The sequence below is a fragment of the Vibrio crassostreae 9ZC13 genome (assembly GCF_000272045.2).
Taxonomy (GTDB): domain Bacteria; phylum Pseudomonadota; class Gammaproteobacteria; order Enterobacterales; family Vibrionaceae; genus Vibrio; species Vibrio crassostreae_C.
In genome coordinates this window covers 126,171-241,513 of sequence record NZ_AJYZ02000037.1, presented here as the reverse complement: position 1 = coordinate 241,513, position 115,343 = coordinate 126,171, and the positions used below count along the sequence as shown (strand labels likewise).

Annotated in this window: 86 protein-coding genes, 1 tRNA gene, 1 rRNA gene, 1 pseudogene and 2 other annotated features (1 of these 91 only partly in view); of the genes and pseudogenes, 54 read left to right on the top strand and 35 right to left on the bottom strand. The window is 45.0% G+C overall.

The window, feature by feature from the left end; all coding sequences use genetic code 11:
* The 8 genes from ftsZ to A136_RS11770 all read left to right on the top strand — a co-directional run.
* Positions 1-1,209: the 3' portion of a cell division protein FtsZ gene (gene ftsZ, locus A136_RS11805; protein WP_017059291.1), read on the top strand. 21 nt of this gene lie to the left of the window's left edge; the window shows 1,209 of its 1,230 coding nt (coding positions 22-1,230); its start codon lies off the left edge, out of view; the stop codon is at positions 1,207-1,209.
* Between the two features lie 96 nt (positions 1,210-1,305).
* On the top strand, positions 1,306-2,223 hold the full coding sequence (lpxC, locus tag A136_RS11800; RefSeq protein WP_010434751.1) for a UDP-3-O-acyl-N-acetylglucosamine deacetylase: 918 nt from the start codon (positions 1,306-1,308) through the stop codon (positions 2,221-2,223).
* Positions 2,224-2,613: 390 nt separating this feature from the next.
* Positions 2,614-5,340 (top strand): preprotein translocase subunit SecA, encoded by a 2,727-nt coding sequence (gene secA / locus A136_RS11795; RefSeq protein ID WP_017059292.1) that lies wholly within the window; start codon positions 2,614-2,616, stop codon positions 5,338-5,340.
* A 348-nt stretch (positions 5,341-5,688) separates the two neighbouring features.
* A complete protein-coding gene (mutT, locus tag A136_RS11790; protein ID WP_017062897.1) occupies positions 5,689-6,087 on the top strand; it encodes an 8-oxo-dGTP diphosphatase MutT in 399 nt (132 codons plus the stop codon).
* Positions 6,088-6,179: 92 nt separating this feature from the next.
* Positions 6,180-7,004, top strand: a complete 825-nt coding sequence (gene dapB / locus A136_RS11785) for a 4-hydroxy-tetrahydrodipicolinate reductase (protein ID WP_020628676.1) — start codon at positions 6,180-6,182, stop codon at positions 7,002-7,004.
* Between the two features lie 503 nt (positions 7,005-7,507).
* Positions 7,508-8,662: a glutamine-hydrolyzing carbamoyl-phosphate synthase small subunit gene (carA, locus tag A136_RS11780; RefSeq protein WP_010434758.1), complete on the top strand. Its 1,155-nt coding sequence runs from the start codon at positions 7,508-7,510 to the stop codon at positions 8,660-8,662.
* Positions 8,663-8,678: 16 nt separating this feature from the next.
* Positions 8,679-11,909, top strand: a complete 3,231-nt coding sequence (carB, locus tag A136_RS11775; protein WP_017059294.1) for a carbamoyl-phosphate synthase large subunit — start codon at positions 8,679-8,681, stop codon at positions 11,907-11,909.
* Between the two features lie 195 nt (positions 11,910-12,104).
* Entirely contained in the window at positions 12,105-12,884 is a 780-nt protein-coding gene (locus tag A136_RS11770) for a TSUP family transporter (RefSeq protein WP_017062895.1), read from the top strand.
* On the opposite strand, the gene A136_RS11765 is transcribed toward A136_RS11770, so the two are convergent.
* From A136_RS11765 to gltB (A136_RS11720), 10 genes are all read right to left on the bottom strand, one after another.
* Positions 12,835-13,680: a LysR family transcriptional regulator gene (locus A136_RS11765; RefSeq protein ID WP_017062894.1), complete on the bottom strand. Its 846-nt coding sequence runs from the start codon at positions 13,678-13,680 to the stop codon at positions 12,835-12,837. The genes A136_RS11770 and A136_RS11765 overlap by 50 nt on opposite strands.
* A gap of 204 nt (positions 13,681-13,884) precedes the next feature.
* A complete protein-coding gene (locus tag A136_RS11760) occupies positions 13,885-14,502 on the bottom strand; it encodes a TRIC cation channel family protein (RefSeq protein WP_017062893.1) in 618 nt (205 codons plus the stop codon).
* Between the two features lie 74 nt (positions 14,503-14,576).
* Positions 14,577-15,446: a vitamin B12 ABC transporter substrate-binding protein BtuF gene (gene btuF / locus A136_RS11755; protein WP_017062892.1), complete on the bottom strand. Its 870-nt coding sequence runs from the start codon at positions 15,444-15,446 to the stop codon at positions 14,577-14,579.
* Position 15,447: 1 nt separating this feature from the next.
* Entirely contained in the window at positions 15,448-16,407 is a 960-nt protein-coding gene (locus A136_RS11750) for a cobalamin biosynthesis family protein (protein ID WP_017062891.1), read from the bottom strand.
* Positions 16,408-16,417: 10 nt separating this feature from the next.
* Positions 16,418-17,113, bottom strand: a complete 696-nt coding sequence (gene mtnN, locus A136_RS11745) for a 5'-methylthioadenosine/S-adenosylhomocysteine nucleosidase (RefSeq protein ID WP_012603226.1) — start codon at positions 17,111-17,113, stop codon at positions 16,418-16,420.
* Positions 17,114-17,240: 127 nt separating this feature from the next.
* The gene (locus A136_RS11740; RefSeq protein ID WP_010434771.1) at positions 17,241-17,669 is read right to left on the bottom strand and encodes a DUF1499 domain-containing protein; all 429 of its coding nucleotides are present in this window, start codon (positions 17,667-17,669) and stop codon (positions 17,241-17,243) included.
* 171 nt (positions 17,670-17,840) lie between these two features.
* Positions 17,841-19,253: an FAD-dependent oxidoreductase gene (locus A136_RS11735; RefSeq protein WP_016787584.1), complete on the bottom strand. Its 1,413-nt coding sequence runs from the start codon at positions 19,251-19,253 to the stop codon at positions 17,841-17,843.
* A gap of 16 nt (positions 19,254-19,269) precedes the next feature.
* Entirely contained in the window at positions 19,270-23,733 is a 4,464-nt protein-coding gene (gene gltB / locus A136_RS11730) for a glutamate synthase large subunit (RefSeq protein ID WP_017062890.1), read from the bottom strand.
* Positions 23,734-24,161: 428 nt separating this feature from the next.
* The gene (locus A136_RS11725; RefSeq protein ID WP_017062889.1) at positions 24,162-25,631 is read right to left on the bottom strand and encodes a glutamate synthase subunit beta; all 1,470 of its coding nucleotides are present in this window, start codon (positions 25,629-25,631) and stop codon (positions 24,162-24,164) included.
* On the bottom strand, positions 25,631-30,178 hold the full coding sequence (gltB, locus tag A136_RS11720; RefSeq protein WP_017062888.1) for a glutamate synthase large subunit: 4,548 nt from the start codon (positions 30,176-30,178) through the stop codon (positions 25,631-25,633). Before gltB (A136_RS11720) ends, A136_RS11725 begins: the two co-directional genes overlap by 1 nt.
* A gap of 529 nt (positions 30,179-30,707) precedes the next feature.
* Here gltB (A136_RS11720) and A136_RS11715 point away from each other — a divergent pair.
* The 4 genes from A136_RS11715 (at position 30,708) to A136_RS11700 (ending at position 36,499) form a co-directional block, all read left to right on the top strand.
* A complete protein-coding gene (locus tag A136_RS11715) occupies positions 30,708-31,661 on the top strand; it encodes a TIGR01212 family radical SAM protein (RefSeq protein WP_017062887.1) in 954 nt (317 codons plus the stop codon).
* A 91-nt stretch (positions 31,662-31,752) separates the two neighbouring features.
* Positions 31,753-33,504: a sensor domain-containing diguanylate cyclase gene (locus tag A136_RS11710; protein WP_017059307.1), complete on the top strand. Its 1,752-nt coding sequence runs from the start codon at positions 31,753-31,755 to the stop codon at positions 33,502-33,504.
* Positions 33,505-33,678: 174 nt separating this feature from the next.
* Complete coding sequence (gene arcB, locus A136_RS11705) at positions 33,679-36,048, top strand: aerobic respiration two-component sensor histidine kinase ArcB (RefSeq protein WP_017062885.1); 2,370 nt, start codon at positions 33,679-33,681, stop codon at positions 36,046-36,048.
* A gap of 7 nt (positions 36,049-36,055) precedes the next feature.
* Entirely contained in the window at positions 36,056-36,499 is a 444-nt protein-coding gene (locus A136_RS11700) for a hypothetical protein (RefSeq protein WP_017062884.1), read from the top strand.
* Positions 36,500-36,635: 136 nt separating this feature from the next.
* Here A136_RS11700 and arcA read toward each other — a convergent pair whose 3' ends face one another.
* Together arcA and A136_RS23045 are read right to left on the bottom strand one after the other, a co-directional pair.
* On the bottom strand, positions 36,636-37,352 hold the full coding sequence (gene arcA / locus A136_RS11695) for a two-component system response regulator ArcA (protein ID WP_004741534.1): 717 nt from the start codon (positions 37,350-37,352) through the stop codon (positions 36,636-36,638).
* A 429-nt stretch (positions 37,353-37,781) separates the two neighbouring features.
* Positions 37,782-37,883 (bottom strand): annotated as a pseudogene (locus A136_RS23045) (ribonuclease activity regulator protein RraA); the annotation flags it as partial.
* A 47-nt stretch (positions 37,884-37,930) separates the two neighbouring features.
* On the opposite strand from A136_RS23045, the gene A136_RS11690 reads away from it, so the two are divergent.
* Positions 37,931-38,416, top strand: a complete 486-nt coding sequence (locus A136_RS11690; RefSeq protein ID WP_017059310.1) for a putative 4-hydroxy-4-methyl-2-oxoglutarate aldolase — start codon at positions 37,931-37,933, stop codon at positions 38,414-38,416.
* A gap of 112 nt (positions 38,417-38,528) precedes the next feature.
* Here the strand turns inward: A136_RS11690 and A136_RS11685 are convergent, their stop codons facing one another.
* A complete protein-coding gene (locus A136_RS11685; protein ID WP_017062883.1) occupies positions 38,529-38,987 on the bottom strand; it encodes a hypothetical protein in 459 nt (152 codons plus the stop codon).
* Between the two features lie 317 nt (positions 38,988-39,304).
* Positions 39,305-39,422 (top strand) — a sequence feature (Thr leader region).
* Positions 39,423-39,451: 29 nt separating this feature from the next.
* Here A136_RS11685 and thrA point away from each other — a divergent pair.
* From thrA to thrC, 3 genes are read left to right on the top strand one after another with little or no spacing between them, the layout of a single operon-like run.
* The gene (gene thrA / locus A136_RS11680) at positions 39,452-41,911 is read left to right on the top strand and encodes a bifunctional aspartate kinase/homoserine dehydrogenase I (protein ID WP_017059312.1); all 2,460 of its coding nucleotides are present in this window, start codon (positions 39,452-39,454) and stop codon (positions 41,909-41,911) included.
* A gap of 17 nt (positions 41,912-41,928) precedes the next feature.
* Positions 41,929-42,885, top strand: coding sequence for a homoserine kinase (thrB, locus tag A136_RS11675; RefSeq protein WP_032545653.1), 957 nt, complete (start codon positions 41,929-41,931; stop codon positions 42,883-42,885).
* On the top strand, positions 42,882-44,165 hold the full coding sequence (thrC, locus tag A136_RS11670; protein ID WP_017062882.1) for a threonine synthase: 1,284 nt from the start codon (positions 42,882-42,884) through the stop codon (positions 44,163-44,165). The genes thrB and thrC overlap by 4 nt, the downstream gene beginning before the upstream one ends.
* Positions 44,166-44,242: 77 nt before the next feature.
* Here the strand turns inward: thrC and grcA are convergent, their stop codons facing one another.
* Positions 44,243-44,620: an autonomous glycyl radical cofactor GrcA gene (gene grcA, locus A136_RS11665; protein WP_017059315.1), complete on the bottom strand. Its 378-nt coding sequence runs from the start codon at positions 44,618-44,620 to the stop codon at positions 44,243-44,245.
* Between the two features lie 326 nt (positions 44,621-44,946).
* Between grcA and nfo the strand changes: the two genes are divergently transcribed.
* From nfo to A136_RS11650, 3 genes are all read left to right on the top strand, one after another.
* Positions 44,947-45,855 (top strand): deoxyribonuclease IV, encoded by a 909-nt coding sequence (gene nfo, locus A136_RS11660; RefSeq protein ID WP_017062881.1) that lies wholly within the window; start codon positions 44,947-44,949, stop codon positions 45,853-45,855.
* Between the two features lie 397 nt (positions 45,856-46,252).
* Positions 46,253-46,933: a uracil-DNA glycosylase gene (gene ung / locus A136_RS11655; RefSeq protein WP_017062880.1), complete on the top strand. Its 681-nt coding sequence runs from the start codon at positions 46,253-46,255 to the stop codon at positions 46,931-46,933.
* A gap of 86 nt (positions 46,934-47,019) precedes the next feature.
* Positions 47,020-47,571, top strand: a complete 552-nt coding sequence (locus tag A136_RS11650) for a hemerythrin domain-containing protein (RefSeq protein ID WP_017070073.1) — start codon at positions 47,020-47,022, stop codon at positions 47,569-47,571.
* Positions 47,572-47,723: 152 nt separating this feature from the next.
* Here A136_RS11650 and A136_RS11645 read toward each other — a convergent pair whose 3' ends face one another.
* Positions 47,724-47,912: a DUF3545 family protein gene (locus tag A136_RS11645; protein WP_017059319.1), complete on the bottom strand. Its 189-nt coding sequence runs from the start codon at positions 47,910-47,912 to the stop codon at positions 47,724-47,726.
* 709 nt (positions 47,913-48,621) lie between these two features.
* On the opposite strand from A136_RS11645, the gene A136_RS11640 reads away from it, so the two are divergent.
* Together A136_RS11640 and yaaA are read left to right on the top strand one after the other, a co-directional pair.
* Positions 48,622-50,049 carry an alanine/glycine:cation symporter family protein gene (locus tag A136_RS11640; protein WP_032545312.1) on the top strand — a complete coding sequence of 476 codons (1,428 nt, stop codon included), beginning with the start codon at positions 48,622-48,624 and terminating at the stop codon, positions 50,047-50,049.
* A 208-nt stretch (positions 50,050-50,257) separates the two neighbouring features.
* Positions 50,258-51,034, top strand: a complete 777-nt coding sequence (gene yaaA / locus A136_RS11635) for a peroxide stress protein YaaA (RefSeq protein WP_017059322.1) — start codon at positions 50,258-50,260, stop codon at positions 51,032-51,034.
* Positions 51,035-51,149: 115 nt separating this feature from the next.
* Here the strand turns inward: yaaA and srmB are convergent, their stop codons facing one another.
* Positions 51,150-52,415 (bottom strand): ATP-dependent RNA helicase SrmB, encoded by a 1,266-nt coding sequence (srmB, locus tag A136_RS11630; protein WP_017059323.1) that lies wholly within the window; start codon positions 52,413-52,415, stop codon positions 51,150-51,152.
* A 107-nt stretch (positions 52,416-52,522) separates the two neighbouring features.
* The gene (locus A136_RS11625; RefSeq protein ID WP_017062876.1) at positions 52,523-53,251 is read right to left on the bottom strand and encodes a tRNA1(Val) (adenine(37)-N6)-methyltransferase; all 729 of its coding nucleotides are present in this window, start codon (positions 53,249-53,251) and stop codon (positions 52,523-52,525) included.
* Positions 53,252-53,565: 314 nt separating this feature from the next.
* On the opposite strand from A136_RS11625, the gene brnQ reads away from it, so the two are divergent.
* Entirely contained in the window at positions 53,566-54,879 is a 1,314-nt protein-coding gene (brnQ, locus tag A136_RS11620) for a branched-chain amino acid transport system II carrier protein (RefSeq protein ID WP_017059325.1), read from the top strand.
* A 146-nt stretch (positions 54,880-55,025) separates the two neighbouring features.
* Here brnQ and fldB read toward each other — a convergent pair whose 3' ends face one another.
* Positions 55,026-55,547 (bottom strand): flavodoxin FldB, encoded by a 522-nt coding sequence (fldB, locus tag A136_RS11615; protein WP_017062875.1) that lies wholly within the window; start codon positions 55,545-55,547, stop codon positions 55,026-55,028.
* Positions 55,548-55,697: 150 nt separating this feature from the next.
* Here fldB and xerD point away from each other — a divergent pair, with 150 nt between their 5' ends.
* The 8 genes from xerD to A136_RS11575 all read left to right on the top strand — a co-directional run bounded on the left by xerD (position 55,698) and on the right by A136_RS11575 (position 65,141).
* Positions 55,698-56,612 carry a site-specific tyrosine recombinase XerD gene (gene xerD, locus A136_RS11610; RefSeq protein ID WP_017059327.1) on the top strand — a complete coding sequence of 305 codons (915 nt, stop codon included), beginning with the start codon at positions 55,698-55,700 and terminating at the stop codon, positions 56,610-56,612.
* A 26-nt stretch (positions 56,613-56,638) separates the two neighbouring features.
* Positions 56,639-57,418 carry a thioredoxin fold domain-containing protein gene (locus A136_RS11605; protein WP_017062874.1) on the top strand — a complete coding sequence of 260 codons (780 nt, stop codon included), beginning with the start codon at positions 56,639-56,641 and terminating at the stop codon, positions 57,416-57,418.
* Between the two features lie 80 nt (positions 57,419-57,498).
* Positions 57,499-59,235 carry a single-stranded-DNA-specific exonuclease RecJ gene (recJ, locus tag A136_RS11600; protein ID WP_017059329.1) on the top strand — a complete coding sequence of 579 codons (1,737 nt, stop codon included), beginning with the start codon at positions 57,499-57,501 and terminating at the stop codon, positions 59,233-59,235.
* A 235-nt stretch (positions 59,236-59,470) separates the two neighbouring features.
* A protein-coding gene (gene prfB, locus A136_RS11595) for a peptide chain release factor 2 (protein WP_100208942.1) occupies positions 59,471-60,569 on the top strand; the annotation gives its coding sequence in 2 pieces (ribosomal slippage) (positions 59,471-59,545 and positions 59,547-60,569; 1,098 coding nt in all).
* Between the two features lie 98 nt (positions 60,570-60,667).
* Complete coding sequence (gene lysS / locus A136_RS11590) at positions 60,668-62,200, top strand: lysine--tRNA ligase (RefSeq protein WP_017059330.1); 1,533 nt, start codon at positions 60,668-60,670, stop codon at positions 62,198-62,200.
* Between the two features lie 271 nt (positions 62,201-62,471).
* Positions 62,472-63,806: a cyclic-di-GMP-binding transcriptional regulator VpsR gene (gene vpsR, locus A136_RS11585; protein ID WP_017062873.1), complete on the top strand. Its 1,335-nt coding sequence runs from the start codon at positions 62,472-62,474 to the stop codon at positions 63,804-63,806.
* A 567-nt stretch (positions 63,807-64,373) separates the two neighbouring features.
* Entirely contained in the window at positions 64,374-64,625 is a 252-nt protein-coding gene (locus tag A136_RS11580) for a hypothetical protein (RefSeq protein WP_008224444.1), read from the top strand.
* 204 nt (positions 64,626-64,829) lie between these two features.
* Entirely contained in the window at positions 64,830-65,141 is a 312-nt protein-coding gene (locus A136_RS11575; protein WP_004735016.1) for a DUF6482 family protein, read from the top strand.
* An 88-nt stretch (positions 65,142-65,229) separates the two neighbouring features.
* Here A136_RS11575 and mutH read toward each other — a convergent pair whose 3' ends face one another.
* On the bottom strand, positions 65,230-65,895 hold the full coding sequence (gene mutH / locus A136_RS11570; protein ID WP_032546406.1) for a DNA mismatch repair endonuclease MutH: 666 nt from the start codon (positions 65,893-65,895) through the stop codon (positions 65,230-65,232).
* 616 nt (positions 65,896-66,511) lie between these two features.
* Between mutH and rppH the strand changes: the two genes are divergently transcribed.
* The 5 genes from rppH to A136_RS11545 are packed head-to-tail and all read left to right on the top strand — an operon-like array spanning position 66,512 to position 71,822.
* Entirely contained in the window at positions 66,512-67,030 is a 519-nt protein-coding gene (rppH, locus tag A136_RS11565) for an RNA pyrophosphohydrolase (protein WP_017059335.1), read from the top strand.
* A gap of 2 nt (positions 67,031-67,032) precedes the next feature.
* On the top strand, positions 67,033-69,282 hold the full coding sequence (gene ptsP, locus A136_RS11560) for a phosphoenolpyruvate--protein phosphotransferase (RefSeq protein ID WP_017059336.1): 2,250 nt from the start codon (positions 67,033-67,035) through the stop codon (positions 69,280-69,282).
* An 8-nt stretch (positions 69,283-69,290) separates the two neighbouring features.
* Entirely contained in the window at positions 69,291-70,082 is a 792-nt protein-coding gene (locus tag A136_RS11555) for a sulfite exporter TauE/SafE family protein (protein ID WP_017059337.1), read from the top strand.
* Positions 70,083-70,139: 57 nt separating this feature from the next.
* Positions 70,140-70,961 carry a prolipoprotein diacylglyceryl transferase gene (lgt, locus tag A136_RS11550; RefSeq protein ID WP_017059338.1) on the top strand — a complete coding sequence of 274 codons (822 nt, stop codon included), beginning with the start codon at positions 70,140-70,142 and terminating at the stop codon, positions 70,959-70,961.
* Between the two features lie 9 nt (positions 70,962-70,970).
* Positions 70,971-71,822 (top strand): thymidylate synthase, encoded by an 852-nt coding sequence (locus tag A136_RS11545; RefSeq protein WP_017062870.1) that lies wholly within the window; start codon positions 70,971-70,973, stop codon positions 71,820-71,822.
* Between the two features lie 256 nt (positions 71,823-72,078).
* On the opposite strand, the gene A136_RS11540 is transcribed toward A136_RS11545, so the two are convergent.
* Positions 72,079-73,224 carry a Na/Pi symporter gene (locus A136_RS11540; RefSeq protein WP_017059340.1) on the bottom strand — a complete coding sequence of 382 codons (1,146 nt, stop codon included), beginning with the start codon at positions 73,222-73,224 and terminating at the stop codon, positions 72,079-72,081.
* Between the two features lie 389 nt (positions 73,225-73,613).
* Here A136_RS11540 and nhaR point away from each other — a divergent pair, with 389 nt between their 5' ends.
* Together nhaR and A136_RS11530 are read left to right on the top strand one after the other, a co-directional pair.
* Entirely contained in the window at positions 73,614-74,504 is an 891-nt protein-coding gene (gene nhaR / locus A136_RS11535) for a transcriptional activator NhaR (RefSeq protein ID WP_017062869.1), read from the top strand.
* 100 nt (positions 74,505-74,604) lie between these two features.
* Positions 74,605-74,898, top strand: coding sequence for an ArsR/SmtB family transcription factor (locus A136_RS11530; RefSeq protein WP_017062868.1), 294 nt, complete (start codon positions 74,605-74,607; stop codon positions 74,896-74,898).
* 277 nt (positions 74,899-75,175) lie between these two features.
* Here A136_RS11530 and rpsT read toward each other — a convergent pair whose 3' ends face one another.
* Positions 75,176-75,436, bottom strand: coding sequence for a 30S ribosomal protein S20 (gene rpsT, locus A136_RS11525; protein WP_004739529.1), 261 nt, complete (start codon positions 75,434-75,436; stop codon positions 75,176-75,178).
* 251 nt (positions 75,437-75,687) lie between these two features.
* Between rpsT and murJ the strand changes: the two genes are divergently transcribed.
* The 6 genes from murJ (at position 75,688) to ispH (ending at position 83,548) form a co-directional block, all read left to right on the top strand.
* The gene (gene murJ, locus A136_RS11520) at positions 75,688-77,250 is read left to right on the top strand and encodes a murein biosynthesis integral membrane protein MurJ (protein WP_032545655.1); all 1,563 of its coding nucleotides are present in this window, start codon (positions 75,688-75,690) and stop codon (positions 77,248-77,250) included.
* Between the two features lie 70 nt (positions 77,251-77,320).
* On the top strand, positions 77,321-78,256 hold the full coding sequence (ribF, locus tag A136_RS11515; RefSeq protein ID WP_017062867.1) for a bifunctional riboflavin kinase/FAD synthetase: 936 nt from the start codon (positions 77,321-77,323) through the stop codon (positions 78,254-78,256).
* A gap of 63 nt (positions 78,257-78,319) precedes the next feature.
* Positions 78,320-81,196 (top strand): isoleucine--tRNA ligase, encoded by a 2,877-nt coding sequence (gene ileS / locus A136_RS11510; protein ID WP_017059344.1) that lies wholly within the window; start codon positions 78,320-78,322, stop codon positions 81,194-81,196.
* A 157-nt stretch (positions 81,197-81,353) separates the two neighbouring features.
* Entirely contained in the window at positions 81,354-81,854 is a 501-nt protein-coding gene (gene lspA / locus A136_RS11505) for a signal peptidase II (RefSeq protein ID WP_004739521.1), read from the top strand.
* Between the two features lie 149 nt (positions 81,855-82,003).
* On the top strand, positions 82,004-82,435 hold the full coding sequence (fkpB, locus tag A136_RS11500; RefSeq protein ID WP_017062866.1) for an FKBP-type peptidyl-prolyl cis-trans isomerase: 432 nt from the start codon (positions 82,004-82,006) through the stop codon (positions 82,433-82,435).
* A 156-nt stretch (positions 82,436-82,591) separates the two neighbouring features.
* Positions 82,592-83,548: a 4-hydroxy-3-methylbut-2-enyl diphosphate reductase gene (gene ispH, locus A136_RS11495; RefSeq protein ID WP_029235087.1), complete on the top strand. Its 957-nt coding sequence runs from the start codon at positions 82,592-82,594 to the stop codon at positions 83,546-83,548.
* A gap of 157 nt (positions 83,549-83,705) precedes the next feature.
* Here the strand turns inward: ispH and btsR are convergent, their stop codons facing one another.
* The 3 genes from btsR to A136_RS11480 form a co-directional block, all read right to left on the bottom strand.
* A complete protein-coding gene (gene btsR, locus A136_RS11490) occupies positions 83,706-84,437 on the bottom strand; it encodes a two-component system response regulator BtsR (RefSeq protein ID WP_017062865.1) in 732 nt (243 codons plus the stop codon).
* 105 nt (positions 84,438-84,542) lie between these two features.
* On the bottom strand, positions 84,543-86,213 hold the full coding sequence (locus tag A136_RS11485; protein ID WP_017062864.1) for a sensor histidine kinase: 1,671 nt from the start codon (positions 86,211-86,213) through the stop codon (positions 84,543-84,545).
* 264 nt (positions 86,214-86,477) lie between these two features.
* Positions 86,478-87,968, bottom strand: coding sequence for a carbon starvation CstA family protein (locus tag A136_RS11480; RefSeq protein ID WP_017062863.1), 1,491 nt, complete (start codon positions 87,966-87,968; stop codon positions 86,478-86,480).
* Between the two features lie 354 nt (positions 87,969-88,322).
* Here A136_RS11480 and A136_RS11475 point away from each other — a divergent pair, with 354 nt between their 5' ends.
* A complete protein-coding gene (locus A136_RS11475; RefSeq protein WP_017059350.1) occupies positions 88,323-88,673 on the top strand; it encodes a DUF2799 domain-containing protein in 351 nt (116 codons plus the stop codon).
* Between the two features lie 117 nt (positions 88,674-88,790).
* On the opposite strand, the gene murQ is transcribed toward A136_RS11475, so the two are convergent.
* Positions 88,791-89,711, bottom strand: coding sequence for an N-acetylmuramic acid 6-phosphate etherase (murQ, locus tag A136_RS11470; protein WP_032546754.1), 921 nt, complete (start codon positions 89,709-89,711; stop codon positions 88,791-88,793).
* Between the two features lie 45 nt (positions 89,712-89,756).
* Positions 89,757-90,872 carry an anhydro-N-acetylmuramic acid kinase gene (locus tag A136_RS11465; RefSeq protein ID WP_017062861.1) on the bottom strand — a complete coding sequence of 372 codons (1,116 nt, stop codon included), beginning with the start codon at positions 90,870-90,872 and terminating at the stop codon, positions 89,757-89,759.
* 121 nt (positions 90,873-90,993) lie between these two features.
* Between A136_RS11465 and nagZ the strand changes: the two genes are divergently transcribed.
* The 3 genes from nagZ (at position 90,994) to tyrA (ending at position 94,548) form a co-directional block, all read left to right on the top strand.
* The gene (gene nagZ, locus A136_RS11460) at positions 90,994-91,983 is read left to right on the top strand and encodes a beta-N-acetylhexosaminidase (protein WP_017062860.1); all 990 of its coding nucleotides are present in this window, start codon (positions 90,994-90,996) and stop codon (positions 91,981-91,983) included.
* Between the two features lie 246 nt (positions 91,984-92,229).
* A complete protein-coding gene (locus A136_RS11455) occupies positions 92,230-93,303 on the top strand; it encodes a 3-deoxy-7-phosphoheptulonate synthase (RefSeq protein WP_017059354.1) in 1,074 nt (357 codons plus the stop codon).
* Positions 93,304-93,420: 117 nt separating this feature from the next.
* A complete protein-coding gene (tyrA, locus tag A136_RS11450; RefSeq protein ID WP_017062859.1) occupies positions 93,421-94,548 on the top strand; it encodes a bifunctional chorismate mutase/prephenate dehydrogenase in 1,128 nt (375 codons plus the stop codon).
* A 161-nt stretch (positions 94,549-94,709) separates the two neighbouring features.
* On the opposite strand, the gene A136_RS11445 is transcribed toward tyrA, so the two are convergent.
* The 3 genes from A136_RS11445 to ettA form a co-directional block, all read right to left on the bottom strand.
* On the bottom strand, positions 94,710-95,720 hold the full coding sequence (locus A136_RS11445) for a M23 family metallopeptidase (RefSeq protein ID WP_029235086.1): 1,011 nt from the start codon (positions 95,718-95,720) through the stop codon (positions 94,710-94,712).
* Positions 95,721-95,769: 49 nt separating this feature from the next.
* Positions 95,770-96,138 carry a PilZ domain-containing protein gene (locus A136_RS11440; RefSeq protein ID WP_017062857.1) on the bottom strand — a complete coding sequence of 123 codons (369 nt, stop codon included), beginning with the start codon at positions 96,136-96,138 and terminating at the stop codon, positions 95,770-95,772.
* A gap of 90 nt (positions 96,139-96,228) precedes the next feature.
* Complete coding sequence (gene ettA, locus A136_RS11435) at positions 96,229-97,896, bottom strand: energy-dependent translational throttle protein EttA (protein WP_017056147.1); 1,668 nt, start codon at positions 97,894-97,896, stop codon at positions 96,229-96,231.
* 263 nt (positions 97,897-98,159) lie between these two features.
* On the opposite strand from ettA, the gene sltY reads away from it, so the two are divergent.
* Together sltY and trpR are read left to right on the top strand one after the other, a co-directional pair.
* Positions 98,160-100,109, top strand: coding sequence for a murein transglycosylase (sltY, locus tag A136_RS11430; RefSeq protein WP_017062856.1), 1,950 nt, complete (start codon positions 98,160-98,162; stop codon positions 100,107-100,109).
* A gap of 172 nt (positions 100,110-100,281) precedes the next feature.
* Positions 100,282-100,575, top strand: coding sequence for a trp operon repressor (gene trpR, locus A136_RS11425; RefSeq protein ID WP_017059358.1), 294 nt, complete (start codon positions 100,282-100,284; stop codon positions 100,573-100,575).
* 128 nt (positions 100,576-100,703) lie between these two features.
* Here trpR and yjjX read toward each other — a convergent pair whose 3' ends face one another.
* From yjjX to A136_RS11395, 6 genes are all read right to left on the bottom strand, one after another.
* Positions 100,704-101,225, bottom strand: a complete 522-nt coding sequence (gene yjjX, locus A136_RS11420) for an inosine/xanthosine triphosphatase (protein ID WP_017062855.1) — start codon at positions 101,223-101,225, stop codon at positions 100,704-100,706.
* Positions 101,188-103,566, bottom strand: a complete 2,379-nt coding sequence (locus tag A136_RS11415; RefSeq protein WP_017062854.1) for a putative bifunctional diguanylate cyclase/phosphodiesterase — start codon at positions 103,564-103,566, stop codon at positions 101,188-101,190. The genes yjjX and A136_RS11415 overlap by 38 nt, the downstream gene beginning before the upstream one ends.
* Positions 103,567-103,899: 333 nt before the next feature.
* A complete protein-coding gene (gene pheA, locus A136_RS11410) occupies positions 103,900-105,075 on the bottom strand; it encodes a prephenate dehydratase (RefSeq protein ID WP_017059361.1) in 1,176 nt (391 codons plus the stop codon).
* Positions 105,076-105,087: 12 nt separating this feature from the next.
* Positions 105,088-105,209, bottom strand: a sequence feature (Phe leader region).
* Between the two features lie 110 nt (positions 105,210-105,319).
* On the bottom strand, positions 105,320-105,655 hold the full coding sequence (gene hpf / locus A136_RS11405) for a ribosome hibernation-promoting factor, HPF/YfiA family (RefSeq protein WP_004735034.1): 336 nt from the start codon (positions 105,653-105,655) through the stop codon (positions 105,320-105,322).
* Positions 105,656-106,093: 438 nt separating this feature from the next.
* Positions 106,094-107,518 (bottom strand): lytic transglycosylase F, encoded by a 1,425-nt coding sequence (locus A136_RS11400; RefSeq protein ID WP_346393666.1) that lies wholly within the window; start codon positions 107,516-107,518, stop codon positions 106,094-106,096.
* A gap of 140 nt (positions 107,519-107,658) precedes the next feature.
* On the bottom strand, positions 107,659-108,387 hold the full coding sequence (locus A136_RS11395) for an outer membrane protein assembly factor BamD (RefSeq protein WP_017059363.1): 729 nt from the start codon (positions 108,385-108,387) through the stop codon (positions 107,659-107,661).
* Positions 108,388-108,524: 137 nt separating this feature from the next.
* Here A136_RS11395 and rluD point away from each other — a divergent pair, with 137 nt between their 5' ends.
* From rluD to A136_RS11370, 5 genes are all read left to right on the top strand, one after another.
* Positions 108,525-109,499: a 23S rRNA pseudouridine(1911/1915/1917) synthase RluD gene (gene rluD, locus A136_RS11390; RefSeq protein WP_017059364.1), complete on the top strand. Its 975-nt coding sequence runs from the start codon at positions 108,525-108,527 to the stop codon at positions 109,497-109,499.
* Positions 109,500-109,501: 2 nt separating this feature from the next.
* Positions 109,502-110,242: a peptidoglycan editing factor PgeF gene (gene pgeF / locus A136_RS11385; protein WP_017062853.1), complete on the top strand. Its 741-nt coding sequence runs from the start codon at positions 109,502-109,504 to the stop codon at positions 110,240-110,242.
* 142 nt (positions 110,243-110,384) lie between these two features.
* Entirely contained in the window at positions 110,385-112,958 is a 2,574-nt protein-coding gene (clpB, locus tag A136_RS11380) for an ATP-dependent chaperone ClpB (protein ID WP_017062851.1), read from the top strand.
* A 621-nt stretch (positions 112,959-113,579) separates the two neighbouring features.
* Positions 113,580-115,134, top strand: a 16S ribosomal RNA gene (locus A136_RS11375).
* A 76-nt stretch (positions 115,135-115,210) separates the two neighbouring features.
* Positions 115,211-115,286, top strand: a tRNA-Ala gene (locus A136_RS11370).
* Positions 115,287-115,343: the final 57 nt, after the last annotated feature.

Below are 115,343 nucleotides of genomic sequence, written 5' to 3'. Positions count from 1 at the left end.
ATGTCTGACGATGCAGTAATTAAAGTCGTTGGAGTTGGTGGCGGTGGCGGTAACGCTGTTGAGCACATGGTACGTGAATCAATCGAAGGCGTAGAATTCATCAGTGTTAACACTGATGCACAAGCACTTCGTAAAACAAGCGTGAGCAGCGTGATCCAAATTGGTGGTGATATCACTAAAGGTTTGGGCGCTGGTGCAAACCCACAAGTAGGCCGTGATGCAGCTCTCGAAGATCGAGAAAGAATTAAAGAAGTTCTAACTGGCGCCGATATGGTATTTATCGCAGCTGGTATGGGCGGCGGTACTGGTACAGGTGCTGCTCCAGTTATTGCTGAAGTTGCGAAAGAGTTGGGTGTGCTGACGGTTGCTGTTGTAACTAAGCCATTTAGCTTTGAAGGCAAAAAGCGTTTAGCGTTTGCTGAGCAAGGTATTGAAGAGCTTTCTAAACATGTGGACTCATTAATTACGATTCCAAATGAAAAGCTACTTAAAGTACTTGGCCGCGGCGTAACTCTGCTAGAAGCTTTCGCAAGTGCCAATGATGTACTTAAAAACGCTGTACAAGGTATCGCTGAGCTAATTACTCGCCCTGGTATGATTAACGTCGATTTCGCGGATGTTCGCACCGTAATGTCTGAGATGGGTCATGCAATGATGGGTAGCGGTATCGCAAAAGGTGAAGACCGTGCTGAAGAAGCTGCTGAAACGGCAATTTCTAGCCCACTACTAGAAGACATCGACCTAGCTGGCGCACGTGGCGTTCTTGTGAACATCACAGCAGGCCTAGATATGCGTCTAGATGAATTCGAAACAGTAGGTAATACAGTTAAGGCATTCGCATCTGATAACGCAACAGTTGTGATTGGTACTTCTCTAGACCCTGATATGACGGATGAAATCCGTGTAACTGTTGTAGCAACAGGTATCGGCACAGAGAAAAAACCAGACATTACATTAGTTGCTGGTGGTAAAGCTAAGGTTGCACCAACTCCTCAACCACAGGTAGCGGCTCAAACTGCACCAAAAGTGGAAGAGAAAGTGGCACAACCATTGCAAGAAAAAACTGAGGTTAAACCTCAAGTTAAGCCGCAGCCAACAACGTCACCTGTTTCTTCAGGTACAGGCGCTAGCCAAAGTGCAGCACCTAAGGCTGAGAAAGAGAGTGGATACTTAGATATTCCAGCATTCTTACGACGTCAGGCTGATTAACAAATACCCAAAATTTGACTATCGTCGAATTAATGGTAAAATTCGCGGTCGGTAAATACTGACCGTGATTTGTAGCACTGATAACGAGGCAAGCAGATGATCAGACAACGTACTCTGAAAGAAATTGTGAAAACAACTGGTGTGGGTCTCCACTCTGGTCGTAAAGTCACACTTACTCTTCGCCCGGCAGCTGCAAATACAGGTATTGTTTATCGTCGTACAGATGTAAATCCACCTGTAGATTTCCCAGCTGATCCAGCGTCAGTTCGTGACACTATGCTATGTACAGCTCTTGTTAATGACGAAGGCGTACGTATCTCTACAGTGGAACACCTTAACGCAGCTTTAGCGGGTATGGGCATCGACAACATTATTGTTGAAGTAGATGCACCTGAGATCCCAATTATGGATGGTAGCGCAAGCCCATTCGTATACTTGCTACAGCAAGCGGGTGTAGAAACACTGAATGCAGCGAAGCGTTTTATTCGTATCAAAAAGCCTATCCGTTTTGAAGATGGCGATAAGTGGGCAGAATTTGTTCCATTTAACGGCTTCCGTATGGACTTTGAGATCGACTTTAACCACCCAGCTATTGAATCTGATGAGCAACGTTTGTTGTTTGATTTCTCTTCACAAGGTTTTGTGAAAGAAATTTCTCGCGCTCGTACTTTCGGCTTCATGCGCGACATTGAGTATCTACAATCTCAAAACCTAGTACTTGGCGGTAGCTTTGATAATGCTATCGTACTGGACGAATACCGAATTCTTAATGAAGAAGGTCTACGTTTTGACAATGAGTTCGTAACTCATAAAGTACTAGATGCGATTGGTGACTTGTACATGTGTGGACACGCTATTATTGGTGAGTTTCGTGCATACAAATCAGGTCACGGCCTAAACAACCAACTACTACGTGCAGTACTTGCTGACGCAGAAGCTTGGGAATGGGCAACATTCGAAGAAGAAGTAGGCTCTCCTGTTGCATTTGCTGAACCAGGAATGGTTCTAGCGTAATTGTTGTTTACAGCAATATAAGATTTCGAAAACCAGGTCATTGACCTGGTTTTTTTGTATCTATTTTCCAGATACAGTATCGTCAACATCCGAAAGTTGTCTCCCAATGAGCTGCAGTCTGGCTAATCCATCAGCAATTAGAAAGAAAAGTTCCAAGCACATCAAACAAATGGGGTTATAAATGGTTGTTGGTGTGAAAATTACTTACACTAAAGGGCATTAATTTTAACTCAAGCCTTGAAAACTCTACTCTCAAGTACAATATCAAAGATACTAGATTTATCTCAGTATCCTTGGTTAGTAACTGAAGACTAGTTCATAGCTAGTAGAGACACTGACGGCATTTAAAATAGATCGCGGACGATCTGAGAACGAAGAGATTCCAAGCACATGATTACTAAGCTGCTGACAAAGGTAATTGGCAGTCGCAATGACAGAACACTGCGCCGCCTTAGAAAAATTGTAAAAGAAATTAATAACTTCGAACCAACGTTTGAAGCACTTTCAGACGAAGAACTAAAAGCAAAAACGGTTGAATTTCGTGAGCGCTTAGATAAAGGTGAATCGCTAGACCAACTTCTACCTGAAGCATTTGCTACGGTACGTGAAGCGTCTAAGCGTGTTTACGGCATGCGTCACTTTGACGTGCAAATGATTGGTGGCATGGTTCTAAATGCTGGCCAAATTGCAGAAATGCGTACTGGTGAAGGTAAGACTCTTACAGCAACCCTACCAGCTTATCTTAACGCCCTACCTAGCAAAGGTGTTCACGTAGTAACGGTGAACGACTACCTAGCGAAGCGTGATGCGGAAACAAACCGCCCATTATTTGAATTCCTTGGTATGACTGTTGGCGTAAACGTGCCAAACATGGCTCCACCAGAGAAGAAAGAAGCGTACCAAGCGGATATCCTATACGGAACAAACAACGAGTTTGGCTTCGATTACCTACGTGACAACATGGCTTTCCGTGCTGAAGATCGTGTTCAACGTGAGCGCTTCTTTGCTGTTGTCGATGAGGTTGACTCAATCTTAATCGATGAAGCTCGTACTCCACTTATTATCTCTGGCCCAGCTGAAGATAGTTCAGATCTTTACACGCGTATTAACACGTTGATCCCTAACCTTGAGCGCCAAGATAAAGAAGATTCTGAAGAGTACCGTGGTGAAGGTCACTACACCATGGACGAGAAATCGAAACAGGTTCACCTGACTGAAAACGGTCAAGAATTTGTAGAAGAGCTAATGGTCAAAAACGGCCTGATGGAAGAGGGTGACACGCTTTACTCTCCAACTAATATCAGCCTATTGCACCATGTTAATGCAGCGCTGCGTGCACACGTACTGTTTGAGAAAGACGTCGACTACATCGTTACTGAAGAAGGCGAAGTGGTTATCGTTGATGAACATACTGGTCGTACTATGCCAGGTCGTCGTTGGTCTGAAGGTTTACACCAAGCTGTTGAAGCTAAAGAAGGTGTGAAGATTCAGAATGAAAACCAGACGCTAGCATCGATTACATTCCAGAACTTCTTCCGTCTATACGAAAAACTGTCAGGTATGACAGGTACAGCCGATACAGAAGCTTTCGAATTTCAGTCTATCTACGGCCTAGAAACAGTGGTTATCCCAACCAACAAGCCTATGGTTCGTAACGATATGCCAGATGTGGTTTATCGTACCGAAGAAGACAAGTTCAATGCGATCATTGAAGACATCAAAGACCGTGTAGCTGCTGGTCAGCCATCATTGGTTGGTACGGTTTCTATCGAGAAGTCTGAACTACTGTCTAACGCACTGAAAAAAGCAAAAATTAAGCACAGCGTTCTAAATGCTAAATTCCACGAAATGGAAGCAGAGATCGTTGCACAAGCTGGTATGCCGAGTGCGGTAACTATCGCAACTAACATGGCTGGTCGTGGTACCGATATCGTATTAGGTGGTAGCTGGCAGGCACAAGTTGAGAAGCTAGAGAATCCAACCAAAGAGCAGATCGAGAAGATCAAAGCTGACTGGAGAGTAATCCACGATAAAGTGCTTGAGTCAGGTGGTCTGCACATCATTGGTACTGAGCGTCATGAATCTCGCCGTATCGACAACCAGCTACGTGGTCGTTCTGGTCGTCAAGGTGATGCGGGTTCTTCTCGTTTCTACCTATCAATGGAAGATTCTCTGCTACGTATCTTCACATCGGATCGTATGGCTGGTCTTATCCAAAGTGGTATGGACGAAGGCGAAGCGATCGAATCTAAGATGCTTTCTCGCTCAATTGAAAAAGCACAACGTAAAGTTGAAGGTCGTAACTTCGATATTCGTAAGCAGCTTCTTGAGTACGATGATGTAGCCAATGACCAACGTAAAGTGGTTTATGAGCTTCGTGATGAACTGATGAGCTCTGACGATATCAGCGAGATGATCGAACACAACCGTGAAGATGTATTGGCATCAGTGATTGATGAATACATCGCACCTCAGTCTCTTGAAGATATGTGGGATATCGCGGGTCTGCAAGATCGTCTGAAGAATGACTTCGATCTAGACTTTGATATTCAAGGTTGGTTAGACGAAGACGACAAGCTTTATGAAGAAGCATTGCGTGAGCGTATTCTTGCTATGGCGGTTGATTCGTACAAACAGAAAGAAGAAGTGGTTGGTGCTCAAGTACTGCGTAACTTCGAGAAATCTGTGATGCTACAAACGCTAGACGGCCTTTGGAAAGAGCACTTGGCTGCGATGGATCACCTTCGTCAAGGTATCCACTTACGTGGTTATGCTCAGAAGAACCCGAAACAAGAGTACAAGCGCGAGTCGTTTGAACTGTTTGAAGGCCTACTAGATGTACTGAAAACAGACGTTGTTACCATCCTTTCTAAAGTGCGCGTTCAGCAACAAGAAGAAGTTGAAAAGATGGAAGCTCAACGTCAAGCTCAAGCTGAAGAAGCGGCGCGTCGTGCACAAGCGCAACATGCAACAGCTGAAAACCAGCTAGCTGACGATGAAGCTGAAGCGGCATCTCCACAAACGGTAGTGCGTGACGAGCGTAAAGTTGGCCGTAACGAGCCATGCCCATGTGGTAGCGGTAAGAAGTACAAGCAGTGTCACGGTAAAATCGCGTAAGTTTAATGAATCGTTGCTGTAGCGCATGATAGCTGCGTTGGTGGTACTCACTTACAGTCGTAAGCTCCGTGCCACCGCCTTGCTCTCATACACTACAACTTAGCTTCATAAAACTGACAAATAGAATATAAAGAGTCGCTTAGGCGGCTCTTTTTGTATGTAAATTTCATGGCTTACTTTGTTACGCAAGGAAGTTGTCATTCCCTATAGCGAGGAGTGAGCGTAGTAGGGAATCTTGTTTAGTTAGGCTCGCGTAGTTTTAGATCCCCAACTCAGTCGTTCCTCTTTCTTGAGGATGACGTATTTAGGGACTATGTGAGTTCAGCGTTTTATTAAGGAACACCATCAATGAAAAGAATCCATATCGTAGCGGGTATTATCTTCAATCAAGATAAGTCACAGGTCTTTATCACTAAGCGTCCAGATGACAAGCACAAAGGTGGCTTCTGGGAATTTCCAGGTGGCAAGGTTGAAGAGGGCGAAACTATTGAGCAAGCGATGACTCGCGAGCTTGATGAAGAGGTCGGTATCAAGGTGACCGAGCAGTCTCTGTTTGAGCATCTTGAATTTGATTACACGGATAAGTCACTTAAGTTCGATTTCATTCTCGTGACTGATTTTGAAGAGCAGCCTTATGGTAAAGAAGGTCAGCAAGGTGAATGGGTAAGCCTAGAATCATTGAATCAATACGCCTTCCCAGAGGCAAATGTGCCAATTTTAGAGCGAGTAATAAAAGAGTTTTCGTAATTGCTAGCCTGAGTTTGAGATTGTTGTTAGTTTAAAGAGATTAATCGATTGAACGTTGCTGCAAGAGATAAGTGGCAACGGTAACCAAAACAATGGAGATATTCGCAGTGGTAAGAATTGCAATTGCAGGAGCAGCGGGCCGCATGGGCCGCAACTTGGTGAAAGCCGCTCATCATAATTCAGAAGCAAGTGTTGGAGCTGGTTCAGAGCGTCCAGAGTCATCTTTGGTCGGCGTAGATGTCGGCGAGTTATGCGGTGAAGGTCGTTTTGATGTTGCTTTAGTCGATGATTTGTCTAAAGCCATCGAAGAGTTTGATGTGATTGTCGATTTTACTGCCCCTGTTAGCACATTAGCGAATATTGAACTTTGTAAACGTCACGGTAAAAAACTGATCATCGGTACAACGGGCTTCTCTGAAGAAGAGAAGCAGGTGATTGATGCTGCTTCAAAAGAGATGGCTATCGTAATGGCACCTAACTACAGCGTTGGTGTGAACCTGGTCTTTAAGCTGCTAGAGAAGGCCGCTAAAGTGATGGGCGATTACTGTGATGTCGAGATCGTTGAGGCTCATCACCGTCATAAAGTCGATGCACCGTCAGGTACTGCGATTGGTATGGGCGAAGCTATTGCGGGTGCTATGGGCAACGAGCTGAACGATGTAGCTGTATGGTCACGCGAGGGTATTACTGGCGAGCGCACTAAAGATGAGATTGGTTTCGCGACGATTCGTGCCGGTGACATTATTGGTGAACACACCGCTATGTTTGCTGATATCGGTGAACGAGTGGAAATTACCCATAAAGCCACTGATCGAATGACCTTTGCTAATGGCGCAATCAAGGCCGCGGTTTGGTTAAATGATAAACCAGCAGGCTTTTATACCATGACGGATGTGCTTGGTTTGAATGACCTATAAATAGATATTTATGCGCTGGCAATTGCCGGCGCTTTCTTTATTTGGTGCCTTTTCCTTAGTAATCTCACTTCTCCGATCTTCCTTCTACTTTCTTCTTATCGCCTTTTTGACTCCATTTCTATGCTGTTTATGCGGTCTTTAGTATGTTTTTTGTTTTAGATCTTTAAATTGTCATGTTTTCTCTTGGTATTTATCGATTGCGTTTTGTTGCTGATATTTTTATCACTCTATGGTTGGCTAAAATGAGGGGTAAAAATTAGAAAATCGTAATATTCGAGCTAAATGCGTATGAAAGTTGAACTTTTGGAGCTTTGAGGGGGTAAATTGAATTAGTCCTTACAAATGTTTAATTTCTTTTGAGTTAAATGTTGACACGTATCACGCAGATCACTAAAATACCGCCAATTTGTCTAATTTCCATAAACACGCAGTTTTTGGTGTTGCAGGAAGGTAGATTTGCAAATTAAATCAATTTTAATGCATTTTTATTTCTGGAGGTTGTCTTGAAGAAGTCAGCACTACTCGTCCTAGAAGATGGGACAGTATTTCACGGTGAAGCCATTGGCGCTGTAGGTTCTGCAGTTGGTGAAGTCGTTTTTAATACCTCGATGACGGGGTACCAAGAAATCCTCACTGATCCTTCCTATTCTCAACAAATCGTTACCCTTACTTACCCTCACATTGGCAATACCGGAACCAATTCCGAAGACGAAGAATCTTCTTCAATCCACGCTCAAGGCCTTGTGATTCGCGATCTCCCTCTAATCGCTTCTAACTTCCGTAATGAACAATCCCTTTCTGATTACCTTAAGTCGCAAAACGTTGTTGGTATCGCTGATATCGATACTCGTAAGCTGACGCGTATTCTTCGTGAAAAAGGCGCACAGAACGGTTGTATCGTAGCTGGCTCTTCAGTAAACGATGGAAACCTAGACGAAGCTCTAGCTCTTGCTAAAGCAAAAGAATTCCCTGGCCTGAAAGGTATGGACCTTGCGAAAGAAGTTACAACAAAAGAAGCGTATCAATGGAAACAAGGTTCGTGGACGCTTACGGGTGGACTTCCTGAAGCGAAAGCAGACTCAGAATTGCCATACCACGTTGTTGCTTATGACTTCGGTGCAAAACGAAACATCCTACGAATGCTTGTTGACCGCGGCTGCCGCCTAACGGTTGTTCCTGCTGAGACTTCAGCTGAAGAAGTACTTGCTCTGAACCCAGACGGTGTTTTCCTTTCAAACGGCCCTGGTGACCCAGAACCATGTACTTACGCAATTGAAGCGACAAAAGTGTTCCTAGAAAAAGGCTTACCAATCTTCGGTATCTGTCTAGGTCACCAGATTCTTGCTCTTGCGTCAGGCGCTAAGACAGTGAAGATGAAGTTTGGTCACCACGGTGCAAACCACCCGGTTAAAGATTTAGATCGTGATGTTGTGATGATTACTTCGCAAAACCACGGCTTTGCTGCTGACGAAGAAACCCTTCCAGAGACACTGCGTGCAACGCACAAATCACTATTTGATGGTTCTCTACAAGGTATTCACCGTACAGACAAACCAGCATTCAGCTTCCAAGGTCACCCTGAAGCGAGCCCAGGTCCAGAAGACGCAGCGCCGTTATTCGACCACTTTATTGAACTAATCAAACAGCACACAGCGTAATTCGGAGTAGTAGACAATGCCAAAACGTACTGACATTAAAAGTATTCTTATTCTAGGTGCTGGCCCGATCGTTATCGGCCAAGCATGTGAGTTCGATTACTCTGGTGCTCAAGCTTGTAAAGCGCTTCGCGAAGAAGGTTACCGAGTTATTCTTGTGAACTCGAACCCAGCGACAATCATGACTGACCCAGATATGGCAGATGCAACTTACATCGAGCCTATCCAATGGGAAGTTGTGCGTAACATCATCGCTAAAGAGAAGCCTGATGCAGTTCTACCTACTATGGGTGGCCAAACTGCATTGAACTGTGCTCTAGACCTAGAAAAGCACGGCGTTCTTGAAGAGTTCGGTGTTGAAATGATTGGTGCAACGGCTGACGCTATCGATAAAGCAGAAGACCGTTCACGCTTCGATAAAGCAATGAAAGCAATTGGCCTTGAGTGTCCAACTGCTGATACAGCGAAAACGATGGAAGAAGCTTACAAAGTTTTAGACATGGTTGGCTTCCCTTGTATCATTCGTCCATCGTTCACGATGGGTGGTACTGGTGGCGGTATCGCTTACAACAAAGAAGAATTTGAAGAAATCTGTCGTCGTGGTTTGGATCTATCTCCAACTAATGAACTTCTTATCGATGAATCACTTATCGGTTGGAAAGAGTACGAGATGGAAGTGGTTCGTGACAAAAACGACAACTGCATCATCGTATGTGCGATTGAAAACTTCGACCCAATGGGTATTCACACAGGTGACTCAATCACTGTGGCTCCAGCTCAAACGCTGACAGATAAAGAATACCAACTAATGCGTAACGCATCTCTAGCAGTACTGCGTGAGATTGGTGTTGAAACAGGTGGTTCAAACGTACAGTTTGGTATCAACCCGAAAGATGGCCGTATGGTTATCATCGAAATGAACCCACGTGTATCTCGCTCTTCTGCACTAGCATCTAAAGCAACAGGTTTCCCAATCGCTAAGATTGCAGCGAAACTGGCTGTTGGTTTCACGCTAGACGAGCTAATGAATGACATCACTGGCGGCGCAACTCCAGCATCATTCGAACCAACAATCGACTACGTAGTAACTAAGATTCCTCGTTTTAACTTCGAGAAGTTTGCAGGTGCTAACGACCGCCTAACGACGCAAATGAAGTCGGTTGGTGAAGTTATGGCTATCGGCCGTAACCAACAAGAATCTCTACAAAAAGCACTTCGCGGCCTAGAAGTTGGCGCGACTGGTTTTGACGAAATGGTAGACCTAGACGCACCAGATGCTCTAACGACTATCCGTCACGAACTTAAAGAAGCTGGCGCAGAGCGTATTTGGTACATCGCTGACGCATTCCGTGCTGGTATGTCGGTAGATGGTGTATTCAACCTAACGCAAATCGACCGTTGGTTCCTAGTTCAAATCGAAGACATCGTTAAGCTAGAGCAAGAACTTAAAGCGAAAGGCTTTGCTGGTCTAAATAAAGACGAGCTAAACAAGCTTAAGCGTAAAGGTTTTGCTGATGCGCGCCTATCTAAGATTCTAGGTGTGGCGGAAAGCGAAATCCGTCGTCTACGTGACCAATACGATATCCACCCGGTATACAAGCGTGTAGATACGTGTGCAGCTGAGTTCTCTTCAGATACGGCTTACATGTACTCATCTTACGATGACGAGTGTGAAGCAAACCCAACAGACAAAGAAAAAATCATGATTCTAGGCGGCGGTCCAAACCGTATCGGCCAAGGCATTGAATTTGACTACTGTTGTGTACACGCATCACTAGCGCTACGTGAAGATGGCTACGAAACTATCATGGTTAACTGTAACCCTGAGACAGTTTCTACAGACTACGATACGTCTGACCGTCTGTACTTCGAACCAGTAACTCTGGAAGACGTACTAGCAATCGCTCGTGTTGAGAAGCCAAAAGGCGTTATCGTTCAGTACGGTGGTCAAACGCCACTTAAACTGGCACGTGCTCTTGAAGCTGCTGGCGTACCAATCATCGGTACTAGCCCAGACGCAATCGACCGTGCAGAAGACCGTGAGCGTTTCCAAGTTGCTGTAGACCGTCTAGGCCTACTTCAACCAGAAAACGCGACAGTAACAACAATGGAGCAAGCGGTAGAGAAATCTCGTGAAATCGGCTTCCCACTTGTTGTACGTCCTTCTTACGTACTTGGTGGTCGTGCGATGGAAATCGTATACGACGAGCAAGACCTACGTCGCTACTTCAACGAAGCAGTTAGCGTATCAAACGAATCTCCAGTACTACTTGATAGCTTCCTAGATGACGCTGTTGAAGTAGACGTAGATGCGATTTGTGACGGTGAGCGCGTTGTAATCGGCGGTATTATGGAGCACATCGAGCAAGCGGGTGTTCACTCTGGTGACTCAGCATGTTCTCTTCCTGCATACACGCTAAGCCAAGAAATCCAAGACGTAATGCGCGAGCAAGTTGAAAAGCTAGCGTTCGAGTTGGGTGTTCGTGGTCTGATGAACACGCAGTTTGCTGTTAAGAACAATGAAGTGTACCTAATCGAGGTTAACCCTCGTGCAGCACGTACGGTTCCATTCGTATCTAAAGCAACTGGTGCGCCAATCGCTAAGATTGCCGCTCGTGTAATGGCGGGTCAATCTCTAGAGTCTCAAGGCTTTACGAAAGAAATCATCCCACCTTACTACTCAGTGAAAGAAGTTGTACTTCCATTCAACAAGTTCCCTGGTGTTGACCCACTGTTAGGCCCAGAAATGCGCTCTACTGGTGAAGTTATGGGTGTTGGTGCGACGTTCGCAGAAGCATACTCTAAAGCTGAATTGGGTTGTGGTAACATCTACCCAGAAGGCGGTCGTGCACTTCTTTCTGTTCGCGAAGGCGACAAAGAGCGTGTTGTTGACCTAGCATCTAAACTATCTAAGCTTGGTTACCAGCTAGACGCAACTCACGGTACTGCGGTTATCCTTGGCGAAGCGGGCATCAACCCACGTCTAGTAAACAAGGTACACGAAGGTCGTCCTCACATTCTTGACCGTATCAAGAACAACGAGTATACGTACATCGTGAACACTGCAGCTGGCCGTCAAGCGATTGAAGATTCTAAAGTTCTTCGTCGTGGTGCACTTGCTGAGAAAGTTAACTACACGACTACGCTAAACGCTGCATTCGCGACTTGTATGGCGCACACTGCAGACGCGAAAACGTCAGTAACTTCAGTTCAAGAGCTACACGCTCAGGTTAAAGCTTCTCAAGCTTAATCGCCTAAAGTGTATCGCTGATATGCGGATATAAATGCTCAAAGCCCACTCCTCGGAGTGGGCTTTTTTATGTCTGTTATTCCGCGGTAGCTTAATGATGAATATTTGGAATAGGTTAGAATCTTGTGTTTCGTTATTGCTCGTCTGCTGTGAGTGGTAACTTGTCGTTACACAGGACTTTAAGGCGTTGGGTATATGGAAATCACTCTAGAAATATTGGCTATCTTGTTTGTTGTTGCAACGGCAGCAGGCTTTATTGATGCAATGGCTGGCGGCGGTGGGTTACTGACTCTACCTGCATTGCTAGCGGCTGGAGTTCCACCCACGCAGGCACTGGCAACCAACAAACTCCAAAGCTCATTTGGCAGCTTCTCCGCGAGTTGGTATTTCGTGCGCAACGGTATCGTCAGCATCAAAGAGATGCGCCTTGCTATCTTTTGTACCTTTATTGGCTCTGCAATTGGCGCTGAGTTAGTCCAGCACATTGATGCGAGCCTACTGACCAGTGTGATACCGCTGCTGCTTATCGCTATCTCTCTCTATTTCCTGTTGGCACCGAAAACTAGAGCGTCTGAAGGAAAACAGAAGATCTCTGAGGCGATGTTTGCTCTGTGTGTAGGTGGTGGAGTTGGTTTCTATGATGGTTTCTTTGGCCCAGGAACAGGTTCTATCTTCACAGTCTGCTTTGTTGCGATTGGTCACTTCTCGTTAGTCGATGCTACGGCGCGCACCAAGGTACTTAATTTCACCTCTAATATTGCCGCATTGATCTTCTTTATTTTGGCTGGCTTGCCTATTTGGGAGTTAGGATTAGTGATGGCGGTTGGCGGTTTTATGGGCGCTCAGCTTGGCGCTAAAGTGGTGGTGACAAAAGGGCAGAAATGGATTCGACCCCTTGTGATCGTTATGTCGATGCTAATGGCGTCTAAACTGCTTTGGGAACAGCATCAACAATGGATTCTATCAGTGTTTTAACTCGTGGAGACTGGTAACTATTTGGTCTGACACAGATATGAATCGGCCGAATCAAGCCTGCTAATTCGGTGAAGCTATACAGATATTGAGGCTCAATATTGAGTGTTTTTACGATAGAGAGCGGTATTAACGCTGGCCCAGTCCCGCCCAATGCAAGTTGCGCCGCTGCGGTGTAGGCATCCATCTCCATCAAGGGTTTGATACCAAACTTCTCTAATACAGAAAGTTGATAAGAATTGGCAGGGTTGGTCATGTCGTTAGTGATGACCATTGGAGGAAGCTCCTTTAGCGGTGACTTACTCACTATGTAAAACGGCTCATCAAATAGATGGAAGGTCATCAACCCATGATGCGGTGGCAGTAAGCCAGCACACAACCCCAAGGTCGCCTTACCAGATTGCACTCGCTCTATGATTCTCGGCGTGTGGTTGGTGGTAATGGTGATGTACTTATCTTGCTGGATGAACTGGCCCATCATCTCACCTAAATAACCGGCTATCAGAGACTTAGAGCTGTCTAGGGTGATGAGAGTAGTATCTTCCAACTCTTGCTGTTCATAAATAAGCCCGCGAAGTTCATTGAATGTCGGGCCAATACTCTCTATTAATGCTATCGCATCTGGCGTGAGTTTTATCTGTCGGCCACTCGGTTCAATGAGCTTTTTACCTAGCTTCTTTTCTAAATTCGCAATCCGTTTGCTGACCGCTGATTGGCTGATATAAAGCAAACTGCCTGTGCGGCTCATGGTCTTTGCTTTACTCAATACCAGTAGAGTTTCGATTCCTTCGAGTAGCATTGGGTTATATTCATGAAATTTGGGAATGATTGTTTCAACTTACCTCAAACAACATTCATTCTCTAGTCTTGAAACTAAAGCTTTGAACCAAGTTAGGTATTTTTAGCTATGCTCGCACGTGTAGCGCGAGAGCATAATAATTGTGTTGGGGAGCTCAAATTAAGAAAGGCTCCTTTACGGAGCCTTTCACTTTGTAACGTTAGCTTATTTGATGGCGAAGGTCGGCAATGATAAATGCCAACGAATAGCGCCAAGCCTTATCAATAGTGTTGAGAACACGCCGGCCAGAAATGCAGTTTCTGAATCGTGCCCCATGCTGATCGCCATGGTATGGAAAGTACCACCAATGATACAAGCGGTCGCGTAGACTTCACTTCTTAGAATCATAGGCACTTCACGGGCAAGTACGTCGCGGATAATACCGCCACCGCAGCCGGTGATGACACCCATGATGATCGCCACTAGTGCTGAATCTTGATAGATAAGTGCTTTTTCTACACCAATGCCAACAAACACCGCTAGGCCAATCGCATCACATACCGGCAATATCCACCAAGCCAGACGTTTCGGGCGTCTTACAATAATCATGGTCAGCAAACAGGTGATGATGATGACCCAAAGGTAGGTGGTATCGGTGATCCAAAACACGGGAGTTGCACCCAATGCCATGTCACGAATTGTGCCGCCGCCAATCGCGGTTACACTGCCTAGAACGGCGACGCCAAAGGGATCCATCTTAAGACGGCCAGCGACAAATACGCCTGAGACAGCAAAGATGGCAGTGCCAAATAAATCGATAATATAAAGCAGCATGGAGTCCATGATACTGGTGCTCTTATAGTTAAAATTGTAGGGACAGGTCGGTGGCGAATTGTACGAAAAAACGCAGCAAATAGTTAGTGATTTTGCCTAGCTCTATCGAAGAAATCGCATACTTGTTGGATCGCTTTCAAAGTTCTTGTTGTCGGGCGATTAATCCAGTCAGAATTGAGGGACCAAATCTGATTTTGAGCGACAGCTGGGATTTCATCTTCCCATGTTTGCCACATGGTTCCATTCTCAATCGCGTGCTGAGAAGTGAAGATCACTTGCGGTTTTCTTAATACAACTTGTTCAATACCAACTTGCGGATATGGCGAGGCGCTGTCTTCAAAAATATTGTGTCCACCACAAAACTCAAACACCTCACTTGGCCAGTGTCCTTGAGCAACAGTGATGATCGGCTTTTCACTGAGTTGGTAGAAGTAGTTTACTGACTCGGCATCTTTGTATTTTAGTCTCAAGGCGTTGAGCTGCTCTCTGTATTGCTGAGCGTTATTTTCGCCAATACTTGGATCGCTAGCGTATTGGCTCAGTTGTTCAATATTGGTTGCGATACTGTCTAGGCTTTTGGTCTTGGAGTAGTAAATATTAAAACCAAATTGCTCTAGTTTCGCGAGCTCTCTGGGCGGGTTTCCCGCTGGCCACGCAAGAATCAAATCAGGCTGAAGTGCGATGATCTTCTCAACCTTGATACCTTGATAGTTTGCCACTTTTTCAAGCTTATCGGCTTGTGGTGGGTAATCACTTCGTTCACTTACGGCGACAAGGTTGTTACCTAAACCTGCGCTGTACGCGAGTTCAGTGGCATGAGGAGCAAGGCTGACCACGCGTTGAGCCGGCTGTACTTGTTCTTGAGTCAGTGGTACTTCTTCTGCAAATGATAAAGGCAGCCATAAGCTGGAAGACAAAATAGTAAGGCTTGTAACAAGTGCTGAAGATTCCACTCTAAATCCCTTGGTGAATAAATAGTAAGGCTAGGCTTTGTAAAAATATCCAGATAGCGATGCGACCAAAGAGTAGTTTCTGAACCTGAGATAGATGCAGAGCTGACGGTGCGATTCTTCCGCCTAATTTTGCGCGAATGGCTTTAGTGTTGTCGTAAATCGCAGGGCCACCCAATGATAGTTCAAGCTTGTTGCCAACAGCCGTGATCAACCAGGCTGGGCCGGGTAGTGGCCAAGAGCGACTTTGGACTAACATCATCTTAAATGTATGCGTTGCTTTATCACCACATACGATCATCAAAGCAAACAAACGCATCGGTATAAATTCGAGAATCGCGACTATCTTGATCGCCGTTGAGCCGAACGGAGAAAATTGCTTGCGACTTGGCGACCAAGCTCGAGCTAACTCGACCACAAGGCGATACATTAACGCAGCGATTCCACCACCAATGGCGTACCAGAACAACACACAAACTACGTTACGAGCGTAACCCATGATTATGGTTTCTGTGGCGGCTTTGCCGAGGCCAAGTGACGAAAGTGATTCGGTTTGACGATTGACAATCGGAGCTAGTAACTGACGAGCGGCCGCTTTATCTTCTCGGCCAAGTACTTTGATCAGTTGGTTAGCCAGCTTTTCATTATTGCGCCAATCAATCGCGAGTAATAACAGTGCCAATTCAAACAGTTGAGATTGCCAAACCAATGGTTGCAGTGCCAATAGAATAACCAGAGTTGGCAGTACCATTAACCCCCAGGCTAATGTGCCTGAGATTAAACTTTGGGAATAGTTGTGGTTGTTATTGTTATTAACCTTGCTTGCTAAAAGCTCAGCAAACTTATGCCATAAGGTCGTGGGGTGTGCGGCATGGGGGATAGGTAAAATTAAATGAAAAAGCAGTGCTCCCCACATCACAAGGAGCACGCCATTTGCAAATACCTGATCAAACAGTGTTTGCATGTCTAGTCGCTTACTTTAGTAGGGCAACCATCTTGATAACCATTTCAGAAGAGCTTTGCGCTGCTAGTGGCAGGAACTCTTCGAAGCTCATTGGTGATTCTTTGTCTGCAACATCAGAGATTGCACGAACAACCACGAATGGTACTTGGAATTGGTGACAAGCTTGAGCGATAGCCGATGCTTCCATCTCTACAGCAACAACAGATGGGAAGTGCTTGCGGATGAACTCTTGGCGTTCTGCTGTGCAAACAAATGCGTCGCCAGTACAGATAAGACCGCGAACGGCGTGCTTATCTTCCATTTGTGCTAGTGCTTGTTCAGCGACAGCCATCAGCTTGTCGTCAGCTTTAAATGCTGCAGGTTGACCTGCCATTTGGCCGATTTCGTAACCGAAAGCTGTAACGTCTGCATCGTGGTGACGAACTTCAGTTGAGATCACGACATCACCAAGGTTCAGTGTTGAATCAAAACCGCCAGCAGAGCCCGTGTTTAGAACAACATCTGGTTGGTATTCGCTTAATAGGATTGAAGTCCCAACAGCCGCTGCTACTTTACCAATGCCTGATTGAAGTAAAACAACGTCAACACCATTTAGCTGACCAGAGAAAAAGGTACAACCGCCTTTATTAACTTCAGTAATGTCTGAAATTGCTGCTTTTAGGATCGCAACTTCTTGCTCCATTGCGCCAATGATGCCGATTTTCATGTGTAGTCTCTTAATAAATAATATTTAAACAGTAGAGCGAAATTGTAGCATGGATAAGAAGTGTCGAGCGACTGCCCAGAGGCACTTCTCATCCGAATAGCAGTGATTTATCTGCGGATTCTTTTATCTATTTGATTAGGCCTTCGCTTTTTAAGCTAGCACGAAGTTGTTCTGCACGTTTTCTGTTTACGCCAAAATCAGAATGGCCAGTGCGAGATTCTGAACGCACGATCAGTTTGTCATCAGTGATCTTAAGTTCTAAGTCATCGACAAAGCGCATGATGCGAGAAGTACATTCAATACGCAGATAATCTTCTGTTTTACTCGCGGTTTTCGATCCAGGTAAAGTTAGTGCAACCTGCTCAATCGCATCTAAGTTTGCTGAGTCAGATAACTCAAACGTGTCCAATGCATGCTGCTCACGGTCATCTTGAGTTGATACGCAGTTTGGTTTGTCTCCACAAGGTGATGAAGTTCTGTCTTTCATGTTCGTGATTCCTTGGCTGCATGCGGTTAAAGTTAAAAGAGATAGAGAAAGGAGAGCGGCTTTTTTCATGGTGTTTCCTATGGCTTGTTTTTAATTCTAATTGTAGTTATCGGCATTGGTTTATTTGTAATTGTTTTACGTATTTTCGTGATGCTTGTGATAAACGTATCTAATTTAAAAAAGGATCCATAATTGGATCCCTTTTTTATAGTAACGAACTGAGTAATAAAGGAAACCTAGTCACACTTCTAGGTAATCCAATATTCCTTCCGCGGCTTTACGGCCTTCATCGATAGCAGTCACCACTAAATCAGATCCTCGAACTGCATCACCACCTGCAAAGATCTTACTGTTGGTGGTTTGGTATTGAAACTCTTGCTGTCCGGGAGCCTTGATGCGACCCCATTGGTCGAGCTCTACACCAAATGGTTCTAGCCATTCCATTGCATGAGGTTGGAAACCAAATGCCATGATCACAGCATCGGCTTCTAGAACATGTTCACTGCCTTCAACGGGTTCCGGACGACGTCGGCCTGCTTCATCTGGTTCACCTAGCGCCGTTTTCACCACTTTGACGCCAGTAACATGACCTGATGAATCGGTTTCCAATGCTAATGGCTGAAGGTTGAACATGAACTTCACGCCTTCTTCTTTTGCATTCTTCACCTCACGGCGAGAGCCTGGCATATTGGCCTCATCACGACGATAAGCACAGACGACGTTAGCAGCATGCTGACGAATAGACGTTCGAACACAGTCCATCGCAGTATCACCACCACCAAGCACGACCACTTTTTTGCCTTTCATGTCGATGAATGGCGTTGGATTATCCAGCTCCATGACCTTGTAGGTATTGGAAACAAGAAAGGGTAGAGCATCATAAACGCCCGGTGCTTCTTCGTTGTCTAACCCAGCTCGCATGTTTTTATAGGTACCGACCCCTAAGAAAACGGCATCATAATCATCGACAAGTTGTTGTAGTTGAACGTCTTTACCGACTTCGGTATTCATCTTAAATTCGACACCCATACCACTAAAGATACGGCGACGGTTTTCCATGATGCCTTTCTCGAGTTTGAACGATGGGATACCAAACGTTAGTAGGCCACCGATCTCCGGGTAGCGGTCAAATACCACGGCCTTCACACCGTTTCGAACTAAGATATCAGCAGCAGCAAGACCTGCGGGGCCTGCACCGATGATTGCGACCTTTTTATCAGTCCATTCGACATGCGACATGTCTGGTTTCCAGCCCATCTCAAACGCTTTGTCATTGATGTATTTTTCAATGTTGCCGATGGTTACTGCGCCGAAATCGTCGTTGAGGGTACAAGAGCCTTCACATAGACGATCTTGAGGACAAACTCGGCCGCAAACCTCAGGCAGGCTGTTGGTTTGGTGAGACAGTTCAGCGGCTTCGATAATGCGCCCTTCATTGGCAAGCTTAAGCCACTGAGGGATGTAGTTGTGAACAGGACATTTCCATTCACAGTATGGGTTACCACAGTCTAAACAACGGTCTGCTTGCGCTTTCGCTTGCTGTTTAGTGAAAGGTTCGTAGATCTCTACAAACTCAATCTTACGTATCTTGATTGGTTTCTTCGCTGGGTCTACGCGATTCACATCAATAAATTGGTATACATTCTGGCTCATTATTGGCTCCTTCCAATTATTGCGCTTGAACACGAAGTTCAGCTGAGCTGCGGCTTTGGTGGCCGAGCAAGGTGTTCAGATCCGCCGTCTTTGGCTTCACTAGGTAGAACTTTGGAATCCATTCATCAAAGTTCGCCAGAATAGCTTCAGCGTGTACTGAGCCAGTCTCTTCTAAGTGCTCTGCAATTAAGCCACGCAGATGTTCTTGGTGGATAAATAAGTCAGACAGAGAAAGTGCCTCGACCGACTCGTTATTTACTCGACCTTGGAAGTCTTCGTTCTTATCCATGACATAAGCGAAGCCACCTGTCATACCCGCACCGAAGTTGACGCCAGTTGCGCCAAGAATGGCAACAATACCGCCGGTCATGTATTCACAGGCGTTGTCACCAGCGCCTTCAATCACAGCAACCGTACCTGAGTTACGTACGCCAAATCGTTCGCCAGCCGTACCAGCTGCAAACAGCTTGCCTCCAGTTGCGCCATACAGACAGGTGTTGCCTATGATGGTCGCTTCGTTACAAGTAAATGCGGTGCCTTGGTGAGGCTTGATAACCACTTTGCCGCCAGCCATGCCTTTGCCAACATAGTCATTGGCATCGCCTGTTAGGTAAAGCTCAACGCCGCCTGCGTTCCAAACCGCAAAAGATTGGCCTGCTGTACCGTCGAGATATAACTTGATTGGTGAACCTGCCATCCCTTGGTTGCCGTATCGCTTAGCAATTTCACCAGAGATACGAGCACCAATCGAGCGGTCTGTGTTGATCACGTTGTAGTAAAGGCTGGTGGATTGACGTTTCTCAATTGCATCGAGTGCATCATCCAGAATCTGCTGGTTGAGCTGAGCTTTATCAAATGGTGCGTTTGGCTCGGTCCAAAACAGTGGGTGACCTTCTGGAGATACCGGAGCTTCGAGTATTGAAGAGAGATCGAGCTTGTTCTGTTTCGCGGTGAGGCCTTGAACGGCTTCAAGTAAGTCTGTACGACTAATCAGGTCCGTGAGTTTTTCTACGCCGAGTTCTGCAAGGTATTGGCGAACTTCATCGGCTAGGCCTGTAAAGTAGTTCACCACCATGTCTGGCAGGCCTTTGAAGTATTCGCGGCGTAGTGTTTCATCTTGAGTCGCAACACCCGTCGCACAGTTGTTTAGGTGACAAATTCGTAAGAACTTACAACCCATTGCGACCATTGGCGCGGTACCAAAAGCAAAGCTTTCTGCACCGAGAATCGCACCTTTAATCACATCAAGGCCAGTTTTTAAACCACCATCGACTTGCAGGCGGATCTTATGACGAAGCCCGTTAGCAACCAGTGCTTGTTGAGTTTCTGCTAAGCCAAGCTCCCAAGGGCAACCTGCGTATTTTACCGAGGTTAGAGGGCTTGCCGCGGTACCGCCATCGTAGCCAGAAATGGTGATCAGATCGGCATAGGCTTTCGCTACACCAGTTGCAATCGTGCCTACACCCGGTTCCGATACTAACTTTACTGAAACCAAGGCTTTAGGGTTCACTTGTTTAAGGTCGAAAATCAGCTGCGCTAGATCCTCGATAGAATAAATATCGTGATGTGGAGGAGGGGAGATCAGTGTCACCCCTTGAACTGAATATCTCAGCTTAGCGATTTCTGCGGTAACTTTATGGCCGGGCAGTTGACCACCTTCTCCAGGCTTCGCACCTTGCGCGACCTTGATCTGCAAAACATCCGCATTGGTTAAGTAATGTGGCGTCACACCAAAACGACCGGAAGCTATCTGCTTGATACGAGAGTTACGGTCAGTACCAAAGCGTCGAGGGTCTTCACCACCTTCACCAGAGTTTGAGTAACCACCCAAGCGGTTCATCGCCATTGCTAATGCTTCATGCGCTTCTGGGCTCAAAGCACCGATCGACATTGCCGCAGAGTCGAAGCGTTTAAACAGATCGCTGTTAGGCTCGACTTGCTCTAGTGGTAGAGGCTGAGCTGCTTTTTTGAGGCTCATTAAGTCGCGTAACATCGCAGCTGGACGAGCATTTACTTGCTTAGCAAAAGAGAGATAATCCGATGTCTCACCTGTTTTTACTGCAGTTTGCAGAGTGCCAACCACATCAGGGTTATAGGCGTGATATTCGCCGCCGTGTACGTATTTGAGTAAACCACCGTGCTCGATTGGCTTACGCTTAGTCCAGGCTTTACGCGATAAGTTATAGATATCTTGTTGGAAATCGCTAAAGCTTGCGCCTTGGATTCGAGTGGTAACTCCGCGGAAACAGAGCTCAACAACATCGGAATGAAGGCCAACGGCTTCGAAAAGCTGTGAACAGCGATAAGAGGCAATGGTTGAAATTCCCATCTTCGACATGATCTTGTACAGACCTTTGTTGATGCCGTTTTGGTAATTTTGCATTGCGGCACGATAATCTTTATCTAAAGAGCCATCATCCAACATTTTACCTAACGCTTCATAAGCGAGGTATGGGTAAACCGCGGTTGCACCGAAGCCAAGCAGCACAGCAAATTGGTGTGGGTCGCGCGCAGTTGCTGTCTCAACAACGATGTTGGCATCACAACGCAGGTTGGTATCAGCAAGCCTTGTTTGCACCGCACCAACCAACATGGCTGCAGGGATCGGTAGTTTTCCTTTCTCTAAACCTTTGTCCGACAGCACAACTAAAACCGCACCTTCGCTGACTTCTTGTTCGGCGCTATCACATACTGCTTTGATTGCTTGTTCTAGATCTTGGTTATTCGGGTCGTAGTGCATGCTGAGAATGACATGACGATAATGTTTTTGACTCAACTGCAGAAGCTGCTGCATGTCTGAGTAAAGCAGTACTGGTGAATCAAACGTGACACGATAGGCGTGACCGTCTGTTTCACAGAACACGTTCATCTCTTTCCCAATACTGGTCGTCAAAGACATCACGTGTTTTTCACGCAATGGATCAATCGGTGGGTTGGTGACTTGTGCAAACTTTTGACGGAAGTAATCAGTGACCAAGCGTTCTTTTGAAGAGAGCACAGCCATTGGCGTGTCGTCGCCCATTGAGCCTACTGCTTCTTGCCCCATATCACCAAGCACACGCAGCACTTGGTCGGACTCTTCGTTGCTCATCGCAAACTGTTTTTGGTAGGTCTTGAGCGTGTCATCGTCAAAGCTGCGCTTACCGACTTGCTCATCGGGCAGATCGGAAAACGGTGTGAGTTTGTGAACGTTCTTTTCCATCCACTCTTTATAAGGATGGCGACCTTTAAGGTCATTGTCGATCTCGTTAGATTGCCACAATTTACCGCGGCGCGTATCTATGACGAGTAATTCACCTGGGCCGACACGTCCTTTCTCTGCCACTTCATCTGGCGCGTAGTTCCAGATACCGACCTCAGATGCCAAGGTGATCAGGTTGTCTTTGGTGATGACATAACGCGCAGGACGCAGGCCATTTCTATCGAGGTTACATGCAGCGTAACGACCATCTGAAAGTACGATGCCAGCAGGGCCATCCCACGGTTCCATGTGCTTGGAGTTGAAGTCGTAAAAGGCACGCAGATCTGGGTCCATGTCTGGGTGATTTTGCCATGCGGGCGGAACAAGCATACGCATTGCTCGGAACACATCCATACCACCAGCTAGGAATAGGTCGAGCATGTTATCTAAGCTTGAAGAGTCAGATCCTGTCTCATTCACAAAGGGCGCTGCGGTTTGCAAATCGGGCAGCAGTGGTGAAGAGAATTTATAGGCACGAGCCTTAGCCCACTGTCGGTTACCTTCTATGGTATTGATCTCACCATTGTGCGCCAAATAGCGGAATGGTTGAGCCAGTGGCCAGCGTGGTTGAGTATTGGTTGAGAAACGCTGGTGGAACAGACATATTGCAGATTCCATACGTAAGTCTGCAAGATCGAGGTAAAATCGCGGAAGATCGGCTGGCATACACAGACCTTTGTAGACCATTACTTGTGTTGAAAGGCTACAAATATAGAAATCTTTGTCTTCGGTGATCTGTTTTTCAATTCTGCGACGAGCGATATAAAGGCGTCGTTCAATATCGCGTTCACGCCAACCCGCGGGGGCCGAGATAAACACTTGCTGAATATTGGGAACTGAATCTTTGGCAATCGGACCTAATACGTCGGTGTTGGTCGGTACTACGCGCCAACCTGCAACCGTTAAGGTCTCTTGAGCGAGCTCTTTATTGACGATGTCTTGCGCGGATTGCGCTTTGATTGGATCTTGGCTGAAGAAAATCATGCCGACAGCGTATTGCTTGCCGAGCTTGAAGTTATTCTCTTCAGCAATAATTCTGAGATAAGAGTCAGGCTTCTGTAGTAATAAGCCACAGCCATCCCCGGTTTTACCATCCGCAGCGATACCACCACGGTGTGTCATGCGATCGAGGGCTGAAATAGCAGTTCTTACCAACTTATGACTAGGTTGGCCTTCCATTTGCGCTATTAAACCAAATCCACAGTTGTCTTTTTCAAGACTAGGATCATATAGAGCCATTGCAATTCTCCCTTTTGCTTCTCTGTCATCCAGACAGTAAATGACTAACTATTCATATACTTGTTGTTTTTTATAAACTGATAGTTTGCTTTAGCCAGTTAAAACGTTATTGGTTGTGTTAACAAAACCGATTGATTTTATTTTCATCAGCTTTACAACGTATAGCTAATTGTGTTTAAGGTCAAGTTCATGGTTAATTATCATGCATAAACGCGATTAGCCACTTAATAATCTAAAATAGTCGATGGATATCAATGAGATATATAAGGTGAATGTTAACGGGATTTAACATATACAACAGGATGATTTTGAAAACGACAAATGCCAGATAGAAAAAAGGCTAGCATCGAGTGCTAGCCAAATATAAAAGTTAGGAAGGGTATTGCTTTTCCTCTAGGCTAACGTAATTGACGTTAGCCCGAGAAATATTATGCGGAAAGCATGAGTGAATCAGCTTTCGCTTCTAAGTTTGAGTTACCCATTAAGAAGTCATCAATGGCAATTGCACATTCACGACCTTCATTAATACAACGTACAACTAGAGATTGACCAGTACGCATATCACCAGCAGCGAAAACGCCTTTCTGGTTCGTTGCAAAACCTTCAGAAGCGACGTTACCGCGCTCGTCCAGTTTAATGTCTAGTTGAGCAAGCACGCCGGTTGGCTCCGGGTGTAAGAAGCCCATTGCTAGGAATGCCATGTCACAAGGAATAACACGTTCAGAGTTCGCGACTTCATCAAAGCCTGGACGCTCACCTGGTTTCGCATCTTGCCAAACGATGTCAGCAATACGTAGACCCGTCACTTGACCTTGCTCGTTACCGATGAACTCTTTGGTTAAGATGTTCCAGTGACGTTCACAACCTTCTTCGTGAGAAGTGGTGGTTTTCATGATCATTGGGTATTGAGGCCAAGGCATGTTTGCAGGGCGCTTCTCTGGTGGGATCGGCATGATCTCAACCTGAGTAATGCTCGCTGCCTTATGACGGTTTGATGTGCCCACACAGTCAGAACCAGTATCACCACCACCGATAACCACAACGTGCTTATCTTTAGCGTGAATCTCTTCTGTTTTAAGATCTAGGTTGTTAGCACGGCGGTTGTTTTGACCAAGGAATTCCATGGCAAAGTGAACGCCTTTCAACTCACGACCAGGGATTGGCAAGTCACGTGGAACCGTAGAACCACCCGTTAGCAATACCACATCAAACTCTTGGCGTAGCTGCTGAGCGTTAACATCAACACCGATGTGTTGGTTAACTTTAAACTCAACGCCCGCTTCAGCCATTAGGTTGATCTTACGATCAATCACGTCCATACCCAGTTTGAAGTCTGGGATACCGAAGCGAAGTAGACCACCGACTTTCTCGTCACGTTCAAATACCGTTACCGAGTGACCAGCGCTGTTTAGCTGCTCCGCTGCGGCTAAGCCAGCAGGACCTGAACCGATAACTGCGACAGTTTTACCTGTGCGAGAGCGTGGTGTTTTAGGTTTTGCGTACCCTTCACGGTACGCAGTTTCGACAATCGTTTTCTCGATATTACAGATAGTGATTGGGTCTTGGTTGATACCAAGAACACAGGCACTTTCACAAGGAGCAGGACAAACACGACCGGTAAACTCAGGGAAGTTGTTGGTAGAGCTTAGGATGTTCCAAGCCTCTTCCCAGCTGTCACGGTAAACCGCATCATTGAATTCTGGGATGATGTTACCAATCGGACAGCCGTTGTGACAGAAAGGTACGCCACAGTCCATACAACGAGAGGCTTGAGTATTGATCTTTTCACCAAACTCTTCGTTAAGTACGAACTCTTTGTTGTTTTCAATTCGAACTGACGGGTCGAGCTTCTTTGGAAGCTCACGACCGTGTTCTAAAAATCCAGTAGGCTTACCCATTATACTGCCTCCACTTCTTCCGTTTGTGCCTGTTGTGCTTCAGCTTTACGCTTTTCAAGAACCGCTTTGTAGTCGCGTGGCATTACTTTAACTAGCGATGCAACACTTGCTTCAAAGTTGTCTAGGAAAGATTGAGCAACTTCACTTCCTGTGAATTCAACATGCTTAGTTAGCATATCCAGTAGAAGATCTTTATCTTCTTGTTCAATTGGATCTAGGTCTACAAGTTCAGGGTTGAGCTTGGTTTCGAAGTCACCCGCTTTGTCCCAAACATAAGCAACACCGCCACTCATGCCCGCAGCAAAGTTACGACCTGTTGAACCAAGGATAATGGCAACACCACCAGTCATGTATTCACAACCGTGGTCACCAACGCCCTCAACAACAACCTTCGCACCTGAGTTACGAACACAGAAACGTTCGCCTGCCATACCGCGAATGAAAGATTCACCTGAAGTCGCACCGTAGAAACATACGTTACCTACCACGATGTTGTCTTCAGCAACGATAGTCGATTTCGCATCTGGGTACAGTACCAAAGTACCGCCAGACAGACCTTTACCCCAGTAATCGTTCGCGTCGCCTTCTACTTCGAACTTAACGCCTTTCGCAAGGAACGCACCGAAAGATTGGCCAGCACTACCGTGGAACTTAACGTTCATTGGTTGTGGTAAACCTTGGTCTTTGTAAACCTTCGAGATTTCGTTCGACAGCATGGTACCTGCAGAGCGGTCCGTGTTGATGATAGGGAAGCTTGCATTCACGGCTTCGCCTTTCTCAAGAGCTGGAATCGCAGCTTGAATCAACTTGCGGTCTAGAACGTCTTCTAGGTTGTGGTTTTGTTGTGTCTGGTTGTAGATACCATCTTCTTCACGCGCCTGCTCGATGTGCAGTACCGGTGTTAGATCTAGGTTCTTGTACTTCCAGTGACCGATGTCATCACGAACTTTAAGTTTGTGCGATTGACCAACCATCTCATCGATAGAGCGGAAGCCAAGTTCAGCCATTACTTCACGCAGACCTTCAGCCATGTATTGGAAGAAAGTGACTACGTCTTCTACGCGGCCGTCGAAACGCTCACGCAGAGTCTTGTTCTGTGTTGCGATACCAACAGGACATGTATTCTTGTGACACTTACGCATCATGATACAGCCTTCAACCACTAGAGCTGCTGTTGCTACGCCCCATTCTTCAGCGCCAAGTAACGTTGCTACTGCAAGGTCACGTGGTGTTTTCATCTGACCATCAGACTGAACAACGATACGGTTACGTAGGCCGTTTTTCAGTAGTGTTTGGTGCGTTTCCGCTAGACCCAGCTCCCAAGGCAGGCCTGTGTGACGGATAGAAGACATCGGAGATGCACCCGTACCACCATCGAAACCTGCGATAAGTACTACGTCAGCTTTCGCTTTTGCTACACCTGATGCAATCGTACCTACGCCAGCTTCTGATACTAGCTTCACGTTGACACGGCCGTTACGGTTCGCGTTCTTCAGATCGTAGATTAGCTGAGCCAAATCTTCGATTGAGTAGATATCGTGGTGTGGCGGTGGTGAGATTAGACCTACGCCTGGAGTCGAGTGACGCGTCGCGCCGATCCAGTCATCAACCTTATCACCAGGTAGTTGACCACCTTCACCAGGTTTTGCACCTTGAGCCATCTTGATTTGTAGCTCATCAGCGTTAGATAGGTAGTAAGACGTTACACCAAAGCGACCAGAAGCTACTTGTTTGATTGCTGAACGTTCCCAGTCACCGTTTTCTTTGCGTTCGAAACGTGCTGGATCTTCACCACCTTCACCTGAGTTTGATTTCGCGCCAATGCGGTTCATCGCAACAGCCAGTGTTGAGTGAGCCTCATGCGAGATTGAACCAAAGCTCATTGCGCCGGTTGCGAAACGCTTAAGAATGTTCTCGATTGGTTCTACTTCTGCTAGAGGAATAGAGCCTGCAGGGTTCTTGATGAAGTCCAGTTGGCTACGTAGCGTTGCTGCGTTGTCGCCTTGGTCATCAACTGCTTTTGCGTACTTCTTGAACTGACCGTAATCTTTGTTACGCGTCGATTCTTGAAGTAGAGAAATCGTTTCTGGGTTGAATAAGTGTTTCTCACCACGTTGTTTCCACTGGTAAACACCACCAACATCAAGGATCTGAGCGGGAATTTCACGAGCTGGGTAACCAACACGGTGACGAACCAATACTTCTCGCGCGATATCGTCGATCGTTAGACCTTGAATACGAGAAACAGTACCTGTGAAGTATTTTTCAACCACTGATTTGCTAACACCAAGTGCTTCAAAGATTTGTGCACCGTGGTAAGACTGCAGCGTAGAGATCCCCATCTTAGAGAAGATCTTAAGTAGACCGCCGTTAACACCTTTACGGTAGTTATCGAATAACTCACGTGGGTGTACGTTTGGATCTAGCTTCTTAGTACGTTGCAGTTCAACAATCGTTTCAATAACTAGGTATGGGTTAACTGCGTTTGCACCATAACCGATAAGCGTTGCAAAGTGGTGGGTCTCACGAGCGTCGCCCGTTTCAACAACGATGTCACACTTAGCACGTAGACCTTTACGGATTAGGTGGTGGTGAACCGCGCCAACCGCCAGCATTGCTGGAATAGCGGCATGGTTAGAGTTAACCGCACGGTCTGTCAGTAGGATGATAGAGTAGCCATCAATCACTGCGTCTTCTGCGTATTGGCAGATACGCTTAAGTGCGCGCTCTAACTTACCTTGGTCGCCATTTGCTTGGAATACGATATCCAGCGTCTTCGCCTGAAGGTGCTCGTTATCGATTGCACGCAGTTTTTCTAACTCAGAGTTAGACAGTACTGGAGACTCAAGTTCTACTTTTTGACAGTGCTCAGGTGTTTCAGCAAGTAAGTTCTGGTCTTTACCTAGGTAAGTGTTCAGAGACATAACCATGCGCTCACGAATCGGGTCGATCGGCGGGTTAGTTACTTGTGCAAACAACTGTTTGAAGTAGTTTGAAAGGTGCTGCGATTGGTGAGAAAGAATCGCTAGCGGCCAGTCAGCACCCATTGCAGAAAGTGGCTCGTAGCCTGTTTTCGCAAGAGGTAGAATGATTTCGTTTACTTCTTCAGAACTCACGCCAAACGATTGTTGTTTGTGTAGTAGTTTCTCTGGAGAAGGTTGGCTAAATTCGTTGCTCGCATCCGGTAGCTTTTTCAGGCTCAGAAGGTTCTCTTCAACCCACTTTTCGTAAGGTTGTGCTTTAGCAATGCTGTCTTTCACTTCTTCATCAGAAATGATGCGGCCTTGCTCAAGGTCAGCAACGAAGATACGACCTGGTTGTAGACGACCACGGTACTCAACGTTTTCAGGTGCAATCTCAACAACACCAGACTCAGACGCCATTACTAGGAAGTCGTCTTTAGTTACTGTGTAGCGAGAAGGACGCAGACCGTTACGGTCAAGTGTTGCACCTACTTGAACACCATCGGTGAAACATACTGATGCTGGGCCATCCCATGGTTCCATTACGTTCGCGTGGTACTGGTAGAACGCACGACGAGTTGGATCCATGTTTTTGTTTTCTTGCCATGCTTCCGGGATCATCATCATCAACGCGTGTGGCAGAGTACGACCTGAAAGAACAAGTAGCTCAAGTGCCATATCGAAGTTTGATGAATCCGAACTACCTTCCTGACAGATAGGAAGCAGCATGTCGATTTCAGCTTGTGTAAACAGATCCGATTCTAGGATTGCTTCACGTGCTTTCATCCAGTTCAGGTTGCCGCGAACCGTATTGATTTCGCCATTGTGCGCGATGTAACGGAAAGGCTGAGCTAGACGCCAACGTGGGAATGTATTGGTAGAGAAGCGAGAGTGTACTAGTGCTAGAGCTGTCACCATGGTTGGGTTTTGCAGATCTAGGAAGTACTGAGGAACTTGTTCAGTTGTTAGCTGACCTTTGTACACCAATGTCTTGTAAGACATAGAGTTGATGTAGAAGTCATCACCGATATTTGAAACGCTTTCTAGGCATACACGAACCGTGTAGTTACGTAGAACATACAGTTTACGCTCAAGCTCTTCTGGTGTGATACCAGGGCCGCCAGAAATAAATACGTGTTCAAATTGAGGTTCAGTGCTTAGTGGGTCAGCACCAATCATTGAATTGTCCGTTGGAAGTTCACGGTAACCGATAACTTCTAACTCAAGGCGTTGTGCATTGCGTTCTAGAATGTCACGACACTGTGCACGTTTGTGTTCATCTTTAGGGAAAAGTACAACACCAACACCATATTTTTCAAAAGATGGCAGCTTAATTCCAAGCTTTACGGCTTCTTCTAGTAAGAATTCGTGCGGCTTCTGTAGCAGGATACCTGCACCATCACCAGAACACGGATCGCAGCCTTGGCCGCCACGGTGTTCCATACGTGCAAGCATATCGAGTGCTTGAGTTACTACATCATGAGATTTGCGATTCTTTAGATGCGCAACAAAACCGATACCACAAGCGTCATGCTCCAATTCAGGAGTATACAGACCCTGTGAGTTCTGCTCTTGATCTACCATAGATACATCCTTCCAGTTAAATCTAGGCGCAACTTATTTGTATAAAGTCAGCCTTGTCCTTTTATATTTATGGGTCTAAACCTGCCTATGCTGGCGGTTTGAATCCTTTCCGTATCTCGCAGGAAAAGTATTGCGAGAAAAACAATCCTTAGTGATACCTGTTTATTTTTAACCACAAACTAGTGGTTTATATAGGTGGGAGTTAGATATCACCGACTTATTAGCAAGTTTTCGTTGTAAGTAAATACTCAAAAATAGCCAATATGTGTAAGTATCCTACAATTTTGTCTAGGCGAATTGCAATGAAAGTTGACCCATGTAGACCATTTTTTTCGTTTTATTTTGAATTTAATGCCTAACAAATGTGCAACATTAGGCAAATAGAGCCGATTTTTTGCATGTTTATTGATATTTGTTAGGTTGCTCGCAAAAAGCCTTGAGTAAACTAATTGGTCGAATTTTGCAGGGATGTAATTTTTTTTCAAAAAAGACTGATATTCATTCTTATTTACTTGAGTGCTTTGAAAATATGCAATTACACGAGTTGGTCAATACTATCGGCCAAGACCTTCAACGCCGTTATGGCGAGAAGGTTCACAAGCTGACGCTTCATGGTGGTTTCAGCTGCCCAAACCGAGACGGGACAATTGGCCGTGGAGGTTGCACGTTTTGTAACGTGGCTTCCTTTGCCGATGAACAAACTCAGGTTCAGAGTATTGCAGAACAACTAAAAGATCGTGCGGGTGAAATTGCTCGTGCTAAGAAGTATCTGGCTTACTTTCAGGCGTACACCAGCACTTATGCTGAGGTGCAAGTGCTCAAGAATATGTATGAAGAGGCGCTAAAAGCACCCGGTGCAGAGATCGTCGGCCTTTGTGTTGGTACGCGACCAGACTGTGTGCCTGATGCGGTGTTGGATCTGTTAGCGGGCTACGTTAAACAAGGCTATGAGATTTGGCTCGAGCTTGGCCTGCAAACCGCCAATGATAAAACCCTCAAGCGAATTAACCGCGGCCACGATTTTGCAGTGTATGAAACGATCACCCAACGCGCACGCGCTTTAGGTATCAAGGTGTGTACTCATCTGATTGTTGGCCTACCAAAAGAAACCAAAGCGGATAACCTTGAAACCTTAGACAAGGTATTAGCCGTTGGCACCGATGGTATTAAGCTGCACGGCCTTCATATAGTAGAGGGCAGTACCATGGCTAAGGCGTGGAAGGCCGGAAAGCTAGAAGCCCCAAGCCTTGAAGAGTACATCGATATCGCGAGTGAGATCATTCAACGCACGCCTGCGGACGTGGTTTATCACCGTGTTTCTTCAGCGGCGAGACGCCCAACCTTACTTTCTCCTTTATGGTGTGAGAACCGCTGGTTAGCGATGACTGAAATAGGTCGTTCGTTGGATAAAACCGGTGCTCAAGGCATCAAAACGGGCTCTGCATTCGAGTACACGTTGCCTGTTTTAAACGCGGCCAATTAATAGAAATGGGTGACTGTAGGTAACAGCAGATAAAACCAATAAATAGTGGTAACATTTCCCTAACAGATTTTATGGTATAGATTGAGAGTAAATGGAACTGGTAATGACTTGGTTGTGGGACAGGGCGTATGGCTACGGTATTTATATCGTTGTTGTATTGCTGATTGCTCTCATCTGCTGGCATCTCTATTCTCGTTATCAGTCGCATATCGAAACGCTTCTACTTGCTACCCCGTCGCCACTCTACTTTGTTGATGTTCGAAGTGGCGAAATACTCTATGCCAATCGCCAAGCCATGCAGTTGCTTGGTATCCGCCAAATCGGTGTTAATTTTCGCTTTCCTACTGTGGAAAGCGAGAACAGCTTTCGTCACTACTTAACCAACCACATCAACTCTCGAGCCTTCGAGCAGGTCTCCCTGTGGGCGCTTTCTGAATTTGAGTCGTTCAAGATCAACTTGATCGGTCGTAAGATCCATTTTAGAAATAAGCAGGCTTGGATGATTCACGCCTCACCTTATAAAAACACTAACGAAGAACTGTCCCAAGAAGTTCGAGAACTGAATGTTGCTCGTACCGCTTTGGATTCTTTGTCTGAGCTGATCTACGTGAAAGATCAGAAAGGTCAGTTAGTGACGAGTAATCGCTCGTTTAAAAAGTTTTGGCATGGTCGTGCTGAAGAGGGCACCCTGAGTGTTTCTGGTGGAGTATTAAAAGGTCGTGTAAGTGAACGCTCTTGGACTACAGATCAAGATGGAAAAAGCTGCTTGCTTGAAACCTACCAAAGTGTGCTGCTTTCCCAAGATGGAGAAACCATCGGCACGCTCTCTATTAGTCATGATGTGACCGATTGGCATGACATGCAGCAGAAACTGCGTGGCGAGATGGAGAAGCGAAAAGATACCGAAGTGGCACTTGCGCAGCGTGACACCATCTTGCAAAACCTCCTGGAGGCCAGCCCAGACTCGATTGGTATCTTTAATGAAAACATGGTTTATCAAGCGTGTAATAAACCATTTGTGGCTGCGCTGGGTATCTCTGAAGTCAGTGACTTGATCGGTAAACGTTTACAAGATGTGGTGCCACATAGCATCTATACGCGAATATCAGAAACCGATCATCAAGTGCTTCATCAAAGTAAATCACTGCGTTATATCGACAAAGTGGTCTCAAGTGATGGAACATTTACTTGGTATGATGTAGTCAAATCACCGTTTAGAGATCCAGCATCGAGCACTAATGGTGTGTTGATCATGGCGCGTGATATTACAGAGCGTTATCTAGCAGAACAAAAGCTTGAAGAAGCCAACCTTGAACTTGAACGCCTCAGCTTTATGGATAGCCTGACTAAAGTGTCTAACCGACGTCGTTTCGATGAACAGCTCTCTACACTGTGGCATTATCATGTGCGTGAGAAGCTGCCACTGACGATCATGCTATGTGATATCGACTTCTTTAAAGGCTACAACGACTTTTACGGACACCAACAAGGCGATGATGCTTTGATTCAGGTTTCTCAGGCATTTAAGCAGGTGTTGAATCGTTCATCTGATTGTGTGGCTCGTTATGGTGGTGAAGAGTTCGGCTTTATTCTGCCAAATACAACGACCGAAGGTGCTCAGCTGGTGGCGCAGCGTATTCATGATGAAGTCCTAAAATTGGAACTTGCGCATGAGAAGTCGACAGTCTCTGAATTCATCACGGTGAGTATTGGTATTATCTCTTACATTCCTACACCTGATGATGAAATGGAATCGGCTGTTGCCTTGGCTGATAGTGCGTTGTATCAAGCGAAATCAGACGGTCGCAACCGTTCAATGGTGCATCCATACTCAATTCGCTAACGCTATAAAATTGGCAATTTGATTATCCCCGGCTATTTTTGCTTAGTTAGTATTTGTATTGGTTAATTAACCTTCGAAATTACCGCTGAACACTTGCTGCGTGTGATGTAGCTAGCTTACCTCCCATCTTCAAACAGGGTAGAATGTTGCTAGTCTTATCGCATGGAGCGCTAAATGAAACCCATGAAAAATCTTGCCCAGTATTACGTGGATCTACTCGTAAAACTGGGGATTGTCCGCTTTTCTATCTTACTCGCCCTAGCGCTTGTTGCCCTCGCTGTTGTTGTGCAAGTCGGTATCACCCTTGCACTCAAAGGCAATGTTGATGACATCGACATTGTCCGTTCAGTTTTCTTCGGTTTAGTGATCACGCCTTGGGCGGTTTATTTTCTGTCAGTGGTCGTGGACCAGTTGGAAGAATCACGTCAAAGGTTAGCGAAATTGGTCTCTAAACTTGGCGACATGCGTGAGCGAGACCAAGAACTCAACAATAAAATGCAGCTCAATATCGAGAAGCTTAATCAAGAAATTGAAGAGCGTGAAAAAGCGGAAGAAGCGCGCGCAGAAGCAATGCAAGATCTCGAAAACGAGGTGTTCCAGCGCGAGCGTACTCAGCTTGAACTCGCAGAACGTACTGCACTGTTACGCTCGTTTATCGATGCCTCGCCTGACCTTATTTACTACCGTAATGAAGATGGTGTGTTCTCTGGTTGTAACCGTGCGGTTGAAGAGCTCACTGGTAAAACAGAAAAAGAGCTAGTTGGTTTAACTCCTTGGGATGTTTACAGTAAAGAGGTCGCTCAGCAAGTTGTTGAAACCGATAAGAAAGTATTTGCTGACAACCAAGCACTGACTTATGACCAATGGCTTGAATACCCAGATGGCCGCAAGAGTTACTTCGAACTGCGTAAAGTGCCTTTCTACAGCAAAGATGGTCGTCACTTGGGCTTGGTTGGTTTTGGCCGCGATATTACTGAACGTAAAGAGCATCAAGAGTCGTTAGAAAAAGCCAGCCGCGATAAGACCACCTTTATCTCAACTATTAGCCACGAGTTAAGAACGCCGCTCAACGGCATCATTGGCTTGAGCCGCATGCTGCTTGATAGCCAACTGACCACCGAACAGCGCAAGCAGATGCAAACCATCAAGGTGAGCGCGGTGACACTGGGTAATATCTTCAACGATATTATTGATATGGATAAGTTCGACCGCCGTAAGCTTGAACTCTTCCCTACGCCTATTAACTTTGAAGATTTCGTTGTCGAGATCGAAAGTATCTCTGCGTTGATGGCTGAGCAGAAAGGGTTAAGGTTCGATCTAGAAAGATTGTCTGATCTTCCAGCTGCTGTTGAGGTAGATGGTACTCGTCTTAGACAGGTACTGTGGAACCTTGTTAGTAACGCGATGAAGTTCACCAAAGATGGTGGAGTGGTGATGACAGTCAGCGCCGACATTGATGGTGACTTTGCCAACATTACGATGGAAGTGGAAGATACTGGTATTGGTATCCCTGAAAGTGAAATCGAGAAGATCTTCGCGATGTACTATCAGGTGAAATCGGGCACGGACAACTTGCACGCTGTCGGCACGGGTATTGGTCTCGCTGTCTCTCAACAGCTAATTAATATGATGGATGGCCACATTGAAGTCATCAGTGAAGAGGGCTTTGGCAGTACCTTTACGGTTTCGATTCGAGTTCCAGTGAATCACGATACTCAGGCTCTGATCAAAACGCCAAGAAAACAGTCGAATCTTAAGATCTTTATGGTCGAAGACATTGAACTCAATATCACAGTGGCTCGCTCTCTACTTGAAAGCCTTGGCCATGAAGTGACAGTCGTGATGACGGGTAAAGAGGCGCAAATTGCTTTCAATCCTGAAGACTATGATTTGGTGTTGTTGGATATCCAACTGCCAGATATGACGGGTTTCGATATTGCTCAATACTACCGCGAGAAATACAGCCAGCTACCGCCTTTGGTGGCGTTAACTGCGAACGTATTAAACAACAAGCAAGAGTACTTCCAGAAAGGCATGGACGAAGCGATCAGTAAACCTTTGTCGGTTCGAGCTATCCAAGATGTCATCAGTGAACTTATCGAAGATGCACCAGAGGTAATTGAGAAGGTAGCGGGCACCGATAAGGTTGAGAGCATTGATAAAGTCGACGCGAGTAAGCCTGTTCTTTCAGAAATTGATACCACTTTGCTTGATATTGATATGCTAGAGTCTTATGTTGATATTGTTGGACCGAAACCGGTTTTGGATAGCATCGCGATGTTCGAAGATATGATGCCGGAGTATATGGAAATATTGAACTCCAACATGGTCGCGAAAGATAAAGCCAGTATCGTTTCTGAGGCACATAAGATTAAAGGTGCTGCAGGTTCTATTGGTCTGAAACGCATCCAACAAGTTGCCCAGAAAGCTCAATCTCCAGATTTGCCTGCGTGGTGGGAGAACATTTCAGATTGGGTTGATGAGATAAATAACGAATACCAGAATGACATTGAAGTTTTAAAGAGTTGGTTAAATCAAAGGTAGAAGAATAATGAAAAAATTAGCATTCGCCGCATGTGTAGTGGCATTAGCGGGTTGTTCTGCGCCACAAGTAGAATGGCAGCAAGATAATCAAGTCGAAGTATCTGCAGCAACAGTTACCATGAAAAGCAACCTTTGGCACAACAAGATGCCAACGATTGGCGAGACTCAAGATAAGACCCTACATGGTGCTATCTACCTAGAGTCAGACTCACAACTGCCAGCAACGCTTGCGGTTGAAAGTGTTACGGTTAAACAGGGTGCAGACACCTTGTTGGTAACGGCTGACGATCTTGATTTAAGAACACACAGTGAAACTCAATGGGAAGTCGCGTTTGTATGGCAGTTAGAAATCGACAGTGACAAGCCTGTTGATGTGGCGGTGGAACTTAAAGATGGCGAAACCGTGAAGTGGTTAGTAGAGAAAGACGTTAAGGTGGATACGGTTTACTAAAATCTTATCCAATTAAGAACAATAAAAAAGGGAGAATGCGTTGGCATTCTCCCTTTTTAATAACTATTGATGACGCTTCTAGTGTTCAAAACACTTACTGGTGAGTAGTGCTAAATGGTAAGAGGCGCGAATCGAATTAGTCTTCTAGGTCACCACAAAAGCGGTAGCCTTCACCGTGAATCGTTGCGATGATTTCTGGCGTACCAGAAACAGATTCAAAGTGCTTACGAATACGACGGATTGTTACGTCTACAGTACGATCGTGTGGCTTAAGCTCACGGCCAGTCATCTTCTTAAGAAGGTCAGCACGTGTTTGGATCTTACCTGGGTTCTCACAGAAGTGAAGTAGAGCACGGAACTCTGAACGAGGTAGCTTGTAGCCTTCGCCATCTGGGCTAACCAGAGAACGACTGTTGATATCTAGTACCCAACCGTTGAACTCATACTTCTCAACGCTACGCTTCTCTTCTTGAACAGAGCTTGTGCTCATTGAACGGTTCAGAAGGTTGCGTGCACGGATAGTCAGTTCACGAGGGTTGAAAGGCTTAGTGATGTAGTCATCAGCGCCGATCTCTAGGCCAAGGATCTTATCAACTTCATTATCACGACCAGTTAAGAACATAAGCGCTACGTTTGCTTGCTCACGTAGTTCACGCGCAAGTAGTAGGCCATTCTTTCCTGGAAGGTTGATGTCCATAATTACAAGGTTAACTTGGTTGTCAGATAGCACTTGGTGCATCTCTTCACCGTCGCTAGCCTCAAAAACAGCATATCCCTCTGCTTCAAAAATACTCTTTAGAGTGTTACGAGTTACTTGCTCATCTTCAACGATAAGAATCTGCGGGGTTTGCATTTGGCGGTACCTAAATTTGTGACGAAACTGTGCTAATAGAATAAATTCTAGGCAAAAACATAACATACAGGTAATGTATTTTTGATGATAACTTAAAGTTTTCAAAAAAACACTTACTTCCAGCTATCTGCCTTCCTTGAAGTATTGCCCAATAACGTAGATCCAGTACGCCTTTCAATCATTCTTTTAGTGATTGGAGTGGATTCTATAATGTTAACAGCATGCTAACAACGCGAGAATGTTAATTCCATTCACTTTGTTGATTTACATCAATTGCCGTATCGCAACAAACTTTAATAGTATGGCTACAACTTAACCAATGTTATGGTGACTATTTAGCACCAAAACAAGAATGATTATTCGAGATGCTTCGCACATCTTGCCTGCTAAAGACCGGATTATGAACCAAGGAAGCTGAAAGCTGTCTTAAGAGTCTAGTAGATAAATATGCTCAATCAACTTTTATTGAGTAATAAATTGAGCATAGAACAATGAAAACAAAGGATTAATTTTAATAACATATAAAAGCATAGAGGCTAGCCTGACATAACCGGTAACGCCTTACTCACGGAGGATATATGCACGATATAACACCCGACTTGTGTGATGAGTTTGAAAGCGAAGTCACCCTACTGAACATGCCATTGCAGAACTTCGGCCAACGTGGTGCGTTCTTTGGAAAAATTGTAACAGTTCGTTGTTATCACGATAATTCCAAGGTTCGCGAGGTTTTAGAGACCGACGGCTGTGGCAAAGTGCTTGTCGTTGACGGAAATGGCTCATGCCAGAAGGCGCTGCTTGGCGATCAACTCGCTATTCTCGCGATAGAAAACGGTTGGGAAGGCGTGATTGTAAACGGTGCGGTGCGTGATGTAGGCATGATGTCGCAAATGGACCTTGGCGTTCAGGCGTTAGGTGCATCGCCATTCAAAACAGAGAAACGCGGTGTCGGCCAAGTGAATGTGACACTCTCTATACATAATCAACTGATTCAGCCTGGTGACTATATTTATGCCGATTGGAATGGCGTGTTAATTTCATCTGAGCTGTTAATTGAATCGTAACTGACTCAAATTGAATGCCGTTGATAGATTAGAACGGGGAATGGTTTGTGATGTACTAAAAGTTTGGATCTCAATCCGCACTAATCTGTTAATAAAGAACAAGCTAAAGAGACTAAAAGCGAAACCCTAGTCCCACTTCAACACCTTGCTGCCACTCTTCATAATCAAGGGTGGCATGCAAATCTAGGTTATCTGTTAGTTGCACTCGGCTGGAAACCTCTGCGGCTACCGATTTCTCATTGTCTTCGGTCTCGCCTTTATAGGTGTGTAGAGAACTGTTAAAAGAGACTCTTTCTGAGAACTGATAACTGACACCACTCAAGAATCCACTTTCCTGTTTCAGTGCCGCACTATTGATACGTGTACCGACGTAAAGATCCACATCTGAAAACAAGTTATAAGAGTAGCCACTGTCTATCTTCCAAGTATCGAAGCTTTCACTCGACGCGTTTTGTGTGGAGATAAAGAATTTATGAGAAGAACTATCGATCTGGCTGGGTAGTAGAGGCAAGCTATTCGCTGAACAAACAACAGGCATAGCAAAAGCCAAAAGAATAAGTAATCTCTTCATTTCCCACTCCTGATGTCATTATTATTGTTCTTCGAACGTTATCGTTCAATTAAAGCACAGAACTTGTACGTTCGCTGCACAATCGATATAGCATTTTGTTATGACTATATATGCAATTGATCACTCTTGCCTGTTCAATGAGTAAATCCAGTATCTTAAGTGAAGGTTTATACAGGGTGTTTTATCCCTTAAATGACGGTTTGCTCTGAAAAACGGTGCGAATGTAAAAAAAACGCAACTTTTCATTGACGTCCCGTGGTAAAAATTGATACACGTAGAGTAAAGCACAAGCAGAGAATTTGATATGCAGCACGTAAGCCACCTAGTAATGACCACAACCATTATTATTACCGACATTAACATTGTTGGGGCAGGCTGCTAAGTAACGGATTTTAAAAAAAGGCCTGTATCCAACAAGATACAGGCCTTTTTTTGTACCATTTTTATGACTTATGGAGAAAGGGATGCGCGTTTTAAAGTTTGGAGGTTCATCATTAGCTGATGCAGATCGTTTTTTACGAGCGGCTGATATCATCGCTAATAATGCCCAGCAAGAAGAGCTAGCCGTTGTACTATCGGCTCCAGGAAAAACAACCAATAAGTTGGTCGCTGTTATTGAAGCTGCACTGAAAAATGGTGAAGCTGACGCACAGATTACAGAGATCGAATCTTCATTTAACACACTGTTTGCAGAGATCAAAGCGGTCGTGCCTTCTATCGATGGTGCCGCGTTTCAAGAGCAGGTGGATACCTCTCTTGCTCAGCTAAAGCAGTTCGTGAATGGCATCAACCTACTTGGTATGTGCCCGAACCACGTTAATGCTCGCATCATCAGTAAAGGTGAGCGAATCTCTATCCAGTTAATGAAAGCGGTACTGGAAGCGAAAGGCCAACCAGCAAGCCTGATTGACCCTGTCCAATACCTATACGCTAAAGGCGATCACCTTGAAGCTATGGTCGATGTGGATGTCTCTACTCAGAACTTCCAACAATCTCCACTTCCTAAAGGTCACGTTAACATCATGCCTGGCTTTACTGCGGGTAATGAAAAAGGTGAGCTAGTCACACTAGGTCGTAATGGTTCTGACTACTCAGCGGCTGTGTTAGCGGCGTGTCTACGTGCTGATTGCTGTGAAATCTGGACTGATGTCGATGGCGTTTACAACTGTGACCCACGCTTAGTTGATGATGCTCGTCTGCTCAAGTCTCTTAGCTACCAAGAGGCGATGGAGCTTTCTTACTTTGGTGCTTCGGTTCTACACCCGAAAACCATTGCTCCTATTGCGCAATTCCACATTCCTTGTCTGATCAAAAACAGCTTCAACCCACAAGGCGCAGGTACTTTGATTGGCCAAGACACTGGCGAAGATAACCTAGCAATCAAAGGTATTACGACGCTAAGTGACCTAACCATGGTTAACGTATCAGGCCCAGGCATGAAGGGCATGGTAGGTATGGCGAGTCGTGTATTCGGTGCGATGTCTTCTGCTGGCGTTTCTATTGTCCTTATTACTCAATCTTCTTCTGAGTACAGCATCAGCTTCTGTATTGAATCGGCTGATAAGGTGAAAGCGAAACAAGTGTTGTCAGACGCGTTTGAACTTGAACTTAAAGATGGCCTGTTAGAGCCGGTTGAGTTCATGGATGACGTTGCGATTGTAACGCTGGTGGGTGACGGTATGCGCACTTCACGTGGCGTAGCATCTCAGTTCTTCTCTTCTTTAGCTGAAGTGAACGTCAACATTGTTGCTATTGCTCAAGGTTCTTCAGAGCGCGCTATTTCAGCGGTTATCCCTGAAGACAAAATCTCTGAAGCAATCAAAGCGTGTCACGAGAACTTATTTAACTCTAAGCACTTCCTAGATGTATTCGTTGTGGGTGTCGGCGGTGTTGGTGGCGAGCTTGTTGACCAGATCCAACGTCAGCAAGGCAAACTGGCAGAAAAAGGCATCGTGATTCGCGTATGTGGTTTAGCAAACAGTAAAGGTTTGTTGCTAGACAGCGATGGTCTACCGTTAGAGCAGTGGCGTGACCGTATGTCGAGTGCGACTGAAGAGTTCAGCCTAGCGCGTTTAGCGGCTTTGGTTCAACGTAACCACATCATCAACCCAGTATTGGTTGATTGTACGTCTAGCGAAGGTATTGCGGCGCAGTACGCTGATTTCCTAGCGGCTGGTTTCCACGTAGTAACACCAAACAAGAAAGCAAACACAGCAAGCATGGCTTACTACCATCAGCTTCGTGAAGTTGCACGCAACTCACGTCGTAAGCTGATGTACGAGACAACAGTAGGTGCAGGTCTACCGGTCATCGAAAACCTACAGAACCTTATCTCTGCAGGTGATGAACTTGAGAAGTTCAACGGCATTCTTTCAGGTTCACTGTCTTACATCTTCGGCAAGCTTGATGAAGGTATGACACTGAGCCAGGCAACCAATATTGCAAAAGATAACGGCTTCACTGAACCGGATCCTCGAGATGATCTATCTGGTATGGATGTGGCGCGTAAGTTGCTTATTCTTGCTCGTGAAGCAGGCATGGCGCTTGAACTTGAAGATGTTGAAGTAGACCAAGCTCTGCCACCGGGTTTTGATGATTCAGGTACGGTTGAAGAGTTCATGGCTCGCCTACCAGAAGCGGATGCTTACTTCAAAGAGCAGTCAGCTATCGCAGCAGAAGAAGGTAAAGTACTTCGTTATGTGGGTGAAATCGCTGAAGGTAAGTGTAAGGTTCGTATCGCTGCTGTTGATGGCGACGACCCAATGTTCAAGATTAAAGATGGCGAGAACGCATTAGCATTCTACAGCCGTTACTACCAACCAATCCCTCTAGTACTGCGTGGCTACGGCGCGGGTACTGAAGTAACAGCTGCTGGCGTATTCTCTGATGTGATGCGTACTCTTGGTTGGAAATTAGGAGTTTAAGAATGAGTTCAAGTGATATGGATGTTGTCGTTTATGCTCCTGCATCAATCGGTAATGTCAGTGTAGGGTTTGATGTGCTGGGGGCCGCTGTGTCTCCAGTGGATGGCACGCTGCTAGGTGACCGAGTTATGGTTAAAGCCGGTGATGAACCATTCTCACTTAAAACTGCAGGCAGCTTTGTTTCTAAGCTGCCAACTGAAGCAAAAGAAAACATCGTTTACGACTGCTGGGTGGTGTTCTCAAGAGAGCTTGATAAAAAAGGCGTTACGCTAAAGCCTTTAGAAATGACACTAGAAAAGAACATGCCTATCGGTTCAGGTTTGGGTTCTAGTGCATGTTCAATCGTCGCGGCACTGGATGCGCTAAACCGTTTTCACGGTCAGCCCCTGAATGAAACTGAACTGCTTGCTCTGATGGGTGAAATGGAAGGCAAGATTTCAGGTGGTATCCACTACGATAACGTTGCGCCATGTTACCTTGGTGGTGTGCAGCTCATGCTTGAAGAGCTAGGCATCATCAGCCAAGAAGTACCGTGTTTTGACGACTGGTACTGGGTAATGGCTTATCCGGGTATTAAGGTTTCAACGGCTGAAGCGAGAGAGATCCTACCATCTCAATATCGTCGTCAGGATATTATTGCTCATGGTCGTCACTTAGCGGGCTTTATCCACGCGTGTCATTCAGGTCAACCTGAACTGGCGGCGAAGATGATCAAAGACGTGATCGCTGAACCATATCGTGAGAAACTGCTTCCAGGGTTTGCTGATGCTCGTAAATACGCGCTGTCAGCTGGGGCACTGGCTACTGGTATTTCTGGTAGTGGTCCAACTCTATTTAGCATTTGCAAAGAACAAGATGTCGCCGAGCGTGTTGCACGCTGGTTAGAACAAAATTACGTACAAAATGAAGAAGGATTCGTTCACGTTTGTCGCCTAGATAAGCAGGGTTCGATCGTTACAGGAAGTGAGTTATGAAACTGTACAACATCAAAGAAAATGATGAACAAGTCTCTTTTGGCCAAGCCGTTCGTCAAGGCTTAGGCCGTAATCAAGGTCTATTTTTCCCATCTGAACTGCCAAAGTTTGATGATATCGATGCGCTGCTAGCAGAGGACTTTGTCCCTCGTAGCTCAAAGATTCTGTCAGCATTGATTGGTGATGAATTACCAAAAGAACAGATCGACCAAATGGTGGATGCAGCGTTCCAATTCCCTGCACCAATCAACCAAGTAAAAGACGGCGTTTACGCGCTTGAGCTTTTCCACGGTCCAACACTGGCGTTTAAAGATTTCGGTGGCCGCTTTATGGCTCAATCTTTAGCAGCTGTTTCTGATGGTGGTCAAATCACTATCTTAACGGCAACATCAGGTGATACTGGTGCGGCGGTTGCGCATGCTTTCTACGGCATGGAAGACATCAATGTTGTGATTCTTTACCCGAAAGGCAAGATCAGCCCACTGCAAGAGAAGCTGTTCTGTACGCTTGGCAAGAACATCCACACTGTGGCGATTGATGGTGACTTTGATGCGTGTCAGGCTCTAGTTAAAGACTCATTTGATGACGCTGAACTGCGTAAAGAGATCGGTCTTAACTCGGCAAACTCGATCAACATCAGCCGTTTAATGGCTCAGATCTGTTACTACTTTGAGGCGGCTTCTCAGCTGACTAAAGAGCAACGTGAAAACCTCGTTATCTCTGTACCAAGTGGTAACTTTGGTAACCTAACGGCTGGTCTATTGGCTAGAGCGCTAGGTCTACCTGTTAAGCGTTTTATCGCAGCAACTAACGAAAATGACACTGTTCCTCGTTACCTAGAAACAGGTCAGTGGGATCCAAAACCGACTGTTGCGACAACATCGAACGCGATGGACGTAAGCCAACCAAACAACTGGCCTCGTATCGAAGAGCTTTGCCAACTGAAAGGTTGGGGCTTAGATACACTAGGCAAAGGTAAAGTATCTGACGAGCAGAGCGCTGAGTCAGTTCGCGACCTAAAAGCACAAGGTTACCTATGTGAACCACATGGTGCGATTGCTTACCGTCTACTGGAAGAGCAACTGCAAGAGAACGAAACTGGCTTGTTCCTGTGTACAGCACACCCAGCGAAATTCAAAGAAGTGGTTGATGACATCCTAGGTTCTGATATCGAACTGCCTGGCCCGCTAGCAAAACACGCGGCGATGGAATTGTTGTCTGAAGATCTTGATAACGATTTTGAAGCGCTAAAAGCTGTGCTTCGTCGAGTTCAACCGTAACGTCCATTTGTTTTTCGAACAAATAAAAACGGCGCTCAATGAGCGCCGTTTTTGTATTCTAATTTAAGCTCTAAAAATTATAGAGACTCAGTGAACGTACGTGCGATAACGTCACGTTGCTGTTCAGTTGTTAGAGAGTTGAAACGTACAGCGTAACCCGATACACGGATAGTTAGCTGTGGGTAGTTCTCTGGGTGAGCAACTGCGTCTTCTAGCGTTTCACGCTTAAGAACGTTAACGTTTAGGTGTTGACCACCTTCGATGCGTGGTGCTGCTTCGATTGCAACTTCACGGCTTTCGTACTCGCCTAGGTCTGCAGCTGAGATAACTTGGTCAGCTTCGAAACCTGCAGTAGCAACAACACAACGAGCTTCATTCTTCTCGCTATCTAGTAGCCAGATTGAGTTTAGTAGGTCATCGTTTGCTGCTTTAGTAATTTGAATACCTTGGATCATAACTATCTCCTAGTCCACTGAATGTGGTTTGATTATGGTGTTAACTTTCGATTTTTATTGAGCTGGGTAATGTATACCTAATATTAGTAAGGTTAACATTGATTTAAGTCAAAAAACAACCAAAAACCATATTTTTACAAAGGTGATTATATTGAGGTAAATCAATAAAACCTTTGAAAACAAAGTAATTACAAAATATTTTAAAGTATAAAAAATATTTAACAGTCATATTTGTTGTAAGTTTACTACATTTGTTGTGTTTTTATTGAACTACAACCGATACGACCCTTTATTTATTAAGCATTCTGAAAGTGTAAAGTGATTTAATGACAAACAATAATTCATCCTCAAAACCGGAAACAAATATTAAGTTTATTGGCGCTCATGTGTCGGCTGCTGGTGGTGTTGATCAGGCGCCTATGCGTGCACGTGAAATTGGCGCCAATGCGTTTGCACTGTTTACCAAGAACCAGAGACAGTGGGCGGCAAAACCGCTAGAAGCGAAAACCATTAGTGCCTTTAAAGCTAATTGCAAAATGTTGGGCTTCGGTGCTGAGCACATTCTTCCTCATGACTCCTACCTTATTAACCTAGGAGCACCAGAAGAAGAGAAGCTAGAGAAATCACGCGCGGCTTTTATTGATGAAATGGAGCGTTGTAATCAACTTGGATTAACGCTTTTGAATTTTCATCCTGGGAGTCATTTAAAGAAAATCTCAGAAAGCGAATGTTTGGCGAAGATCGCTGAATCGATCAACCTAGCTCATCAAGCGGTACCTGACGTAATCGCAGTGATCGAGAATACGTCTGGGCAGGGCACTAATCTGGGTTGGAAGTTTGAACATCTAGCCGAGATTATCGAGCAGGTAGAAGATAAGTCACGTGTGGGTGTGTGCTTAGACACCTGCCATACGTTTACTGCTGGCTATGACTTACGTACAAAAGAGGCGTGTGAGCATACTTTTGCTGAGTTCGACCGCATCGTGGGTATGCACTATCTAAGAGCAATGCACATCAATGATTCAAAAGCTGAGTTCGCGAGCCGAGTCGATCGACACCATTCTTTAGGAAAAGGCGAAATTGGCTGGGATTGTTTTGAGTATATTGCCTCTGATTCTCGCTTTAATGGTATCCCTCTTATCTTGGAAACCATTGATTCGACGATCTGGAAAGAGGAAATTCAACAACTTAGAATGTTTCATCGCTCAGCAACGCTAGCGAGCGAACAAGCGTAATAATAGAGGGGGAAATTTATTTCCGTCTATTTCTAAAAATTGGCACCTTTCTTTCATAGTATTAAAGTGAATATGTAGTTCACGATGTCTTAGAGGAGGTGCCTTTATGTATTCAATCACCCAAACTTCAACTATTGCTGTCGCACGCCGTTTACCTACACCAAACCGTCACGTGCATAACCACGGCCACCATCGTACACAGCAGAAAAGTGGTTAATCGAGATAAGCACAACTTGAACTGATTATTATGATTCATCAACAAGTGAACCCTACACATCATGTTTATTGATAGCTGTATGAGGTATAACTAGAGCCTTATTTAGGACAGTTAGCCGATACAGCTATTTTTTTGTCTGGCGAAAGCCGCTAGAAACCTTGATGATTGGGAAGTAAAACGATGACCGCACCAAAGACTTGGGAATCCATTATTAATGATGAACGTGATAAAGAGTACTTTCAGAGTGTCCTCGCGTTTGTTGAAGAGCAACGTAATAGTGGTAAAACCGTCTACCCGCCACAAGAACAGGTGTTCAGTGCCTTTGATATGACGCCTTTCGAATCCGTGCGAGTGGTTATCTTAGGGCAAGATCCTTATCACGGTGCTAACCAAGCTCACGGCTTAGCATTCTCAGTGCTTCCTGGTGTGAAAATCCCACCTTCTCTACGCAATATGTACAAAGAGCTTGCACAAGATATAGAGGGCTTTGAGATTCCTAGTCATGGTTATCTCGATTCTTGGGCATCGCAAGGGGTGTTGATGTTGAACACAGTCCTTACAGTCGAAGAGGCAAAAGCACACTCACATGCTAAGTGTGGCTGGGAAACCTTTACCGATGCCATTATTGCTGAGCTCAATCAGCGCTCTGAACCGATCATCTTTTTGTTGTGGGGCGCACACGCCCAGAAGAAAGGTCAAGCGATTGATGACGACAAGCATCATGTGTTGGTTGCACCTCACCCATCGCCATTATCGGCACGCCGTGGATTCTTCGGTTGTCAGCATTTCTCTACAACCAACAAGCTGCTTTCTTCTATGGATCAACAACCTATTGACTGGCGTTTACCAACAGAAGTGTAGGTTGGTGGTTTTCTGAGCAGGGTCAAATCATAAATCAGCATATTCGTATACACTTATAAATAGTAGATGTAATGGAGTGCAATACTATGATGATTGAAAGGATAAGACGAGAGCATGGCTATATGGCTCGTTTACTCGCGATACTCAACAGTAAGTTAGAGTTTCTGAAACAGGAGCGAGAAATAAACTATAGCCTGATCGCAGAGGTGGTTCATTACCTTATGAACCATTCAGACAAAGTGCATCACCCTAAAGAAGACGTCATTTATCGCTACTATCTTAAGCAATATGGCAGCGAGCAAGCGATTGAAGACTTGGAGTTAGAGCATCAATTGCTTTCTGAGAAAACGGCGGACTTTTTAGGTTTGGTCGATATGATCCTTCAAGATGCGGTGGTTCCTCAGCAAGTCTTTATTGAGCAGCTTGAAGCGTTTGTTAAGGCTCAGCGAAAGCACATGGAATATGAAGAGAAGCATGTGCTACCCATGATTGTTGAGGCGTTCACGGTGAAAGATTGGCAAGAAGTGGAGTCTCAATGGCTTCAACCGGAAGATGACCCTGTTTTTGGAGAGACCATCGCCGATCAATATCGCCAACTCGCGGCTCGGGTTCGACAAAATGAACAAGAGTGTGTTTAGCCCGTTGTAATGTTGAGGTGCACCTATTTTTAGGTGTCCTCTATATTAGAGGGTTGGTTTCCAAATGGCGCTTTGAGCGGATTAACTACCTCAAAAAATAAAAAAGGCACCTATATAGGTGCCTTTTGCTATCTGATTTCTTATCGTGCTGATTAAAGTTTTATATCGTCAAGGCTAAAATCAAGACCTAGGTTCATCTCTCTCAGCTCTTTCTCAAGCTGCCTACGATCGTTGATGGCTTCGATTTCACGCCACTTACGCTTGAGTGGTTTCGAGCGTGATTTTTGAGTTACACGAGGCATTTCTAGTTCTGATACTTCATCGAATTGAAAGCTATCCATAAGCCATATCTCCTTCCGTGGGACTAGTTCTTACGAACCAATAAATATCATATTTAGGTTCACAATAACTTTGATTTGTTTCTCATTTGTTTCAAATCCATGAAACTTTTGTTCTATTTTCTTATGCATGCTCACACATTGTGATAATTATTATGTATAAAAAACAGGCAAACAAACCTAAGTAAACGATTAAATTGGGGGTTATTGAATGTTAATTCATTGTGCGAATGGAATAGCGTTTTGACTACAATGCATTGAAGTGCACATGGTACCGTGCGGTATAGGGATCTCATTGGCCTAGAAAAAAACGAAGATCTTCACTATACCTTGTAAAACCTAGGCTGACGTCATTTTTATAGGATGGCGTTCCTGTTGGGGTAGTGCCGTGGCTGTTGTTGATATTATGTCCCGATAATGTGACTTTTATTGGGCTGCATTGTTGAAAGTTGTGTTAACAAAAGGTGTGTTATTAGTGAAATGTCATTTTAATATAAGTGTATTTGCATATTGATTTTTAGGCCGTCTCGCTGCATTATCCGCCCGTCAAAAAATACACTGATACGTAAAATGGATGCATGAAGCGACATTTACAGTCTCAATCGCCGCAAGAATATAACAAGAGTGCCGACACAACATTGACAGAGGCATAGGCGATTAAGAGGAAGGCTAGGAAGCATGATCGGTGCTTAAACTCAATTACGAGGTTCACGTGACAGACTTAATCAATTTGATGAACGATCTCCTTTGGGGATCTATCTTAGTTTACTTACTGGTTGGTGTGGGTATCTACTTCACTGTACGACTAGGCTTCATTCAATTCCGCCATTTCGGCCACATGTTCTCTGTTCTTAGAAACAGCCGTAAAGCAGACAGTGCTGGTATCTCTTCTTTCCAAGCTCTTTGTACTAGTCTCGCTGCTCGTGTAGGTACGGGTAACATGGCAGGTGTTGCTGTAGCACTAACCGCTGGTGGCCCTGGTGCTATCTTCTGGATGTGGCTAATCGCAATGCTAGGTATGGCAACATCGTTTGCAGAAAGCACACTGGCACAGCTATACAAAACGCGTGATAACGACGGTAACTACCGCGGCGGCCCTGCATACTACATGGAGAAAGGCCTAGGCATGCGTTGGATGGGGGTTCTATTCTCTATCTTCCTCATCATTGCATTTGGTCTTGTATTCAACGCGGTTCAAGCGAACGCGATTGCAAGCGCAATGAATACGGCATTCGACCTTGAGCGTAGCTACGTTGGTGTTGGTATCGTAATCATCTCTGCGTTCGTTATCTTCGGTGGTATCCGTAAGATTGCACGCACAGCAGAAATCATCGTTCCAATCATGGCATTGGCTTACCTAGCGATCGCTATGTACGTGATGTTCGCGAACATCGAGAAAGTGCCTGAAGTACTGGCTCTTATCTTCAAGAGTGCATTCGGTCTGCAAGAAGCAGCAGCGGGTGGCCTAGGTTACGCAATCGCACAAGCGATGATTAACGGCATCAAACGTGGTTTGTTCTCGAACGAAGCGGGTATGGGTTCTGCGCCAAACGCAGCAGCTTCTGCTACGCCTTACCCACCGCACCCAGCATCACAAGGTTACGTGCAAATGCTAGGCGTGTTCATGGATACCATTGTTATCTGTTCAGCAACAGTCGCAATCATCCTGATGTCTGGTGAGTATGTACCACACGGTGAAGTAACGGGTATCGAACTAACGCAACGTGCACTAACAGCACAAGTGGGCGAATGGGGCGGCATTTTTGTAGCGGTAGCGATTTTCTTCTTCGCTTTCACTTCAATCATTGCAAACTACTCGTACGCTGAAACGAACCTTATCTTCCTTGAGCACAACAACAAGAAGGGCCTAGTGCTGTTCCGTATCGTTGTTCTGGGTATGGTTATGTTCGGTTCTCTAGCGACGTTACCAACGGTATGGGCACTGGCTGACGTATCGATGGGCCTAATGGCGATTGTTAACTTGGTGGCGATTATCCTGCTATCAGGTATCGTGATTAAGCTAGCGAAAGACTACAACCGCCAACTAGACGCGGGTAAAGTACCAACATTCGATTCGAATGACTTCCCAGAGCTTAAGTCTCAGCTGGAAGACGGTATTTGGGACAACAACAAGAAGTAATCTTGTTGGAGCGATAAACGGCTCATCCTAAAGTGATTAGAAAGGCTAAGGTTTCGACCTTAGCCTTTTTGTTTGCCTGTCATTTGTCTCATTCTGTCTATCGAAGCTCATTCTCCCTATCGAAGTAATAGGAAGAGTCATAAAGACAAGTTGATGTTTTTTCTATACTCTAGCAGCATCCAGTTAGATAACCGATTAGGGTAAAGTTATGTTAGTTGTCGTTTCTCCAGCCAAAACACTTGATTACGAATCACCATTAGCGACGGAACGCTTTAGTCAGCCTGAGTTTGTTGAACACTCTGCTGAGCTGATTGAAGAGTGCCGCAAACTGACGCCAGTAGATATTTCTGCACTGATGAAAGTCAGCGATAAAATCGCAGGGTTGAACGTAGCGCGCTTTGAGCAGTGGAGCGAGACCTTTACCCAAGACAACGCACGCCAAGCAATCCTAGCCTTTAAAGGCGATGTATACACTGGCCTAGACGCTGAAACGCTATCGGATGAAGATTTTGACTACGCACAAGACCACCTGCGCATGCTTTCTGGGTTATATGGCTTGCTTAAGCCATTAGATTTGATGCAGCCATACCGCCTAGAGATGGGTACACGCTTAGCCAATGCTCGTGGTACTAACTTGTACCAGTTCTGGGGCAACATCATCACAGACAAGCTGAATGAAGCGTTGAATGCTCAAGGCGACAATGTGTTGATCAACTTGGCGTCTAACGAATACTTTAAAGCCGTGAAGCCGAAGAACTTGGATGGCCAAGTGATTACCCCTGTATTCAAAGACTGCAAGAACGGTCAGTACAAGGTGATCAGTTTCTACGCGAAGAAAGCGCGTGGCATGATGGCTCGCTACATCATCGAGAACAAGATCGACTCGGTTGAGGCGCTGACCCAGTTTGATACGGCGGGCTACTACTTCGTTGAAGAAGAGTCGAACGCGAAAGAGCTTGTCTTTAAGCGCGAAGAGCAAAACTAGTAGCCCTTGGCTAACGAGTAGCTCTCGGTTTTAGCCTGATAACAGACCAGATAGAGAAAAGCCCCATGCAGCGAACTGCATGGGGCTTTTTTATTGAATCGTTGAAGCTGGTAGATTACTTCTTCTTTGCTGCTTTCTTTTTCTTCGCGATTTTTTTCTTCTTCGCGATTTTTTGTTTCTCTACCGCTTTCTTATCTTCTTTCTTCGGCTTCTTCTTCTTAGTCACGGCCGCTTTCTTATGCGTAGGGCGCATGCCTTCGATGAAGCGTTCTTTGATTGGTTCGTCTGTGTAACGAGCCACACGCTCAATCATTAGTTGATCGTGCGCTTCAATGATAGAAACCGCGTTACCTTTTTTACCAGCACGAGCCGTACGGCCAATACGGTGTAGGTATACGTCAGCAGTACGTGGCATGTCGTAGTTGATTACGTGGCTTACGTCTGGAAGGTCGATACCACGAGCAGCAACGTCAGTCGCTAGTAGTACGTTTACAGAGCCGTCACGGAAACGAGCAATCGCGTTGTTACGACGATCTTGAGGCATTTCACCTTGGATCCACGCACATGGGATTTGCGCGCTTTCAAGTTGAGCTCGTAGATCACCTAGACGATCACGCGTCTTCAAGAATACGATGCTGCGCTCAGCTTGCTCTGTGATGACGTGCTTTAGGATGTTTAGCTTGTGCTCTGCCGTGTCTGCACGGTGGTACCACTGAGTGATCTTCTTACGCTCACGAAGTGATGATTTCGCATCGATCTCCGCTGGGTTTTTAAGTAGATCTTCAGTGAAGCCTTCAATGCCTTTACCTTCTAGTGTTGCTGAGAACAGTAAAGTTTGTTTACGCCAGCGACACTCTGCAGACAGACGGTCAACAACAGGACCAAAGCCCATGTCTAGCATGCGGTCGGCTTCATCTAGAACCAGCCATTCAATCGCACGACAGTCAAAACGCTCGCCTTCAATGTATTCCATCAAACGGCCAGGTGTTGCTACTACGATATCTTGAGTTGTACTTAAGATATCTGCGTGCTCTTGGTACATAACACCGCCCGTGATCGTGAAGATATTTAGGCTGGTGTATTTAGCAAGCTCACGTGCTTGTTCGGTGATCTGCATTGCTAGCTCACGCGTTGGCGTCAGGATAAGCATACGTGCAGGGCCAGATTTCTTACGTGGGAAATCCAGTAGGTATTGCAGTGCTGGCAATACAAATGATGCTGTTTTACCAGTACCTGTTGGCGCAGAAGCCAAAACGTCTCTTCCATCTAACGCTTGTGGGATTGCTTCAGCTTGTATCTGTGTTGGACGTTCGTAGCCCATTTCGTCAATTGCTTTAAGCAGCTCTTGGTTTAGATCGAGTTCTGCAAAGGTTCTGATCACTGTTGTTTCTCCACAAGCAATAAATGTTTCTGCCTCAAAAAGCAGACGATAAAAAAGAGTAGTCGGACATTATAGAAGCATTAGTGATTAGGATCACATGGTATTTGCTACATCTTGAGATAAAAATCTTTAGTGAGCGCAATAAATGCTTCGCTATAACCACCTTGATGGTGAATTGTAAGCGATTCGCGCTGCAAATCTTGCTCGCAAGCAGGATCTTTAGATAACTCGAATAAAATTCGGCTAGCTGGCTTTTTATCTGTTGTTTTTACATCAAGGCGTTTTGCTAGATACCAACCACATTGCTCGGCAAGCTTGATAAAACCTTCCCCCTCAGGCGTCGGTAGGATGAAACTGGCAGTCGCGGCGTCGGTTGTTATCTCGAAACAACGCTGGGCAAGCGCTAAATGATCCAAGCTGTCGGTGTGCCTAGCGGTGGCTCTTTGGCTTTGCTGCGCCTGTTCTCCAGAGTTGAAGTAGGGCGGGTTACAGATGATCGCATCAAACCTTTGTGGAAAGTCGGTTGTTAACACGCTGCCGTGATCAAGGGAGATACGATTTTGCCAAGGCGACTGCTCAATATTGACAGTGGCAGCATCAATAGCGTGTTGATCAATATCTATCGCAGAGATTGAAGCATCTTCAAAACGCTGCGCAGCCATCAAAGCCAGCAGACCTGTCCCGGTTCCAATATCGAGTACACATGATCTTTGTGGCAGGCTTACCCACGCGCCAAGTAATACGCCATCGGTACTGACTGGCATACCGCTTTTCCCGCCGTAAATTGAGAATTGCTTAAAATTGAAGCTTTTAGTTTGCACTGTTTTGTCTTTCATTAATGTTCTGAGTATCGAGATATTTTAAGTGATTAGCTCTAATGTTAACCGCTTGTATGAGTTAATGTTCTGCTTGAAAAAATATTGTTGTGCATTATGGTTAGTTTATAATTGTGGCTATTTTTCTATAGCTAGTGGAATCCACTGCTTTTTGTTCTCATATGCAAATTTATATGGTGTTTTTGTGTGGTGACTTGCAGCTAGCCAGTTGTTTCGTCATTATGCGCGACTATTTTATAGATTGATTGGCAGCTTTGAGCTGTAACATTCATGTAAGCACAACATAAATTCATAAATATAATTAAGGATTATCTGTGAAACAGAGTCTAAAACTAACAGATATAATGGCATTGGGCTTTATGCTTTTTGCGTTTTTCTTGGGTGCGGGTAACATCATCTTCCCACCTCTAGCTGGCCAATTAGCCGGTGATCACTTCCTTCCAGCGATGTCTGGTTTTCTGCTGACTGCCGTTGGTCTGCCGTTAATCACTATCGTCGCGGTCGCAGTGGCTGGTGGCTCTTGGGGTCACTTAACTAAAGATCTTCCTAAGAAAGCAGCAACCATCATGGCTGTACTGATCTTTATCATTATCGGTCCTGCATTTGCTGCACCGCGTACTGGCCTTGTTGCCTATGAGATGGCGGTGAAACCGTTCTTCATCGATGCCTCTCAAGCTCACCTAACTCTCTTTTCGATTGCATTTTTTGCAGTAGCGATGTTCTTCTCATGGTCGCAAGGTAAGCTTATTGACGTCATTGGTAAGGTGCTAACACCTGCACTGTTCGTTGGTTTGGTTGTGCTGGCGATTGCTGTATTCGTTAACCCTCAAGGCGATATTCTTGCGGCTCACGGTGAGTACATCACTCAACCACTAACCAAAGGTTTCCTTGAAGGCTACAACACCATGGATACTTTTGCTTCTTTGATGTTTGGTATGCTGATTGTTGATGCGATTCGTAGCAAGGGCATTACTGACCGTGCAGCGACGACTAAGTACCTAATTAGCGCGGGTTGTATTGCCGCAGCGGGTCTGGCGTTTGTTTACATCTCTCTATTTTTCCTAGGCGCAACAAGTGCAACAGTCGCAGCTGGTGCAGACAATGGTGGTGCTATTTTAAGCCTATACGTTCAATCGTTGTTTGGTCCTTCTGGTCAGCTAGTGCTTTCTGTGATCGTACTATTAGCATGTCTAACTACGGCGATTGGCCTTGTGTCAGCATGTTCTGATTACTTCAGCTCGCTAACGCCTCTGTCTTACAAGACTTGGGTAATCATCAATGGTGTAGCTTGTGCAACCGTTGCGAACGTTGGTCTTTCTCAACTGATTTCTCTGTCTGTTCCAGTACTGTTTGCACTGTACCCAGTCGCTATCGCGTTGGTTGCTCTGACATTCTTACGTAGCCGTTTCCCTAATCCAAAAGCGGCTTACCGCGTAGTGGTATTAGTGTCACTGCTGTTTGCTCTTATTGATGGCGCTAAAGTAGCGGGTGTAGACGTGTCTGCACTTAAGATGCTGCCACTGTTTGAGATCGGTATGGGTTGGTTGCTTCCAACAACGGCTGCAATCATCTGTATGTTCTTTGTTGGCAAGTCAACAGAACAAGAGATGGCTGAAGAGACTGTTTAATCTTCCGTTGAGATTAGATTGTCCTTCGAGATGAAATAGAAAAGGCCTCATTACTTCGCAGTAATGAGGCCTTTTTGTATTCTGTGGTCTTTTTATATCCAGCTAGTTATTTGGTTAGCTACTTAGCCGGGAGTACTTCTGTTTGGTTATAGCTTTTCGCTGTACTCAACCAGTACTTGCTCAACCCAGCTTGCGATACGGTCGTCGCTTAGCTCGTATTGTGAATCTTCATCAAGCGCCAAACCAACGAATTGAGATTTGTCTTCGGTTAACGCTTTAGACGCTTCGAACTCGTAGCTGTCATCGTTTGGCCAGAAGCCAACAAACTCTGCACCCGCGGTTTTCAGTTCATCATGCAATAGACCCATCGCATCTAGGAACCATTCGCCGTAGCCTTCTTGGTCACCCAAACCAAACAGAGCCACAACCTTGCCTTTCATAGGCGTGGTTGCGATGTCTTCCCACAGTTCATTCCAATCTTCTTGGATTTCACCGAAGTCCCAAGTCGAGATGCCCAGCAATAAAAGGTCGTAGTCCGCCATCAATGAAAGAGGGCTTTCTTTCACGTTATGGATATCAACTAGGTCTTCACCAATAATGCCGCGAATTTTCTCTGCTGCCATTTCTGTGTAGCAGGTGGTTGAGCCGTAAAATAATCCAATTTTCATAGCAAACGTTCGATTTTAATTTCAGATGGCGAATTCTAACCATAAATCGACTTCGATTGCAGCGATTATCCGCTCAAGTCGTAATTTTTATGGCATTCATATTTGCTCTGGCATACTCTCAAAACAGTTTCCAATATTGTGAGTAACACTATGCAGTCGCCTCAAGGGCAGAGCGCAGACCACGGTCTCGTTGAGCAGTTTTTAGATGCTATGTGGATGGAGCGAGGATTATCGGAGAATACGCTTGTCTCGTACCGTACCGATTTGTCCAAGTTATTAGCGTGGATGGAAAAGAACAATTACCGCCTCGACTTCATTAGCCTTTCAGGTTTACAGGATTATCAAGGCTGGTTAGCCGACGCCGATTTTAAGCAGACCTCTCGTGCCCGTATGTTGTCGGCGATTCGTCGCTTGTTCCAATATTTGCACCGCGAGAAAATCAGAGGCGATGATCCAAGTGCCTTGTTGATCAGCCCGAAGCTGCCGCAACGCTTGCCGAAAGATTTGAGCGAAGAGCAGGTTGATGCTTTGCTCGATGCGCCAGATCCGAACGATCCGATTGAGCTTCGCGATAAGGCGATGCTTGAGTTACTCTATGCAACCGGTTTGCGTGTGACAGAACTGGTTAGCTTGACGATGGAAAACATCAGCCTAAGACAGGGCGTGGTGCGTGTTATTGGTAAGGGTGGCAAAGAGCGCTTAGTACCAATGGGCGAAAATGCGGTGGATTGGATAGAGACTTTTATTGAACAAGGTCGTCCACATCTACTTGGCGAAAACAGTTCTGATGTGGTTTTTCCGAGTAAACGCGCCAAGCAAATGACCCGTCAGACGTTCTGGTATCGTATTAAGCACTACTCGGTCGTCGCTGGGATCGATACAGAGCTGTTGTCACCACACGTATTGAGACACGCTTTTGCGACGCATTTACTGAACTATGGCGCAGATCTCAGGGTCGTACAGATGTTACTTGGGCATAGTGACTTATCGACAACCCAAATTTATACTCACGTGGCGACTGAAAGGCTGAAGCAAATTCACGCGCAGCATCACCCACGTGCTTAAATCCATTTATTTTTAAGGTGAACTTAATGAGCGTATTACGCCGTCTTCCTCTACTAGCGCTTCCTCTTATGATTACTGCATGTAATGCATCAGAAGCGAAAGTAGAAACAACATCAACAGCCGTAGAAGCTGCTCCAGCTCAAGCTATTGATACAGCTGCGTTAACTAAGCGTTTTGAAAAAATCGGTATTAAGGTCGATAAGATTGTGCCTTCGGATATCGATGGTCTTTTAGAAGTTCAAACCAACAGCGGCATTATCTTTTCTTCTCCAGAGGGCGATCACTTTCTAGCCGGTACACTTTACTCTTTGGATGAAAACGGAAAGTTCAGTGATGTTTTGGCTGAGCGTCAAGCTCCGCTGAATGCTGAAAAAGTGGCAGCGATGTCGGATACGGTTATTGAATACAAAGCCGATAACGAAAAGTATGTTGTGACGGTATTTACTGACATTACGTGCGGCTACTGTGTTCGTCTGCACAGCCAAATGCAAGGCTACAACGATTTGGGTATCACCGTTCGTTACATGGCTTACCCACGCCAAGGTGCGACAGGGCAAGTTGCCGATCAAATGGCAGCAATCTGGGCGTCAGATGATCCAAAAACAGCGATGCATGACGCTAAAGTAAACCGTCAAATGCCAGCGTCTGGTAAAGACCTAGCAGAGCAAAAGCAGATCATTGCTAAACAATACCAACTGGGTCGTGAGCTTGGCATCAATGGCACACCGGCTATCGTGCTAGCAAGTGGTGAGTTGGTGAGTGGTTACTTACCGCCAGCACAACTTCTTCAACGTTTAGAGCAATAATCTTGTTTTCTGTATTGCCAATTTATCCCCCATGTTTTTGATTTAAGGAGTGGCCTGATTGATATCGGGCCCATTTTTATATGATAGAGATCCAACGCCGTCCTGAGGTCGACATTTCAGTCTTACCTGCTCACTTACCTGACTTGTTAAAGCGCATTTATGTGAGTCGTGGAATCGACAGTGCCGACCAACTAGAGACAGCAGCGAAAGGCTTGCACTCTTATCAAAAACTGGGCGGCATTGATGCTGCGGTTGAGCTGTTGTTCAAAGCTATTCAGCAGCAAAAACGCATCATCATTGTTGGTGACTTTGATGCCGATGGCGCGACCAGCTCGGCGCTGTCTGTTTTAGCGTTACGTATGCTCGGCAGCTCTAACGTCGACTATCTGGTACCAAACCGTTTTGAAGATGGTTATGGCTTGAGCCCTGAGGTTGTTGAACAGGCAATCGAGCTTGGTGCTGAAGTGATCATGACGGTCGACAACGGTGTATCTTCAATTGAAGGTGTTCGCTTTGCTAAAGAGAAAGGGCTAGAGGTTCTGGTTACCGATCATCACTTGCCGGGCAATGAACTGCCAATGGTCGATGCTATGGTTAACCCAAACCTTGAAAGTTGTGCTTTTCCTTCGAAAGCCCTAGCGGGGGTTGGTGTCGCTTTTTACCTGATGATGGCATTGTGTGTTCACATGCGTAAATTGGGTTGGTTTGCAGAGCGCGGCATGACAGAACCTAAGTTGATGGAACTGATTGACCTTGTGGCGCTGGGTACGGTTGCCGACGTGGTTCCACTCGATGAAAACAACCGAATTTTAGTTCATCAAGGTTTGCAACGTATTCGTGCGGGTAAAGCTCGTCCGGGCATTCAAGCCTTGATCGAAATTGCTAAGCGAGACGCTAAGCGTTTGGTGGCGTCTGACTTTGGCTTTGCTCTTGGTCCTCGTATCAATGCAGCTGGTCGATTAGACGACATGTCTTTTGGTGTTGAGCTGCTAATGAGTAACAACATCCATGCGGCTCGTCGAATGGCGAGTGAGTTAGATGGCTTGAACCAAACACGTAAAGAGATCGAAGAGGGTATGAAGCAAGAAGCGATGGCTTTTTGTGAGCGCCTTGAATTTGGTAAAGACGACCTACCTTCTGGCTTGGCACTATTCCAACGTGATTGGCACCAAGGTGTGATTGGTATTTTGGCTTCGCGTATCAAAGACAAATACCACCGCCCAGTGATTGCGTTTGCAGATGGCGGCGAAGGCAGTATCAAAGGTTCATGTCGTTCAATTCCGGGTCTGCACATGCGTGATGCATTGGACCGAATTGATACTCAAAACCCTGGCTTGATTCTTAAATTTGGTGGCCACGCAATGGCGGCTGGTTTAACCATCATGGAAAAGGACTTTGAACGCTTCAGCAAGCTGTTCAATGATGTGGTGAAGAATGAACTTGGAGAAACAGCACTGAAGGGCATTATCTTGTCTGATGGTGAGCTGTTACCAGAAGAGTTCTCGATGCACACCGCTGAAACGCTGCGTTCAGGTGGCCCGTGGGGACAAGCTTTCCCTGAGCCAATCTTCGATGGTGAGTTTAAAGTGCTGCACCAAAAGCTGGTGGGTGAAAAGCACCTTAAGCTGATGCTTGAGCCGCTCTACAAAGGCCACCCAACCAATGTGATGATTGACGGTATTGCCTTTAACGTCGACCTACGTCGCTGGCCTGATGCATCAGTAAAAACCGTTCATCTTGCATTTAAGCTCGATATCAACGAATTTCGCGGCAACCAATCGTTGCAGCTGATGATTGATCATATCGAAGCCAAATAGTGATTTTGGGCTCAATAATGCTCATCATATAGTGCCAAATTCAACAAGCTCTGTTCAAAAACAGGGCTTGTTTTCCTTCCTGCCCTTACAAAATTTACGTGTTTTTTATGCCTGTCAATTTTATATCCCATTAAGTTGTTGAATCTTGGTTCACCACTCTAAAAAATTCTGTATCTCCGTCACACTTTTGAGTACAATTCTTCGGTTAAATTCTACTCATAAATGATGAGCTAAAATGTTTGAAATCAATCCTATAAAAAACCGTCTGCAGGATGTGTCTGAGCGCACAAATATCCTGAGGGGGTATCTTTGACTATGACGCTAAGAAAGAGCGTCTAGAAGAAGTAAACGCAGAATTAGAACAACCGGATGTATGGAACGAACCTGAGCGTGCTCAAGCGCTAGGTAAAGAACGTTCTGCATTGGAAGCGGTAGTAGAAACGATCGACCAACTTGACCAAGGTGTTGAGGATGTTGATGGCCTATTAGAGCTTGCGGTTGAAGAAGAAGATCAAGAAACGTTCGATGAAATTGAACCAGAACTGGCCGAGCTTGAAGCTAAGCTAGAGAAGCTGGAATTCCGTCGTATGTTCTCTGGTGATCACGATGCATCAGATTGCTACATCGATTTACAGTCAGGTTCGGGCGGTACAGAAGCTCAAGACTGGACTTCAATGATGTTGCGCATGTACTTACGTTGGGCAGATTCGAAAGGCTTCAAGACTGAAGTTATCGAAGTGTCGGATGGTGATGTTGCTGGCCTTAAAGGCGCAACGGTACGTATTTCTGGTGAGTATGCTTACGGTTGGTTACGCACAGAGACTGGTGTTCACCGTCTAGTTCGTAAGTCACCATTTGATTCAAGTGGTCGTCGTCATACTTCATTTGCATCTGCGTTTATCTATCCTGAGATTGATGACAACATTACGATCGACATTAATCCTTCTGACCTACGTATTGACGTATACCGTGCCTCTGGCGCTGGTGGTCAGCACGTAAACACCACGGAATCAGCGGTACGTATTACTCACGTTCCGACTAACACTGTGGTTCAGTGTCAGAATGACCGTTCGCAGCATAAGAACAAAGATCAAGCGATGAAGCAGCTACGTGCTAAGCTTTTTGAACTTGAGATTCAAAAACAAAATGCTGAAAAACAAGCGAGCGAAGAGACGAAATCAGACATCGGTTGGGGCAGTCAAATCCGCTCTTACGTGCTGGATGATTCTCGTATCAAAGATTTACGCACCGGCATCGAAAACCGTAATACTCAAGCGGTTCTTGACGGTGACTTAGACAAGTTTATTGAAGCTAGCCTGAAATCAGGTCTGTAAGCTTTATCAACTATTAAGCTTTACCAATAATATTGGTAAAAATGCCTATATTTACAAAAATATAGCGGTCCAAATTTTAAAAGCAGGGTACATCTCTAATGACTGATGCTGTTCAAAACGAAAACGCACAAGAAGCTTCTTCACCTGAAGAGAACAAACTAATCGCTGAGCGCCGCAGCAAGCTGGATCACATCCGCCAAAACTGCAAAGCTAACGGTCACCCAAATGACTTCCGTCGTGAGCACCTAGCTGGCGATCTTCAAGCGGAATTCGGTGAGAAGACTAAGGAAGAGCTAGAAGAGCTTAACCACATCGTTGCGATCGCTGGTCGTGTTATGGCGAAGCGTGGTCCATTCCTTGCGATTCAAGAAACTTCTGGTCGTATCCAAGCATACGCAGCGAAAGACGTTCAAAAAGTACTGAAAGAGAAGTACCAAGGCCTAGATATCGGTGACATCATCGGTGTTAAAGGTGCGCTTCACAAATCAGGTAAAGGCGACCTTTACGTGAACATGGAAGAGTTTGAATTGCTGACTAAAGCACTTCGTCCTCTACCAGAGAAGTTCCACGGTCTAACTGACCAAGAGATGCGTTACCGTCAGCGTTACGTTGACCTAATCGTGAACGAAGATTCTCGTAATGCATTCATCGTGCGTTCTAAGCTTGTATCTTCAATCCGTAACTTCATGAGCGCGAAAGGCTACCTAGAAGTTGAAACGCCAATGATGCACGTGATCCCGGGTGGCGCAACTGCACGTCCGTTCATCACTCATCACAATGCACTAGACATCGACATGTACCTACGTGTTGCACCAGAGCTTTACCTTAAGCGTCTAGTGGTGGGTGGTTTTGACCGTGTATTCGAGATCAACCGTAACTTCCGTAACGAAGGTCTATCTCCACGTCACAACCCAGAATTCACAATGATGGAATTCTACCAAGCGTACTCTGACTACAAAGACCTTATGGATCTGACAGAAGAGATGCTAAGCACGGCAGCAATGGACGTTCTTGGTTCTACTTCTATGCCTTACGGTGACGAAACGGTTGAGTTCGGTGGCACTTACGCTCGCATGAGCATGTTCGATGCAATCAAACACTACAACCCTGAGCACGCTGAGATTCAAGCGCTAACAGAAGCAGACCTACAAGACCGTGAAAAGATGGTTGCTATCGCAAAATCTGTACACGTAGACGTAGAAACGTTCTGGACATGTGGTCAGCTTCTAGAAGAGATCTTTGGTGAAACGGCTGAGCCTCAGCTAATTCAACCAACGTTCATCACTGGCTACCCAGCGGACATCTCTCCTCTAGCTCGTCGTAGCGATGACAACCCGTTCTTCACAGACCGTTTTGAGTTCTTCATCGGTGGCCGTGAAGTTGCGAATGGTTTCTCTGAGCTTAACGATGCACAAGACCAAGACGAGCGTTTCAAAGCGCAAGTTAACGCGAAAGACGCGGGTGATGACGAAGCGATGTACTACGATGCAGACTACATTACTGCACTAGAGCACGGCCTACCGCCAACAGCGGGTCAAGGTATCGGTATCGACCGTCTAGCAATGCTATTTACAAACACGCACACAATCCGTGACGTGATCTTGTTCCCGGCAATGCGTCCACAGGCGTAATTCTCGCTTATAGGGCGTAACAGCCTATGTAATTAAAAAGCCACCTTCGGGTGGCTTTTTCTGTTTTGGGGCTTCAAAACCTAGTCTGTACCGCACTCTTGATTCGAAAAATCGTTATTTCTGACATAGTCTTACTATTGAGACATAAAATCTAAGATAGTCTCACTACTATACGTCTCTGCGCTGAATACGCTCTCGCGGCATTTTGTCGAACGATGAAGCAGTGACTCGTATTAGTCTGATTTAAATAAAAATAGAATAAGGAAGAAGGATGGGAACTCAATTTAAGATGGATTCCTTACCAGGTTCTCTTATCGTCGTTGGTGGTGCGTACGAACCCTGGTTATCAGTGTTAGAACAAGTGGGTTGGCAGTGTACCCAGTGTGCAGATTTACGAAAAGCCGATGCCTTGATTGCTGATATTGGCCCATGTATTGGTATTGTCGATCTTAGTCATGATGAGTTCAGTCTCAACGGTATTGCTAACCTTGTGAGCAATAACAAGCAGGTGAGATGGCTCGCCTTTATCCGTGAATCTCAATTAAGCTCTGATACGATCTGCCAGTTTATCGTCAACTTCTGTATCGACTTTTTCACGGCACCAATCCCAGATGCTCAATTGCTGAGTACCATTGGTCACCAACTGGGTATGCTTAAGCTTGAGCAGAAGGTATGGCCAAACTACGGCATCAATAACAACATGGGACTGCTAGGCGATTCTGTGGCCGTGAAGCGCTTGAGAGACCAAGTAAAGCGTATTGGGCCGACTGATGTCAGTATCTTGATTTATGGCGAGAGTGGGGCTGGTAAAGAGACGATTGCACGCTCGATTCATCAAAATTCGTCGCGAGCACAGAAACCATTTTTAACGGTTAACTGTCGTGCCTTGTCTGAAATGAGAATAGAGGCCGAGGTGTTTGGCATATCAGCACAGTCAGCGACTGCGCCTTGTATGTTGGAAGAAGCCGATGGCGGAACCATCTTGCTTAATGATGTTTTAGCGATGCCACGCAATCAACAACTGAACCTGTTGCGCTTTCTACAAGAAGGTAAGATTGAAACTGCGAATGGACCTAAATCTGTCGATGTGCGTATTCTGGCCGCGAACTCCTCTGATATCGAGAAGGCGTTGATCGAGGGCGACTTCAATGAAGAGCTTTATCACTACATCAATGTTCTGCGTATTCATGTTCCAAGCTTAAAAGAACGTGTGAGCGATATTTCAGTACTGGCGAATCATTTCCTGCGTGAGTACTCGAAAGAGTTTAATGCTCAAGCGAAGAGCTTCTCAGACGATGCTATCCGTTCGATGAATCGATACCATTGGCCTGGAAATGTGCGTGAGCTGATGAATCAGATTAAGCGTGTTGTGTTGATGTCTGATGCTGTGATCATTGAGGATCACCAACTGGATTTACCAAAACAGAATGATGAACGCCGAAGCTTGAAGAGTATTCGAGAGCGCTCAGAGCGCGATGCGTTACTGATTGTATTGGAATCTTACGGTGGTCAGGTTTCATTGGCGGCTAAGGAGCTCGGTGTATCACGAGCGACGATGTACCGCTTGCTGAATAAACACAGCCTAATCTCTGAAGGTGTTGTTTAGACTCTTCTCTACATGACTTTATTCAGTCACCGTAAATTAAAGGCCACGTATCTACGTGGCTTTTTTGTTTCTGAAGGGTAGTCCGTTGTTTTCTAGTTAGACCCTAAGAGAGATATGCTGTGATTTTATATAATCATAGTGAATATGTTATATGTAAATGAATATGCAACTAATATTTCAGGCGAATGCATTGTTTTAAAAATGTTAATCAATTAGCGGTTGAATAATATACTCACTTGGTTAGACTTTAACCGTTAAAGCAACGATTTAACAAAGACTTGTCTGCTTTTACTTCCCCATTTTTTTTGGATTTTTTAGTTAGCTTGGAGGCGCAAATGAAACATTTCGATTTTATACAGCATATTTGCGCGTCGTTTGATCCGTGTACTGACATGGTGACTGATATGTCACTCACATCAGCCATAGCCGATCGAAACACCCAAGATAAACCTAACTAATAGATCCGTATCCTTATTTGGCTGCGGAAAAATAGCAGCTAAGTGAGAAGCCCTCATACTATCTAACACGCTATTTTTCCTCAGTTGACTCAACAACTGGAGAGTTATTATGCGTCACTCAGTATATTTAAAATTAGCAACAGTCCTTATCCGTGCCGATCTTCGTCGTGAAGAGCGGGAATGGCAGCGAAAAGTACGTCGTAGTTCACTAGACCTACCTTGGCACAACACTCATTTGCTAAGAGATATTGGCCTTGAAGCCGATGGTCGTCCAATTGGTTTCTCTGAGCCTGAAGTTGTCACCATTGAACGTCGCGTTCGTCATCTTCGTCGTGTTCTTAGCGCGCGAATACCGACGTAATCTTTCGGGGTTGATCGCACCTTTCAACCCCCTAAATCATTGACGGTGATAGTTAGGTGTCAAAAGTGAGCGCTTTTGAACTAGAACTGGACAAAAAAGAGAAGCATTGGCTTCTCTTTTTTGTTTTTTTAATCGAGAAAAATCAACGTGCCCTAGTAAAGAAATAGAGTTCTACTAAGCTATAGAGAGCAAGGGAGGCCGGTTATGCAAAAGCATCAGTTAGACATGTGGTTACATGGAGAGCACAAAGACTCTTATCAAACACCCAAAGTGTACGTTATTGGCTGTTCTGATATTTCAGAATATCTATTGGCGGTGGAGTACAAACATAAGCTAGAACCGGTAAAGCAAGACGGCGAGCCGCTTCACTTTGGATCCTTGGATCAAGTGAAAGAGGAGTTACTCCGGCTCGGCTTTGAAAAGGCGTATCTTCGCTTACACAACGCCTACGATGAGTTTGGTAATGAGCCAAGCCAAAGCTACTGTGATATTGAACTGGCGCTCAAACCTCATTAAGAGGCGTTGGTAGCGAGATATTGATTCTAATTCCAGACTGTTTTTTAACGCACTGATAGTTTTGGCTATCGAGGCTCGATTAAACGATCTATGCGTAATGTGTTGTCAGTAATTTATGGGTGAATTGAGTTCGCAGATAGAAACCACGTGGTTTAGTTTTGATAGGTTTTCCGCTTGCACCGTAAGCTTCCGTTAACACACGACTGTTAGCAGCCTTCGGACGTAAATGCAGTGCTTCACCGTGTCTTGCTGTTATCTGTTCAACATTGCCTAAAACGATCAACTCCATCAGTTCTTCCCAATCTCGCTTCAAGAGTTCGTCTTCAGCTTGGCTAGGTGTCCATAATAATGGGGATCCTACATGCCTCTCTGCTAGCGGGATCTCTCTTTCTCCCTCGACAGGGATCCACAACACCTTAGACAGCTTGTTTCGAACGTGGCTGGTTTCCCAAGTTATGCCTTGCACACCCATCAAAGGAGCAACACACACAAAGGTGGTTTCGAGTGGCTTGCCAGAGTAGCTAATCGGAATGCTTTTTAGCTCGATACCGAGCTTGGCAAAATCTTGTTCTGGCTTACTGCCTGCAGGTGCACCCAAGTGCCATTCCAATAGCTGCCCAACCCAGCCTTTATCACGCTTAAGGTCGTTTGGCATCACCATCTCAGCTTCGTCAGCGAGCTCTTTAAAGGTCATTCCGGCGATGGCATACGCGCGCTCTAACAGCTCTTGTTGTGTTTGTGGTTCTGGTTTCATAATAAAAGGCATGATCAAAAAAATGATTTTATCAGAAGTTATCACCAAATGACGACTGGTTAAGAAATGATCTCCTTGCGAGAGAAGGGATCAAACTCAGGGTTATCCACAGGACATAAAGGTAATTAATTGAAATATTAATTTAGTGGATAAATAAACAGGGGTTTATGGTGGATAAAATGCTTGCCAAATGGGGTTCAAAATGAATCTTTCACTTAGTAGTGTGGATAAACATCGGAGTGGTTGATCTTTAACCATGTCAGGTTTCTGAAAGATCTTTTACATTTCTAATGTTTTTTAAAACTAGAATGTTATTTTAATTTGCTGATTTATATAATAATAAAATTATTTTGACTGATTTGTTGTTTTTGGTGTTGATGAATCTATGGATTAAAAAAAACGATTGCGGGTAATTCTTCACATAGTTATTCACAGAAAAGGTGAATAAATGTGGTCTATGTCTCACTATTGTGTGGGTAACTAGAATTTGAGCAAAACTTATCCATATTCCTAGTTATTATTCATAAATATAGCGCTTATCACGTCACTAAGTTTGCTCCGATTGGGGATATGTGGAAAAATCAGAGTAATTAAAAATTTAGATAGAGGTTGGCCAGTGATAGATGGCGATGGTTACCGATTAAATGTTGGTATTGTAATCTGTAACAACCATGGTCAGGTCTTCTGGGCTAAACGATACGGGCAACATTCATGGCAATTCCCTCAAGGGGGAATAGATGAAGGTGAGACTCCGGAACAGGCAATGTACCGCGAGTTGTATGAAGAGGTTGGCCTTACTAAAAAGGATGTAAAGATCGTCGCGACAAGTCGTCATTGGTTACGCTACAAGCTACCCAAACGACTGGTTCGGTGGGATTCTAAACCTGTCTGTATTGGACAAAAACAGAAGTGGTTCCTTTTGCGCTTAGATTGCGATGAATCGCATATCAATATGCAGCGTGGAAGTACACCTGAGTTTGATGGTTGGCGTTGGGTGAGTTACTGGTACCCAGTTCGACAAGTTGTTTCTTTCAAGCGAGATGTTTACCGTCGAGCGATGAAAGAGTTCGCATCTTTAGCAATGCCGTTTAAAGAGCGAAAAATAAAAGGAAAGCGCAAATTGCGTAGAGGTTAAGCATGCTCAGTCAACTAAGGGAAATAGTTGAACACGTATCAAGAGTTGAAGATGTGTCGACGGCTCTTGATATTTTGGTTAAAGAGACATGCAGTGCGATGCAGACGGAATGTTGCACCGTGTATTTGGCAAATAATGATATGCAGCGCCTTGAGTTGATGGCAACTCAAGGCCTGATCTTCAAAGGCAATAGCATTCACATTGGTTTTGACGAAGGTCTGGTTGGCCTTGTTAAAAGAAGTGCTGAACCTATCAACCTTGCACAAGCGTCTGCTCACCCTGCTTATAAGTTTTTTCCAGAGCTTGGAGAAAACGTCTATCACTCTTTTCTCGGTACTCCGATTATCCACCGCAAGCAAGTGCTCGGTGTATTGGTCATTCAACAGAAGACCCCACGTTTATTTAGTGAGATGGAAGAATCCTTCCTTGTCACGCTCTCTGCACAACTTGCCGTTATTGTGGCGCACGCCCAAACTCAAGGCCATTGGCTGTTAGAGCAACAGAAGCTACCGGCTACTAAAGGTATTGCAGCTTCATCGGGCGTGGCGATTGGTGACTTATGGTGGGACAACACTCAGCCTGAACTCACCGATGTTTATCCTGCTTCGACGCTCAATATAGAGAGAGAGCATGAGTTGTTGGCGGTAGCGGTTGAAAACGCCCTCAATGACTTTAAGCGCATGCGAAAGCGCTTAGATAGCGAAATCAATAAAGATGCGTTGGCGATCTTTGACCTGTTTACTCACTTACTCAACGATCCTATGCTGCGTAAGGATCTAAAAAGCCAAATCCAGAAAGGCGATAAAGCCGATTGGGCACTAAGACAGGTTGTAGAGAGTTATTCTAATCGCTTTGCTCGTATGTCGGACGTGTATCTTCGTGAGAGAGCACAAGACATCCGAGAGCTCGGACAAAGGCTGCTCTATTTCCTCCACAACTCTGAACATGAACTTCGCACGTTAGATAAGCCGATTATCCTAGTGGTTCGTGAGTTAACCGCTTCGGTATTAGCGTCTATTCCCAAAGAAAAGCTCTTAGCGGTGATTTCCTTGGAAGGGGCGGCGAACTCGCACGCAGCGATTTTATCTCGAGCGCTTGGCATACCTTCCGTCATGGGGGTAAACCTCAACCTAGCTCAAGCTAATGGCAAGCGAGCGATTGTTGATGGGTATAGCGGTGAGATCTTTATTGAGCCGACTAAAAGCCTGCTCAAAGAGTATCGAGGGCTGATTCTAGAAGAGAGTGAGCTCTCCTCTATGGTCAATCGCGAGCTGTACCTACCGGCAAAAACGCAAGACAACAAGCAAGTCGAGATTCTGCTTAATGCGGGTTTAAGTGCAGACACTAACATCGCTATCAACCAAGGCGTTGATGGCGTAGGGCTGTATCGAACTGAAATTTCTTTCTTGTTGCAGCAAAGATTCCCGTCAGAGGATGAACAATTCAAGCAGTATCGTTCTGTACTGGCAAGCTACCCAGAGAAACAAGTGGTGATGCGTACACTCGATATCGGTGGTGATAAGGCCTTACCGTATTTTCCTATCGAAGAGGACAATCCATTCCTTGGTTGGCGTGGTATTCGGTTTACGCTCGATCATCCTGACATCTTTATTATTCAGTTACGTGCCATGCTACGTGCGAGCTGTGAAAGCCATAACTTGAGTATTTTGCTGCCGATGATCTCTGGTGCACAGGAGTTGGATGACGCGCTACAGTTGATTGAACAAGCGTATGATGAAGTGCATGAGCTTGATAACCGAGTGCGTATGCCTCGCGTTGGTATCATGATTGAAGTGCCATCCATGCTGTACATACTGCCGCTGATTGCGCATAAGGTCGACTTTGTTTCAGTCGGTACCAACGACTTAACCCAATATTTATTAGCGGTTGATCGGAACAATTCACGAGTATCCGATGTCTATGAATCAATGCACCCTGCGGTGATCATGGCATTAAAACAAATTCATGATACTTGTAAGCAATATCAATTACCTGTTTGTATTTGTGGCGAGTTAGCCGGTGACCCGATGGGCGCGCTGCTATTGATTGGATTGGGGTATGAGACGTTAAGTATGAATACCTCGAATGTCGCAAGAACCAAATATTTGATTCGTCAATCGAACTTGGCTGAATTACAGGATTTGGCAAATAAGGCACTTTCAAAACCGTATGGTAGTGACATCTATAGTATGATGCTGAACTATTTCGAAGAGCGTGAATTTACAGGCTTCATTCGAGCAGGTAAAAAATAGGATTTAACGTGTCATATGAACTGATAGGCTTGTTAGCGGGCCTTGGTGCTATTGTTGGTGTTTTAGCAGGCTTGCTAGGCATTGGTGGTGGTTTGCTGGTTGTTCCTGCCTTACTGTTTTTGCTTCCTAAAGCGGGTATCCCCCAAGAGTTTGCGATGCAAATGGCATTGGCTACTTCGCTATCAACCATCATCGTTACGTCGGGATCGTCTGCGATTAACCATCTAAAGTTGGGTAACGTAGAGATGTTTGTCGTTAAATGGTTGATGCCAGGTGTGGTGATAGGTGGCTTCCTCGGCTCTTTCGTGGCCGATGTAATTCCAGCTCAATACTTACCAAAAGTCTTTGGTGTGATTGTTTTGGTGTTGGCGTTGCAAATGCTATTGTCGATTCGCTCCAAGAGCCAAAAATCGATGCCGGGTTCAGCTAAAACCGTGTTGTGTGGCGGCGGGATTGGTTTGGTATCAAGCTTAGCGGGCATTGGCGGTGGGTCTTTATCGGTACCTTTCCTTAACCATCACGGTGTGGAAATGCGTAAAGCCGTCGGCTCATCTTCGGTATGCGGTTGTGTTATCGCGATTTCGGGAATGCTAGGTTTCATTTGGCATGGATCTTCTGTCGATGATCTTCCTGCGTATAGCTTGGGTTATGTTTATCTACCGGCTTTGATCGCGATTTCTTGTACCTCAGTTTTGACCACTCGAGTGGGTGCGAAACTGGCCACTCAATTGCCAACCCCTGTGCTGAAGAAATTCTTTGCGGTATTTTTAATGTTTATAGCAGCCACAATGCTGCTGTAGTGTCTTTTCTGTTAGTCATTGAGCTAACCGTTAATCAATTTAGATAGAGAGCCAAGTATGTCTCAGGGTTTTATCGAATTCCCAAATATCGATCCTGTTCTTATTGAACTAGGACCAATCTCAGTTCGTTGGTACGGCCTAATGTACCTTGTCGGTTTTATGTTTGCTCTTTGGTTAGCAAATCGCCGAGCTGATCAACCGGGTAGTGGTTGGACTCGAGAGCAAGTATCAGACTTACTGTTTGCTGGCTTTCTAGGTGTGGTGTTGGGTGGTCGTATTGGCTACGTACTTTTCTACAACTTTGACCTTTTCCTAGCAGACCCACTGTACCTATTTAAGGTATGGACTGGCGGTATGTCTTTCCACGGTGGCTTGCTGGGTGTTATCACCGCAATGTTCTGGTATGCGAAAAAGAATGGTCGCACCTTCTTTGGCGTGGCAGACATGATTGCACCACTCGTCCCATTTGGTTTAGGTATGGGCCGTCTAGGTAACTTCATGAACAGTGAACTATGGGGCCGTGTTACGGATGTGCCATGGGCGATTGTGTTCCCTAACGGTGGTCCACTTCCTCGTCACCCATCTCAGCTTTATGAAATGGCACTTGAAGGGATCGTGCTGTTCTTTATCTTGAACTGGTTTATTAAAAAGCCTCGTCCTCTTGGTTCTGTATCAGGGTTATTCCTTGCAGGATATGGTACATTCCGCTTCTTAGTAGAATACGTACGTGAACCAGATGCTCATTTAGGCTTGTTCGGCGGGTTTATCTCTATGGGACAAATTTTGTCACTGCCAATGGTTATCATCGGTGTGCTGATGATGGTATGGGCATACAAGCGCGGTCACTACAAAGACGAATTACCACAACAAACGAAGTAAGGAATTGGTGTGAAACAGTATTTAGATCTCTGTCAGCGTATCGTTGATAACGGTACTTGGATTGAAAATGAACGCACGGGCAAGCGCTGCCTAACCGTGATCAATGCTGATCTTGAATATGATGTTGGTAATAACCAATTCCCACTGGTAACAACGCGTAAGAGTTTTTGGAAAGCCGCAGTTGCTGAGCTGCTTGGCTATATCCGTGGTTACGACAATGCTGAAGATTTTCGTAAGCTAGGGACTAAAACTTGGGATGCGAATTCTAACCTGAATGAAGCATGGCTGAATAACCCTTACCGCAAGGGTGAAGATGACATGGGCCGTGTTTATGGCGTTCAAGGACGTGCATGGGCAAAACCTGACGGCGGTCATATCGACCAACTGAAGAAGATTGTTGATGATCTAACTAACGGTATTGATGACCGCGGCGAGATCTTAAACTTCTACAACCCAGGTGAGTTCCACATGGGATGTTTGCGTCCGTGTATGTACAGCCATCACTTCTCACTACTTGGTGATACTCTGTACCTAAACAGCACTCAGCGCTCTTGCGATGTACCCCTAGGCCTGAACTTCAACATGGTTCAAGTGTATGTCTTCCTAGCTATCATGGCGCAAATCACGGGTAAGAAAGCTGGCGTGGCTTACCATAAGCTAGTAAATGCTCATATTTACGAAGATCAACTTGCACCTATGCGTGATATCCAGTTAAAGCGTGAGCCGTTAGCTGGCCCAACATTCCATATCAATCCTCAGATTAAGTCTCTAGAAGATTTGGAAACATGGGTAACGATGGATGACTTCTGGGTTGAAGGTTACGAATGCCACGAAGCGATTAAGTACCCATTCTCGGTTTAATCTCACTCGCTTTGTTTGATTGAAAGGCTGCCTCTGTGCAGCCTTTTTTGTATCTAAGTTACAGTGACGAGTAATCGAGATTCGAGAGCAGAGAAATCATATGCTGTGATGCTTTATGTTACTCGTATACTCTCAACGCGCATTGGCTCTTTCTCTTCGATACTCGCTTACACGAATCCCGTATCTGCTCTTAAAAAGAAAAAGCCCGCAACCTAGGAGGTAGCGGGCTTTGCTATAAGCGATGTTTATTTTGCTATTAAGCGGTAAGAGCTAACACGCTACCAGGCAGTACAAGGAATACCGCAACAAGGTAACCAGCCACTACAGCTTTGTTCTTCACAGCCATGTCTGAAATCATGTCTGCCGCTTTAACTGGAAGTTCACGTAGGAACGGGATACCGAAGATGAATACCGTTGACATGATGTTGAACACCAAGTGTACTAGAGCAATTTGTAGTGCGAATACTGCGAACTCACCAGACACTGCTGTAGCTGCAAGTAGAGCCGTAATACATGTACCGATGTTTGCACCCAGAGTGAATGGGTAAACGTCACGTACTTTAAGAACACCTGAACCTACTAGTGGAACCATCAAGCTTGTTGTCGTAGAAGAAGACTGAACAAGGATAGTCACGATAGAGCCAGAAGCGATACCGTGGATTGGACCACGACCGATTGCGTTCTTTAGAATCTCACGAGCACGACCAACCATTAGGCTCTTCATCAGCTTACCCATTACAGTAATAGCTACGAAGATAGTTGCGATACCTAGAGCGATAAGCATGATGCCGCCAACAGTGTCGCCAAACGTTGATAGTGGTTCTTTAATCGCACTTACAACAGGCTTAGTGATTGGCTTGATGAAGTTAAGACCACCCATGCTCATATCACCTGTTGCTAGCATCGGTGATACTAACCAGTGAGAAATTTTCTCTAGAATTCCAAACGCCATCTCTAGTGGTAGGAAGATAGCAACGGCTAATAGGTTAAAGAAGTCGTGGATTGTCGCACTTGCGAATGCACGTTTGAACTCTTCTTTACAACGAACGTGACCAAGGCTAACTAGCGTATTGGTTACCGTAGTACCAATGTTAGCACCCATGATCATAGGAATTGCTAGCTCAACAGGTAAACCACCTGCCACAAGGCCAACGATAATTGAAGTAACTGTACTTGATGATTGAATAAGCGCTGTTGCTACTAAACCAATCATTAAGCCTGCAACTGGGTGTGAAGCAAATTCGAAAAGAACCTTTGCTTGCTCGCCTGTTGCCCATTTGAAGCCTGTACCAACCATTGAAACTGAAAGTAATAGTAGGTAAAGCATGAATGCCAAGTTAGCCCAGCGTAGCCAACGAGTAGTGCTCGAGATAGGCGCTGCTGCAGTAGTAGCTTGGTTCATAATGTTTTCTCCATTGGACCGTTTAAGTCTGTGTTTGGTCTGTTTGTTTAATCTGAGCGTGATGTTAGAGGGTAAATATTTCAGTAATATTACATTTTGGTTTAGGTGCGACTTTTTTGTGATGATTTACTCTTTAAATATTCCAATTGCTAATGTGGTTGTTTTAAGTTGTTGTTTTAAATTGTTTTTTAATGGAAATTCTATAGGTGATATAGATCTTAAAAGTTAGAAAAAAATTGAAAATAATCGATGAAATATTACATTATGAAATCATACACTTCGAAAAAATAAGTGGTAAATCTATGTTTGGTTAGGTTTTTCCGAGTTTGTTGAGTGGCGGTGTCATATTTGATATAAAAGGGTATCTACTCTTTTATTACGGCACATCTATGTCGCATCTCAACTACAACCATCTGTATTACTTCTGGATGGTTTGCAAGCAAGGCTCTGTTACTAAAGCTGCAGAAGCCCTATTCCTAACACCACAAACGGTAACGGGGCAGATAAAAGCCTTAGAAGAACGCATGGATGGCAAGTTGACCAAGCGTAATGGCCGAAGTGTTGAGCCTACAGAGCTTGGGCAACTGGTCTTTAAATATGCCGATCGTATGTTTGGCCTGAGTTACGAGATGCTGGACATCGTGAATTACAGCCAGCACTCCAATATTCTGTTTGATGTTGGCGTCGCGGATGCGCTCTCTAAAAGACTCGTCAGTAAGATACTGATGTCGACCATCCCTCCAGATAACAGCATTCACTTGCGCTGTTTTGAATCGACCCATGAAATGCTACTTGAGCAACTCTCTCAACATAAGCTCGATATGATTTTGTCTGACTGTCCGGTGGACTCTAGTCAAAGCCCGGGCCTGTTCAGTAAAAAGCTGGGTGAGAGTGGAATGAGCTTTTTTAGTTCAGGTCAGGTTGAAGGGGTTAATTTCCCTGCTGTATTGGAGCAAAGAAAGCTTTTGATCCCTGGCAGCCGAACCTCAATGGGTCGTAAAGTGCTGCAATGGTTTGATAGACAAGGGCTTAAGCCAGATATTTTAGGTGAGTTTGATGATGCCGCATTGATGAAGGCTTTTGCTCGTTACCATCATGACGCAATATTTTTAGCACCGACGCTTTATATGTCTGAAGTGGAAGACGACACATCACTGCAACTATTAGGCGGTATTGAAGAGTTAAAAGAGGAGTACTACGTCATATTTGCTGAGAGGATGATCCAACATCCAGCAGTTAAAAACGTATGTGACGCAGATTTTAGCAAATTGTTCGAGTGAGATAGTTTGTTAATGAATTGATATCGATTATCATAACTCCGCAATATGCCGGAAATACTGATAGCCCGTAGTTGGCGAAAAGGTTGTAGGGAGCCAAACTATGAACTTAAAAGATATGGAGAAGAACTCAGCACAAGCTGTTATTCTACTCAAAGCCATGGCCAACGAGCGTCGCTTACAGATCTTATGCCTATTACATGGTACTGAACTGTCGGTTGGGGAGTTGTGCGGCAAGTTGGAACTGAGTCAGTCTGCTTTATCTCAACATCTTGCTTGGTTGAGAAGAGATGGTTTGGTCGAAACTCGCAAAGAAGCTCAAACTGTGTATTACACATTGAGTAGTGAAGAAGTAAAAGCGATGATTAACCTACTGCATGGTATTTACTGCAAGTAGCTTATTGCTGGTGGGAGGGGGATTTCTTATCAGCGATAGAATGACACAAGGAAGTGTTAGCATTTCACATTGAACGTTAGTGTTTACCTATCTATCTACGTACCAATTTGCTTCTCTATTTATTTTTCTGATTGTTTGTTTTATCTATCTGCTTAAATTGTTTATCGGTCAGAAAAACGGCTGTTAGCACGTAAAATAAAAGCGTTACTCAAAATTTAGATATAAAAAAACCGGCCTAGGCCGGTTTTTTTCGTTTTGCGTTGTAATCAAATTTCTATTAAAGAGCTTTGATTGCAGCAGCGAAACGAGACTTATGACGTGCAGCTTTATTCTTATGAATAAGGCCTTTAGTCGCCATACGGTCAAGAAGTGGTGTAACTTCTACAAGAGCAGCAGTTGCAGCTTCTTTATCACCAGCTGCGATAGCTGCGATAGTCTTTTTCATGTAAGTGCGCATCATAGAACGACGGCTAGCATTGTGCTGGCGACGTTTCTCAGCTTGGATAGCGCGCTTCTTAGCAGATTTACTGTTTGCCAAGGGTCTAACTCCCAAAAACTTAGTTCGGTGACAATTTAAGGGCGAGGACTATCCCTCATTAGCGCTTAATTGTCAAATGATTTGTGCAAAAACCAATCGTAGCCAAACAAACTTTGGTATGGAAAGGTCATCGCGGTTAAGATGGCGGGGATTCTAACAGCATTTTTAGACCAATGCTAATAAATATGCTTCTTAGGACAGGATAGTATTTATCCTCGCTTGAAAGTAATCAACCAGTGTCAGAGGTTTCTGTGAGTAAACGACTATTAAAGTCAGGCCTGATTGTCAGCGCAATGACTTTTGTTTCCCGTGTATTGGGGCTAGTACGTGATGTAGTAGTAGCAAATTTGATGGGGGCAGGAGCGAGTGCCGACGTATTTTTCTTCGCTAATAAAATTCCTAATTTCTTACGTCGACTTTTTGCAGAAGGTGCGTTTTCTCAAGCGTTTGTTCCTGTATTAACGGAATATCACGCCGCAGGTGATAAAGATAAGACACGAGATTTAATTGCTAAGGTGTCGGGGACGCTCGGGGTTTTAGTTTCTATTGTCACCGTCATCGGGGTATTGGGCTCTGGCGTGATCACCGCGATGTTTGGTGCGGGTTGGTTTATCGACTGGCTAAATGATGGCCCATCAGCACCCAAATTTGAGCTAGCGAGCTTTATGCTCAAGATTACCTTTCCTTATTTATGGTTTATCACCTTCGTCGCTTTATCTGGTGCCATTCTTAATACATTAGGTAAATTTGCGGTCTCTTCTTTTACTCCTGTGTTCTTGAACGTGATGATCATAGGCGCTGCATGGTTTATCTCACCTAATTTAGAACAACCAGAAATTGGTTTGGCTATTGGTGTGTTTCTTGGTGGCTTAGTCCAATTCCTTTTCCAAATGCCTTTCTTGATCAAAGCGGGTGTGTTGGTTAAGCCGAAGTGGGGATGGAGAGACCCGGGTGTGGTTAAGATCCGCACATTAATGATCCCTGCTCTGTTCGGTGTATCGGTCAGCCAAATCAACTTATTGTTTGATACCTTTATTGCCAGCTTCCTCGCAACAGGCTCTATCAGTTGGTTGTACTACTCAGACCGACTGCTTGAATTTCCTCTCGGTTTATTCGGTATCGCGATTGCGACTGTGATTCTTCCTGCTTTGTCTCGTAAACACGTAGATGCTCAAGGGGAAGGGTTCGCGCATACCATGGATTGGGGCGTGCGCATGGTGTTGCTGCTTGGTATTCCTGCGATGTTAGGTCTTATCGTTTTAGCTAAACCCATGTTGATGGTGCTATTTATGCGTGGTGAGTTCTCTCCACACGATGTACAGCAAGCATCGATGTCATTGGTAGCTTACGCATCAGGCTTGCTTAATTTCATGCTGATTAAAGTTTTAGCTCCGGGCTATTACTCTCGCCAAGATACCAAAACACCGGTTAAGTACGGCATTATCGCTATGGTGACCAATATGGTGTTTAACGCGATCTTTGCTTATTTTTATGGCTATGTGGGTTTGGCGATTGCGACGGCACTGTCTGCCTTTGTGAATATGGCCTTGTTATATCGAGGATTGCACCTTGCGGGTGTGTATCAATTAACTAAGACAACCTTGTTGTTCAGTGCCAAATTAATTATCTCAGGTGTGGTGATGGTAGCGGCTATTTTATGGCAGCTGGATAATATGCAACATTGGCTTGAATGGAGCTTTAGCCAGAGAGCGCTGACATTAACTGGCTTGATTGGACTTGGTGGCTTTGTTTATATTGTTTCGGTACTGATTTTAGGTATCCGAGTAAAACATTTAAAAGCAGCGACAGATTAATACTGATTAGTATATAATCCGTCGGTTTCACACAATAAATGATGCAAATAACAGGTTTTAGCTGATCATAATGGAACTGATCCGAGGTATACACAATATTAAAGCGCAGCATCATGGCTGTGTATTAACCATAGGTAACTTCGATGGTGTTCATTTAGGACATCAAGAGGTTTTGAGTCAGGTTTCTAAACAAGCTGCAGCATTAGGGCTACCTTCTGTTGTTATGACGTTTGAACCGCAGCCTATGGAGCTGTTTGCCCGAGATAGAGCGCCAGCACGTTTAACTCGTTTACGAGACAAATACGTGCAACTGAGTAAGCTAGATATCAGTCGCTTATTGTGTGTTAATTTTAATCAGTATTTTGCAAGTTTATCCGCGGAAGCATTCATTAAGGATCTTTTGGTTGATAAGCTTGGTGTGAAGTTCTTGGTGGTTGGTGACGATTTTTGCTTTGGTAAAGGTCGTACCGGTAATTTCGCTATGCTCAAAGAGGCGGGCGAGAAGTATGGTTTTGAGGTGGTCAGCACCCAAAGCTATTGCTTAAACCAATTACGAGTAAGCAGTACTGAGATACGAAATGCATTAGCGGTCGATGACTTGGCTGCAAGTGCTACCATGTTAGGACGTGATTACAGTATTAGTGGTCGAGTGTCCCATGGTCGAAAACTAGGGAGAACTATCGGTTTCCCTACCGCTAATATTCCATTAAAGCGTTGTGTTTCTCCTGTATCGGGAGTGTATGTTGTTGAAGCTTTGGATATCGACGGTGTTCCTGTCGGTGGCGTTGCTAATATTGGACAACGACCAACAGTTAATGGGGTAAGGCAGCAATTGGAAGTGCATTTTTTTGACTTTAAAGCCAATTTATATGGTAAACAGTTAGAAGTACGACTTTTGCACAAACTGCGCGACGAGATAAAATTTGAATCGTTCGACGCACTAAAGAATCAAATAGAATTGGATGCTGAAGCCGCAAGGGTGTGGCTGCTTCAGCTAAAGAATTAATCGGATGATTCCACCGATTAACATAATGTCTAACTTCGCCCAATATAACGGAATTAAGAATCGATGAGTGATTATAAAGATACCCTGAACTTACCAGAAACAGGGTTCCCAATGCGCGGCAATCTGGCAAATCGTGAGCCAGAAATGCTGAAGCGTTGGTACAAAGAAGATCTTTACGGCGAAATCCGTAAGGCAAAGAAAGGTAAAAAATCTTTCGTACTGCATGATGGCCCTCCATACGCGAACGGCGATATTCACATTGGCCACGCGCTGAATAAGATTCTTAAAGACATTATTATCAAATCTAAGACCCTTTCTGGTTTTGATGCACCGTACATCCCTGGTTGGGACTGTCACGGTCTTCCAATCGAGCTAATGGTTGAGAAGAAGAAAGGTAAGCCTGGTCAGAAGATTTCGGCGGCTGAATTCCGCGAAGAGTGTCGAAAGTACGCTGCGGGTCAAGTTGAAGGTCAGAAAGAGAGCTTCAAACGTCTTGGCATCATGGGCGAGTGGGACAAACCTTATCGCACTATGGATTTTGGCACAGAAGCGAACATCATTCGTTCTCTTGGCAAAATCGCAGACAAAGGTCACCTTCTTAAAGGTTTCAAACCCGTTCACTGGTGTACTGATTGTGGTTCTGCTCTGGCTGAAGCTGAAGTTGAATACAAAGATAAAGTTTCTCCATCTATCGATGTGAAATTTACAGCAGCTGACGAAGCGGCGCTTCTAGAGAAATTTACTCTAGCTGAAGGTCATGCGGGTCAAGGCGAAATTTCTATCGTTATCTGGACAACAACACCATGGACTCTGCCTGCTAACCGCGCAGTATGTCTACGTGATGATCTTGAATACGTGCTTATCCAAGTTGAAGCGAATGGCGACCAGCCTGCTCAACGTATCGTTGTTGCTTCTGAACTAGCAAAAGACGTAATGGATCGTGCAGGTATCGAGCACTTCCACAACCTTGGTTTTGCTACAGGTGCTGATCTTGAGCTTTCTCAGTTCAACCACCCGTTCTACGACTTTACTGTTCCTGCAGTTCTTGGCGATCACGTAACAACAGATTCAGGTACTGGTGTGGTTCACACTGCGCCTGGTCACGGTCAAGAAGATTTCGTGGTTGGTAAAAAGTACAACCTAGAAATCGCTAACCCAGTTGGTTCTAACGGCGTTTACCTGCCAGATACAGAGCTATTTGCTGGTCAGCACGTATTCAAAGCGAACGACTCTGTTTTAGAAGTTCTAAAAGAGAAAGGTGCACTTCTGCATCACCACGCTTACGAGCACAGCTACCCACACTGTTGGAGACACAAAACTCCAATCATCTTCCGCGCAACACCACAATGGTTCATCTCTATGGATCAAGCTGGCCTACGTGCTAAAGCACTAGAGTCAATCAAGAGTGTTGAGTGGTTGCCTGAATGGGGTCAAAGCCGTATCGAAGGCATGGTTGAAGGTCGTCCTGAGTGGTGTATCTCTCGTCAACGTACTTGGGGTGTGCCAATTGCTTTGTTTGTTCATAAAGAAACAGCAGAACTTCACCCAGAAAGCCCAGCGCTTATTGAAAAAGTTGCGAAGCTAGTTGAAGAGAAAGGCATTCAAGCTTGGTGGGATGTAGACGCTGCTGAACTTATGGGCGCAGAAGACGCTGATAAGTACGAAAAAGTAATGGATACGTTAGACGTATGGTTCGACTCAGGTGTTACGCACTTCTCTGTTGTTGATTCTCGTGAAGAGTACAACTTCCCGAACGAAGAGCGCACTCACAGTGCTGATCTTTACCTTGAAGGTTCAGACCAACACCGTGGCTGGTTCCAGTCTTCTCTAATTTCATCTATCGCGATGAAAGACGAAGCACCGTACAAGCAAGTACTAACGCACGGTTTCGTAGTGGATGGTAACGGCCGTAAGATGTCTAAATCTATCGGTAACGTTGTTGCTCCTAAAGACGTAACCAACAAGCTAGGTGCAGATATCCTGCGTCTATGGGTTGCTTCAACAGACTACACGGGTGAAGTTGCGGTTTCTGATGAAATCCTGAAGCGTTCAGCGGATGCTTACCGTCGTATTCGTAACACGGCTCGTTTCTTCCTAGCGAACTTGAACGGTTTCAACCCTGAAACTGACCTAGTTCCTGCTGAAGAGATGGTTGCACTTGATCGCTGGGCTGTTGGCCGTGCTCAAGCTGCACAAGAAGAGATTGTTAAAGCATACGGCGAGTACAACACTCACGGTGTGACTCAACGTCTAATGCAGTTCTGTTCTATCGAAATGGGTTCTTTCTACCTAGACGTAATCAAAGACCGTCAGTACACAGCGAAGCAGGGCAGCCATGCTCAACGTAGCTGTCAAACGGCGCTTTACTACATCGTAGAAGCTCTAGTTCGTTGGATGGCACCTATCATGTCGTTCACTGCAGATGAAATTTGGAACGAAATGCCAAGCTCTTTACCAACTGGAGAGCAGCGCGACACGTTCGTATTCACAGGTGAGTGGTTCGAAGGTCTATTTGGTCTTGCAGAAGGCGAAGAGCTAAGCAACGAATTCTGGACTGAAATCCAGTCTGTTCGTGGCGCAGTGAACAAGCTTCTTGAAGATGCTCGTAAAGAGAAAACGATCGGTGGTGCACTGCAAGCTGAAGTTACTCTATACGCTGACGATGCACTAGCGGCTAAAATCAACAAGCTAGAAGATGAGCTACGTTTCGTACTTATCACCTCTGCAGCTGTTGTTAAGCCACTGAGCGAGAAGTCTGATGCAGCGCAAGCGACAGACGTTGCTGGTCTATTCGTTGAAGTTGCGGCGACTGAAGCTGAGAAGTGTGACCGTTGCTGGCACCACACTCCAGATGTAGGCACTATCGAAGGTCACGAGAAAGTTTGTGGTCGTTGTGTGTCGAACATTGACGGTGAAGGCGAAGTGCGTAAATTCGCATAACCGCTCAGAGAAAGACTGAACTTTTTGTAAAAATCATAGCCCCAGTATCAACTGGGGTTATTTTTAGTTATAGGAAATGTGTTTAACCAAGTTGGTAATCAAGGTCACTTAAAGTGACTAACAATGAATACCAACTTCGTAAATACTAGGAATAGAAATGAGTGAAGTTTCGTTAAAACAATCTGGTGTGCGTTGGTTATGGTTGGCTCTATTAGTCTTCCTTGCAGATATCGGCATTAAACTTTTTGTCATGGACAACATGGGTTATGGCTGGGCAAACCGTATTGAGGTGCTGCCGTTCTTTAACTTTTTGTATGTTCACAACTACGGTGCAGCATTTAGCTTCTTGAGCGACCAAAGTGGTTGGCAGCGTTGGTTATTTACGGGTATCGCATTTGCGGTAACAGGTATGCTGACGTACTGGATGAGCAAACTACCAGCAACAGAGAAGTGGAATAACATTGCTTATGCGATCATCATTGGTGGTGCAGTAGGTAATGTGTTTGACCGAGTCGTACATGGCTTTGTTGTCGATTACTTAGACTTCTACTGGGGCACTTACCACTGGCCTGCATTTAACTTAGCGGATATGGGAATCTGTATCGGTGCTGCGATGATCATCTTAGATGGTTTCCGTAAGAAAGACGAAAGCAAATAGCTTGCTTCAAAGTCAGTCTATGACTCACAGAATAGAATAGCCCTAAGCGCTGTCGGTTGATTCCGACGGCGCTTTTTTTTATGCTTCAGTCAACAAGGAAGCAAAGCACAGCGCATCCTCAAATAATAAAGAAGTCTAAGGAAAGTAACGTGGCAGCAATTAAAAATGATTCAGCAGTAACTCTACATTTTACGATTAAAATGAAGGATGGTTCAGTTGCCGATAGTACGGAGAACATGGGCAAACCAGCGAAGTTCGTCATGGGTGATGGCAGCCTAAGTGAGAACTTTGAAGCGTGCTTACTTGGACTTGAAGCCGGCACTGAAAAGTCTATCGAACTGAAGGCGGAAGACGCGTTTGGTATGCCAAACCCAGATCATATTCACTATATGGATCGTGCTAAGTTTGTTGGCGACTCTGAAGTTGAAGTGGGCACTATCATGGCATTTTCAGGTCCTGACGGTATGGAAATTCCAGGTATTATTACTGAGATCGCAGGTGATTCAGTGACGGTTGATTTTAATCACCCACTCGCTGGTCAAGACGTTACCTTTGACGTCAATATCTTAACGGTAGAATAACTCTCTTAACGTTAGAATAGCTGTCTTCACGCTAGAATAAGATAGCCTTACAGCTGTGATCTCACCCAGAGCTTCACTGTCTAGACGCTTCACTGTAGAATGCGAACCTCGCTGACGGCGAACTCTATAGAAGCAACCTTAGTACCGCGGTAAATGATGAGCAATGAAATGAAAATAATGTTAGCTAACCCTCGTGGCTTTTGTGCCGGTGTCGATCGTGCGATCAGCATCGTAGAGCGTGCACTCGAAATGTATCAGCCACCGATCTATGTTCGCCATGAAGTGGTACACAACCGCTTTGTTGTTGAGGGGCTCAAGCAGCGTGGTGCTATTTTTGTCGAAGAGCTAAGTGAAGTGCCAGACGACAACATCGTAATTTTCTCTGCTCACGGTGTATCTCAAGCCGTTCGTAAAGAAGCAAAAGAGCGCGAACTGACTGTATTTGACGCAACGTGTCCTTTGGTGACTAAAGTTCATATGGAGGTTGCTCGTGCGAGCCGCAAACATATGGAAGTGGTACTGATTGGTCACGCCGGCCATCCTGAAGTGGAAGGCACTATGGGTCAGTACGCGAGCCAAACGGGTGGTATGTACTTAGTTGAAAGACCAGAGGATGTACAGAACCTCGTGGTGAATGATCCAAGTAACCTGCACTATGTTAGCCAAACTACGCTATCAGTAGATGAAACTGCAGATGTGATTGAAGAGCTACGTCGAGTGTTCCCTGAGATTCAAGGCCCACGTAAAGACGACATCTGTTACGCGACTCAAAACCGTCAAGACGCTGTGCGTGAGATGGCGAATGACGTTGATGTGGTGATAGTGGTTGGTTCTAAGAACTCATCTAACTCAACTCGTTTGAAAGAGCTGGCTGAGAAGCTAGGCACACCTGGCTACCTAACTGATTGCCCTGAAGACATTCAGACTGAGTGGGTTGAAGGCAAGAAGAAAATCGGTGTAACAGCCGGTGCTTCTGCTCCTGAAGAGCTGGTAAACCAAATTCTAGATCGTATTCGTGAGCTAGGTGCGACTGACGTTGAAGAGATTCAAGGTCGTGAAGAGAACATGTTCTTTGAAGTACCAAAAGAGCTACAGATTAAGCAAGTCGACTAATCTCTATTGATTGGTGACAAGATCGATTCGTAACTCTATTGATTCGCAAACACTATCGATTTGTAAACACTATTGATTTGTAAACAGCAGGAAGCCAACGTTGATGCGTTGGCTTTTTTGATCGTGCTTTGGAACAAGGCGTCGAATTTCTAACAGGTTACTGGAGACCGAGTAGCTCTTTCAGTGTCTTGAGGTAGCGGCGGCTGACAGGCACTTCAAAGCCAGTCAGAGTGATGATCTCCGCTAATCCATTTTCCAACAGTTTGATCTCTTGGATCGATTTTATGTTGATCAAATACTGTCGATGACAGCGGATCAAATCGGTCTTTTCTTCCAAGATCTTTAGTGTTAACTGTGAGGTTGCGGTTTGCGATGAGCTACGAACATGCACACCACTGATATCGGAATAGGCGCACTCTACCGTTTGGCTTGCCATGATCACAATGCGGTTATGACCAATACATGGGATTTGCTCTAAGTGACAGGGAGCAATCGCTGAGATGTTCTGTTCTGGTGCTTTCTGATTTTGTTTGATGACCTTATTCAGGCGACAAACGCTCTTGTTTAATCGACAAGGCTCGACTGGCTTAAGTAGGTAATCAAAAGCGTTATCTTCAAAGGCTTGAATCGCATATTGGTCGTAGGCGGTGACGAATACCACGTAGGGCATGGTATCTGGGTCAAGCATGCTTAACAGCTCAATCCCAGTAACCTGCGGCATTTGGATATCCAAATACACGACATCAGGCTTGAGTAGGTTGATCTGTTTCAGTCCTTCGATCGCGTTACTCGCTTGGCCTATGATTTCCACTTCTCCGGTTTCGGTCAGCAGCTCAATCAGCTCTTCGCGAGCAAAAAGCTCATCATCGATAACTAGTGCCTTTAACATCCTACAATCTTCATCTTGGTTCTATCCCTGCTTGGTTCACGCTTATCTTTTAAATGTCTGCTTCTAAATGTTTCAACTCGGAGCGATCCGTCCCCGAAAATACCATTATTTGAGTATAGGTATGATAAAGCTCATTCGAGTAAATTGCTGTGGTTGAGATTCTATTTTTAGTGCTGAATCTTGTCCAAAGAAATTAGTGAGTCGTTTATCAACAATTTCCATCCCTAATCCTACATGATCTTGAGATGGCTTCTGATAATTACCTGCATTGTCTTCAACGGTTAACTTGAACCCACCCTCGAAAGCCTCGCTAGAGATCTTTACTTTACCGCCTTCCAACATATTAGATATCCCATGTTTGATGGCGTTTTCTACCAGCGGTTGCAGGGTAAAGCTCGGCAATTGAGATTCATATAACTGCGGGTCGATATCCCATTCCACTTCTAGTCGATCGGTAAAGCGTGCTTTCTCTATGGTCAGGTAAGCGTTGACGTGTGCCAGTTCATCTTTGAGCTTCACGGTGTTGATGTTCTGCTTTAGGTTGCTTCTAAAGAAGTGAGACAGGTGTTGAATCAACTCTCGAGCTTTATCTGGGTCACGACGTGTTACTGCGCTGATAGTATTAAGCGCATTGAACAAGAAGTGCGGGTTCACTTGAGCGTGCAGCAGTTTGATTTCTGCTTGTGTCAGTAACGTTTGCTGCTGCTGATAGTTGCTGAACAGGATCTGACTCGACAGTAGTTGAGCGATACCCTCTGCCATCGACATATTAATGGTCGAGAATAGCTTCAGCTTTGGCTCATACAGTTTGATGGTGCCGACGACTTCGTTACCAGCACGCAGTGGAATGATTAGTGCAGAGCCCAACTTACAATCTTGAGATAGAGAACATTGGTATGGATTCTCTTTACCGTCAAGGTAGATGATGTCGTTCTTTTCCATCGAGGTGAGGGTACTTTGCGATGAAATAGGGGTATTTGGAATATGGTGCTCATCGCCAATGCCGACGAACGCGAGGATTTTTTCTCGGTCGGTAATCGCCACGGCACCAACATTAGTTTCTTCATAAACGATACGCACGATCTTTTGTGCGTTATCGGAAGTGAAGCCGCCATGCAGAATACCTACCGAACGCTCGGCAATAGTAAGTGCGCGGCGTGAGAAGGTGGCGGAGTATTTCTCGAAGATGGTCTTTCTGTCTTGGATGATGCTCATGAACAGTGCTGCACCCACAGAGTTGGCAATGATCATTGGCGCGGCAATATCGGAAACAAGCGCGTAGGACTGCTCAAATGGTTTGGCGACTGCGAGCAGAATCAACATTTGAATAATTTCTGCAAATAGGGTGACAGAGAACACTACCAGCGGATTAAACAGCTGACTGGCTTTGTTCTTTCTGACTAAGTACACATGCAGCAGGCCACCAATCAAGCCTTCTGCTGTCGTTGAGATAGCACAAGCTAAGTCCGTAAATCCACCCAATGAATAGCGATGAATCCCGCCAGTAAAGCCGACCGCAAAGCCAACGACAGGGCCGCCAAACAGACCTCCCATTACCGCGCCCATCGCTCGCGTGTTGGCGATGGCATCATTGATTTGCAGTCCGAAATAGGTGCCCATAATACAGAATAGGGAGAACAGAACGTAGCAGCTGATCTTATGGCCTAAGCGTGAAGAGATGCTCAACAAAGGGAGAATCAGTGGGGTTTTACTCAGCATGTAAGCAATCACTAAGTAGACGCAGGTTTGTTGCAGCAGAGAGAGAATGAGTTCCATATTTTCACCTATTGAGACGCTTGTTAAGTGTAAAGCTCATTGCTTGGTAACGGTAGCTTTGCTTGTGTTTTAGTAGCCTATATTCGCTTCCCAGAGTCGAAAGCACTAACGCCTACAAACAATAAAGCCCATCACAGTGGACGGGCTTTAGTCTTAGGTTCCACGAATCACTGAGTGATTACGGGAGCAAGCGAAGTTGTGTTTGGCTGTTCTTTTATCTCTTTCTATGAAGATTGGTCTCTTGTTCCCAAGAGCCTTAAAGAACTAGGCTGTTTTGGTGACGCCTTTTGCTTCTTTCTCTTCTTCATCAGCTAGGTCGATATCGCCTTTGCCTTTTGAAATTTTAATAACGTAAGCCGCAACACCTAGCGCACTCACCACACCAATGATGGTTGAGATTTGCATTGGTAGACCGAAGCCCAGTTGGCTGTTGTTCAGGATGAATGTGATACACACAGACGTCATGAAGATAGCTGGAACAGTTGTTACCCAGTGCAGTTTGTTGTGGCGAAGTAGGTAAGCTGAAGCTGTCCACAGCATCATTACGGCTGTTGATTGGTTAGCAAAACCGAAGTAGCGCCAGATGATACCGAAATCAACTTGAGTCAGGATGCCACCGATAACGAACAGTGGTAACGCCATTAGTAGACGGTTACGCAGTGTTTTCTGTTCCATGTTGAAGTATTCAGCAAGGATAAGACGGCTTGAACGGAACGCTGTGTCACCAGAAGTGATTGGTAGGATAACCACGCCAAGGAAAGCAAGGATACCGCCAAATACACCCAGTAGACCAAATGAAGCGCTGTATACCACGTTACCTGGGCCGCCGTTTGCAATTGCGTCAGACAGAGACTCAACCGAACCGAAGAAAGACAGAGCAAGTGCACACCAGATTAGAGCGATGATGCCTTCACCAATCATTGCGCCGTAGAATACGAAGCGACCGTTCTTCTCGTTTTCCATACAACGCGCCATCAGAGGAGACTGAGTGGCGTGGAAGCCAGAGATCGCACCACATGCGATAGTGATGAAGAGAGCAGGCCAAAGTGGTAGGTCATTCGGGTTCATGTTGGTGAACATGTCGCTGATCTCAAAGCCCCCCATGATTTGGTGTTCGTCAGATAGACCAATCGCAGTGATTAGGCCAACAGACATAAAGATAAGCAGTGCACCGAACAGTGGGTAGAAGCGACCAATGATTTTATCGACAGGGACAATCGTTGCGATGATGTAGTAAGCAAAGATGATAACAACCATCGTAGTTGCAGACATCGCGAAATCAGTTTGGTCGTTCACTAGGTTAGTGATCATACCTGCTGGAGCAGATACGAATACCACACCAACAAGAAGCAGTAGAACAATGGCAAAGATGTTCATAAAGTGTTTTGCGCCATTGCCTAGGTAACGTCCAGTGATGGTTGGAACCGAAGCTCCGCCATTACGGATAGATAACATACCTGAGAAGTAGTCGTGTACTGCACCTGCGAAGATACAACCTAGAACGATCCAAAGCATTGCTGCTGGACCATAAAGGGCACCCATGATAGGGCCGAAGATTGGACCTACACCTGCGATGTTAAGCAGCTGAACTAGGTAAACCTTTGGTGTCGACATTGGAACGTAGTCCACGCCATCTTGCTTAGTGTGAGCAGGTGTTTGGCGTTTTTCATTGATACCGAAAATCTTCTCGATAAAGGTACCGTAAATAAAGTAGCCACCAATGAGTGCTGCGACACAGGTAAGAAACCACATCATAATTTGTTATCCCTGAATGTATTAATTAAGTCAGGGTGTATATTAAAGGAGTCGATGAGAAGAAACTTCCGCTACGAGAGTGAGTGGTCGAATAGCCAATTTAGCGGTGTTATAACTGATTTAGTGGTTTGTTCACTGTGCTGAGTGGCCGATATTTCTATCGAGAGGCCTATTAGCTCTATAGAGAGGTTGTTTGAGTTGGCTTAACGGCGACTATTGATTCTGAGTGGTCGGAATGAACCTAAAGTGGCGAACATTAGACAATAAGTGGACATCGATAGGCGTTCAGTGGAGAATCACCACAAAGGCAGCGCTTCGTCAGAAAGTGGTGAAGTAACAATATAAAGGATTGAAATGAAAAAAATAATCGTACTATTCGCCGTGGCATTTAGCCTTGCAGGATGCAGCGCCAATGTTCAAGATTTAGCAGCTGAAGGCAATTGGCAAGAGATTGGCTATCGTGATGGTATCAAAGGCCACACTCAGCGTTCGTATTCAGAGATGACTGAGCTTGGCGCAGTCGATCAAGCGAGTTACACAGAAGGTTATCACCTAGGTGTGACTGAATATTGTAATCCGAACCATGCTTATCAGATTGGTTTATCTGGTCAGGTGTATGAAGGCGTGTGTTCTGGTACGGAAGACGCTCAACGTTTCCGTATGGAATGGCAACGCGGCTGGGACGAGTTCTCAAACGACTATTAAGCCCAAGCTAGCCATAAAAAATTAAAACTAAAAAAAGACCAGTACCGCGTGTGTGCTGGTCTTTTTGTATGTCGTTGAAGTAGCTGTCTAAATGAGAAGCTACAAGCCAAATTAAGATTACTGATTATTCTCGACGGCTTTTCTCAAGAAGCCATTTTGCTTATCAAGCTGAGCCTTGGCTAACTCTAAATCTAGCCCTGTTAGAATCATCAAAATAGATAACTTCACATCGTAATCAGTCGCTTTAAGTGTCGACACCGCCAGTGCTTTATCGCACTCCGTTGCTTGGATAACGATACGAGCGGCGCGGGCAACCAACTTTTCATTGGTCGCTTTTACGTCGACCATAAGGTTTTGGTAGCTCTTACCAATGCGAATCATGCTGGCAGTGGTCAGCATATTAAGCACCAGCTTTTGTGCTGTACCTGATTTGAGTCGTGTTGAACCAGTCAATGCTTCTGGGCCAACCACCGGGCTAATTGCGATTTGAGCGATTTCAGCAATTGGAGAGTCAGGGTTACAAGATAATGCAACCGTTACTGCGCCAAGCTGATTGGCATAGTTGAGTGCACCAATCACGTAAGGTGTGCGACCGCTCGCAGCAATACCTACCACGATATCATTTTCTGAAAACTGAATCGCTTTCAGATCTTCAATGCCGAGAGTTAGCGAGTCTTCTGCACCTTCTTTGGCTTTTAAAATCGCCTCTGGTCCGCCTGCAATTAAGCCGATAACCATTTTGTCCGAAACACCGAAAGTCGGTGGGCATTCTGAGGCGTCTAACACACCTAATCGACCACTGGTGCCTGCGCCCATATAAATCAGTCGACCACCGTTTTGAAAGACATGAGCAATTTTATCGACCGCTTTCGCGATCTGTGGCAGTTCCGCTTCAATCGCCAGCGGGACTTGCTTGTCTTGTTGGTTAATCTTTTCAACCACTTCGAGAGAGGTGAGCAGATCAATATCCATAGTGTCAGGGTTTCTCCCCTCCGAAACGAGGTGCGAGAGCGCTGATATGAGAGCGTCGTTACTCATAATGATCCTTAAATGGTGATTCTAAAATGATGGTTCTAAAGTTGTTTAGTCAGCACGATAGAGAACGCCTAGAGAGGCCGCTCTGCTTGCGCCAGTCACTTCTGGTAAATTGCTTGGCAGTTGATGAATATGACGTTGAGCAAGCCACGCAAAAGCCATCGCTTCCATGTAATCGGCGTCCACGCCTTTACTGGTGGTTGAGTCAACCTCCCAACTTGGAAGCAGTTCAGACAGCCTCTTCATCAACAATGGATTTCGTGTACCACCGCCACACACATACAGTGCAGGCTGGTCACCCAAGCGATAAGTCTCCACTTCATTGGCTATCGTCAATGCGGTGTATTCACAAAGTGTGCGCTGAACATCTTCTGCTGCAAGACCTTTAAATTCTGTTAATTGTTGCTCTAGCCACGGTAGATTAAACAGTTCTCTACCAGTACTTTTCGGTGGTATTTGAGATAGATAAGATTCATTTAACAACTGTTCGAGAAAGGCTTGATTGAGCTGACCTTTAAGCGCAAATTGGGCATCACGGTCAAACTTATCGCCCGTGTGTTTATCAACCCAAGCGTCCATCAACATATTGCCCGGGCCAGTATCATAACCAAGTGTTGGCTGATTAGGGCGCAGCACTGAAATATTCGAGATACCACCAATATTCAACACCACAACTGAGCTGTCTTGTGGCTGGAAAATAGTATGGTGGAAGGCAGGGACTAATGGCGCACCTTGTCCGCCTAATGCCATGTCTTTACGCCTGAAATCGGCAACCGTTTGAATCTGTGTTTTAGCGGCAATGATGTTGGCATCACCCAACTGCATGGTAAATGGCGAATCGCCTGTTGGCTGGTGGAACACTGTTTGACCATGATTACCTATCGCAGTTACAGAAGGTGCTGGTGTGCCTGACTTTTCGAGAAGTTGCAAAACCGCATCGCCAAACAGATGGCCAAGCTGGTGGTCGAGTTCGCCAATGGCAATCAAATCGGTTTTCTGACCAATACAAACTTCAAGCAGACGCGCTTTGAGGTCGTCAGGCATTGGGAACTCATCATGAGCAAGCAATGTGATGCGCGTATCTTCAATCGACACTAAGGCAGTATCAACACCGTCCATACTCGTCCCTGACATCACACCGATATACAGTTCTTTATGATCCATTTCTAAGCTCTTGCACTGCATTCTTAAAGTCTTCCACAGATTGGTTTAAAAACATTGTAAAGCAAATTTAAAGAGAATAATCTCGGGAAGTTTATGAAATTAGGTTTAATAAGGGATAAATATGGGACCGTTGTGGGTTGATGTTGCAGGCTACGAGCTGACAGCTGAAGACAGAGAAATTTTAGATCACCCAACTGTTGGTGGTCTCATCTTATTTGCTCGAAACTACCACGATAGCAAACAGTTATCGGCGTTAAACAAAGAAATTCGTAAGGTAGCGAAACGTCCTATTTTGATTGGTGTTGACCAAGAAGGTGGTCGAGTTCAGCGTTTTCGTGACGGCTTTTCAATTATTCCTGCTGCTCAGGAATTTGCGACTAAGAATAACGGTGAACATTTAGCAGAACAGGCTGGCTGGCTGATGGCGGCAGAATTGATTGCCCACGATATCGATCTGAGCTTTGCGCCAGTATTAGACAAAGGCCATGACTGTAAAGCGATTGGTAGCCGAGCGTTTGGCGAAGATATTGATACTATTGTTCGTCATAGCAGCGCTTTCATCAAAGGCATGAAGTCGGTTGGCATGGCGACGACAGGCAAGCACTTCCCTGGACACGGTGGCGTGATTGCTGACTCACACTTAGAGACGCCATATGACCCTAGAGACGACATCTTTGAAACAGACATGGCAATCTTCAAGGCGCAAATTGAAGCTGGAATATTGGATGCCATGATGCCAGCTCACGTGGTTTTCTCTCACTATGATGATCAACCTGCGAGCGGTTCACAGTATTGGCTGCAGAAAGTATTGAAGCAGCAGCTTGGGTTTAAAGGCTTGGTGTTCTCTGATGATTTAACGATGGAAGGCGCTGCCATAATGGGTGGACCAGCCGACAGAGCGAAAGCGGCCTTGAATGCAGGTTGTGACATGGTGTTGATGTGTAATAAACGAGATGCACAAATTGAAGCTCTGGATAACTTAGCGATTCAAGAGGTGCCTTTAGCCAACTCATTGCTTAAAAAACACAGCTTTGATTTGTCGACACTTCACTCGGATGCTAGGTGGAAAGAGACCTCAGAGACGATTAAGCGAATGCTAGGCAGTGAGTGATAAATAAACACATAATAATTTTAGATAAGGCGATATGATAAATATCGCCTTTTTTGTATGTGTGATCCATGGTTTAAACCTATTTATCTCTTAGAGTGAGCTAAATTCAATGTGTAAGATAAAATTTACAGTTAATGTTTTTTATTGTTTACACTTGCAATCGTTTTTTTAGCTGTTATTGTGTTTTTAAAGATTGTTAGCCCAAATGGAAATGTTGGGTGTAAAAATAAATATACAGGTTGAGTTATGCAGAAAAGTGAATTAAGCAATGTCAATATCATCGACGAACAGGTACTGATTACTCCTGAGGAGTTAAAAGCAAAACTGCCTTTGAGTGATAATGCTCGTCGTTTCATTCAAGAGTCTCGTCAAACTATCGCAAACATCATTCATAAGAAAGATCATCGCATGCTTGTTGTATGTGGCCCATGTTCTATCCATGACATTGAAGCTGCGAAAGAGTACGCGAAACGCCTAAAAGCCTTATCTGAGCAACTTAGCGATCAACTGTATATTGTTATGCGTGTTTACTTTGAGAAACCTCGTACCACTGTCGGTTGGAAAGGTTTGATCAATGACCCACATCTAGACGGCACTTTCGATATTGAGCATGGTCTGCATGTTGGTCGTGAACTACTTGTTGAACTCGCTGAGATGGAAATCCCACTAGCGACTGAAGCATTAGACCCAATTAGCCCGCAATACCTAGCAGATACCTTCAGCTGGGCGGCTATTGGCGCTCGTACGACTGAATCTCAAACTCACCGTGAGATGGCAAGTGGTCTTTCAATGCCGATCGGTTTTAAAAACGGCACCGATGGCAACCTAGGCACTGCAATCAACGCAATGCAGGCGGCTTCTTCTAGCCACCGTTTCATGGGTATCAGCCGCGAAGGTCAGGTTGCACTACTAACAACGCAAGGTAACCCAAATGGTCACGTGATTTTACGTGGCGGTAAGCAGACGAACTACGATTCAGTATCGGTACACGAATGTGAGCAAGAGCTGGGTAAATCTGGTTTAGAGGCAGCGTTAATGGTCGACTGTAGCCACGCGAACTCTCGTAAAGATTTCCGTCGCCAACCTTTAGTTGCAGAAGATGTGATTCACCAAATTCGTGAAGGCAACAAGTCGATTATCGGCCTGATGATTGAAAGCCATATTAACGAAGGAAACCAATCTTCGGATATACCTCTCAATGAGATGAAATACGGCGTTTCTATTACCGACGCGTGTATCAATTGGGATTCAACTGAGGCACTATTAAAACATGCACATACGGAATTAGTCCCGTTCTTAGAGAACCGCTTGAAAGGTTAGTCAGAGTTTAAATTTAAGTGCCTCATCTAATGAGGCATTTTAAGATCTGTTGCTAGCGAACCTACGTGATTGTGGGCTGATAGATTGGCACGGGCTTATAGATTAGTAAGGAATAAAATGGCCGTTGAACTGAACGAATTACGCGACCAAATCGATGCTGTCGATAAACAAATGTTGGATTTACTGGCTCAACGCCTTGCTCTAGTAGAGAAAGTAGGCGAAGTAAAAAGTGAACATGGTTTACCTATTTATGTACCAGAACGTGAAGCTGCGATGCTGGCATCTCGTCGTCAAGAAGCCGAGAAAATAGGGGTTCCACCACAGTTAATCGAAGATATTTTGCGTCGTACTATGCGTGAGTCTTATGCCAGTGAGAAAGATTCTGGCTTTAAGTGTCTTAACCCAGAGTTACGTTCAGTGGTGATCGTTGGTGGTAATGGTCAACTTGGTGGCTTGTTTGGTCGTATGTTCAAACTGTCTGGCTACGAAGTGAAAGTCCTTGGCAGCCAAGATTGGGATACAGCCGATGAAATCTTGGATAATGCAGGACTTGTGGTTGTGACTGTTCCAATTCACTTAACTGAAGGTGTGATTGCGAAGCTAGGTAATCTACCAAGTGATTGTATTCTATGTGATTTGACGTCAATTAAATCTAAACCGCTGCAAGCAATGATGAACATGCACCAAGGCCCAGTGGTTGGATTGCACCCAATGTTTGGTCCTGATGTTCCAAGCCTTGCTAAGCAGGTGATTGTTTACAGTGATGGTCGTGGTTCTGAGAGCTACCAATGGCTACTGAATCAATTTGGTATTTGGGGCGCGAGCCTTTGCCAGATGGATGCAGCTGAACACGATCACGGCATGACCTTGATTCAAGCACTTCGTCACTTCACCTCTTTTGCTTACGGCTTACACCTGAGTAAAGAGAACCCGAATATTGATCAGCTTCTGAAGCTAAGCTCACCAATCTACCGACTTGAGATTGCGATGGTTGGTCGTCTATTTGCTCAAGACCCGAACTTGTACGGTGATATCATTCTGTCTTCGGATGAGAATATAGAGATGATTCGACGCTTCCATAGCTGTTTCGGAGAAGCGTTAGAAATCCTAGATGGCAAAGATAAGGCTAAGTTTGTTGAGAGCTTCAACCAAGTGAGTGATTGGTTTGGTGACTACTCACAACAATTCTTGCAAGAGAGCCAAAGTCTTCTAAAACAAGCACATGACTCGATTCATCGTGGTTAATACTGATTTGAAATCATAAAAAAGAGCGACCATCTGGTCGCTCTTTTTGTTTGTGCTGAACGCTATGAAAGCATTTTGCCTACAGTAGACTAAAAGCAATTAGATCATCATAGGCCAAATCAACAGGTCTTAGCTATTAACAACTAGTTAGCCATTAACAACTAGTTAGTCGTGATAGGTTTTTTGCTATCTTCACTCGATACGGTGTCGATGGTCGAGCTAATGTAAGGCACGTTAGTCAGGTTGATCTGCAAGCGAACCACATTATCAATCAGCTGAACTAGTGGGCCCCACTTAACCTTTTTCTCTTTCTCGAACACGTAGTTGAAGTTTTCCGGTGTCCAATCCATCAAGTATTGAGGGTTCAATGAACGACCAAGGAAGCGTACTTCATAATGCAAGTGTGGGCCGGTTGAGTTACCTGAGTTACCACAGCTCGCAATCACATCGCCTTTACTCACAAACTGACCGCTACGTACCTTGAACTTCTGTAGGTGCGCATAAGAACTCATGAAACCAAACGAGTGACGCATAGTAATAAAGTTGCCGAAGCCTTTTTTACTTGGGCGTACCGTTTCAATGACTCCATCTGCGGGCGCGACAATATCTTCACCACGCTTACACGTTAGATCGATACCAGTATGTACATGGCGTTTCCCTGAAATAGGGTTAGTGCGGCTACCATAAGAAGAAGATATACGTTGATAAGCCATCGGACTGTCGTTTGGAATCAAGCGGAACATTGTGGCTCTTACTGCTGAATCGACTGCAGCCGCATCAATGCGATCTTCTAAAGAAATATCATCGGTAAGCAGATCTTCATCAGCAAGACCCAGTACTGATTCCACATCGAATACACGCTTACCAAGTAGCTGAATCGTGCCTTCTTTCTCGGTCAGTGTTTGCGATAGCGAATGGTTGGTTTCTACTTGCTCAGCATAAAGAAATTCTGTTTGTTCTTTTTCAACAATCAGTGTTTCAATCAACTGTTGGGCATCACCCGCTTGCAGTGCGAGTTCTTGTTTACTCTCGAAGTGCATGTACGCCGCTCCGCCAATCAATAGCGGTACTGAAAAAATGGCAGTAGTGCAAATGAGCACGGCTTTACGGCCGAAGTAAAACGTCTGTTCCCCCTGACTGGAGGGAATAGTAATGGATAGTTTTTTAGACATGGTTCTGTATTAACTAAATGCTTCTAATAGAAAAAGGGTAATGGAGATGTCACTTACTACCTAAGTCGGTAAGGTGTTCAATCTCTCTATAAAGCAGTTCATCGTCGCCAACATTAAGCTCCACAAGTCGCTTAAGGTGGCTGATACTATCAATATCTAAATGCTCTATGCGTAAACGCATTGAGGTATTGATGGTAGAGACTATCGTTGCTTCTAACTGAATATTGATATCACTGTTTTCGAGCTTAAAGCTCACTTGAACAGGGACATCATGGCTAAGTTGTTTTGATTCATTGCATTGAATGAGTAAACCATGGAGTGATAAGTCTTGCACTGAGCCTGATATATTTACTTGTCCTTGTGAGATCTCAGTAGGGACTTGATAAATAACTCGTGAAAATTGACGTCTTTCAACCATAAGTAATCTCTCTATATCGATGCATTACACGTAAGCCAGATATATCAAAGGCCGCTATTATCGCGGCCTTTGTTCAAAATACAAGCTTATTTACTTAGCTATACGCTTGTACTTGATACGGTGCGGCTCTGCCGCTTGTGCGCCTAGAGTCTGCTTAAGCCACTCAGTGTACTCAGTATAGTTACCTTCGTAGAAGTTAACTTGACCTTCATCACGGTAGTCTAAGATATGGGTCGCAATACGGTCAAGGAACCAACGGTCATGCGAGATAACCATTGCACAGCCCGGGAATTCAAGCAGTGCTTCTTCAAGAGCACGTAGCGTTTCAACGTCAAGGTCGTTGGTAGGCTCATCGAGTAGCAGTACGTTACCGCCCGCTTTTAGCAGTTTCGCTAAGTGAACACGGTTACGTTCACCACCAGAAAGCTCACCGATGATCTTCTGTTGGTCGTTGCCTTTAAAGTTGAAACGAGAACAGTAAGCACGCGCAGGGATTTCGAAGTTGTTGATCTTAATGATATCAGCGCCTTCAGAGATCTCTTGGAATACTGTCTTAGTGTCGTCCATGCTGTCACGGAACTGATCAACAGAAGCAAGCTTAACGGTTTCGCCTAGTTCAACTGTACCTGAATCTGGCTGTTCTGCACCGCTTAGCATCTTGAATAGTGTTGATTTACCTGCACCGTTGGCACCAACGATACCGACGATTGCGCCCTTAGGCATGCTGAACGATAGGTCGTCGATAAGAACGCGATCACCAAACGATTTAGTCAGGTTGTTCACTTCAAGAACTTTATCACCTAGACGCTCACCTGGCGGGATGAACAGTTCGTTGGTTTCGTTACGCTTCTGGTATTGGCCAGTTGTCAATTCTTCAAAACGAGCCATACGAGCTTTAGACTTAGCTTGACGGCCTTTAGGGTTTTGACGAACCCATTCAAGTTCTTTCTCGATTGTCTTTTGACGTGCGCTTTCGCCCGCTTTTTCTTGCTTAAGACGCTCGTCTTTTTGCTCTAGCCAAGACGTGTAGTTACCTTCCCATGGGATACCTTCACCACGGTCAAGTTCTAGAATCCAGCCAGCTGCGTTGTCTAGGAAGTAACGGTCGTGGGTAATCGCCACAACAGTACCACTGTAATCAACAAGGAAGTGCTCAAGCCATGCTACTGATTCTGCATCCAAGTGGTTGGTTGGTTCATCAAGAAGCAGCATGTCTGGCTTTTCAAGAAGTAGACGACAGATAGCAACACGACGACGCTCACCACCTGATAGGAATTCAATTTTCGCATCCCACTCAGGAAGACGAAGTGCATCAGCAGCACGCTCTAGAGCAGTCTCTAAGTTGTGACCGTCTTTTGCTTGAATCAGAGCTTCTAGTTCGCCTTGCTCTTTTGCCAGTGCATCGAAGTCTGCATCTGGTTCTGCGTAAGCTGCGTAAACCGCATCAATACGCTTAAGTGCGTCAGCAACGTCAGAAACCGCTTCTTCTACGATTTCACGAACAGTTTTTGATTCGTCTAGCACAGGCTCTTGTGGTAGATAACCTACTTTAAGGCCTTGTTGTGCACGTGCTTCACCATCAATATCAGTATCAATACCAGCCATGATACGTAGTAGGGTAGATTTACCTGAACCATTTAGACCCAAAACACCGATTTTAGCGCCAGGAAAAAAGCTAAGAGAAATGTCTTTAAGAATTTGACGCTTAGGTGGAACAGTTTTGCTCACCCGAGACATGGTATATACGTATTCAGCCATTGCCGATCGATCCTAATTATTGTTCAAAATTGTCTGCTATTTTATACCAATATCCTCAAAGATGTTACTCCTAGGGCAGAAAAGCCACTCTTGAACTAATCCTTACCTATTATTGTCACATTGGTCATTAAAACTATATTTAATGGGCTTCTGAGGCGAAGTGTTAAATATTAATAATATTTACACTCAAATCCTTTACATTTGATGTGATGTCGGGCGTAAATAGACTTCACGTATTCATACACGCACTAAGGAAAGAGCGAATGTTTTTCCGCATTGGTAATACGAAAATTGCTGTGGCTGCATCGGCAATTTTGTCTTCGGTTTCACTGGCTCCGGTCGCTATGGCTAGCAATGCATCCGAGCTTGAAATGCAGCGTGACGTTTATGACAAAGCGCAAGAGGTTTTAGACAGCCGTGATCTAAAAGCTTACTCCGCGCTGCGTAACAAAATTCAAACATACCCTTTAACACCTTACACCGATTATCGGGCCTTTCTGATTGGCTTAGGTGATCGCACACCTGCTGAGGTCGATGCTTTCATTGAAGAGAACAAGGCATTGCCTTTATCCAATCGAATGCGCGCACCTTATTTGGACTCATTGGCTTCTCAAAAACAGTGGAAGACGATCCTTGAGTTTCAAACCAAAGAGCCTGTCGGTGAAAAATACCAATGTATTTATTATCGAGCGCATTACGAGCAAGGTAACCAAGAGCTTGCCTTTAAAGGAGCTAAACAACTTTGGTTGAGTGGTAGTGGTGTTGATGACGCTTGTGACCCTTTATTTAAAAGCTGGGATCAAGCTGGGCTAAGAACTGATGAGCTGATTCTGGATAGAATGCTGCTAGCGTTCGAGGGCCGTAACGGTAAGTTAATGAGCTATCTGATTAAGCAATTGGATCATGATGAGTCAATTGATCAAGCGAAGCAGATGAAGGCGTTGTACAACAAGCCTGAAAATGTACTCGCGTTTGCTAAAAAACATCCAGCGAATGAATTCTACCAAGCTCAAACCGAGTTTGCTTTCGAGAAGCTAGCAAGGAAATCATCAAGCAGTGCTCAAAAGGTGTTTGATGATGTCATCAAGGCTCAGAAGTTTTCGAAAGAGAAATCTCAAGATCTCGCTGATTACCTAACGTTTCGTCTGATCAACACCGACTCTGAAGAGTTAATGGTGTGGCGCGACAAAATGCTCGCGAGTTCATCAAAGCAAGTTCTGCTGGAACGACGTGCTCGCTTAGCAATTCAACATGCCGATTGGACGGGTTTGAAAGAGTGGATAGCGCGCTTGGATGATAAACATCAGGCTTCGCTTCGTTGGCAATATTGGCAGGGCAGAGCTGAAATCGCGACGGGCGATACTGACAAAGGCAATAAGCGACTGTCAGATATCTTGGGTCAGCGTAATTTCTACAGTGTGGCTGCGGCTAAGCAGTTAGGTAAGCCAGTTCAATATCCAACATCGACACTTAAATACAATGCTGAAACAGTGAAGCCATTCGACACCTCTTTGGTGCGTATTGGTGAACTGATTGACCGAGACAAAATTGCGGCAGCGAAAAGTGAATGGCGCTGGTTACTGACCAATGCAGATAAAGAGCAAAAAGAGATGCTTGCCGCTTACGCTGCGACACAGCGTTGGAATCACTTTACCGTAACAGCGAGTATCTCTGCGAAGATGTGGGATAACATTGCGCTGCGCTTCCCTGTTGCTCATAAGTGGTGGTTTAACTTCTACGCTGAAAAGCACGATCTCGATCCAATCACTTTGATGTCTTTAGCAAGACAAGAGAGTGCGATGGATTCAGAAGCTCGCTCTCCAGTTGGCGCGCGTGGCATTATGCAAATTATGCCCAAGACGGCGCAATACATAGCGAACAAACATAAGATTAAGTATCAGGGCAGCGATGATCTTTATGATGTCGGCAAAAACATTGAGATTGGCAGTCACTACTTAGATGGTTTACTCGCTCAATATGATGACAACCGTATCTTTGCGTTTGCGGCTTATAATGCTGGACCTAGCCGTGTGAAACAGTGGCGTTCACGCAGCGATGAAAAGCTCGATGCCTTTGCATTTATCGAAATGATCCCATTCAAAGAGACACGTGGCTACGTTCAGAATATCTTGATGTTTGAGACCTACTATCGAGATATCTTGGGTGAGAAAGGGACGTTTTTAGCGCCCCATGAGGCAAAAACGAAATACTAAGCCTTCGGCATTTGGCCCGAAACTGAGTAAGAATAAAGGCAGTGAGTGCTAACCATTTCCACTTACTGCCTTTTTACATTGGATCGCATCAAGTGTTTCGGTATAAAGTGTTAAACGCTTTCAATCGTTAAGCGACTCTTTAAAGTCAGAATTTAAAAGTAAGTGTAGAGATATGGCATCACAACCTGAATATGATAATTGGCAACAACTGATGGACTTGGTAAAGACGGCTGTCGAAAAAGATCAGCACGAGCTGTTGTTGACTATGATGATGACACCAGACGAGCGAGATGCTCTGGTTGCTCGAATTAATATCTTTTGTGAGCTGATGAAAGGCGATATGTCTCAACGACAGGTGAGTCAAATGCTGGGCGTAGGCGTAGCGACGATAACCAGAGGCTCAAATGAGCTAAAGGCCAAATCTGAGCAAGAGAAAGTCGTGATCGCCGACCTATTGCTAAAGTAATAATGGAATTAAGCTATCACGCAATAGTATGAATACGAATTCGATAAAAAACGCTAACTGGATGTTAGCGTTTTTTGTTTCTGAAGATTGTTCTTGGAATCTTTTGAAGTTTAAGGAAGCCTCAAATACTAAATAGGAAAGTGTTCAGGATTCACAAATGGGATCAGAGCCAAAATTAAAGCTTGATGATAGACCGAACTGCGTGACAATTGGTTATGTGTCAGTAGGCCAATGGCACCACCTTTCTGTTTGATATTGTCGGTACCAAACACTTCATCCATCACATCCCCTAACTCGTTTGCATGCTCTAGTTTCTCAAGCACGGCTGGTGGCAGCATCAGACTTGCTGAACGAGACTCGCCACGTTGGCCATTCGTTTCGATCACCATCCAGGCAAAGGTGACGTTTGTTTCTATTCCCGCTTCTAGACCAACATAGAAGTCTGCATCAGGCTGAGCTTGAGTTGCGTTGTGAACTCGATTCACGGCACCTTGATAGGTTTCATCATTGCTCATCGGTTGATCGGCGACACCACTAGGGACGCTGATGCCTTGGAAATCAAATTCAGTATCAGGAAAAGCAGATAAGAACGCACTTTTAACGGCGTTGATTTTAGCTGGGTTCAGCGATGCGATGATTACAGATTTCATGTGTCGGATTCTTTTTGTTGTCGATTAGATTGAGTTGATGTTGTCGGTACCAGTCACTCAATTCTTCTAGTGGCATGGGTTTACCAAAGTAATAGCCTTGCAGCATATCGCACTGTGCATCCTGTAACCACTGGTGCATGCCTTGAGTTTCAATCCCTTCGGCGGTGACCTTTTTCCCTTGAGCATGACACAACCCGATAACCGGTTTTACGATGTTCTGGTTATTGGTCTCAATCAAGGTATCCAAAAACGCTTTATCCAATTTAATTTTCTGAGTTGGATACTGCACCAGTTGAGTGATAGAGGTGTAACCGGAACCAAAATCATCAATCGCAAGTCGATAGCCCATGCATGCCAGTTCGTTCAGCAATGGAAAACCTTCTGAATTTGAGTAAAAGGTTTCAGTGATTTCAAAATCGATTAGGCTTGGTGGAATTCGATTTAACTCCGCGTGTTCTTTAATGAAACCCGCAAGATGAGTGGTTTCAATGCCAGCAGAAGATAGGTTGATCGACAATTGAATTGAGTGATCAAATTGAGCCTGAAGTCGATGGAATGAAGCAAACGCATTCTGTATTACCCAGCGGTCAACATGTTCAAACAGCCCGGTTTGTTCGGCTATTGGAATGAACTCATCTGGTGGAACCAAACCAAGTTGCTTTGAATTCCAACGCAATAACACCTCAACGCCAATAACATCAGTCCCGGTGGAATCCATGTAGGGCATGTAAACGAGCCTGAATTCATCATCAAAATTCTTACCTCTAAGCGCACGTTCAATATCTGCTTGGCGCTGAATGGCTTTGTCTAAATCCCGTGAATAGTCAGCAAATTGGTTTTTACCGGCACGCTTGGCTTGGTACATCGCGGTATCCGCGTTGGACAGAAGCTTCTCGATTGAGTTGCCATCATTAGGGTAGGTCGCAATACCAATACTGACCGTGATCGGAAAGCTGCCTGATTCGGTGACAAAGCCTTTTTGCAGTGGAGTGAGCAAATCGTTCGAGAATCGATGCGCGACATTTCCTCGGTGACTAGGAGCGTTAATGTAGACAACGAACTCGTCTCCAGAAAGTCGGGCTGGCATACAATGAGCGTCGAATTCCTCTTTATAATGACGACAAATATCTGAAATACGCTGAGCAAAAGAAACCAGAATCGAGTCGCCGATTTGATGCCCGTATTTGTCGTTCACAAACTTGAAGTTGTCCAAGTCAAAATAGAGAACCCAGGTTTCGGTATTCGAACTCGGTTTTGGCAACGATTGCTGAACGAAGGTTTGAAACTGATGCCTATTGGCTATTTGAGTTAACTGATCATTTTCGGCCAAGAGCTTGGTTTGCTGGTAGGTGTTGTCTAGCTCTTGATACATGTCATAAAAACGCTGTGATAGGCGGCCAAGCTCGTCACGAGTGCCTAAGCGTTCAATGTTCTTACGTTGTTTTTTTTCGACTTGCTGTAGCTGTCGATCGAGCCGTGTTATTGGAGTAATCACAGTGCGAGACAGAAGCATGAGTAGCAGAGCGACAGTTACAAACGCAGACAGTGCAAACGACAAACTCAGCTTGTTCCAAATTGAATCGAGCTTGTTTTCCAACAGGAATTGCGCCGGATCGACCGTGGCGTACAGTTCTGGTGCAAGCTTGACTGAGTGAGTAACATCATTTTCCAAAGAAACCGCTATGGATGTGAAGAACAAACTGGTTTGGTAGTCGAACTCTATCTGTTTTCTCAGCGCATTAAATTTGTCGAGAGAGACAGAGACAACAACAAAGAACACATCGTCGGGTTGATTGTTAACGGTTGGGAAAATCGCTTTTCTATCTACCTTGTCATAGTGAACCAACATCCCTTCGCCTTGGGAGTTTTGAATATAGTTGGTACTCGATGTTGCTAAGGTGTCTTGATAGTGCAGGTCAACATACTCCAATATCTTACTGTCAATCTGAGTGCGTGAGTCATTGCTATTATCCGCGTAATAACGCAGTTTTCGATCACCATTAAGAAGCGCTAAACCTGTATAGCTTTCATCGTCATCTTGCAGGAAATGAATGGCTTCTCGAAGATTACTGACCAGTTCAAGATCGCGAGATAGATTTTGATCAGTGAGAAAATAACGCTTCACCATATCACTCTGGGTCAAGGTGTAAGAGTAGCTATTGAGGAACGAACGAGATTGGCGAAAGTATCCGGCTAGTTTTTCCATGTTCAGTTGAAGTGCGTTGTCTTCGCGTTTGATGAAACTGCTTTTTTGCGTCGAATAAATAATATAGCTAGAAGCCGCGGTACTGATCAGTATCACAGGGGCTATTAGTAGTAAGATTTTAGTACTTAGCTTCATAGTTAATGACAACACTATTTATAAATTAAGCGCATAAGTTTATGTTACTTAATGCTTACTCGCTATTAATTATACGTAGTTCGATGATTTCCTGTGAAGGGGGTAAGGTTTTGTCTTTATTGATAAAAAAAGCCACTAATGAGTTTTTGTTAGAAAGGCTCGAGTAGTGGAGAGAGTAAGCGTGCCGAATGTGCGAAACAAGTGAATTGTGTTTCAGGCATGCTAGGGTGAGTTTTCTTAGCGAGAATAGTACTCGACTAGAGGGTGATTTAAGTATTTGGCCTGCTGTAGGCCAAATACTTATGTTAGCTAAAAGCTGATACTCACTTTCAGCTATGACAACTTAACTTGAGTCGCTTTGATGTTCTCACTTGGGTAGCAACCCAACACCTTAAGGTGGCGAGTAATGGCTGTTAGTTCCGTTATCGCTTGTTGCATATTATCTGAATCCAGATGCGCCTCTAAATCGACATAGAACATCTCTTCCCAAGGGTTACCCATGATAGGACGAGATTCTAGCTTAGTCATGTTGATGCCTAAGCGTTGCAGGATCAGTAGTGTTTCTACCAAAGAACCCGCCTCTTGAGATGTCGACATGATGAGCGTTGTTTTCGCTGGTATTTGAGTCGATACTTCAACAGGCTTACGCGCCACAACGATGAAACGAGTGTGGTTCTCTGTTTGGTTTGCAATATTGCTCTGGATTGGCTGTAGTCCATAAAGCTTACCGCTCGATGCATTACCAATAGCAGCTACGTCATTACCACCCAATTCTTTAACTTTTTTCATTGCATCAGCGGTGCTTGCGCAAGACTCAAGGTTGACACCCTTAAGGCGGCTCAAGAACTCACTGCATTGTTGATGAGGTTGTGGGTGCGAGTAGAGTGTTTTGATGTCTTCTAAACGGATATCACTTTTAGCAACAAGGCAGTGCTCAATCGGTTGAGAAAGTTCGCCAACAATGTATAGAGTCGTATGCTGTAACAGGTCGTAGACCTCGTTAATTGACCCTGAACTGGTGTTCTCAATCGGCAGGACACCGTAGTCGGCATGGCCAGACTCTACTGTTGATGCGACTTCTTTGAAGTGATTACAGTTCAGCTCAATCAATTCCATATTCTTGCGGCTGAAGTATTCGCGGCTCGCAAGGTGAGAATACGATCCCTTAGAACCTAAGAATGCAACGCGAGCCAATGGTTTACGGCTTTGCGGGTTCGCTAGGTTTTGTAAGTATGACTGTTGTAGTAAAACGGAATCTTCGATGATGGTGTGAAACAGCTTGGTAATGTACTGCGCATCAAGTTCGTATTTATCTTTGCCGTTGTTGATCAGCTTAACTAATAGTTGTTGTTCTCGTACTGCATCACGAACTGGTTTTGATGTCTCTACTTTGCTTTTAGCGACTTCGATACTTAGCTTGCGACGCTCTGAAAGTAACTTCAGGAGTTCGTCGTCTAAATCATTAAGACGAAGGCGGATATCATCCAGTGAAATTGAGCGGTCAGTCATAAATGTGTCCTTATAAAAAAGCCTCCCTAGTGTGGGAGGCTTCTTGTTCGTTTTTGACTTGTTTTTCTAAAACGACTTAGCCTCCGATTTACGGAAGAAAAAAGAAGTCAAAAATAAACAAAGATTGAGTGTACATAAAAAGTGATTGTTTTATGAATGTTTAAACACAATAAGCAAGCGAGCTACGAGCGTCAAGCAAAAAAATAGCGCCCTGAGGCGCTATTTTTTAATCTGTTCTCTTTCCTTATTCTACTTCAGCTTCTAGCTCTTCGATTTCAGGCTTTTCAGCGCGGCGCGCTTCTGGTTTATGGCGTAGCTTGTTGAGTTGACGCTCTAGTTTTTGTTCTACTTCGTTGATCGCTACGTAGAGGTCGTCATGGATTGATGAAGCAACAAGTTGGCCTTTTGGTACGGTTAGTACCGCTTCAAATTTCTTCTTCTTGTTTGGTTCTTCGCTAAAGCTCGCTTGGCAGCCAATGATGTCTACTTGCCATTTATCTAGCTTTTTAAATTTGCTTTCTATGTGATCACGGATTGCAGAGGTAATGTCGATGTTTTTACCAGTGATGTTCATTTTCATAGAAGTTTTCCTCTGTTGTATCCCTCATGGGTTAACTTCAGATTACGACTTTTAGGAATAAAGAATGTGATCTAGATCTTGTTTTGGTTGGGTGGGATAAGCATTAAAATCAAATGTGATCTTACGCAAGTCTTAGTATCTTTTTGGCGAAAAATGCTTGTTATCCTTATGAAAAACGATAACTTGGAGGCAAGGCTTCGCTAAAAATTAAATCAGTTTTTAGGGGTGTCCTACAGCCTATGGAAAGTACTTGATTGAAATTTACTCAATAGTGTTTTGTGATATAGGTCTTGTAATATAGGTCTTGTAATATAGGTCGCTACATAAGCTTCTTCAGAATTAGATAAACAAAAGCCGCATAAGTATTCTTATGCGGCTTTTGTGTTTTTTAGCTTTACCTAATACCTTTGGCTCCCCAGCTCTGGGATGGAGGCGATCCTAGTCGTTAGTGTTCAGTAATCTCGCTGTGCCGTCCTCTCGGATAGCATTGATAGCTTGTAATTGTTTATAGATTACGAAGTAACGATTGATGTTGGCAACATAGGTTACGGGTTCTTTACTCACGTATTTGCGAGTGATGATTTCTACGTTTTTAAACCAGATGTTTGGGTTGTAACCTTTCTGCTTGGCAATGCTCCTCATCTTTCTGATCTTAGCAGGACCAGCGTTGTAAGAAGCCAAGGTAAAGTAGATTTGATTGTCGGGGGATATTGCCGGGTCGTCAAAATATCGGTCTTTGATAAAGCGCATATACTTCACACCCGCATGGATGTTGTTATCCACCTTATGGATGTTCTTGATGTTGACGTTTTTATCTTTGGCGGTACTCGGTAATACCTGCATCACACCAATAGCCCCGCGATGAGAAATCCGGCTCTGATCCAGTCCTGATTCTTGGAAACCTTGAGCTGACATCATCAAAGGATCAAATTCATACTTGCTCGAATACTTTTCAAAGACATCTGAGAGTTTAGCTACTCGGTCTACTTTATTGGGGTTGAGTGCTCGGCCTAACCAGCGAGTATTGTCGATGTATTTCTGGTAGATGACATTCCCAAGCAGGGTGCCTGTTCGTGCGGTCTTGACGTATTTGTTTATCTCTTTCTTCAGTTGAGGGCTGTCTTTTCTTAAAGCCCAAGCAATACGACCATTTTCTCGTAAAGGTAAGTCGTTATGGACTTGAATGTTTTCCATTACATCGATCCAGAGCTTGGCTTTATGGTTATCCAGAATTGTGCCTTGTATATAACCTTGGTTAACCAGTTCTATCAGCTCGTAGTCTTGTAATGACTCCTCGATAAAGTGGACATGCAGTGGTGGTAAACCTAGCTCGTTAAGCTCCTTATTAACTCTTTGTACACTCTCGAAGTAACTCGAGCTTGCTCGTATCCACACCTCTTTGCCACTCAATTGCTTGATTTCGGTGATAGGTTCGGCCTTTTTCCCTGTGATAATGAGTTCTTTACCATCTTTAATCATCGGATCCGAAAAATCGATGGTTCGTAATCGTTTATCGGTGATCGTTAGGTTAGCGACAGCGACATCACCATAGCCAGACTCTAAAGAGGGAAGTAGATCATCTCGTTGCACGGGGATGATTTGAACATTGAGATAGGGATGTTTCTTACGAAGGCTTTTCTCAAAGTGGTAGAGCATTTCTGCCACGATGCCTTTTGGCTTGCCATCCTCGATGTAATAGAAACCAAGATCGGCAGACACTAGCACTCTAACCGTTCCTTTGGTTTTGAGCACATCCAAGTCACCCATGTAAGGCTTATTGCTTAATGGAGACAGTTCTAATGCGTAGGATAAGTGGCTAAATAGCGATATCCAGATAAATAATAACAACCTACTCACATCCACACTCCATGTTGATGTTTTGTTAAAAGTTATCTTTTGAAGATACCGTGTATTATGCGATCCATCAAGTTTGCGATATGTAGATGAAAAAAAACGCGCTAGTAAATTAGCGCGCTTTTAGGATTGAGATGTAAGAGGTTTGATTAAGGTAGTGGGTTTAACTCAATCAACTTTTCTGTTCTTAACACAGCGTCATCTAGGCCGAGTTGTTGATAAGCTTTTAGCTGGATATCTAAAGACTTACGCGCAGCAATGGTGTCTGGGTAAGTTTTTTGCAGCTCTTGCGTTCTGTTGATCGCAGCAATCCAAGCTTCGCGGCGTAGGTAGAAATCAGCGGTTGCTAAGTCATACTCTGCTAGGCGGTTCTTAAGTGCGAACATGCGTTTTTGTGCATCTTCAGCATAAGGGCTACTAGGGAAACGTTCGAGTAGTCGCTTGAAGTCAGCAAACGCAAGTTTCACTGGTTCAGGATCTCGGTCACTACGGTCGATATTAAAAATATCGTGCATGAAGTTTCGGTCTTGCGCCATGTGCGTTAAGCCGCGCATGTAAAGAACCCAGTCTTGTTTCTCATGCGTTGGGTTCAAACGTAGGAAACGTGAAATGGTAGCGAGGCCAAGTGCCAAGTCATCATTTTTGTAGTAAGCGTAAATCAGATCGAGCTGTACTTGCTCAGAATAGGCGCCGAATGGGTAACGTGAGTCTAGGGCTTCTAGCTTTTCTATTGCTGAAAGCCAGCTACCGCTCTGCAGTGATTCTTGAGCGTCAGAGTAGAGAACCGATGGTGGTACATCTGGCACTATCTCTTCACTACTTGAACAACCAACCAAGAGTGATACGGCTAATAGACCCGATAAAGTAAGGTGTTTCATGTCAGGCGTCGATTCCTTGAATTAAATATTTCGTAAGCTTCCGTTACTTTCTAACCAGTAACAGATACAATGATGCAATTATTCTATTTTATCCATACTAATGGGTATTAGTCTCACGGTTTTTAAAAAAGTTCGATATGGCTCAGCAGATCACATTAACAGACACAGTAAAAAGCAGCCAGTTAGGTCAACGTTTAGACCAAGCTGTCGCTGAACTATTTACCGATTTTTCTCGCTCTCGCATTAAAGAGTGGCTTCTTGACGGCAAAATCCAAGTGGATGGCGAAGTTATTACAAAGCCGCGCGTTAAGGTTTTGGGCGGTGAAGAGATCATCTTGCAAGCTGAACTTGCAGATGAAGAGCGCTGGGAAGCACAAGATATTCCTCTAAACATTGTCTACGAAGATGATGACTTATTGGTTATCAATAAGCCTCGCGATCTGGTTGTACACCCAGGCGCAGGCACACCGGATGGAACCATACTAAACGCATTGCTTTTCCATTACCCACAGATTGCAGAAGTGCCTCGTGCAGGTATTGTGCACCGTCTTGATAAAGACACAACAGGCCTTATGGTTGTGGCTAAAACGGTTCCAGCTCAAACTCGTCTTGTGCGTGCGCTTGCTAAGCGTCGTATTACTCGTGAGTATGAAGCAATTGCAATTGGCAAAATGACCGCTGGTGGTGTGGTAGAAAAAGGCATTAGCCGTCACGCAACTAAGCGTACTCTAATGGACGTAAATGAATTAGGGAAACCAGCGGTAACTCACTACCGTGTTGCTGAGCACTTCCGCGAGCATACTCGTATTCGTCTACGCCTAGAAACGGGTCGTACTCACCAAATCCGTGTTCACATGTCATACCTTCAGCACCCGCTGCTAGGTGACGTTGCATACGGTGGCCGTGCTCGTATTCCAAAAGGTGCATCTGAAGAACTAACGACCATGATTCGTTCTTTTGATCGCCAAGCGCTACACGCTGTTATGCTTAAATTTGTTCACCCAATTACAGGTGAAGAAGTTGAGTTCCACGCTCCTGTGCCAAATGACATGGTCGTGATGGCTGAAGCGTTACGTGTTGATGCGCGCGAAAACTTGGAAGACGACATTTAATCATGTCGATGATCATCCCTAACTGGAATGCACCTCAAAACGTGAAAGCATTTGCTTCGACACGTTTTGATGGTTTTTCTACTGGTGCGTATCAAGGATTAAACCTAGGTACGCATGTTGGGGATGATGCTTCGCTTGTTGAAAACAACAGAGCCTGGCTCAAGCAACACGCTAATATGCCTGCCTCTCCGGTATGGCTACATCAAACTCACTCAACAGATGTCGTTACGGTTTTACACCCTACGGCAGATATTCTTGATGCTGACGGTGCATTTACCACAGCTAAAGATGTTGTTTGTTCTGCGATGACAGCCGATTGCTTACCTGTAATCCTTACTGATACCAAAGGCACTCAAGTTGCTGCAGTTCATGCTGGTTGGCGTGGTCTTGCTGGTGGCATTCTTGAAAATGCCGTCGCAAAGTTTTCAAACTTAGGTTCAGAGAATAAGATCATTGCTTGGCTTGGTCCTGCAATAGGCAAACAAGCTTTTGAAGTAGGCGATGATGTGTTGGAAGCTTTCGTTAGTTTTGACTCTCAAGCTAAGCTTGCATTTGAAGCCAAAGCTGAACCGGGCAAATGGCTAGCGAATATGTCTCAGCTTGCAACGCAACGACTGAACAAAGTTGGTGTAACTTCTGTGACAGACTCTAATCTATGTACCTTCGCTGATGCCGATGCGTTCTATTCTTATCGTCGTGATGGTATTACTGGACGCCAAGCTACTTTTATTTGGTTAGAGTAACCTTTAGCTAGTGCAACCAGTCATCCAGCACAACTATATTTTTATATAAACTCTATTCTTCATTCCTATCCCTTGAAAATCCGCGTTACCGTATCCATCTTCTAACCATAAGATAAACATATCTAAGAGTAGGAAGGTTGGCATGCGTCTCGATCGATTCACTAGTAAATTTCAAATTGCGATATCTGATGCTCAGTCGCTCGCATTAGGTCGTGATCACCAATATATAGAGCCTGTACACCTAATGGTGTCGCTATTAAATCAAGATGGTAGTGCGATTCGTCCATTGCTTACCATGTTGAATATTGATGTGGTTCAGTTGCGTTCAAAGCTAAGCGAAATATTAGACCGTGTACCGAAAGTAAGTGGTATCGGTGGTGATGTTCAACTGTCGAATGCAATGGGTACTTTGTTTAACCTATGTGACAAGGTCGCACAAAAGCGTCAAGACACATACATTTCTTCGGAAGTCTTCCTACTTGCCGCAATTGAAGATAAAGGCCCTTTAGGTAACCTGCTTAAAGAGCTAGGCCTTACTGAGCAAAAATTATCTCAAGCTATCGAGCAGGTTCGTGGCGGTCAAAAAGTTGATGACCCAAATGCCGAAGACCGACGCCAAGCGTTAGAGAAGTTCACCATCGATCTGACTGAAAGAGCGGAGCAAGGCAAGCTGGATCCGGTAATTGGCCGAGATGACGAAATCCGCCGTACTATCCAAGTACTTCAGCGTCGTACTAAGAACAACCCAGTCATTATCGGTGAACCTGGTGTTGGTAAGACAGCTATCGTTGAAGGTTTGGCTCAGCGCATTATTAACAATGAAGTGCCAGAAGGTTTAAGAGGCCGACGCGTACTTTCATTAGACATGGGTGCTTTGGTAGCTGGCGCTAAATATCGTGGTGAGTTTGAAGAGCGTTTGAAGTCAGTCCTCAATGAATTGTCTAAAGAAGAGGGCAATATCATTCTCTTCATCGATGAAATTCATACTATGGTCGGCGCTGGTAAAGGTGAAGGCTCTATGGATGCCGGTAACATGCTAAAACCAGCGTTGGCTCGTGGTGAACTCCACTGTGTTGGCGCAACGACTCTTGATGAATACCGTCAATACATAGAGAAAGATCCAGCGTTAGAGCGCCGCTTCCAAAAAGTGCTTGTCGATGAACCAACGGTTGAAGACACGGTGGCGATTCTTCGTGGTTTGAAAGAGCGCTATGAACTCCATCATCATGTAGAAATTACCGACCCAGCAATCGTGGCTGCAGCAACACTATCTCATCGATACGTTTCTGATCGTCAACTGCCGGATAAAGCGATTGATCTGATTGATGAAGCGGCTTCGAGTATCCGTATGCAGATCGACTCAAAACCTGAGTCGCTAGATAAGCTCGAGCGTAAAATCATTCAATTGAAGATCGAGCAGCAAGCTCTTACCAATGAAAATGATGAAGCCAGTGAAAAACGCCTTCGAACATTACAAGAAGAGCTTTCTGACAAAGAACGAGATTTCGCAGAGCTTGAAGAAGTGTGGAATGCAGAGAAAGCCGCGCTTTCTGGCACGCAACACATCAAGTCAGAGCTAGAACAAGCTCGTATGGATATGGATTTTGCGAGACGTGCTGGTGATCTTAACCGAATGTCTGAATTGCAATACGGTCGAATCCCAGAATTAGAGAAGCAGTTAGATCTTGCGACTCAAGCTGAAATGCAAGAAATGACGCTGCTGCGTAATAAGGTCACTGATGCAGAAATTGCAGACGTGCTATCGAAGCAAACAGGCATACCTGTTTCTAAAATGCTAGAAGCCGAGAAAGAGAAGCTTCTTAACATGGAAGGTGTTCTACATAAGCGAGTTATTGGCCAAGCGGAAGCAGTCGAAGTGGTATCGAATGCGATTCGTCGTAGCCGTGCAGGTTTATCTGATCCAAACAAGCCGATTGGATCTTTCTTATTCCTTGGTCCAACTGGCGTTGGTAAAACGGAGTTGTGTAAAACACTCGCGAACTTCATGTTTGATAGTGACGATGCAATGGTGCGTATCGACATGTCTGAGTTTATGGAGAAACACTCTGTTGCTCGTTTGGTTGGTGCTCCTCCGGGTTACGTTGGATATGAAGAAGGTGGTTACTTAACAGAAGCAGTGCGTCGCAAGCCTTATTCAGTGATTTTGCTAGATGAAGTAGAGAAAGCGCATCCTGATGTTTTCAATATCTTATTGCAGGTGCTTGATGATGGACGCTTAACTGATGGACAAGGTCGTACAGTCGATTTTAGAAACACGGTAGTGATCATGACATCCAACCTTGGCTCTTCGAGAATTCAAGAGAACTTCAATACGCTCGACTACCAAGGAATAAAGAATGAAGTGATGGAAGTGGTAGGTAAACATTTCCGTCCTGAGTTTTTGAACCGAGTTGATGAAAGCGTGGTGTTCCATCCATTGGGTCAAGAGCACATTCAGTCGATAGCCGCTATTCAGCTTGAGCACCTTAAGAAGAGAATGGAAGACAATGGTTATGAGCTTGAAGTTTCGGATAAAGCACTCAAGTTAATTTCTCAAGTTGGTTTTGATCCAGTATATGGTGCACGACCTTTGAAAAGAGCGATTCAACAAAGTGTCGAGAACCCGTTAGCGAAAGCGATACTGGCAGGAAAAATTAATCCAGATAAGAAAGTGCAGCTATTAGTAAACAACGACCGCATTATTGCTCACCAATAGTTGAAGTAAGAACGGTAGGTACGATTGGCCGAAATTAAGGCTTAATCGTACCTATTTTAAACGCTTTGTGTGAATAGTGTTCGAACGGTCGCCGGTGGCGGTTTTTTTTCGTTTTTAGCCTTGTACAAAGAATTATTCTCTCTATAATGCGCCTCCGTTGCCAAGGATAACCAAGCGGTTTGAACTGAGTAACAAGACGGTGATAAGCATTTAAGATGCTTTGAAAAATTAGCTGGAAAAAGTGTTTGACACTGGAATCTAATCCGCTAGAATGGCCGTCCACTTCGAGAGGCTCCTTACTAAAAGGAAGGCTCAACAAGTAAAGCTCTTTAACAATTTAAACCTATCAATCTGTGTGGGCACTCGTTGATGAATATCAAAACGTTTTATCGTTAGATAAAACAGATTCTTCGGAATCAAAATTGATTTCAATGAACTGAGTGACCAATACGTTTAACTACTTGTAGTTATTCGGCACAGTCAATTCATTACCATTCTGTTCCTATTTATTTAAGAAGAGAGGGGTAATAGCTTTAGAATTACATGTTTACTTCGGTAAATATTAGTTTTGAAGTCAGTATTCGTTGAGTCACACCTATTAATTTAGGTAATCAAAACTTTAAATTGAAGAGTTTGATCATGGCTCAGATTGAACGCTGGCGGCAGGCCTAACACATGCAAGTCGAGCGGAAACGAGTTATCTGAACCTTCGGGGAACGATAACGGCGTCGAGCGGCGGACGGGTGAGTAATGCCTAGGAAATTGCCTTGATGTGGGGGATAACCATTGGAAACGATGGCTAATACCGCATAATGCCTACGGGCCAAAGAGGGGGACCTTCGGGCCTCTCGCGTCAAGATATGCCTAGGTGGGATTAGCTAGTTGGTGAGGTAATGGCTCACCAAGGCGACGATCCCTAGCTGGTCTGAGAGGATGATCAGCCACACTGGAACTGAGACACGGTCCAGACTCCTACGGGAGGCAGCAGTGGGGAATATTGCACAATGGGCGAAAGCCTGATGCAGCCATGCCGCGTGTATGAAGAAGGCCTTCGGGTTGTAAAGTACTTTCAGTTGTGAGGAAGGGTGTGTAGTTAATAGCTGCACATCTTGACGTTAGCAACAGAAGAAGCACCGGCTAACTCCGTGCCAGCAGCCGCGGTAATACGGAGGGTGCGAGCGTTAATCGGAATTACTGGGCGTAAAGCGCATGCAGGTGGTTCATTAAGTCAGATGTGAAAGCCCGGGGCTCAACCTCGGAACTGCATTTGAAACTGGTGAACTAGAGTACTGTAGAGGGGGGTAGAATTTCAGGTGTAGCGGTGAAATGCGTAGAGATCTGAAGGAATACCAGTGGCGAAGGCGGCCCCCTGGACAGATACTGACACTCAGATGCGAAAGCGTGGGGAGCAAACAGGATTAGATACCCTGGTAGTCCACGCCGTAAACGATGTCTACTTGGAGGTTGTGGCCTTGAGCCGTGGCTTTCGGAGCTAACGCGTTAAGTAGACCGCCTGGGGAGTACGGTCGCAAGATTAAAACTCAAATGAATTGACGGGGGCCCGCACAAGCGGTGGAGCATGTGGTTTAATTCGATGCAACGCGAAGAACCTTACCTACTCTTGACATCCAGAGAAGCCAGCGGAGACGCAGGTGTGCCTTCGGGAGCTCTGAGACAGGTGCTGCATGGCTGTCGTCAGCTCGTGTTGTGAAATGTTGGGTTAAGTCCCGCAACGAGCGCAACCCTTATCCTTGTTTGCCAGCGAGTAATGTCGGGAACTCCAGGGAGACTGCCGGTGATAAACCGGAGGAAGGTGGGGACGACGTCAAGTCATCATGGCCCTTACGAGTAGGGCTACACACGTGCTACAATGGCGCATACAGAGGGCAGCAAGCTAGCGATAGTGAGCGAATCCCAAAAAGTGCGTCGTAGTCCGGATTGGAGTCTGCAACTCGACTCCATGAAGTCGGAATCGCTAGTAATCGTGAATCAGAATGTCACGGTGAATACGTTCCCGGGCCTTGTACACACCGCCCGTCACACCATGGGAGTGGGCTGCAAAAGAAGTGGGTAGTTTAACCTTTCGGGGAGGACGCTCACCACTTTGTGGTTCATGACTGGGGTGAAGTCGTAACAAGGTAGCCCTAGGGGAACCTGGGGCTGGATCACCTCCTTATGCGAAGATATTTACGATGAGTACCCACACAGATTGATGGTTTAATAAGTTAAGAGTAGGAAATACTTTTCCAGATGGGGCTATAGCTCAGCTGGGAGAGCGCCTCGCTGGCAGCGAGGAGGTCTGCGGTTCGATCCCGCATAGCTCCACCATCTTTAAGTGTTCTTCCTTAAGAATCTTTAAAAATGGTTATTTCTTTTGAAATATCT

Coding starts and splice junctions, on each gene's coding strand:
- lpxC (WP_010434751.1), top strand. CDS start 1,306: ATGATCAGACAACGTACTCTGAAAGAAATTGTGAAAACAACTGGTGTG.
- secA (WP_017059292.1), top strand. CDS start 2,614: ATGATTACTAAGCTGCTGACAAAGGTAATTGGCAGTCGCAATGACAGA.
- mutT (WP_017062897.1), top strand. CDS start 5,689: ATGAAAAGAATCCATATCGTAGCGGGTATTATCTTCAATCAAGATAAG.
- dapB (WP_020628676.1), top strand. CDS start 6,180: ATGGAGATATTCGCAGTGGTAAGAATTGCAATTGCAGGAGCAGCGGGC.
- carB (WP_017059294.1), top strand. CDS start 8,679: ATGCCAAAACGTACTGACATTAAAAGTATTCTTATTCTAGGTGCTGGC.
- A136_RS11770 (WP_017062895.1), top strand. CDS start 12,105: ATGGAAATCACTCTAGAAATATTGGCTATCTTGTTTGTTGTTGCAACG.
- A136_RS11765 (WP_017062894.1), bottom strand. CDS start 13,680: ATGCTACTCGAAGGAATCGAAACTCTACTGGTATTGAGTAAAGCAAAG.
- A136_RS11760 (WP_017062893.1), bottom strand. CDS start 14,502: ATGGACTCCATGCTGCTTTATATTATCGATTTATTTGGCACTGCCATC.
- A136_RS11750 (WP_017062891.1), bottom strand. CDS start 16,407: ATGCAAACACTGTTTGATCAGGTATTTGCAAATGGCGTGCTCCTTGTG.
- mtnN (WP_012603226.1), bottom strand. CDS start 17,113: ATGAAAATCGGCATCATTGGCGCAATGGAGCAAGAAGTTGCGATCCTA.
- A136_RS11740 (WP_010434771.1), bottom strand. CDS start 17,669: ATGAAAAAAGCCGCTCTCCTTTCTCTATCTCTTTTAACTTTAACCGCA.
- A136_RS11735 (WP_016787584.1), bottom strand. CDS start 19,253: ATGAGCCAGAATGTATACCAATTTATTGATGTGAATCGCGTAGACCCA.
- gltB (WP_017062890.1), bottom strand. CDS start 23,733: ATGGCTCTATATGATCCTAGTCTTGAAAAAGACAACTGTGGATTTGGT.
- A136_RS11725 (WP_017062889.1), bottom strand. CDS start 25,631: ATGGGTAAGCCTACTGGATTTTTAGAACACGGTCGTGAGCTTCCAAAG.
- gltB (WP_017062888.1), bottom strand. CDS start 30,178: ATGGTAGATCAAGAGCAGAACTCACAGGGTCTGTATACTCCTGAATTG.
- A136_RS11715 (WP_017062887.1), top strand. CDS start 30,708: ATGCAATTACACGAGTTGGTCAATACTATCGGCCAAGACCTTCAACGC.
- A136_RS11710 (WP_017059307.1), top strand. CDS start 31,753: ATGGAACTGGTAATGACTTGGTTGTGGGACAGGGCGTATGGCTACGGT.
- arcB (WP_017062885.1), top strand. CDS start 33,679: ATGAAACCCATGAAAAATCTTGCCCAGTATTACGTGGATCTACTCGTA.
- A136_RS11700 (WP_017062884.1), top strand. CDS start 36,056: ATGAAAAAATTAGCATTCGCCGCATGTGTAGTGGCATTAGCGGGTTGT.
- arcA (WP_004741534.1), bottom strand. CDS start 37,352: ATGCAAACCCCGCAGATTCTTATCGTTGAAGATGAGCAAGTAACTCGT.
- A136_RS11690 (WP_017059310.1), top strand. CDS start 37,931: ATGCACGATATAACACCCGACTTGTGTGATGAGTTTGAAAGCGAAGTC.
- A136_RS11685 (WP_017062883.1), bottom strand. CDS start 38,987: ATGAAGAGATTACTTATTCTTTTGGCTTTTGCTATGCCTGTTGTTTGT.
- thrA (WP_017059312.1), top strand. CDS start 39,452: ATGCGCGTTTTAAAGTTTGGAGGTTCATCATTAGCTGATGCAGATCGT.
- thrB (WP_032545653.1), top strand. CDS start 41,929: ATGGATGTTGTCGTTTATGCTCCTGCATCAATCGGTAATGTCAGTGTA.
- thrC (WP_017062882.1), top strand. CDS start 42,882: ATGAAACTGTACAACATCAAAGAAAATGATGAACAAGTCTCTTTTGGC.
- grcA (WP_017059315.1), bottom strand. CDS start 44,620: ATGATCCAAGGTATTCAAATTACTAAAGCAGCAAACGATGACCTACTA.
- nfo (WP_017062881.1), top strand. CDS start 44,947: ATGACAAACAATAATTCATCCTCAAAACCGGAAACAAATATTAAGTTT.
- ung (WP_017062880.1), top strand. CDS start 46,253: ATGACCGCACCAAAGACTTGGGAATCCATTATTAATGATGAACGTGAT.
- A136_RS11650 (WP_017070073.1), top strand. CDS start 47,020: ATGATGATTGAAAGGATAAGACGAGAGCATGGCTATATGGCTCGTTTA.
- A136_RS11645 (WP_017059319.1), bottom strand. CDS start 47,912: ATGGATAGCTTTCAATTCGATGAAGTATCAGAACTAGAAATGCCTCGT.
- yaaA (WP_017059322.1), top strand. CDS start 50,258: ATGTTAGTTGTCGTTTCTCCAGCCAAAACACTTGATTACGAATCACCA.
- A136_RS11625 (WP_017062876.1), bottom strand. CDS start 53,251: ATGAAAGACAAAACAGTGCAAACTAAAAGCTTCAATTTTAAGCAATTC.
- fldB (WP_017062875.1), bottom strand. CDS start 55,547: ATGAAAATTGGATTATTTTACGGCTCAACCACCTGCTACACAGAAATG.
- xerD (WP_017059327.1), top strand. CDS start 55,698: ATGCAGTCGCCTCAAGGGCAGAGCGCAGACCACGGTCTCGTTGAGCAG.
- A136_RS11605 (WP_017062874.1), top strand. CDS start 56,639: ATGAGCGTATTACGCCGTCTTCCTCTACTAGCGCTTCCTCTTATGATT.
- recJ (WP_017059329.1), top strand. CDS start 57,499: ATGATAGAGATCCAACGCCGTCCTGAGGTCGACATTTCAGTCTTACCT.
- lysS (WP_017059330.1), top strand. CDS start 60,668: ATGACTGATGCTGTTCAAAACGAAAACGCACAAGAAGCTTCTTCACCT.
- vpsR (WP_017062873.1), top strand. CDS start 62,472: ATGGGAACTCAATTTAAGATGGATTCCTTACCAGGTTCTCTTATCGTC.
- A136_RS11580 (WP_008224444.1), top strand. CDS start 64,374: ATGCGTCACTCAGTATATTTAAAATTAGCAACAGTCCTTATCCGTGCC.
- A136_RS11575 (WP_004735016.1), top strand. CDS start 64,830: ATGCAAAAGCATCAGTTAGACATGTGGTTACATGGAGAGCACAAAGAC.
- mutH (WP_032546406.1), bottom strand. CDS start 65,895: ATGAAACCAGAACCACAAACACAACAAGAGCTGTTAGAGCGCGCGTAT.
- ptsP (WP_017059336.1), top strand. CDS start 67,033: ATGCTCAGTCAACTAAGGGAAATAGTTGAACACGTATCAAGAGTTGAA.
- lgt (WP_017059338.1), top strand. CDS start 70,140: ATGTCTCAGGGTTTTATCGAATTCCCAAATATCGATCCTGTTCTTATT.
- A136_RS11540 (WP_017059340.1), bottom strand. CDS start 73,224: ATGAACCAAGCTACTACTGCAGCAGCGCCTATCTCGAGCACTACTCGT.
- nhaR (WP_017062869.1), top strand. CDS start 73,614: ATGTCGCATCTCAACTACAACCATCTGTATTACTTCTGGATGGTTTGC.
- A136_RS11530 (WP_017062868.1), top strand. CDS start 74,605: ATGAACTTAAAAGATATGGAGAAGAACTCAGCACAAGCTGTTATTCTA.
- ribF (WP_017062867.1), top strand. CDS start 77,321: ATGGAACTGATCCGAGGTATACACAATATTAAAGCGCAGCATCATGGC.
- ileS (WP_017059344.1), top strand. CDS start 78,320: ATGAGTGATTATAAAGATACCCTGAACTTACCAGAAACAGGGTTCCCA.
- lspA (WP_004739521.1), top strand. CDS start 81,354: ATGAGTGAAGTTTCGTTAAAACAATCTGGTGTGCGTTGGTTATGGTTG.
- ispH (WP_029235087.1), top strand. CDS start 82,592: ATGAGCAATGAAATGAAAATAATGTTAGCTAACCCTCGTGGCTTTTGT.
- btsR (WP_017062865.1), bottom strand. CDS start 84,437: ATGTTAAAGGCACTAGTTATCGATGATGAGCTTTTTGCTCGCGAAGAG.
- A136_RS11485 (WP_017062864.1), bottom strand. CDS start 86,213: ATGGAACTCATTCTCTCTCTGCTGCAACAAACCTGCGTCTACTTAGTG.
- A136_RS11480 (WP_017062863.1), bottom strand. CDS start 87,968: ATGATGTGGTTTCTTACCTGTGTCGCAGCACTCATTGGTGGCTACTTT.
- A136_RS11475 (WP_017059350.1), top strand. CDS start 88,323: ATGAAAAAAATAATCGTACTATTCGCCGTGGCATTTAGCCTTGCAGGA.
- murQ (WP_032546754.1), bottom strand. CDS start 89,711: ATGAGTAACGACGCTCTCATATCAGCGCTCTCGCACCTCGTTTCGGAG.
- A136_RS11465 (WP_017062861.1), bottom strand. CDS start 90,872: ATGGATCATAAAGAACTGTATATCGGTGTGATGTCAGGGACGAGTATG.
- nagZ (WP_017062860.1), top strand. CDS start 90,994: ATGGGACCGTTGTGGGTTGATGTTGCAGGCTACGAGCTGACAGCTGAA.
- A136_RS11455 (WP_017059354.1), top strand. CDS start 92,230: ATGCAGAAAAGTGAATTAAGCAATGTCAATATCATCGACGAACAGGTA.
- tyrA (WP_017062859.1), top strand. CDS start 93,421: ATGGCCGTTGAACTGAACGAATTACGCGACCAAATCGATGCTGTCGAT.
- A136_RS11445 (WP_029235086.1), bottom strand. CDS start 95,720: ATGTCTAAAAAACTATCCATTACTATTCCCTCCAGTCAGGGGGAACAG.
- A136_RS11440 (WP_017062857.1), bottom strand. CDS start 96,138: ATGGTTGAAAGACGTCAATTTTCACGAGTTATTTATCAAGTCCCTACT.
- ettA (WP_017056147.1), bottom strand. CDS start 97,896: ATGGCTGAATACGTATATACCATGTCTCGGGTGAGCAAAACTGTTCCA.
- sltY (WP_017062856.1), top strand. CDS start 98,160: ATGTTTTTCCGCATTGGTAATACGAAAATTGCTGTGGCTGCATCGGCA.
- trpR (WP_017059358.1), top strand. CDS start 100,282: ATGGCATCACAACCTGAATATGATAATTGGCAACAACTGATGGACTTG.
- yjjX (WP_017062855.1), bottom strand. CDS start 101,225: ATGAAATCTGTAATCATCGCATCGCTGAACCCAGCTAAAATCAACGCC.
- A136_RS11415 (WP_017062854.1), bottom strand. CDS start 103,566: ATGAAGCTAAGTACTAAAATCTTACTACTAATAGCCCCTGTGATACTG.
- pheA (WP_017059361.1), bottom strand. CDS start 105,075: ATGACTGACCGCTCAATTTCACTGGATGATATCCGCCTTCGTCTTAAT.
- hpf (WP_004735034.1), bottom strand. CDS start 105,655: ATGAAAATGAACATCACTGGTAAAAACATCGACATTACCTCTGCAATC.
- A136_RS11395 (WP_017059363.1), bottom strand. CDS start 108,387: ATGAAACACCTTACTTTATCGGGTCTATTAGCCGTATCACTCTTGGTT.
- rluD (WP_017059364.1), top strand. CDS start 108,525: ATGGCTCAGCAGATCACATTAACAGACACAGTAAAAAGCAGCCAGTTA.
- pgeF (WP_017062853.1), top strand. CDS start 109,502: ATGTCGATGATCATCCCTAACTGGAATGCACCTCAAAACGTGAAAGCA.
- clpB (WP_017062851.1), top strand. CDS start 110,385: ATGCGTCTCGATCGATTCACTAGTAAATTTCAAATTGCGATATCTGAT.